The organism is Sphingopyxis sp. Geo25 (assembly GCF_949769135.1).
In the GTDB taxonomy this organism is placed as follows: Bacteria; Pseudomonadota; Alphaproteobacteria; order Sphingomonadales; family Sphingomonadaceae; genus Sphingopyxis.
The window spans coordinates 1-115343 of the sequence record NZ_CATKOZ010000006.1 but is presented as its reverse complement, the minus strand read 5'-3'; the positions used below and the strand labels follow the sequence as shown (position 1 = coordinate 115343).

The following is a 115343-nucleotide window of genomic DNA, read 5'->3' as shown; positions in this document are numbered from 1 at the left end:
GAACCCGGCGCCCATCGTCAGCGTCATGATCACGATCAGCGCCGCGAACGGCACCGGCCCCAGCACCGCGATCTGGCCGAAGGTGACCTGCAGCCCCAGCACGACGATGCCGATGCGCAGGAAGGTACGCGACGCGAAATCGAGCCCGCGGTGCGTCACCGCGTTCGCCGAGACGAAGTTGAGCGACAGCCCGACAAGCAGCCCGAGCAGGATGATCGGAAAACCATAATGGTCGGACAGCCACGCCGCCGCCGCCGATCCCGCCGCGCAGGCGGCGAGACCCGGAAACAGGCTGCCTTTCGGCGCGGTTCCCGCCTTGACCTGCGCCAGGTGCAACTCGCCGAACAGGTCGCCGCCGCTCGGCAGGTCGTTCCAGTGCGCGTGCCGCATCGAGGTGCCGACGTTTCTGTCTAACGTTGTCATAGGATCGCGCCATATCGCGAGGCGAGGGAAGGGCGCAACGCTTCTCTTGCGGTGCGCGGCGCGACGCGCCAAAGCAGACAGCGATGGTCAATCGGCGGGACGGGGAGATGCGCGGCCGTGACAGGGACTTGCCAGCCGGGGACGGAGCGTTTGCGCGGATGACCCGGGCGACGATCAAGGATGTCTCGCGCGTCGCGGGGGTGTCGATCAAGACGGTGTCGCGCGTCCTCAACAAGGAACGCTATGTCAGCGACGACATGCGGCAAAAGGTCGAGGAGGCGGTCGCACGGCTCAACTACCATCCCAGCCTCGCCGCGCGCACGCTCGCGGGGCGGCGTTCGTTCCAGATCGGGCTGATCCACGACAACCCCAGCCCCTATTATATCTTCAACATGCAGGCCGGGGTCGGGCAACGGTGCCGCGAGGCCGATTTTCGCATGATCGTCCAGCCGTGCGACATCAACTCGCCCGGCCTCGTCGACGATATCGGCGCGCTGATCGATCAGGCGCAGCTCGACGGTATCATCATGACCCCGCCGGTCACCGACGTCGGCACCGCGCTCGCCGAGCTATTCCGGCGCAAGATCCCCGTCGTCCGCGTCCAGCCGGGCACCGACCTCACTGCGACCTCGGCGGTTTACATCGACAATGTGCAGGCGGCCGACGACATGACCGCCTATCTCATCTCGCTCGGCCATCGGCGCATCGGGCTCGTCACCGGGCACGCCAACTATTTCGCCAGCGGCCAGCGGCTGACCGGCTACCGGCAGGCGCTCCAGCGCGCGGGCATCGGCTTCGACGCGTCGCTCGTCTTTCCCGGCCAGTTCGATTTCCAGTCGGGCGCCGCGGCGGCCGAGGCGCTGCTCGCGCTCGACGAGCCGCCGACCGCGATCTTCGCGAGTAGCGACGATATGGCGGCTGGTGTCCTCGCCGCCGCGCATCGTTTGGGTGTGGCCGTGCCCGACCAGCTGTCGGTCGCGGGCTTCGACGACACCGACCTCGCGCAGGTCGTCTGGCCGGCGCTGACGACGATCCACCAGCCGATCCGCGACTTGGGCTACGCCGCCGCCGACCTGCTGCTCGAATTCGGCGAGACGATCGAGCGCCGGCAGTTGCCGCACAAGCTGATCGTGCGCGGATCGACGGCAGCGCCGCGGCCAATGGATCCCGGATCAAGTCCGGGATGACGAAGGCCTGAAAACGGCCGGTTGCTGCCATAAGATCCTCCCCATCGACTTGCGATGGGGAGGGGGAGTGCAGGGTTGGATTGCCCCCGGCAATCCAAGTCCAGTCCGGGGGACTGGACGACCCAGCACTCCGCGAAGCGGTGGTGGAGGGGCGGCGGGCGTTAGCGAGCGCTGCGCGCTCGGCCCCTCCGTCAGCCCTTCGGGCTGCCACCTCCCCATCGCAAGTCGATGAGGAGGACCATATCGTCCACTCCCCACCCCATTCCCGCCACCATCGAAAGAAACCGGCTATCAATCCGGCTATGACAACGTTATCTCATCGGCCAAACAGATTCGGGGAGAGACGATCTTGGCGCAAATCGCCGACAAACGCCGCTGGCTCGTGGTGGGGCTCGTCTTCGTCGCGATCGTCCTCAACTATGTCGACCGCCAGATCCTCGCGCTGCTGAAGCCGACCTTGCAGGCCGAATTCGACTGGACCGACCGCGATTACAGCCACATGGCATCGGCGTTCCAGTTCGCCGCCGCGCTCGCCTTTCTCGGCACCGGCTGGTTCATCGACAAGGTCGGCCTGCGCCGCGGCTTCGCGATCGGGGTCGGCGTGTGGAGCCTCGCGGGCATGGCGCACGCCTTCGCTTCGACCGTCGCGGGCTTCGTCACCTCGCGCGCCGTGCTCGGCGCCGCCGAATCGATCGGCACCCCCGCCGCGGTGAAGACCGCCGCCACCTATTTCAACGCGAAGGAGCGCAGCTTCGTCCTCGGCCTCGGCGGCATCGCCCCCAATGTCGGTGCGATCCTCACGCCTTTGCTCATCCCGCTGATGGCGATGATGTGGGGCTGGCAGGCGACCTTCCTGATCGCGGGCGGGCTCGGGCTCGTCTGGGTCGTCGTCTGGCTGATGGTGCGCATTCCCGAACAGCCGAACGCCGCGCGCGACGCCGCCGCGCCGAAGATCGCGTGGGCCAGCCTGCTCCGCGACCGCCGCCAATGGGCGGTGATCCTGGGGAAGGCGCTCACCGACCAGGTCTGGTGGTTCCTGCTCTTTTTCATGCCCGACCTGTTCCACCGCGTCTTCGGCCTGACGCAGGGCACGCTGGGCTTGCCCGTCGCCTTCGTCTATTTCATGGCCGCGCTCGGCGGCATCACCGGCGGCTATCTGCCGTCGTACCTGATGGGCCGCCGCGGCTGGAGCGTGAACGCCGCGCGCAAGACGACGATGCTCATCTACGCGTTGCTCATCCTGCCGGTGCCCTTGCTCGTCGGCGTCGACAGCGCGTGGGTCGCGGCGATGATCCTCGGCCTCGCGCTCTTCGCGCATCAGGGTTTCTCGACCAATCTCTTCGGGCTCACCACCGACGTCTTCCCCGCGCGGATCGTCGGCTCGGCGATCGGCATCGGTGCTTTTGCGGGCAATCTCTCGGGCATGGCGATGATCGAGTTCGCCGGCTGGTCGCTCGATACGGGCAGGGGGTATCTGCCGATGATGCTCGTCTGCGCTGTCACCTATCTTGTCGCGCTCGCTGCCATCCACCTGATCCTGCCGCGCATCGTCGCGGTCGACGAGGAGGATGGCGAGGTGCAGGTGCTGGCGCATTGATCGGAATGCTGGCGCATATTTTATGTTCCCCGGCGAAAGCCGGGGCCCATCTCCTGCCGCTGAATGGACCCCGGCTTTCGCCGGGGAACACGAAGGGCGAAATTTAACGAACCGCAAAACCGCATACGAAACCCGCTTCCCTCGACCTGACTTATGGAGTATATGACAGCGATGTCAGACTATCTTCCCGCTCCTGCCGACGTGACCCTCGCCGGTCATGAAGTCTCCCCCATCGCCTGGGGCATGTGGCGTTTCGCCGGCGTCGATGTTTCGACTGCCCGCGCGCGCATCGACGCCGCGTTCGAGGCCGGCGTCACTTTGTTCGACACCGCCGACATCTACGGCTGCGACACCCCCGGCGGTTTCGGTTCGGCCGAGGCGCTGCTCGGCGAAGTCTTCGCCGAAGCCCCCGACCTGCGTGAAAAAATGGTGCTCGCGACCAAGGGCGGGATCATCCTCGGCGTCCCCTACGACAGCAGCGCCGCCTATCTGACCTCGGCGATCGACATCTCGCTGAAACGCCTGCGCACCGACCATGTCGAGCTGTGGCAGATCCACCGCCCGGACCTGCTCACCCACCCGCAGGAAATCGCGCGGACTCTCGAGGAAGCGCATCGCGCGGGCAAGATCGGCGCGATCGGCGTGTCGAACTTCACGCCGTCGCAAACCGCGGCGCTCGCCAAATTCCTGCCCGTTCCGGTGGTCAGCCATCAGAGCGAATTTTCGCCGCTCCACCTGAACCCGCTCTTCGACGGCATTTTCGACCAGTCGATGGCCGAGGGCATGAGCTTCCTTGCCTGGTCGCCGCTCGGTGGCGGCCGGCTCGGCGATCCGGCCGACGAGCGCACGCGCGCAGTCGCCGGACTGCTCGATGCGAAGGCCGCCGAGTACGGCGTCTCGCGCGCCGCCGCGACCTACAGCTGGGTGATGGCGCATCCCGCGCGCCCGATCCCGATCGTCGGCACGCAAAATCCGGACCGGATCAGGGAAATTCCGCAGGCCTTCGCGCCGCGCTGGACGCGCGCCGAATGGTACGCGGTGCTGCAAACATCGATGGGGGAGAATCTGCCATGACCGACCGCAGTTGCGAAGTCAGCTGGTTTTCGGCGCTCTGCGACGACGACTATGAATTCCTCGGCGTTCCCGACCCGATGCTCAAGTCGAGCTGGGAGCATTGCCGTGATATCGTGATGCAGGCCGATGCCCAGGGCTTCGACAATATCCTGCTGCCGTCGGGTTATGCGCTCGGCATCGACACCACCGCTTTCGCCGCGGCGATCGCGACGATGGTGAAGCGCATCCGCCTCTTGATGGCGGTTCGCATCGGCGAAAGCTGGCCGCCGCAGCTCGCGCGCCAGATCGCGACGATCGACCAGATTCTCGGCGGCCGGCTGACCGTCAACATCATCTCGTCGGACATGCCGGGCGAGACGATGGACTCCGAACCGCGCTACCGCCGCACGGTCGAGGCCATGCATATCCTGAAGACCCTGCTCAATGGCGAAGCGCTCGACCATGACGGCGAGTTCTGGAAGCTGCAGCTCGCCCCGGCGCGCGTTGGCACCGTGTCGGGCAAGGCGCCGCCGCTCTATTTCGGTGGCCTGTCTCCGGCCGCGCGCGACGCCGCCGCGAAGGGCTGCGACGTCTTCCTGATGTGGCCCGACCGCGAGGAGGTGGTGAAGGAGATCATCGCCGACATGACCCAGCGCGCCGCCGTTTACGGCCGCACCCTAAAGTTCGGCTACCGCGCCCACATGATCGTGCGCGACACCGAAGGCGAAGCGCGCGCCGCCGCCGACCGCCTGCTCTCTAAACTCGACGCCGCGAAGGGCGCCGAGATCAAGGCCAAGTCGCTCGATTCGCAGTCGTTCGGCGTCAACGCGCAGGTCGCCTTGCGCGAAGCCGCCTCCGACGATGGCTATGTCGAGGACAATCTCTGGACCGGCGTCGGCCGCGCCCGCTCGGGCTGCGGCGCCGCGATCGTCGGCGACCCCGACCAGGTGCTCGCGAAGCTGAACCGCTATCAGGACATGGGCATCGAGGCGTTCATCCTCTCGGGCTATCCGCACGCGGCGGAGGCCGATTTGTTCGCGCGCCATGTGCTCCCAAGGATGACGCACGGGCCGCTGGAGGTCTGACCTGGCCGAATAAAGCTGCGTGCCCCCGCGAAGGCGGGGGCCCATCTCCGGTCGGCGCAAGATGGATCCGGCGCAAGATGGATCCCCGCCTTCGCGGGGACACGGATAAGTGGTGATGCGCGGCAACCAAACTCCGTCACCCCGGACTTGATCCGGGGTCCACGAAGGCAAGCACCGCCCGCGACGTCATGGGTCCCGGATCAGGTCCGGGATGACGATGGCGTGAAGGATGCCCCGCCTCCTCGTTGAGACGTAGGAGAGAGGGAGACGGGGCGAGCGCGCCTAAGCAGGAAACGGATTGCGGGCGGGTGAACGGAGCGGCTTGCCCCTTCTCCCGGCGATTGCGAAGCTCGACTTTGGAAACTACGCCCTCCTCTTGGGGAGAATGAAATGTTCAAACGACTCTTTGGGAAACGGCCTGCTGAACAGGCGCCACCAACTGCCGATGCGGAGCCAGAAATTAAGGTCTCTCTGATCAGCATTGGCGGTGCTCCAGAACTTGATTTTCTTTTTATCAGGCCGAAGCCGATAGATGTGGTTCGCGCGCTGGAAGGCTGGACGTGGATTGGCCTTGAGGGTCTGACTGTGGTTGCTGTCTCGGCGTTTGGCGAGACTTTCTTTCAGACCGACAGCCAAGAGATTCTCTATCTGGACACAATTGAGGGTCGAATTGTCGCCATCGCGCCCAGCCTGTCCGCCTTCACTGCTGACCTTCAGGAGGTGGAGAAGCGCGATCAGCTGTTGTTCGGTGGAATGGTATTAGCTGCACGAAGTCGCGGATTGGTCCTCTCGCCGGAAGAGTGCTATGACTACAGGATAGCTCCGATCCTTGGCGGCCAAATGGACGTTGAAAATATTGAAAAAATGTCCTTTGTCGTGAAACTGCACATAGCCGGGCAGATACATGAGCAGGTAAAGGATTTGCCGCCAGGAACCCGGATCAACAGCTTCAAAATTTCCGACTAAGCGGCCACTAACCCGCCCAAACCTGCGCATACAGCATCGCCATCTCCTCCGCGTCGGGCACACGCGGGTTGTTCGCGGGCGATCCCGACGCCGCCGCCTGCGCGCACATCGTCGGGACCAGCGCGTCCCAGCGCGCCGCGTCGATGCCCCACGCCGCCGGCCCCGGCACCTCGAGCTCGCGGTTCAGCGCCGCCAGCTCATCGAGCAACCGCGCCACCGCCGACTGGTCGCCCTCGGCTTCGTCCGCCACCCCCATTGCCCTTGCGCAATCGCCATAGCGGTGCAGCGCCGCGGGCGCCGACCAGGCGGTCACCGCGGGCAGCAGCATCGCGTTCGACAGCCCGTGCGGGACATGGAAATGCCCGCCGATCGGCCGGCTCATCCCGTGGACCAGCGCGACCGAGCTGTTCGAAAAGGCGATCCCCGCCTGCGTCGCGCCCAGCATCATCGCCTCGCGCGCCGCGGCGTCCATCGGGTCGCTGCACACGCGCCGCAAATTCGGCGCAATCGCGCGCATTGCGAGCAGCGCCATGCCGTCGCTGAACGGATTGGCGCGCTTCGACACATAGGCCTCGATCGCGTGTGTCAGCGAATCGATGCCGGTGTCGGCGGTCAGCCTTTTGGGCTTGGTGAAGGTCAGTTCGTAATCGACGAGCGCCGCGACGGGCAGATAGGCGAGCCCCGGGCACAGCATCTTCTCGTCGGTCGCCTCGTCGGTGATGATCGTGAAGCGCGTCGCCTCCGACCCCGTACCCGCCGTCGTCGGGATCGCGATCACCGGCAGCCCCGGCGCGTCCTGAACATGCGGCGCCTTGTAATCCGCCATCGCCTTGCCGAACCGGCCGAGCAGCGCAATCGCTTTCGCGCTGTCGAGCGGACTGCCGCCGCCGAAACCGACGACGCAATCATGATCGCCGTCCCGCAGATAGGAGACCCCCGCATCGACTGACGCCACTGTCGGGTCGGGCACCGTCTCGGCAAACACGCGCGAAGCGATCCCCGCCGCCGCCAGCCCGTCGACCAGCTCGGCGACACGCCCGCTGCCCACCAGATATCCGTCCGTCACAATCAGCGGTCGCGACAGCCCCAGCGTCGCCAACACGTCGGGAAGCTCCTTCGACGCGCCGCCGCCGATACGAAAAATGCGGGGCAGGGCAATACTCGCGATGCTCAACTCACCATCTCCTCGCGGATCGAACTCCGCGCCAGCCAGAACAGTCCCGACGCCACCGCGCCGAACAGGATGAAGATCATCAACGACCAGCGTACGCCCTCCGCCGACCCTAGCCCCATCGGCCCGCTGATGAAATCGCTGACCGCACCGACGCCCAGCGGCCCCAAACCCAGCCCGATCAGGTTGATGATGAACAGCAGCACCGCCGACGCCGTCGCCCGCGTCTGCGGTCGCACCAGCCCCTGCACCGCGGCATAGCCCGGCCCGTACCACATCGTGTTCAGCACCGGCGGAAAGGCGAACATGATCAGCGCGAACACCGCTGAATCGGCAAGCAGGCCCGCGATATAAAAGGGAATGCCCAGCAAGGTCGAAACAGCGGGAATCGCGACATAGAAACGCAAGTCGCGCGCGCCATATTTATCGGCGAGATAGCCGCCCATCCACGTCCCGACCGCCCCGGTCAGCCCGAGCACGATCCCCAGCGCAACGCCGAGAAAGCCCGTCAGCCCGAGCCCGAAATCGTCGGCGATCACGGTTAGTTCGGCCGCATGGTTGCGGAAGAAGAAGGGCGCCAGAAACGCCGCGGCGCCATAGCCGATGAACGCCTTGATCGCGGCAGCAAAGGCGATCAGCCAGAAGGTCCGCTTGCCCTTGAGCTCCGCCATCGCGGTCTTGAAGTCGGGCCGCGCGGCCTTCAGCGCAGCCAGGTCGACATTCATCTGCCGCCGCGGCTCGCGCAGCGTCGTCCACGCGACCAGCGCCATCAACAGCCCCGGCAGTCCCGCAAACAGAAACGCTGTTCGCCAGCCATAGGCATCGGCGATCAGCCCGCCGAGCGCGAGCCCCAGCAATCCGCCGAGCGGTGTCCCGAGTGCGTAGAAGGCGAGCGCCGACGCGCGCTTCTCGCGCGGCGTGTAATCGGTGATCAGCGAATGCGCGGGCGGCGTGCACCCCGCTTCGCCGATCCCCACCCCGACGCGGCACGCGACGAGTTGCACGAAATTCTGCGCATAGCCGCACGCCAGCGTGAACAGGCTCCACAGCCCCGCCGCCACCGCGATGATCCGCGGCCGGTGCCCCGTCTCGGCATAGCGCGCGATCGGGATGCCGAGTACGGTATAGAACAGCGCGAAGGCGAGGCCGGTCATCACCCCCAGCTGCCAGTCGGCGAGGCCGAGGTCGTGCTTGATCGGTTCGGCGAGGATCGCGACGATCTGCCGGTCGAGGAAATTGAGGATATAGATGACGAGCAGCACGCTCAGCGCGTAGCGGCGATATGCTTTCGACGCCGGCGCGATGGCCGGCGGGGCGGGGACTTCGGCGGTCATCTCATCCTCTCACTCTTCTTCTTTTCTTCGTCACCCCGGACTTGATCCGGGGTCGATCTGCCCTCGTCACGTCCCAATGGATGCCGGATCAAGTCCGGCATGACGAGGTTAGGCAACACGCAATTGACTCCCGGCCCTGGCACGATATGACAGCGTTGTCTGAAAAGGAAGTCCATGCCCGAATTGCTCGTCCTCCAGTCGGTCTGGGGCCTCGACAAATGCCCCGGTTTTGACATCGAAAACCGCCTCGACGACGCGCTCGAGCAAGTCGTCGCCGCGGGCTTCGACGGCGTCGGCGTCAACCTCGCCCGCACCGTGCGCACTGACGGCGTCGCGCGCGCGATGAACCCGCTCGGTCTGGCATGGGAAGGGCAGGTGCTCGTCCACGACGCCGCCCAGCTCACCCACTGGATCGGCGAGGCGAAACGCCTCGGCGCGCACCATCTCAACGTCCAGATCGCCGGCCCGACCGCCGATTTCCGCGCCGCGCTGCACCTGATCGACAGCCTCGTCGCCGCGGCGAAGGATGCGCCGCTCCCCGTCTGGTTCGAAACCCACCGCGGCCGCCTCACCAACGATCTGCTCTTCACGTTGCGCCTGCTCGAGGAACGCCCCGGCCTGCCGCTCACCGCCGACCTTTCGCACTATCCGGTCGCGGGCGAGATGGAGCTGCCGCTTCGCCCCGACCAGCTCGCCGCGATCGAAACGATCCTGCAGGGCAGTCATAATTTTCACGGCCGCGTTTCGACGACGCATCAGGTGCAGGTCGCGATCGATGCGCCGCAGCACCAAGGCTGGCTCGACCAGCATATCGCCTGGTGGCGCCGCGGCTTCGAGCTGTGGCTCGAACAGGCGCGCGCGGGCGATGCGCTGACCTTCATGTGCGAGCTCGGCCCGCCGCCCTATGCGATCACCGCGCCCGACGGCAGCGAACTGACGAACCGCTGGGACGAGGCGCAGCGAATGCGCGACATCGTGCGCGGTCTGTGGCGCGAGGTGACGGGTAACTAACTCCGCGCCCCTGCAAAGGCAGGGGCCCATCGCCGGCCCTTTCGTTGCCAAGCAGCCGGCGGCAGATAGCAGATGGGTTCGATGATGGACCCCTGCCTTCGCAGGGGCACAGGGAAGGGCGTTTCTCACACCGCCACCGCATCGCGCCAGCGCATAAAGGCCGCATCACCCTCGTCGCGCGACACCGTCGGCAGAAACTCGGCATCATATCGCGCCAACCGCTTCAGATCGCTTTCCCCGAACAACCCGGCGCCCATCCCCGCGGCCAGCGCCGCGCCATAGGCGCTCGCCTCGCGAACCGCATGCCGCCGCACCGGCCGCTGCAAAGCATCGGCCTGCAACTGCATCAGCGTATCGCTCGCCGACAGCCCGCCCGCGACGGGCAGGGCTTCGGGGACCGGCAGCGCCGCCGTGATGACCTCGGCAATCTCCCGAAAGCGGAAGGCGATGCCCTGCAACGCCGCGCGCGCCACTTGCGCTGGCCCGTCGGCAAAGCTCAGTCCCGCGATCAGCCCGCGCGCCTCGAACTTGCCGTGCGGCGCGCCCATGCCCGCGAGCGACGGCCGCACCACAACCTTTCCAGCGTCGGCCACCGAAGCCGCCGCCGCTTCGAGCGCCGCGGGCGAGGCAAACAGCCCAAGCCCCCCGCACAGCCACTCGATCATCGACCCGGTGGTGATCACCATCCCCTCGACACAGAAGCGCGGCTTCCCGCCCGCGAACGCCAACGCCTCGGCGGGCATGCTGCTATGGATCGTCTGGGGCACCTCGCCGGTCCCCGCCATCAGCACCCCCGACGTGCCATAGGTCGCCTTCCAGTCGCCGCGCTCCAATGCGCCATGCGCGACCATCGCGGCCTCCTGATCGGCGATCAGCGCGGTGATGGGCACCCGTGCCCCAAGCACTGCGGCGTCGCTCTCCGCAATAGCGCCCCAGCTTTCGACCTGCGCCGGAAACATCGTCGCGGGCAGCCGCTGGTACCTCAGTAACGCTGCATCCCATCCCGCGCCGTTCGCATAATCATAATAGCCCGTCAGCCATGCCGCCGAGGCGTCGGTGACATGCGCGCCGCTGAGCTTGTAGGTCAGCCAGCTATCGAGCGTCCCCCATTGCAGATCGGCGGGATTGCGCCCCGATAGCGCGATCGCCGCGGGCAGCTTTGCCGACGGCACCTGCGGCCAGCCGGCGAACCCCGCCGCGCGGAGCCTTTTATATTCATCCATCCCGCGCAAATCGCTCCACACCAGCATCGGCGCGACCGGCTCGCCGGTGGCGCGATCCCACAGCACGATGCTCGCGCGCTGCGTCGTCACCCCGATCGCCGCGACGTCGGCGATGCTGCGCCCCGCCGCAGCGAGCGCGCCGTCGATCACCGCGCGGCAGATGGTCCAGACCTCGGCGGCATCCTGCTCGACCAGCCCGGGGCCGGGAAAGCGGCTGGCGATCGGCCTTTTGTCCACCCCCAGCACTGCGCCTGCCGGATCGACCAGCATCGCGCGCGCGCCGGTGGTCCCCGCGTCGAGCGCAAGGAGGAGGCCTCCCTCCATGCCCATCCGTTACGTGATCCCCGGCGAAAGCCGGGGCCCATGGCACTCGTACCCAACGCTGGCACAGTCAAGCTGGACCCCGGCTTTCGCCGGGGCACACAGGCTGTTTCGCTCAGCGCGATGGTCAGGCATCGGGTATCAGATTGCCCGGGTTCATGATCCCGTCCGGATCGAGACAAGTCTTCACCCGCCGCAGCAATGCCACACCGCCGTTGCCCAGATCATGATGCAGATACGGCTTCCTCAGCCGCCCCGCGCCATGATGGTGCGCCACCCCGCCGCCATGCTTCGCGGTCGCCTCCATGATCGCGCGCCATCCCGCGAAATAGGCGGGCTCCATCTTCGCGCTGTCCTCGAAGGTCGCGGCGAAGCTGAAATAGAGGTTGATGCCCGATCGATAGACATGGCTGCTGTGCGCCGACGCGTTGATCACGCCGGGGATCGCGTTCAGCGCCGCGATGCTGTCGTCGTAGATCGCGCCGATCTCGCTCCAGCGCCCCGAAATCTCGACCGTGTCGGCGACATAGCCGCCCTCGAACATGTCGCGCCAGCTCGGCACATGGTTGCGCTTTTCGATCCACTGCTTCGCCGCCATCGGATCGCCCGCTTCGAGGCCGGCCGCGCCGCAAATCTCGTGCATCGCCGCCAGTTCGGCATCGACGCGAGATTTCGGTCCTTCATGGACCATCAGCAGCATCGCCTTGCCGTCCCGCTCATGATCGCGGAACAGCCGCCGCACCTCGCGCCCGTCATATTGGCGCATCACCGGCGGGCGCCAGTCGGCGCGGACGATCTGCCGCTGCGCCTCGAAGCCGGCGAGCATGTCGTCGGCGTAGAAGATGCTGTAGTCGCGGTGCGGCGCCTTGGCGCGCAGCGAGAAGGTCACGCCCGTAATCACCCCCATCGTCCCTTCGGCGCCCATCAACAGGTGGCGGAGGTCGGGTCCGGCGGCGGCGCGCACCGCCTTGCCCAGCGTCACCAGCTCGCCGTTCGGCAGCACCGCCTCGATCGAATGGATGATGTCCTCGATATTGCCGTAAGCGGTCGAGAATTGCCCCGACGCGCGCGTCGCGACCCAGCCGCCGACGCTGCTGATCGCGATCGACTGCGGCCAGTGGCCGATCGTCAGCCCGTGCGCCGCGACCGCTTCCTCGGCCTCCATGCCGTTGAGCCCGGCATCGAAGCTCGCGAGCAGGTCGTCGCTGTCGATATAGCGAACCTTGTTCATCGAACTCATGTCGAGCAGGATGGCATCCGGCGTCGGCTCGATCCCGCCACAGACTCCACTGCCGAGCCCATAGGGGATCAGCGGCACGCGCTTCCCGGCGGCGAGCTTCACGACCTTCTGCACGTCCATCACCGACTGCGGCCGCACGACGCACCCCGGCGCGGGCACGGCTTCGCCGCGCCAGTCGCGCAAATGCTTGACTGCCCACTGGTCATAGCGGCGGGCATTCACCGCATCGGCATCGGTCGCGACGCGGTCGGCGCCGATCGCAGCGGCAAGGGCTTCGGCAATCGAACTCATCTTACTCTCCCAAAAGCCTGCGGCTCTCATCGTTCATCTTGCAGCAATGCGCGATTTGCGCTGCCTTCATGGCGTCGTCCCAGCCGAGTAGCGCGCCCATCGCCTCGGCGGCGGGCGCCAATGCGGCCAGCCCCGCATCCTCGTCGAACCACGCCCGCGCGCCCCGCCGCACCCAATAATCTTCAAGGCTGGCAGCGCCCTCGTGCGTCACCGCGCGCGCGGCTTCGGCGGCGACATCGCCGCCCGCGATCACGATCTCGTTCGCCTCATCGCCATACAGCCCCGTCAGCCGCTCGGCGGCGCGCGGGTCAAGACGGCTCAGGCTGTCGCCGAGGCTGCGCGACCCGCCGGGCAGCGGCGCCTCGGCGGTCGAACAGGGCTGCGCACTGGCGCCCAACCGCTCGACCGCCAGATCGACGACGCGTTCGGCCATCGCGCGATAGGCGCTGAGCTTGCCCCCCGCGATCGACACCAGCCCGGTGGGCGAGGTCCAGATTTCGTCCTTGCGCGACACCTCGTTCGCTTTCTTCCCCGGCTGCGCGATCAGCGGCCGCACCCCCGACCAGAGCGAGACGATCTCGGCGTCGCGGATCGGATCGATGGCCAGCGCCGCCTCGGTCGCGCGCAGCAGATAGTCGATGTCGTCGCGCGTCGGGGCGGGCCAGTAATCGGCCCGCTCGTGGAACACATCGGTCGTCCCGATATAGGTGAACGCCCCGCGCGGCACGACGAAGATGCTGCGCTTGTCAGGCGCGCGAATGATCAGCGTCGAATGGACCGGGAGCCGCGCGCGCGACAGCACCAGATGGATCCCGCGGCTCAGCGACAGCCGGGTATCGCCTTCGCCCGTCTCGAGCCCCCGCACCGTGTCGACCCATGCGCCCGCCGCGTTCACCACCAGCTTCGCCTTGATCCGGGCGCCCAGCCCGTCGCCCAGCGTCGAGGTCGCGACGAGTCCGCCCTCGATCAGTTCCGACGCCGCCGCATGATTGACCACCACCGCGCCTGCATCCTGCGCGCTGCGGATGTTCGCGAGCACCAGCCGGGCATCGTCGGTCAGGAATTCGGGATAGATCACCGCGCCGCTCAGCCTGTCGGTGCGCAGCAACGGCTCGCGCCGTTGCAACGCCTTGAGCCCGATCACCTCATGCTTTTCGGCCTCGGGCACCCCGCCCAGTTTCTCGAAGGTCCAGAGGCCCGTCCGCAGCTTCGCGGTCATCGCCATGTTCGTCGTCGGGATCAGAAAGGGGGTCAGCCGCGTCAGGTGCGGCGCGATCCGCCGCAGCACTTGCCGCTCCGACGCCGCTTCCTTGACCAGCGCGATATCGCCCTGGCCAAGATAGCGTAGCCCGCCGTGGATCATCTTCGACGACCGGCTGCTCGTCCCGCTCGCATAGTCGCGCGCCTCGACCAGCGCGACCGACAGACCGCGCATCGCCGCATCGCGTGCGATCCCGGCGCCGGTGATCCCGCCTCCAATTACCGCCAGGTCGAACGTCCGCGTTTCCAGCTCGGCAAAGACCTGCCGCCGCGTGCGCGCATCGAGTTGGGTGCTGCTCATGCTCTCACGCTAAGCGCATCACAGCGGCATTGGTATTGCATTAGGGGAATGATATGGTGCGCGCCATGAACCTCCGCCGCCTCCGCCATTTCGACACGCTCTACCGCCTCGTCAGCTATGCGCGCGCCGCCGACGAACTCGGCCTCACGCAATCGGCGCTGACCCGTTCGATCCAGAAGCTCGAGGAGGAGCTGGGCGCGACGCTGTTCGACCGCACCACCCATTATGTGCGCCCGACGAGCGATGCCGACCGACTGATCCGCTCGGCGCGCGACGTGATTGCGGCGTCTGCGAACCTCGAACAGGAAGCGCGCGGGCTCGGCCAACCAACGGGCGGCACCGTCGCGGTCGGCAGCGGCCCCTATCCGCTGCAGCCCTTGCTCACCGACGCGATCGCGCGCTTTGCTGAAATGCACCCCGGCGTCCGCGTCACCGTCACCGGCGGGCCGTCGGAACAATTGCTCGAAACGCTCGTCGATCGCCGCCTCGACCTCGTCGTCTGCAACCGCGCGAAATTCGCATCCTCGGGTCATGCCGACGAGGTGCTGTGCATCCCGCTGCCCCCCGAACCCCTGATGCTCGTTTGCGCGCCCGACCATCCGCTGACGAGGGGGCAGGGCGACAGCGCCGACTTCGCATGGGCGCTCCCGCGTCCTGCGCCGGGCAGCAATTTCCCCCGCGCGCTCCGCGCTCGCGTCGCCGCGGGGCAGTTCCCCGATTACGAGCTCGATTCCACCGCCGCCTGCCTCGACATGGCGGCGAGCGGCCATGCGATCACCGTCGTGCCGCAGCGGCTCGCGGCGCGCAGCGGCCTCGCGATGATCGCGCTGCCGCCATCCGAGGTCACCCGCGACGCGATCCATCTTCTCCGCAACCGCAGCCGCAGCGCGCTCGTCGCCGCCTTCGTTACGGTGCTGAAGGAGGTCGCTCAGGCCGAGACGATCGCGTCGAACAGCGCGCTGTCGGACGACCCCGCGCGGTAGAACACCGGCGGCTGCCCGAACGGCGCCGCAACCGTCGCATCGCCGCCGCCGGCATAGCTCTGCCTCGACCAGACATGCACCCAATCGGCGCCCGCGGGCAGGTAGGTCGTCCACTCGCTCTTCCCCGCCGCAATCACCGGCGCGACGAGCAGATCGGGCCCGAGCAGATAGCTCGTCTGGATCGCATAGGTCTCCGCATCATCCTCGAAATGCAGGAACAACGGCCGCTGCACGGGCAACCCCGTCTCCGAAGCCTCCTGCGACAGCCGCCGGATATAGGGCGCCAGATGCGCATAGATCCGCGTCATTTTCGCAAAATGCGCGAGCAGCTCCGGATCGTCGTCATATTGCACATTCTGCCGCGGCCGGTTGCCCTCGTGCGTGCGGATCATCGACGTGAACGCCGCCATCTCGGCCCAGCGCATCGCGAGCTCGGCATCGCGCACCGTGTCGAACAGGCTGGTATAGCCGCCGCAATCGCTGTGATGATGCGCGTTGCCCAGCATCCCCGCCGACAGCGCGGCGCAGATCACCGTGCCAATCCCGTCGTGGCGCGAAAAATCGACCGCCTGGTCGCCCGCCCACAGCATCGGGCAATGGCCCTGCACGCCGGCGGCGCCCGATCGCATGAACACCATCATCTCGCCCGTCTGCCCGCGCCCGGCGATCCCCTTGGCATTGACCTCGCCCCACAGCGCCGGCCAGCGATTGTGCGCGGTCATCCCGCTCTCGCCATTCGCCAGCCGCACATCGACCGGCAGATATTCGCCGAAGTCGGCCATCCAGCCCGACAGCCCGAAATCGATCATCTTCTCGCCGATGATCGTATCGGCGAACCACGCCGCCGCGGCCGGGTTGGTGAAGTCGACATGCCCGCAGTCGAACTCGCCGAAATCGATGATATAGGGCTCGTCGCTGTCGGGCCGCATCACCATGAAGCCCTGCGCCGCCGCCTCGGCATAGAGCGGCCCGTCGACCGCCAGATAAGGATTCACATAACCAAGGAAACGGATCCCGCGTGCGCGCAGCTCGGCAATCCGCGCCGGCAGGTCGGGATAGCGCTCGGCGTTCCACTGCCAGTCCCAGAACAGCCGGTTGCCGAAACTGGTGATGCGAAGGCCCACCCAATCCTCGCACCACAGCCCCGACACCGCGACCCCGGCCTCCTCATAGGCCTTCAGGCGCGCGAAACTGTTGTCGCCGTCCTTCAGCCCGATCACCGCACCCTTCAGCAGCCATTCGGGAAGCGGCGGCTGGCGCCCGAAACGATCCGACAGCGCCGACACCAGTTCGGTGAAACGCGGCCGCGCCCACAGCTCGATCTTCGCGGGAATCTCCCACACCTCGACCTCGTGGTGATCGTCATGGCGGAAATCGAACGCGGAGTAGGCAAAGCTGTCGACATGCAGCGCATAGCGCCGCGAACTCACATAGGTCGGCTGCGGATAATTGGTGTGGGCATAGCTGCCGCCGCCGCCCTTGCGGTGCGCCTCGACCTGCCGGAACAGCGCCGACGAGGGATCGCGCCCGACCCCGGGCTCGCTCGACCAGAGCGGAAAATGCCGCCCGCGCAGGTCGAAATAGGAGAATTGCTCGCCGCCCCCCCACACATGCTCGCCCGCCTCGGCGGGGACGCGCAGCCACAGCCGGTTGAGCGCCGGGTCGAGCGCGGTCAGCGCGATCGCGGCATCTTCGTCATCGCTCGATACAGTTGCTTCGAGCAGCCACGGCTTCCCCGCCGCCTCGGCGAAACGCAGCACATCGCCATCACCCTCGACATGCGCCAGCGCGATCCGCTCGATCACCTCCTGGCTCACGTCGAAATGCCCGAGCTTCGCATGGACATGCGGCACCCCGCGCCCGACCGCGAAACAGGGCGCGCCTTCGCTGTGCGTCAGGATCGCCCGCCCGCCGAGACGGATCGCAAAACCGGTGTCGAGCGCTTCGAGCGCCATGGAGCAGGATCCTTTCGACTGTTTCCCGTCGTGCCGGGCCCGATCCGGCACCCGCCCTTTCGCTCGCGAAGACGGTCCCCGGATCGAGTCCGTGGCGACGGCTCAGGATATCGGGCCGTTGCCCGGCCAGGAAAAGCCCCCGCCGCGTTGGATAGCGACCGCGGCGGGGGCAGGAGGGTCAGAAATTCACGCGGCCCGTCACCCCGAAATAACGCTCGGCGTCGCGCGGGGTGATCTGGCGCATGAAGCTGGTACCGTTCGGGATGCGCTGGATCACGAACTGCTTGTCGGTGATATTCTTGACGATGAACGACAGGCTGTACTTGTCGTCCGACGTGCTCACGCGGATGCCGCCGTCCCAGATCGCATAGGCGCTCTGAAAGGCGTTGGGGTTCTGGTTGATGTCAAAATTGGTCTTGCTCTGATAGACGAGCGAGCTGTTCAGATCGACATTGAACCCGTCGAGGTTCAGCGGCAGGCGCCAGTCCATCGTCACCGTGCCCTTGTATTTGGGGGCAAAGGGCAGCGGCTTGCCGTTGATCGCGTCGGCGCAGGTCACCGCCGCGCCGGTCGGACAGATGAACTTGTTGATGTGCGCGTCGGTATAGTTGACCCCGCCCGACAGCGAGAAATCGTCGGTGATCGCGGCGTTGAAATCCAGCTCGACGCCGCGCGTCGACACCGTGCCCGCATTGGTCAGGCGCGTGACGACCTGCCCCGCGACGATGTCGAGGAAATTCGCCTGATAATTGTCATATTTGGCATAGAAGGCGGCAAGGTTCAACGTCAGGCGGCGGTCGAAAAGCCGCGTCTTCAGGCCCGCTTCATAGGCGTTCGACTTTTCGGGGTCGATGCGGCCGGTGTCGCGCGCCTGCATGTTGAAAAAGACGTTGAGCGCCGGTCCCTTGTAACCGCGCGTGTACATGCCATAGGCCATGACATCGTCGGTCACGTCATATTGCAGCCCGGCATTGCCCGACCAGCCGTGATCCTTGATCGATCCCGATGCGGTGAACGCCGGATTGACCCCGGGGAAGGCGGTCAGCGAGGTCGAGCGGCGCGCGAAGTCATAGGACACCTTGTCCTCGGTATAGCGCAGGCCCAAAATGCCGCGGAACGCATCGGTGAAATTGAGCGTGCCCTGGCCGAACGCCGAATAGCTGGTCAGCTTGGTCGTGAAATCGGCATTGCCCTCGTTGGTGGTATAGGTCGACGACCCCTGCGCGCACGGCGTCAGCCCGCCGACGGTCGGCAGCGTCGATGCAGTGCACGCCGTGACCGTGCGGTTGAAGAAGTCGACTTCCTTCGTGTGGTAATAATAGAGCCCCGCAACATATTCGAAGAATTGCGGGTTCGACGACGCGATGCGCAGCTCCTGCGTGAACTGGTCGAATTTCAGGTCGCCGCGGTCGTGCGAGCGCACGTCGCCCGATGCGGTGCCGGTGTTGACATATTTCGGCGCGTCCGACCGGAAATCGCCGTCGCGTTGCTGGAAATTATACCAGTGGCGATAGGCGGTGATCGAGGTCAGCGTCGCGCCGCCAAGGTCGAGGTCGAACTGCCCCGAAACGCCACTGTTCTTGTCCTTGGTATAGGGGTCGAGGTCGTTGTCGATGTCCTTGTTCTTGCCGTCGAGCACCAGCGGCGCCAGGCTCGGGATGAACACCGCATTGTTGAATGCCGAAGGGAAAACGGTGCCGATGCTGTCGGCATAGCCATTGTCGCTGTTCTTCGAATAATCGGCGATCAGCGTGATCTTGAGCGCGTCGGTCGGCTCGGCGATAAGCTTGCCGCGCACGCCCCAATGCTCGTACCCGTTGACTTTGTGGCCGTTGAACACGTTGCGGCCGTTGCCGTCGTACTGCGACCAGAAACCGGTGAGCGACGCCTTGACGCTGTCCGAAAGCGCGCCGCCGACGCTGCCGCGGATGCGATATTCATTGCCCTCGTACCAGGCGGCGTCGATATAGCCGCCCAGCGCGTCGCCGGGTTCGCGCGTAACGATGTTGATCACGCCCGCGCTCGCATTCTTGCCGAACAGGCTGCCCTGCGGGCCGCGCAGCACCTCGATGCGCTCGACGTCCAGAAAATCGGACGTCTGCTGGCCGGTGCGCGCATAGACGACGCCGTCGATCACCGTCGACACCGACGGTTCGACCCCCGACGAAAAGCTGATCGTGCCGACGCCGCGGATCGACAGCGCCGAATCCTTGTTGGTGTTGCCCTTGCGGAAGGTCAGGGTGGGGACGCGCTGGAACAGCTGCTCGGCCGAATTGACGTTCGCGCGCTCCAGCATGTCGCCCGAAACGACCGAGATCGCGACCGGCACGTCCTGCAGATTCTGTTCGCGCTTCTGCGCGGTGACGATGATGTCGTTGCTGGCGAACGGGGCATCGGCTTCGGCCGGAATGGTCTGGGCGTGGGCCGGGGCGGCGGCCAGCGCCAGTCCCAGTGCCGATGTGACCGCAAGATACGCTTTGGCGTTCGACGAAATCATCCTCAAATCCTCCCTTGGATGCGCTGCTGAATCAATTTCTCAATCAATTCGATTGATAATCATGGGCGACCCATGCGCGCAAATATGTTTGTGGTCCAATAGGGAAATGTCGCGATGCCATGTGCAAATGCTATGATCTGCGCGACGGGGCGGCGCGCGACGCGATCACGTTCTGCTCCCCACCCGGCATAAGGCATCGACGTCTCCCCATGTCATCGCGGATCGTCCGTCCGCTTCGACTTGCAAGCCGCGGTCGGGGCATCGCCCATAGCCGCGAATCGACTGACCGGCGCCTGCGCCCGTCAGCCTGCACAGGGATGCGCGCCAATATCATTGCAGTCCAATCGAGAAATGTCGGTATAGTATGTCCAAATGCTATGACCTGAACAATGGCGCTCACCCTCCCCGGGGAGGGGCCGCGTGGGGGGGGGGGGCCAGACATTCGTCACCCCGGACTTGATCCGGGGTCCACGACTTCAACGCCGCGCTGGATCCCGGATCAAGTCCGGGATGACGAAGAGGGAGTTTATCCTCCCTGTGGCGCAGCCATGGGGAGGGGGACCGCCGCCGCAGGCGGCGGTGGAGGGGCGGCAACGTCGCGCCATTTGCCCCTCCGTTAGCGCTTCGCGCTGCCACCTCCCCGGGGAAGGGCCGCTTCGGGTGGTTTCCAGACATTCGTCACCCCGGACCTGATCCGGGGTCCACGACTTCAACGCCGCGATGGATCCCGGATCAAGTCCGGGATGACGAAGAGGGAATGTCTGAATTTGGGTGGGGGAGCGGACTTCGCCGATCCTCCCCGGCACGGGGAGGGGGACCATGCGAAGCATGGTGGAGGGGTACGTGCAGTCTGGCGCGGCCTATGATCTCCTGTGCCCCTCCACCACCCTGCGGGTGGTCCCCCTCCCCTGGTGGGGGAGGATCGTCTGGGACCGCAATCGGTCGTTTCCAGTCAGCGTTCACTTACGCTCGATGAAGGTTCACGAAACGCACCATAAAGCCAGAGGAGACCGAGAATCAGGAATATCGGTCCGTAATAGCCTTTGGACCAATCGCGACTTTGGTAAAGTTCGCTGACCCCCGCAGCACCGCCGACCAACATCAAAATGGCGACGATTAGAAATTTTGGTTTTTTCAGCTTCATGATCGTTTCCATCTCCTGCGGTCTCGATCTTATATGAGCCATTACCGCAAGGTCCGCTACCGGTCGTTCCCGGTCATTAAACCCAGATCGGCCGCAAAGGGCAGCTAAAGCCCGGAAGGCGACATCCATGGTCCTGCCATTCCCGCCGCCCGCACAGAACCATGCCCGGCATGGCGCGTTTCCACGGCCGGCCCACCCCAGCCTCCGCCGTCGTCATTATCTTGCGCTGACGCGTCACTCCCTTACAAGCGGGCCATAGCCTAAGGGGAGCTCGAATGACCGACAGCCTGCTGCGTCGCAAGACCATCGTTCCGGAACAGCAGGAGGGGCACGGGCTCGCACGGACGCTCAGCTGGCCGCATCTAGTCGCGCTCGGGGTCGGCGCGATCGTCGGCACCGGTATTTTGACATTGATCGGCGTCGGCGCCGACAAGGCGGGGCCGGCCGTGATCGTCTCTTTCCTCGTCGCGGGGCTGATCTGCGCCTGCGCCGCGCTCGCCTATGCCGAAATGGCGACGATGATTCCCGCCTCGGGCAGCGCCTACACCTACAGCTATGTCGTGATCGGCGAGCTGATCGCGTGGATCGTCGGCTGGAGCCTGATCCTCGAATATTCGCTTGTCGTCAGCGCGGTCGCGGTCGGTTGGTCGGGCTATGCCGCGCCGCTGCTCCAGGCGTGGGCGAACGTGCCGATGGAACTGATGCAGGGGCCCGAGCTTGGCGGGATCGTCAACCTGCCCGCGATTGCGATCATCGCGGTGGTCGCGGGAATGCTGCTCTATGGCACGCGCGAGAGTGCCACCGTCAACGCGATCCTCGTCGTTGTGAAGATCATCGCGCTCGCCGTTTTCGTCGCGGTCGCGCTGCCGGCGTTCGACGCCGCGAACCTCGAACCCTTCAGCCCCTTCGGCTTTGCAAAGCATGTCGGCCCCGACGGCGTCGAGCGCGGGATCATGGCGGCCGCTGCGATCATCTTCTTCGCCTTCTACGGCTTCGATGCGATCGCGACCGCGGCCGAGGAGGCGAAGGATCCCGACCGCGACCTCAAGATCGGGATCGTCGGATCGATGCTCGCTTGCGTCGCGATCTATATCCTCGTCGCCATCGCGGCGGTCGGTGCGATTTCCTACAGCAAATTCGCGAACAGCCCCGAACCGCTCGCGCTGATCCTGCGCGAACTCGGCCAGCCGCTTGCGGCGAAATATCTCGCCATCTCGGCGATCGTGGCGCTGCCGACGGTGATCCTCGCCTTCTTCTTCGGGCAGAGCCGCATCTTCTTCACCATGGCGCGCGACGGGTTGCTTCCCAAGGGGCTCGCCAGGCTGTCGGGGCGCGGGACGCCGGTGCGCATCACCATCTTTACCGCGATCGTCGTCGCGATCCTCGCGGGTTTCATTCCGCTCGACGAACTCGCCGCGCTCGCCAACGCGGGGACCCTCGCGGCCTTCACCGCGGTGTCGCTGTGCATGCTCATCATGCGCCGCCGCGCGCCCGACGCGCCGCGCACCTTCCGCACGCCGATGCCCTGGGTCGTCGGCGGGATCGCGGTGCTCGGCTGTCTTTATCTTTTCCTCAGCCTGCCGGCGAAGACGCAGATCTGGTTCGGCATCTGGAATGTCGCAGGGCTGGCGGTGTACTTCGCCTACGCGCGGCGAAATGCGGTGGTGGCCTGAACCATATTGATCCCCGGCGAAAGCCGGGGCCCAGATCGGCCGGCGCTAGGGTGCATGGACCCCGGCTTTCGCCGGGGAGCACGCAACTAGCTGCAGCGGTCTAGTCGAACAGATCGCTGAGGAAGCTCTTGGTATAGCTCTTCTTCTTGTAGGGCTTTGCATAGTGTCGATCGTCGTCGTAGCGCGGCTCGCGATATTGCGGCTGCGGCGCGGCCTGCCGCGGCGGCGGCGCCCCGGCGCCTTCGCTGCGCTCGATGATCTTGTCGAGCTCGCCGCGGTCGAGCCAGACGCCGCGGCACTGCGGGCAATAGTCGATCTCGATCCCCTGACGCTCCGACATCGTCAAATTTACGCGGCAGGTGGGGCAAAGCAGACCTTGAGGTTCGGACACGGAATTTCCTTTCCTTGACGAAGAAACTGGCAAATTTTGCCGATTCTCCCACCTCGCCTGCTGCTTTAGGATGAAACGCGCTGCCAGTCGAACGCCAAAGGCGCTTCCCGAAACGCAAACCGGTCGAGGTGCCGGGCCACCACGCCCGTCATCGCCTCGACATGCGCGTCGCTGCTGGCATCGATGCGCACCGTCAGCGCGTCGGCGCCCGCATCGAAGGTGACCAGCGCGTCGCCAGCCCAGGTGGCACCGCGTGCATCCTTGGGGAAGGTCACGGTGCCACGATCGGCGGTGAATTCGACCGTCAGGCTATGCTGCCAGTGCTTGCACAGCTGCTGCAGATATTTGCTCGCGTGCCCGGTCGGGACGTTTGCGACGACATTTGCCATCACAGCCGCTCGATCTTCTGCGCGGCCTCGTCGATCAGTGCAACGACGGCGTGCAGCGTCGGCTCGTCGAGGGCGCGGTCGCCCAGCCGGTTCATCAGCACGGCGCGGAGATTGCCCATCGCGCGGCGGACCGAGGCGCTGTCGGCGCGCTGGCGCTCGTCGCCGACCTCGGCCAGCCGGGCGATCAGCGCCTCGACCGCGTCCTTGTTCGCATCGAGTTCGGCCTGGCCGGCTGCGGTGATCGCGAACAGCTTTTTCGCGCCGTCGCTGTCGGCCGCCTCGATCAGCCCCATGTCGCCCAAGAGGGTGAGGGTGGGGTAGATCACGCCCGGGCTCGGCGCATAGGCGCCGCCGGTCAGCTCCTCGATCTGGCGGATGAGGTCGTATCCGTGGCGCGGTTCGTCGGCGATCAGCTTCAACAGCACGAGCCGCAGCTCGCCGCTGTCGAACATCCGCCGGCGCCGGCCGCGGCCGTCGTCGTCGCCGCGCCCGTGACGCCCGCCAAAGCCATATCCGAAACCGCGCCCGCCTCCACGCATTCCATGCCGCATCGCCTCGCGCATCATCCGATGCATGGCATGGCGCTCGCCGCAGCCATGCCGGTTCATTCCATGTCGCATAGCAAACTCCTTCATGCGATTCGATGTGTCTAAGACATATCGTAAAACAGACTTTGCAAGGGGCAACCGTCGCGATGTGCGCGAAGTTAGCCAACTTCCGCCGATTTCCTTGACTCCCAGCCCATTCCCGCTATGAGCGCCCCCGTGTTGCCGCGGGTTCGCCTGCGGCAATTCCGTCCGAGACAGTTGGTGAAGGGGATTTGCCCTTCTTAATTTCCAGCCGAGACGGGGAACAGTCTTCTATCGGTCGCCCGCCTGCGATGCAGGCGCAAGCGGCTTGACCGACCCCATCGGACATCGTTGCGCGAACGACAGGCGAGCCTTGGCTCGCGTCTGTCTTAGCGTGTGTTAGCCGCCCGGCGGCGCGTGCGTTTCGGCGCCCCGCGCATCCGGGCAGATGAGTGGAGTATAGGCATGGATCGTACGGAAAAGGCCGAAGCCGTATCCTCGCTGAACGCTACGCTGGCAAATGCCGCTTCGGTTGTGGTCGTCCGCAACCTCGGCATGACCGTCGCTCAGTCGACGGTTCTGCGCCAGCAGATGCGCGACGCAGGAGCCGACTTTCGCGTCACGAAGAACCGTCTTGCCAAAATCGCGCTCGATGGCACGTCCTACACCGGTATCGGCGACCTGCTGACCGGTCCCACGGCCCTTGCAACCTCGACCGATCCGGTCTCGGCTGCGAAGATCGCCGTGGAATTTGCCAAGACCAACGACAAGCTTGAAATCGTTGGCGGCGGCATGGGCGACGTGGTCCTCGACGTGAATGGCGTGAAAGCGCTGGCTTCGCTTCCCTCGCTCGACGAGCTGCGCGCCAAGATCATCGGTCTGGTGCAGGCTCCGGCCACCAAGGTTGCGCAGATTGCCGCAGCCCCGGCGGGTCAGCTGGCGCGGGTTTTTGGCGCATATGCCGCCAAAGAAGCAGCGTGATTTCGAACTAACCTTGAAACTACCTACCGGGATATCCCGGTTCTGATGGAGAATGAACATGGCTGATCTCGCAAAGATCGTTGAAGACCTGTCGGCGCTGACCGTTCTGGAAGCGGCTGACCTTTCGAAGATGCTCGAAGAAAAGTGGGGCGTTTCGGCTGCCGCTGCTGTTGCTGCCGCTCCGGCCGCTGCCGCTGCCGGCCCGGCTGCTGAAGAGCAGACCGAATTCGACGTCATCCTGACGGGTGACGGCGGCAACAAGATCAACGTGATCAAGGAAGTCCGTGCGATCACCGGTCTGGGCCTCGGCGAAGCCAAGGCGCTCGTCGAAGGCGCGCCGAAGGCCGTCAAGGAAGGCGTGAACAAGGCTGAAGCTGAAGAGCTGAAGGCCAAGCTGATCGCCGCCGGCGCGACCGTCGAACTGAAGTAATTCGGTTCGGGTCCGGCGGGTTCGCCCGCCGTGCTTGCGACAAAGAAAAGGGCGGTGCCTCGCGGCGCCGCCCTTTTTCTTTGGCCCGCGAGCGGGCGGATCAGTTGCGCGTCCAGCCGGGCTTCAGAACCTTGCGGATACCTCCGGGCTGCAGGCGGCGGACCTCCTGCTCGGCGGGGGCCGGGACGGTATGACGCTGCGAGATTTCCCACGCGCTGACCGGCTTGCGCACCGGCACCTGTTCGGTCTGCGGCTGGCTGGTCGCCAGCGCCGCGTCATAGTCGGCGCGTTCCTGGCGATCGAGGAACCGCGCACGGGCAAGGCGCTTGCTCAGCGTCGTGAAGGGATTGTCCGGCGTCGGACCCGCCATGGCGAGAGTTTCGTGGCGACCCATGCTGCGGGTCGGCACCCGGGGGAAGCCGGGCGCGGCGGCGGTAACCGGCTGCGCGGGCACAGGATCGGCGACGGGGGCCGCGGCGATGTCGTCACGCGCAATTTCCTCGCGGGCAAAGGCCGGTTCCGCCGCCGGCACCCATTCGGCGCTGCGATGACTCTCGTCGAATTCCCAGACTTCGTTCGCGGCGCGGCGGCGGCGCATCAGCGCGAAACCTGCGGCGCCCGCAACCAGCAACGCGGCAGCGCCACCGGCGATTTCCCAAGGGAAGCTGTCGCCGCCGTTCGTCGCCTTCTGGACCGGCGCCGGCGCGGGTTCGGCGATCGGCTGGACGGGCTCGGCGACCGGTGCCGCGAGCGGCGCGACCTCCTCGGTCAGGACCGGGGCAGCGGGTTCGGCCGGCACGGTGGCGCGGGCGCGGACCGGGGCCGGGGCCGCAGCGCGCTGGCGCGGCGCTGGACGGGCCTCGCGGGGCGGAGCGGCGGCCGCGCTCGGTTCGGCGGCCTTCGGCGCCGGCGGCGTTTCTATCACCGTCGGGACGCGGATCACCGGCGGCGCCGCGGGCTCGGCGGCGGCAGGCGAAGCGGTCGGCGCCGTCGGGCTCGGCGGCTGCACGGTCGGCGGCGCCGCCGGTTCGGCGACCGGCGGCGTCATCGGGACGACCGGCGCTTCCTGCGCGAAGGCAGTGGGGGTGGACAGGGCCAGGAACGCGGCAATCGCGCTCGTGGCGGAGCGGGAGAGGGGGAGATTTTTCGTCATAGCGAGGGACAAACGAGCGGCAGTCGGAAAGCGCTGCAAAAATGCGGCGGATTCCACGACGAGCCGTGCCGGCCGGACGGCGCGGCGACGATTCCGGTCCCGTTCGTCGTGTTCCGGAATCGCTTTCCGGTTCAATCGACCGGGGCGGGCCGTGGCGCCGCGAAGCGCACCGCGCCTGCGGCCGAGATCGCCGCGCCGATGAGCGACATGTCGCGATCGAGACGCGCATCAAGCGCGCCGTCAGGCAGCCCGGCCATCTCGGTGAGCAACGGCATCGAAAGCGACAGGCGGAGCGTACCCGCGATCCGGCCATCAAAAAGCGTGTGGGTCTTCACCGGCTGGCCGAGCCGGATCTCCTGCCCCAGCCACTGCCGCGTCTCGCGCGCGATCAGCCCGTGCATGTCTTTCGCCGCATCGAAATCACATTGCGGCCAACGTGCCGACAGATCGAGCGTGCGAAGCGTCTCGGTGGCGAGGCAACTCGTCCCGGCGCCAGACACCTCCGCGAGTTCGAGCCGTTCAACGAGGCGCATCACATGGTGGCTAAACCGCGCGGCGACATGCGCAACGCGGTCCTCGGGCAGCGCGGCAAAGCGCTCCATTTCGAAGAGCGCTGCTTGCAGACGGAGCAGGAGCCCGAAGTTGCCCGTCGCGTGCAGGCGATCGGTGCCGGGCCAATCCTCCGGCCACTCGGCGCGATTTGAAAGGCGCCGAAATCCTTCCGGCAAAGGCTGCGCACGATCCCGCGCTGAGGCTGGAACCAGCGCAAAGCCGCTGAACGGCGGACCGCCAGCGAATTTCGATCCGGTCATCAATACCACGCAGCCGAGCGCGATATACCGGCGGACCACCTCCGGGGTAATGCGGAGTTGGCAGGCATCGACGACGATCGTCATCGCATCACCATGCGTCGCGACGAGTCGCTCGACATCGTTGAGCGCGGGAAGGGTGAGCCCCGACTTCGATCCGTGCACGACGTGCACGACCGCGCGCCGCCGGTGCGCCGCCGCACGCTCGATATGGAGCGACAGTTCGGCGGTCACCGCTGCCGAAGCGCGAGGATTGCCTGTTGCGTCGCGCACCGCGACGTCGATCAGTTCGGTTCCGGCAAATGTTGGGTCGATCGCAGCTTGCGCGACGACGCGCGCGCCGGTTGCGGTTTCTCCTGCGAAGAAGCGGCCGGCGGCGCTATGGACGCAGCCGCTGCCGACTTCGTCACGGCCAAGCAGCACTGCGGTCAAGGGATGACCGTCATAAGCGGCGGCGAGACCGACATATTCCAGATCGGTTCCCGACGCTGCAAAGACGATCGCGGCCTCGCCCGCGAGGCCGAAATAGTCGCCGAGCCGTTCGCGGATCGCGCCCAGCCCCTCGACATAGTCGGCGCTCGCCACCGGCTGGTCGAGCCGGTCGCGCCAGTGGCCGATCAGCATGTCGAATGCGTGGGCCGAAATGCTGCTGATGGTCGATGAGCCATAGGCGAGCGCGTCGCTCGGCGCGGCGCTCGCATGATATTGATTGCGCCCCTGCGCATCGAGCCGGATGCGTCCGTCGCCTCCACTGACCAGCGCGGAGGCGAGGCGGGCCGCGTATCGGGTGCTCGCGCGCGAGGAGGGGTAGTCTAAACTTTGCGAATTCAGGAGCATGGGGAGCTATCCGGAATGGAGGAGATTTCCTGCAAACTACCGGCGCAGGATGACACTGATTTGGCGGTTTGGTGTCAGCCCGGTCATTGAAAAGTCATCGCGGTGCAACCTTGCCATGGTGAATCCGTCACATGCGAACCACCGACCTCGTGCCGACCCGGCTCCCCCAACGCCTGCGCGACACGCAGCGGCTCCTTTTCATCGCCAAACATGCGCGCTGGACCGGCGGATTGCATCCCGACGACGGCAATCACGCGCTTTATCATCGCGAGACGCGCGAGATACTCGAGGCGCTGGGGATACCGCTCGTCATCGCGGATGACTATGCCGACCTATTCGCGAGGCCCGACGCCGATTTCGTCTTCCCGCTGCTCAACAGGGGCGGCTTCTTTAATTCGGAGATGCTCCTGCCGCTGCTCTGTAACCGGCTGGGGCTGCCCTATGTCGGGGCATCGCCAATCATCCGCGGGCTCTCCGACGACAAGCATCTGACCAAGCTGGAAGCGGCGGCGCGGGGTATTCCGACCGCGCCCTGGTCGCTTTTTCGCCGCGGCGCGCCGGTCGACGTCGCACGATGCCCGCCCGCGCGGCGCTGGGTGATCAAGCCGAACAACAGCTCGGCCTCATGGGGTATTCGCGACGCCCAAGACCGGAGCGAACTCGCGCAGGCGGTCGCCGAAATTCATGCGCTGGATCATGACGCGATCGTCGAACCGTTTATCGAGGGGAGCGACGTAGAGGTGCCCGTCATCACGACCGATGGCGTCCCCGCAATGTTGCCGATGATGATATTCGAACAGGCCGACCCCAGCCACCTGCGTACCTATCAGGAAAAGCGCGACCTCGTAGACCGCAGCCAGAAATACAGTCTCAAATTGTTCGACGACGCCGAGGTCGGTGCGCGGCTCGTTCGCTATACGATGGAGATGGCGGAGGTTTTCCGGCCCTTCGACTATGGCCGCTTCGAATTTCGTGTCGATTTCGCGACGGGCGAAATCCGGCTTCTCGAAGTCAATCTCAACTGCAATCTCTGGTCGGAGAAGGTGTTCGGCCGCGCCGCGATCGCCGCGGGTTTCACCCAGGCCGACCTGATCGAGACGATCGTGGCCGAGAGCATGATTCGCCAGCTTGTGGGCTTTGCGCGGAGGAATGCGGCATGAGCGGCTCGATCCTCATCCTCGCGGGGCGCCGGCCGGGCGCGGTCGACGCGCTGGCCGAGGCGCATGGCGTTCGCGACAAATGCCTGGTTCCGGTCGCGGGCCGCCCGATGATCGCGCATGTGCTCGACAGCGCGGCGCAGACCAATGCCGCGCATATCTTCGTCTCGACGCATCATCAGAAACTGCTTGATGACCTTGCCGACGAGGTGGTCGAGCGACTGGGCGACCGGCTCACGATTGTGCCGGCTGCCGACAATCTGGCGGACTCGGTGCTGGCGGTTGCCGAACAGGCCGAGTTTCCGCTGTTCATCACCACGGCCGACAATTGCCTGCTGACCCCCGCGACAATCGCCGAGATCGGCGCCGAGGCGGCGCGGCTCGGCGTCGGGGCGGGGGTTGCGCTCGCACGGCGCGAGGATGTGCTCGCGGTTCATCCCGAGGGGCAGCGGCGCTTCTATGAATTTTCCGACGTCGCGGTCTCGAATTGCAACGCCTACTGGATCGGCGACCGGTCGGCGCTCCGCGCGGCCGAGGCGTTTCGCGGCGGTGGTCAGTTCGTCAAGAAGCCCGTCCGCATCATCCGTGCCTTCGGCCTTGTCAACCTGCTGCGCTTCCGCTTCGGGCTCGGGCCGATCCACCACATCTTCCAGCGCATTTCGCGCCACCTGAAAGTCGACATCGCCCCGCTGCTGGTGAGCAACGGGGCGACGGCGATCGATGTCGACAACGAGCGGTCGCTGCGCGTTACCGAGGCGCTGATCAGGCGCCCCGATATGGTCAATCCGCGACCCAGTTTCCGTGAAATCCCGGCGGAACACGGTGCGGCAGGTGAACCACAGCTTGCGGTGACCCGGTAAAATCGTCGGCGTTCAGGATGACGAGATCGGTGGTCTCGTCATTCATGTCGACGACGAGGCCAATCAGCCAGCCGTCATCCTCGGCGCCCTGTTCGCTGCGCGGGACGAAGACGAACTCGCCGGGATGGCGACCGGGGCCGAAGTCGTGGATGTCGGTCACGCCCTTATCGAGGTCGTGGCGGAACAACCGCGTATCGGCGAGCTGCCATTCCGACCTGGCCGCGTCGGGAATCGCGATCGTATAGATATAGCGATAGGGCTTGGTGGTCAGCCGCTCGTCGTAACGCGGGAATTCCTGGGCATGGCCGTGGATGACGGAGCGCATCGAGGTTCGCGCGACCGGATCGAGCGTCCAGCGCTCCATCTGCGCCTTCTGGCTGTCGGGGCCACGCGTGGATTCCGCGAACATCGTCTCGTGCGCGACGACATCGACGATCACCTTGCCGTCCACGGTCTCGAACGCGTTGGCGGGGTGGAAGACATAGCAGGGATCGATCGGGATCCAGACGATGTCGTCCGCGTTGCCTTTCCTGGGGAGAAGGCCGACGCGCGAGGGATGCTTCTCGTTCCACGCATAGGGGAAGCTATGGCCCGCGAGCAGGCGCTTCATCGAGAAGGTGACGGGCAGGTCGAGGACGAGCACATGATTTTCGGTGATCGCGCAGTCGTGGATCGACGGGCCGTCGCTGACCGGGATGGCCAGCTCGCGGATCACATGGGCCTTGCTGTCGACGACGACGTGCCAGACGGTGTTGAAGTCGTCGCCCTTGTAGGTGATCGAATGCATCTCGCCCGTCGCGGGGTCGAGGTGCGGGTGCGCGGTGTACGGGCCCTTCAGCGTCCCGTCGAACGGGTTGTGCGCGATCGTGTTCAGCTCATAGCCGAGTTCGACGGGCTTGCCGCCCGCCTCGACGATCGCAAAGGTACGGCCGTCGACGCCGATGACATTGGTGTTCGGGGCGTCGTTGCTTGCCTCACGCGGTCCGGCCGGGATTTCCTCGCCAAGCACGGCGCAGGCTTCGGTGCCGCGGACCCAGCGGTTGCGATACCAGTCGGCCTTGCCGCCTTCGATGCGGATGCCGTGGACCATGCCCGCGCCGGTGAACCAGTGGTAGCTCGCGGGATCGGGGGCGACCGCCGGGTTTGGGCCGTTGCGCAGATAGCGGCCGGTCAGCGCCGCGGGGATTTCGCCGTCGACGCGCAGCGCCTCCAGCGTCAGTTCCTCGGCCATCGGCGTGTGGATGCCGGTGAGATAGGGATGCGCGTCGGCGGGGGTGGGCAGGCGCTTGCGGTTGAAGTCGGCGACGGCGCCGATGCCTTTCTTCACCGCGCCGCGGATCAGGCTTTCTACGTTGCTCGCCATGTCGATGCTCCTTAAGTGGAAGGTTACGAAGGTGCCGCGCGGTGTGGGGGTTGCGCGGGCGACTCGGAATGTTTACGGTGACAACATGGCCGAACAAGATAACAGTGTCAACATGGAAAATGCCGGCGGGAAAACCGCGGGCACCTATCATCATGGCGACTTGCGCGCGGCGGTGATCGCGGCGGGGCTGAGGCGACTGGAGGAAGGCGACGGCGCCGAGCTCAGCCTGCGGGCGCTGGCACGCGACGTCGGGGTCAGTGCGACCGCGCTTTACCGCCATTTTCCGGACAAGGAGGCGCTGCTCGACGCGCTCGCCGACGAAGGGCTGCGCCGCCTCGGCGCGCTGCAGGCGCAGGCGTGGCTGCGCGCCGGCGGCGGCCGCACCGGCTTCCTGGCGATCGGCGTCGCCTATGTCCGCTTCGCGCACGACGAGCCTGCGGTGTTCCGCCTGAGCTTCACGCGCCAGATGCCCGAACGCTATCAGGAAAAGGGCAGCGACGGCGGCGATGTCGCCTATGGCCTGCTCCGCGCCGGCGTCCAGCAATCGCTGCCCCATCTGGAAGAAAAGGTCGATGTCGCGGCGCTGCACGCCTGGTCGCTGGTCCACGGCCTTGCGATGCTGGTGCTTGACCGCCGCATCGAATGGGACGAGGCGATGGTCGAGCAGGTGGTCGGAATGACCTTTGGCGGGGTCGACTGACACCGCGACCCAGCCTGCCCGGGGGAGGTATGGCGGCGAAATGGTACAAAACGGGGAAAATCTTAGCGCTTTATTTGCCAGCGTCGACCTAGGGTAACCCGATGACGCGGTCGCACTCTCCCCGAGTCGAAGTGGCGGTATGGGCGCTGCTGACGGCGTTCGGCTATTTCCTGCTGGCCGCCGTGTCGCTCCATGCCACCAAGGGGGCCGACAACACCGCTGCGGTGTGGCCGCCGAGCGGTTACCTGCTCGCGCTGCTGTTGCTGATGCCCGCCCATGCCCGCCTCGCGTCGCTGGCCGGCATGGCCGTGGCGAGCCTGGCCGCGAACATGCTCGGCGGATCGAGCCTCGCCCTGTCGGCCGCCTTCACCGTCGCCAACGGCTGCGAGGCCTGTACCGCGCTGTGGCTGATCCGCCGCCGTGAAGCCGGCGAACTGTCGTTCATGGTCCCGCGCTCCTTCGCCAATTTCTGCATCGCCGCGCTGTCGGCAAGCGCACTCAGCGCCTCGATCGCGACGGCGCTCGTTGGCGTCAGTCTGGGCGGGCGCAGCCTCGATTTCTTCCTGTCGTGGCTGACGACGGTCGCGCTCGGCATTCTGATCGTGACGCCGCCGATCGTGACGCTGGCGCGGCTGATCGGCTCGAAGGCGCTGGAGCACGCCCCGGCGCGGATGAAGGGCGAGGCGGTGCTGATCCTGACCGCCACCGCCGCGGTGACCGCAATCGCCTTTTCGCAGGCGCATTTCCCCTCGACCTTCCTGCCGTGTATCGCGGTGGTCGCCGCCGCCTATCGCGTCGGCCCGTTCGGCGCCGCGACCGCGATGCTGATCGTGACGATCATTACCTCGCTGTTGACCGGTCAGGGAATGGGACCGGTGGCCGCGATCGAGGCCGATCGGACGACGCGCGTCCTGTTCCTGCAATTCTACCTGCTCGCGATGCTGTTTACGACGCTGCCGCTCGCCGCGCTGCTCGTCGCCCAGCGGCGGCTGGCGAGGCGGCTCGAACAGAGCAATCGTTCCTTGTTGCAGGCCGAAGCCGCGGCGCTCGTCGGCCATTGGCGCGTCGACCTGGTGCGCTGGGCGATCGAATGGTCCGATCAGACCTATCGCATCCACGGGCTCGCCCCCGGCACGCCAGTCGACGTCGAATACAGCATGGAGCAATATCTGCCCGAGGACCGGGAAATCGCGCAAAGCATCTTGCGGGAGGCAGTGAAAACCGGTCAGCCCTTCGAATATCAGGGCAGGCTGCGGCGCGCCGACGGCGAGGTCAGGCACGTCAAGTCGCACGGACTGATCGAGACGGGGCGCGGCGGCAAGCCCGTCGGCATCTTCGGAACGCTGCAGGACGTCACCGAGACGGTCGAGAATGCCCGCATCCTCGAAGCGGCGCGGAACGCGGCCGAGCGGGTCGCCAACACTGATATGATGACCGGCCTGCCGAACCGGCGCCACACGCTGGCCTTCCTTGAAAAGGCGATGGTCGGCGCGCGCGACCATGGCGCGCCGCTGGCGGTCGCGATCTTCGACATCGACCATTTCAAGCGCATCAACGACGAGTTCGGCCACGCGGTCGGCGACGAAGTGATCCGCCGCGTCGCGCGGCGCGCCAAGGCGTCGCTGCGCGACGAGGACATGGTCGGGCGCTTCGGCGGCGAGGAGTTCGTCTGCATCCTCCAGCGGTCGAGCGCGCAGGCGGCCGAACTGGTCGCCGAACGGCTGCGCAAGGCCATCGAGTCCGACGACAGCGGCGGCGACCTGCCGCCCGCGACGGTCAGCATCGGGCTGGCGGTCTATGACGGCGAGCTTGACGCCGAGGAATTGCTCCACCGCGCCGACCAGGCACTCTATGCGGCGAAGCGCGAGGGACGGAACCGGCTGCGCATGGCGGCCTGACCGGACTGCGCCGGCCATCTGACAGCCACCCAACCACCGGACGCTAATTGGAAGAAACGACCTTTCGCACATGCGCGAGGCACGCTGTCGTCTCGCGCGCCACATCGGCATTCAGCCACGCAACGATCTCGGGCGTTGGCCCGATGTCGGGCTCGAGCAGTGCGAAATCGAGATAGACCGGCGGCGCGATCGGGCGCACCGCGACGTTCAGCCGGTGGAACAGCGGGGCGCTGAACGGTTCGGCGATCGACACGCCGAGCCCCGCCTCGACGAAGGCATATAATATCTGCGAATGCTGCGTCTCCAGCCGCCGCGACACCGGGATGCCCGAATGGTCGAGCGCGGCGTCGATCCCGTTCCACAGCGCGTCGGCCTCGTGCATCGGGCCGATGAACTCCTCCCCCGCCAGATCCGCCACCGCGAGGTGCGGCCGCGCCGCAAGCGGGTGGTTCGCGGGCAGGATGCAGACATATTCGGCGCGCGCGAGCAGCGTCGACCTGATGCCTTCGCGCCCCGGCGCATCGACCCCGATGCCAAGGTCCGCCTGCCCCAGGAAGACGCGTTCTTCGATCGCGCGCTGGCCCAGCGATTCGACCGTGATCTTGATCTCAGGATAGAGGATGCGAAAGCGCGCGATCACGGCGGGCAGCACCGACATGGCGATGGCGGCCAGCGCCGCGATGCGCACCGTGCCGACCGGGTGCGCGCGGATACGCCGCGCCGCCTGGTCGAGCAGGTCGAGCCCCGCGTAGCTTCGCCGCACCGCTTCGTACAGCGCCTGGGCCTGCGCGGTCGGATGGACGCGCGCGCCGCGCCGGTCGAAGAGCCGGAACCCCACGGCCCGCTCCATGTCTGCGATCAGCCGGCTCACCGATGGCTGGCTGATGTTGAGCATCGTCGCGGCGGCGGTGATGCCCCCGCTTATCATCACGGCGCGAAACGCCTCGACCTGTCTCATTCGCATGAGCCATAGTATAGACGTATGGCTGAGGGATGCAATTCGATTGGATACGATGGCCGATTTGGGGGTATCGAGTCGCTATCGGATAAATCCGGGAGAGACGGAAATGGATTACGCGGCTCAGCGCGAACAGTTCGCGACCGAAGGCTATGCAGTGTTCGAACGCATTCTCGAAGGCCCGCTGCTCGACCTGCTGCGCGAGGAATGCGGCCGCGTCATCGAGCGCGAGGACGCCCGGCTCGACGCGTTGGGGGTCGAGGTCGACGGTATCAGCCACAAGGGCAAGCGCTATTTCGCCGGCGAATGCCAGCGCAAGCAGCCCGACCTCAGGAAGATGCTGTTCAGCGAAACGATGGCCGACATCTGCCGCGCGACGCTCGGCGACGACGCCTATTTCTTCTACGACCAATATGTCGTGAAGGGCGCCAGCGAAGGCATGCCGTTCAGCTGGCACCAGGATTCGGGCTATGTCGTCGGCAATGGCGGCCCCGCCGACCACAAGCCGTACCTCACTTGCTGGTGCACGCTCGACGATACCACGGTGGCGAACGGCACCGTGCGCATCATGCCTTTTTCGCAGGCGCCCGAGACGCGCGAAGGCATCGTCCCGCACGTCCGTCAGCCGGGGAGCAACGATCTGGTCGGCTACACCGGCGACGATGAGGGTGTGACGCTCGAAGTCCCTGCGGGCAGCGTCGTCGCCTTTTCCAGCCTTGCGCTCCACGCGACCGGATCGAATTCGACCCCGAACATGCGCCGCGTCTATCTGGCGCAATATTCGCCCGAGCCGATCCTCAATCCCGGCACCAACCACCTTCGCCGCAACGCGATCGCCTTCCTGCGCGGCGGTAGCCAGGTGACCTTCAACTAAGGGAGAGCGTGATGATCGATCGTCCCGTTTCCGTCCGCCGTCCGCGCATCGTCGCGCTGGGGGGCAATGCCACGACCGGCGGCTCGGCAGAGCGGCTGCTCCGCCACGCGCTTGCGCGCTGCGAGGCGCGGGGTGCCGATACGATGCTGTTCGCGGGCGAAGCGATCGACCTGCCGCTCTATGCCCCGCACCATAGCGAGCGGTGCGCGAAGGCAGAGGCGCTGACCGGCGCGCTGCGCGATGCCGACGGGATCATCGTCGCCTCGCCCGCCTATCACGGCACCGTGTCGGGGGTGGTCAAGAATGCGCTCGACTATGCGCAGGATCTCGTCTCCGACGCGCAGCCCTATTTCGATGGCCGTGCCGTCGGGCTGGTCGCGGTCGCGGGCGGCTGGCAGGCGGCGGGAAGCACGCTCGCGACCTTGCGTTCGATCACCCATGCGCTGCGCGGCTGGCCGACCCCGATGGCGGTCACCGCGAACAGCAGCCAGCCGCTGTTCGATCCCGACGGGCTGCTCACCGACGAGGGTATCGCGGCGCAGATCGACATCATGACGAGCCAGGTGATGATGTTCGCCCGGATGAAGGCGGCTTACGAACCCGCCGGTGCCCAGCGGCAGCCGGAGGTCCAGCGGGCATAGAGTCCGCGGCCCGGTTGCCCGAAGGGGCGACGCACGGCTGCCCCCTTTACAGCGTCCCTCGGTGCGAACATCGTATGCAAACCGCCACTCATGACGCGCCGGAGCATGATGCCCGCCATTCACCCGATTTACGACGCGATAGCGCCGACGATCTTCGAGCATATGTCGGGGCTCGCCCGCGCGCACGGCGCGATCAATCTGGGGCAGGGCTTTCCCGACGGGCCGCCGTCGCCCGACATGCTGAACGCCGCCGTGCGCGCGCTGCACGAAAGGTCGCAGCAATATCCCCCGGCGTGGGGGATCCCCGAACTGCGCGAGGCGATCTGCCGCTTCTATGCGCGGCGGCAGGGAATGACCCTCGAGAGCGAGCAGGTGATCGTGACGTCGGGCGCGACCGAGGCGCTTGCCGCCACCTTCCTGTCGCTGGTCGGGCCGGGCGACGAGGTCATCCTGTTCCAGCCCGCCTATGACAGCTATGCGCCGATGATCCGGCGGGCGGGCGGCACGCCGGTGTCGGTCCATCTTCGCCCGCCCGGCTGGCACTATGACGCCGATGCGCTGGAGCGCGCGATCACGCCGCGCACGCGGGCGCTGGTGCTGAACGATCCGCTCAACCCGGCGGGCACGGTCGCGAGCGCCGCCGAGCTTGCGATGATCGCCGGCCTGTGCCGGCGGCACGATCTGGTCGCGATCTGCGACGAGGTGTGGGAGGATGTCCGCTTCGACGGAATCGCGCACCGGTCGCTCGCCTCGCTGCCCGGCATGGCGGCGCGCGTGGTGAAGATCGGGTCGGCGGGGAAGATATTCGGGCTGACAGGGTGGAAGGTCGGATGGCTCTGCGCTTCGCCCGGCATGGCGCGCGCGATCGGGCGTTCGCACCAGTTCCTGACCTTCACGACGCCGCCGGCGCTGCAATGGGCGGTCGCCGAGGGTCTGGACCGGCCAGACGGCTGGTTCGCACCGCAGCGTGCCGCCTGGGCCGCGGGCCGCGAACGGTTGGCGCAGGGTTTGACCGGCGCGGGCTTCGCCGTCCTGCCCGGCGCGGCGACATGGTTTCTGTGCGTCGACCTTGCGGCATCGGGACTCGCGATCGACGACCGCCTGTTCAGCGAGCGCGCGGTGCGGGAGGCGGGGGTGGCGTCGATTCCAGTTTCGGCGCTGTGCGAGGGCGGCGGCCCGACGCCTATCGTCCGGCTGTGTTTCGCCAAGGAGGGTGCGGTCCTCGACGAAGCGGTCGCGCGCCTCGCGCGCTTTCGGGAGCGATTGGCGGAGGAAATCGGTTGATCCCGATGCGCGCGGCTGCAATGTGCCGCCAGCCGGGCGTACGGGCGTACGGGCGGGCAAGAAGCGGGAGGCGGGACGCTGTTCGACACATTGAGCCTGGCGGCGTTGCCGCCCGAAGACGAGGCGATCCGTCCCGCGATCCGCGCGCTCGTCGCCGAGGCGGTCGCGGCGCTGCCCGACGATCGCCGCGCCCGGTCGTGGGCGGGGTTCGATGCCGCGTTCAGCCGGCGGCTCGGCGAGGCCGGCTTTCTGGGGCTGACGCTCCCCAAGCGCTATGGCGGGCACGAGCGCGGACCCTTCGCGCGCTTTGTGGTCGTGGAGGAGCTGTTGTCGGCAGGGGCGCCGGTCGCGGCGCACTGGATCGCCGACCGGCAGAGCGCGCCGCTGATCCTCAATTTCGGGACCGAGGAGCAGCGGCAATATTATATCCCGCGCATCTGCCGCGGCGAGCTGTTCTTCTGCATCGGGATGAGCGAGCCGGGGTCGGGATCCGACCTCGCCAGCGTCCGCACCCGCGCGGCGCGGACCGAGACCGGCTGGCGCGTCAACGGGCAGAAGATCTGGACCACCAACGCGATGCACAGCGACTATATGATCGCGCTGCTCCGCACCTCGGGCAGCAGCGAGGATCGGCACGCAGGCCTGTCGCAGCTGATCATCGACCTGAAGGCGCCGGGCGTCACCGTGCGGCCGATCGTCGATCTGGCGGGCGACGCGCATTTTGCCGAGGTGTTCTTCGAGGATGTCGACCTTCCCGCCGAGGCGCTGATCGGCCATGAGGGCGAGGGCTGGAAGCAGGTGACCGCCGAACTGGCGTTCGAACGCAGCGGGCCCGAGCGCATCTATTCGAGCGTCGTGCTGCTCGATGCGTGGATCCGCCACCTGCGCGGCGTGGGGCGCGACGACACGGCGACGCTCGATCTGGTCGGCGATTTCACCGCGCGGCTTGGCGTGCTGCGCGCGATGTCGATCGCCTGCACCGCGCGGCTCGCGGCGGGGGAGAGCCCGGTCGTCGAGGCATCGCTGGTGAAGGACCTGGGCACCAGTTTCGAACAGGAGCTGCCGGTGGCGATCGGCGCCGACCTTGCCGCGTGGCCGGACGAGGCGGTCGATGCCGAGCTCTACCGGACGCTGCTCTACGTCACCCACCTCGCGCCCAGCTTTTCGCTGCGCGGCGGGACGCGGGAAATCCTGCGCGGCATCGTCGCGCGCGGCATGGGGCTACGCTGATGGACGCTGCGGATCTGATCGAACCCTTCGTGCGGATGCTCGATACGATCGCGGCGCCCGCCGCGGTCCGCGCCGTCGAGCGTGGCGGCAGCGCCGATGCGATGTGGGCCGAGGTTGCGGCGTCGGGCTTTCTCGACGCGCTGGTCGGCGAGGATGCGGGCGGCGCCGGCCTACCGCTCGCGGTCGCCAATGCGCTGTGGCAGGAACTCGGGCGGCGCGCCGTGCCGCTGCCGGTCGGCGAGACGATGATCGCGCGCGCGCTGCTCGCCGCGGCCGGACGGCCGATCCCCGACGGACCGGTCGCGCTCGCCGTTGCCGGCCAGGATCGGCGCACCGTCGTGCCGTTCGGGCGGGTCGCGCACCATGTGTTGGTCGAGAGCGAGGGGAGGCTGCATCTGGTCGCGGCTGCCTCGGGCGACCCTGAAGCAACCGGCGTGACCGGCGACCTCTCGGCGGTGATGCGCTGGGACGCGTTGCCGGGCGCCGACGCCTTCGCCGCGCCCGAAGACGGACTGCGCGCCCTGGCAGCGGTGCTGCGCGCCGCCTTGATCGCGGGGGCGGCCGACCGGCTCGTCGAAATGACCGCAGCCTATGCGAACGAGCGTATCCAGTTCGGCAAGCCGATCGGGCGCCAGCAGGCGCTGCAGCAGACGATGGCGGTCATGGCCGAGGACGCGGTTGCCGCGCGCATCGCGTCGCAGCTCGGCAGCGCGGGCGCCTTCCCGCCGGCGCTCGCGGCCGCCGCCACGGCGAAGTCGGTCGCCAGCAAGGCCGCGGCGCGGATCGCGGCGAGCGCGCACGCCGTTCATGGCGCGATCGGGATCAGCGAGGAACACGACCTCCAGCTCTTCACCCGCCGTCTGCATGCGTGGCGGCTGGCCGACGGGTCGGAAAGCTATTGGAACCGGCGGCTTGGAACGCTGCGTCTCGGCAGCGATGCGGGATCGGTCGATTTCACCCGCGCCGAGCTGTTTTCGGCATAGGCGGCGCCCGGCCCGCCGTTGCGGCGCTGCCAAAACTCTCTAGCAAGAGTGTGATATCAGGGGACGATTTGGCGCTTTCGTCCAATCGCGACCCGGTCGCGGGGTGTAATTGCCCCTTGCGACCCAGAAGAGTTCTTCCTCGTTCGAGGACAGAAATCTTCATCTGGCGCCCGCCGGTTCCATTCCGGCGGGCGCTTTTTTGTCCGCGATCACCGCCCCGCCGGAATGGCTGTTCGAAAAACCGCCGGAGCGACACCCAAAGATCATGCTTCACGTCGATCGCGGAGACCGGGGTTTAGCCTCGGCAAGGCGCGCCCTTGCGGGGCGATCCCAAATCACTGCTGCTTTTTTCGAAGTCCCGCAGGACTGTTTGGTGCGGTCGAGAAGACTCGAACTTCCACGGCCTTTCGGCCACAACGACCTCAACGTTGCGCGTCTACCAGTTCCGCCACGACCGCACATCATGATGGTCCGGATCGCGTCCGGCACCAGGTAGGAGCGGGCGCCTAGCAAAGCTTTTCGGGCGATGCAAGCGAGCTGGGGCGCTTTTATTTTTTTGCAGGTGCGAAGCCAGAAGTCCGCGGCTTCGGCGGGTGTCACCAAATGGACTCCAAAGAGTCATCCAACTGTCATCGCTCTGGCGTCAGACCGTCATCGAATCACCCTAGTGGCGGCGGCACCGGGGGCAAGGTGGTGCTCATCCTTCGTTCGCCGGTGGTTTATCACAGCGCCCAACGCGGCGCACACCGGGAACGGAGAATTTCATGGCGGCTTTCGCACGCGTTCGTTTGATCATGCTCACCAGCGTGGCCTGTTCCACCCTTGCCGCGTGCGGCGCCGACGACATCGCGTCGCCGGGTGAAGGTGGCACGATCATTATCAACCCGACCCCGACCCCGACCCCGACCCCGACCCCGACGCCGACCCCCACGCCGACCCCGACCCCGCCGTCGGTGACTCCGGCTGCGGGCTGTCCGACGATCAGCGGTGGTTCGCTGACCGACAGCGGCACGATCAACAATCCGTCGATCGGCAGCTTCCGCGTCTGCACCCTGCCGTCCGTCATCACCGGCAGCACCACGCTGCCCAAGATCGCCGGCCTGGTCTATCGCATCAACGGCCGCGTCGATGTCGGTTCGGACCAGGGGCCGACCGAAGAAACGTCCGATCCGGCCGACGTCGTGCTGACGATCGAACCGGGTGTCATCCTTTACGGCGAATCGGGTCCGTCGTGGCTGAACGTCAACCGCGGCAACCGCATCTCGGCCGTCGGCACGCCCACGCGCCCGATCATCTTCACCAGCCGTGACAATATCCAGGGCCTGAACACCGAGAATTCGTCGGGCCAGTGGGGCGGTGTGGTGCTGAGCGGCCGCTCGCAGATCACCGACTGCGCATCGGGCACCGCGACGCCGGGCACCAACGCCTGCGAACGCCAGACCGAAGGCGCGGTCGACCCCGCGCTCTATGGCGGCGTGCTCAACAACGACAACAGCGGCCGGATGAGCTATGTCCAGATCCGCTTCTCGGGCTATATCCTGTCGGGCAACAGCGAACTCCAGTCGCTGACGCTGCAGGCGATCGGTTCGGCGACGCAGATCGACCATATCATGTCGTACAACAGCTCGGACGACGCGCTCGAAGTCTTCGGCGGGCACGCCCATGTGAAGCATTTGATCGGTATCGGCGCCGAGGACGATAACCTCGACACCGACGTCGGCGCGAAGGCGAACTTCCAGTACGGCATCATCGTGCAGCGTCCGAACGTCGGCGACGCGATGATCGAGGCCGACACCGACAATGCGTTCGACGGCAACACGCCGCGCCAGAACACCCGCGTCGCGAACTTCGTCTTCTACCAGAATTCGCAGAACGCCTCGGCGGACCAGGCGTCGATGCTGCTGCGCGGCGGCACCGACTATGGCGTGTACAACTCGGTGCTGGTCAGCCCGAACAACCCCTGCCTGCGCATCAGCCGCACGCAGACTGCCTCGGGTACCCAGGACGCGGCGATCGACGAGTTCGGCGCCCCGATCTTCCGTTCGGTGCTGATGCAGTGTTCGTCGACGAAATATATCGACAGCGGCATCACCGCCGGTGCGACGGCGGCCATCTTCGGCACGGGTACGAACGGCAACAATGACGCCTATACGCCGACGCTGACCAGCCTCTACATCAACGGCGCGACCGAAACGGCCGTGACGCCGTTCAACGTCTCGACGCTCAACGGCCAGACGTTCAACTCGATCGAACTGACCCGCGCCGGCTTCTTCGACCAGACGACCTATATCGGCGCGGTCAAGGATGCGACCGACACGTGGTTCCAGGGTTGGACCTGCAACAGCGCCACCGCCAACTTCGGTACGGGCAACACCGGTCTGTGCACCTCGCTGCCGACCTTCTGAGGCTTTTGGCTTCGACCGGGAGGGAGCGGCGCGCGCCGCTCCCTCTCGCATATCTTCCAGATTTTTAAGGATCCCAAGGGGTGATCGCCATGTCCAAGCCGCTCCCGCTCGCCAGCCTGTTGTTGATTTCCACGGCGCTCGTCGCGCCCGCCACGGCCATGGCGCAGTCCGAGCCGGGCACGGAAACCCCCGCGCCGCCCGCGGCCGACCCCGCCGCCGAAACGCCGGTCGATCCGGCCGACCCCGCCGCCGAAACGCCGGCCGACGTGGCCGCCGAAGAGGCCGCCCAAGACGAAACCGACGTGTCGATCCCGGGGGCCGAGATCGTCGTCACCGGCCGCCGCAACGCCAATATCGAGCGCACCGCGCCGCAGGTCGTCTCGGTACTCGGCGCCGCCGATATCGCGCGGACGGGCGAGGGCAATATTGCCGGCGCGCTGGGGCGCGTCACCGGCCTCAGCGTCGTCGGCAACGGCTTCGTCTATGTCCGCGGCCTTGGCGACCGCTATTCGCTCGCGCTGCTCAACGGTTCGCCGTTGCCGAGCCCCGAGCCGCTGAAGCGCGTCGTGCCGCTCGATATCTTCCCGAGCGGCATCATTGCCTCGTCGCTGGTGCAGAAAAGCTATTCGGCGAATTTCCCCGGCGAGTTCGGCGGCGGCGTGATCAACCTCACGACCAAGGCAGTCCCCCGCGATCCCTTCCTGACGATCGGTGGCAGCATCGGCGGCAATTCGGAAACCACCGGCCAGCTCGGCTACACCTATTACGGCACCGGCAGCGACTGGACCGGCTTCGGCGATGGCGGCCGCAACCTGCCGTCGGCCTATCGCGCGTGGCGCGCCTCGGGCCTTCGCATCAACGATCCCAGCGTGAACCAGCAGGCGATCGCCGGCCAGTTCGTGACCGCGCGCAATGCGCTCGTCCAGACGAACAACGACATGCCCGTCAACTGGGGCGCGAACATCACCGGCGGCAAGTCGTGGACGATCGGCGGCACCGAGATCGGCCTGATCGCGACAGCGGGCTATACCAGCAAGTGGCGCACGCGCGACGTGACGCAGCAGACCGCGAACGCGCTCGACCTGTCGTCGCTCAACACCAATATCAATCGCGTGATCACCGACAACCGCGTCGTCGTGAACGGCCTGCTGGGCCTCAGCGCCGAATTCGGCGAAAACAAGGTTCGCTGGACCAGCCTTTATATTCGCGACACGATCAAGCAAGCGCGTCTAGGCGCCGAGGATCGCCCGTTGACCGCCGACTCCAACCCTGGCGTCAGCTTCCAGTACCAGGACACCGCCTGGTATGCGCGCCAGTTGATCGACACCCAGTTCGTCGGCGAATTCCAGCCGTTCGACGACCTCGATATCGACGTCCGCGCGAGCTATGCCAATTCGCAGCGCGAAGCACCGTTCGAGCTGAGCTTCCTCTATAGCCGGTCGAACAGCGCGACCGATCCCTTTGGCCAGTTCTTCACCAACACGCTGAACACCGGCCAGCGTCCGGGCAGCGCGTCGATCGCCTTTTCGGACCTCAACGAAAACCTCTATTCGGCGGGGATCGACTTCACCTACGAGATCGCGCCGGGCATCAAGGCGGTCTATGGCTATGCCTATAGCGACACGAACCGCGTCACCGAACGCCGCGACTTCCTGTTCCAGGGCAACAACGATATCCCGCTGGCCGTGTCGCTGCTGCGTCCCGACCTGCTGCTGTCGCAGGCGGTGATCTGTTTCCCGCCGCTCAATCCGCCGACCGACCCCAATTGCCCGGCCAACCCGAGCCCGACGGGGATCAGCCTGGTCGACAGCACGGGTTCGAACCCGACGTTCCGCGCGATCCTGCGCAACCATGCGGCCTATTTCCAGATTCAGGCCGACCTTCTCGACGGGCTGAACGTCAACATCGGCGCGCGCTACGAAACCGCGGTCGAGCGCGTGAGCGCGGTGCAGGTCTATACCGTCAACCCGACGCTGCCGCCCGACACCAACCTCAATCGCAATTACCTGCTTCCCGCCGCGACGATCACCTACGAAATCCAGCCGCAGATGCAGGTTCGCCTCAGCGCCTCGAAGACGATCGCGCGGCCGCAGTTCCGCGAACTTGTGTTCCAGTCCTATTATGACCCGGACACCAACCGGAGCTTCCAGGGCAACCCGCAGCTTGTCGACAGCCAGCTCTACAATGCCGAAGGCCGCCTCGAATGGTATTTCGCGCCCGAACAGCGCGTGTCGATCGGCGGCTTTTGGAAGAAGATCAAGAATCCGATCGAAACCTATGCCAGCTTCGACGGCAACAGCGTGACGACGCGCTTTGCCAACGCGCCCGAAGCGACGCTCTATGGCGTCGAGTTCGAAGTGCAGAAACATTTCGATCTCAGCGGCTGGGGCGACGGCTTTTTCGCGACGCGCCGCGGTGTGTTCATCGGCAACTATACCTGGTCGAATTCGAAGCTGAAGGTCGGCGCCGACGATCCGGTCAAGGCCTTCCCCTTCACCGGCGCGACCCTGGCCAGCCAGTTCTTCCGCGACGGGGCGCCGCTGACCGGCCAGTCGGACCATCTGGTGAACGTCGAATTCGGCCTCGAGGATACCGAAAAGCTGTCGCAGCAGACGATCCTGATCTCCTACGCGTCGGACCGCATCACGCGGCGTGGCCCGTCGGGCCAGCCCGATATCTTCGAAAAGCCCGGCATCCAGGTCGATTTCGTCGCGCGGCAGGGCTTCCCGCTGTTCGGCAAGGAGCTGGAGATCAAGTTCGAGGCGCGCAATATTTTCGGAACCAAGTACAAGGAACTGCAGCAGAATGGTGACAACACCATCTACTATAACCTGTACAAGACCGGCACGACCTTTTCGGTTGGCGGATCGCTGAAATTCTGAAGAAATCCCCGTGCGTGATCCCGGCTCCGGCCGGGGTCACGCCCGAGGCAAGCCGTGCAGGGCGGACTCGCCCGGCTGACAAAAAACTGTAATCTTCCTGTCAACTGATTGTCACCGATCGTCCCTAGGCGATTCGCGAGACCGTTTTTCAGTCTGGGGGACAGGGACAAGTTCATGGCAACGCTGATGTCCGGATCGGCCGTTCGGTTGCCGCGCGTGCTGCACGCCTGGCTCCGCGCCGGCAAGCGGTCGCCGCGCGCGATCCTCCCGCTGCTCGTAATCGGACTGCTCGGCGCGCTGCTCGTCTGGCAGAGCGTCCGATTGCTGTGGACGCTCGTCGTGCCGCTGTCGCCGCTCGGCGCATGGCAGCCGCAGACCGCGGTGATCGCATCGCCCGCCGAACGCCGCGCGCTCTTCGCCGGCTTCGATCCTTTCTTCCGTAACGCCGTGCAGGGGCCCGCGAGCGCCACCGTCACCTCGGCAGGGCTGACCCTGTTCGGGGTCAACATCAACGAGGCTACCGGCGGCGGTTCGGCGATCATCGCGGGCGAGGACGGAATCCAGACCAGCTATGCCGTCGGCGACGAGATCGCGCCGGGGCTGAAGCTTGTCGGCGTCGCCTTCGACCATGTGCTGCTCGACCGCGGCGGGGCGCGCGAAAGCCTGTTCCTCGACCAGAGCGCCGCGGCGCCGGTCGCGACGCCGGGCGCGGCGCTTCCGGCACCGACGCCCGAGCCCGGGTCGGCGGGCGCGAACGGCGTCTCGCCGAGCGGCGAGATTTCGCCCGACGCCCTGAAGGCGGGGGTTGCCTTCGCGCCGCGGGCCGAGAATGGCAAGGTCACCGGCCTGCTCGTCCAGCCGCAGGGCGACGGCGCCGTCTTCCGCGCCGCTGGCCTGCGCCCCGGCGACGTCATCCGCTCGGTCGGCGGCCGCCCGATCGGTTCGGCCAGCGACGCCGCCTCGCTCGCGAACCAGCTTTCGCCCGGCGCGCGGATCTCGGTCGAGGTCGAACGCGGCGCCAGCGTCGTCCCCATCGCTCTCATCCTCTCGAAATAACGGATATCATGCGCCTCAAACTGTCACTGATGCTTGCCGCCGCGCTCGTTTCCGCTGCGCCAGCCCCCGCGTTCGCGCAATATACGCTGAACGTGCGCGACGCCGATATCCGCGCCTTCATCCAGGACGCGGCGCGGATCACCGGGCGCACGTTCGTGATCGACGGCCGCGTCAACGGCAAGGTCTCGGTCGTCACCGACCGGCCGCTGTCGCGCAGCGAATATTTCGAGATTTTCCTTGCCACCTTGCGCTCGAACGGGCTTGTCGCGGTGCCGGGTCCGAACGGCAGCTACCGTGTCCAGCCGATCGACGGCGCCGCGGCGCAGCCGGGCCGCATCGGCAGCAGCGGCGCGGCGCAGAACCAGTTCGTCACCGAAATCATCCGCCTGAAACATATCGACGCCGTCGCGGCGGTCGAAACGCTGCGCCCGCTGGTCAGCCCGCAAGGGTCGCTCACCGCGAACCGCAACGCGAACAGCCTGGTCGTTGCCGATTTCGCCGACAATATCCGCCGCATTCGCGCACTCGCGGCGAGCATCGATCGCGACAGCTCGACCAGCCAGATCGTGACGCTGAAAAACGCCGGCGCGCGCGAGATCGCCGCCGCGCTCACCGCGCTCGTTCCGGCGGCAGGCGAGGGGGCGAGGGCGCCGATCGCGATCGTACCGGTCGACAGCAGCAACGCGATCGCGCTGCGCGGCGACCAGGCGCTCGTCGCGCGTTTCGTCTCAATGGCGCACGACCTCGACGCCAAGGCGGCGGGCGGCACCGAGCTGCGCGTCTATTGGCTCGAACATGCCAATGCCGAGACCTTGCTGCCGACGTTGCAACAGCTCGTCGGGGGCGGCAGCGACCCCGCGCAGAAGGCCGGCTTGCCCCCGGCATCCTCCTCCTCGTCGACGACCACAGGCGGCAGCACGCCGGCGCCTGTGGCTGCCACCACCAGCACCCCGACCTCGGTCAGCGGCTCGGGCGGCAGCATCGCGACGCGCGGCCCTGCGATCGTCACGCGCTATGAGGGCGCCAACGCGATCATCGTCGCGGCGAACAGCGAGGTGCAGCGGATGCTCGGCGAGCTGATCCGCCAGCTCGACAGCCGCCGCGAGCAGGTTCTCGTCGAGGCGATCGTCGTCGAGATCGGCGACGACGCCGCGAAGCGCCTCGGCGTCCAGTTCCTGCTCGGCGGCAAGAATATCCCGTTCGTCGCGACCAATTACAGCAATGCGCAGCCGAACATCTTCACCCTCGGCGGCGCCTATGCCGCGACCAAGCTCACCGAGGACAAGACGACGGTCGACGGCACCACGGTCGTCACGCAGACGTCGAGCGCGCTCGGCAGCAGCCTGCAGGAAGCTGCTGCAGCTTCCTTGCTTTCGGCGACCGGCGGCTTCGCGGGGTTCGCGGGCGATATCGGCAAGAACACGATCTTCGGCGCGATCATCAATGCGGTGAAGTCCGATACGACGTCGAACCTGCTTGCGACCCCGCATATCGTCACGCTCGACAATCAGGCCGCGAAATTCCTCGTCGGCCAGGAAGTGCCGATCACGACGGGCGAAGCGCTCAGCGACAATTTCGACAACGCCTTCCGCACCGTCCAGCGCGAAGAGGTCGGCATCAAGCTTGAGGTCACGCCGCAAGTCAATGGCGCCGGCGAGGTCAAGCTCTTCCTCCGTCAGGAAGTGTCGAGCGTGGCGGGACCGGTCTCGTCGCGCAACAGCGACCTGATCCTCAACAAGCGCTCGTTCGAAACCGTGCTGACCGTCGACGACGGCGAGATCCTGGCGATCGGTGGCCTGCTCAACGACGACGAGCGCAAGACGATCGAGCGCATCCCGCTTTTGAGCGACATCCCACTGCTCGGCGAACTGTTCAAATCGCGCAGCCGGAGCCGGTCGAAGACGAACCTGATGGTGTTCATCCGTCCGACGGTGCTGCGCAATCGCGAGGATAATGCCGCGCTGACCGCGCGCCGCTATGGCTATATCCGCGACTTCCAGCTCCAGCGGAATCCGGGCGAGGAGCCCGCGATCGATACGCTGGTGCGCGATTATCTGGGCACGGTGCCGCCGGTTCCGAGCGCGGCGACCCCGACCGACGTCACGGTCGGTCCCGTCAACCTGCAGGAACTGCGCGGTCCCGACGGCAAGGTGATCAGCACCGACGTTCCGCCCTCGATTTCGCAGGCGCCCGCCCCTCCTGCCGGAGACTATCCGTGAGCGACATCGAACCGGTGGCGCCTTCCCCGGCGCCGGTTGATATTCCCTATGGCTTCGCGCGAAACCATGGCGTCGTGATCGCGCAGGAAGAGGGCGGGCGCTGGCTCGCCACGCTGCGCGAAGGCAGCGACCCAGCGGTGCTGATCGAGGTGAAACGCTTTCTCGCGCAGCCGATCCGGATTGCGACCGCGAACGCGGCGGATTTCGACCGGCTGCTTTCGGACCATTATGCGGTCGACGCCTCCGCAGCGGCGATGGCGGGGACGCTCGATGGCAGCGACCTCGAACTCGGCATCCCGAGCGCCGAGGATCTGCTCGACAGCGCCGACGACGCCCCGGCGATCCGGCTGATCAACGCGATCATCGCCGAAGCGGTGCGGCAGGGCGTCAGCGACATCCATATCGAACCCTATGAAAGCGGGCTCGTCGTGCGGATGCGCACCGATGGCGTGCTGCGCGAGCATCTGCGCATGCCGCCGCACGTCGCCCCCGTCGTCGTCAGCCGCATCAAGGTCATGGCGCGCCTCGACATCGCCGAGCGCCGCGTGCCGCAGGACGGGCGCATCGCGCTGACGCTGGCGGGCAAGGCGGTCGACGTTCGCGTCTCGACCCTGCCGAGCCGTGCGGGCGAGCGCGTCGTGATGCGTATCCTCGACAAGGACACGGCCGGGATCGACTTCGACGTTCTTGGCCTGTCGGGCGAGGCGGACCGGATTTTGCGCGAGGCGCTGGCCGAACCCAACGGGATCATCCTCGTCACTGGCCCGACGGGTTCGGGCAAGACGACGACGCTCTATGCGGCGCTGAAGCAGCTCAATGACGGCCAGCGCAACATCCTGACGGTCGAGGATCCGGTCGAATATGCCGTCGACGGCATCGGCCAGACGCAGGTGAATGCGAAGGTCGGCCTCGACTTCGCGGCGGGGCTGCGCGCGATCCTGCGCCAGGACCCCGACGTCGTGATGGTCGGCGAAATCCGCGACCGCGAGACCGCCGATATCGCGGTGCAGGCGTCGCTCACGGGTCACCTCGTGCTCTCGACGGTCCACACCAACGATGCGGTCGGTGCGATCACGCGCCTGAAAGACCTGAAGGTCGAGCCCTTCCTGCTCGCCTCGACCCTGCGCGCGGTGTTGGCGCAGCGGCTTGTCCGCAAGCTGTGCGACCATTGCCGCGAGCCGGTGCAGGCCGACAACAGCGTCGCGGCGATGCTCGGGCTCGACATCGGCACGGTGATCTGGCGCCCGAAGGGCTGCGACCAGTGCGGCCACACGGGCTTCAAGGGCCGGATCGGAGTGTTCGAGGCAATCAAGGTCGACGAGACCGTGCGCCGCTATATCTATGCCGGCGGCGATGAATCGATGATCGCAAAGCACGCCTTCCTGAAGGCCCCGACGCTGGCGTCGGCGGCGCGCGCGATGGTCGCCAAGGGGCTTACCACGCCCGAGGAGGCGATCCGCATCGCGCGGCGCGAGGATGTCGATGCCTGATTATCGCTATGTGGCGATCGACAGCCAGGGCCGCGAGCGCAAGGGGCGGCTGGCCGCCGCGAACGACGATGCCGCCCGCGCCGACCTGGTCCGCCGCAAGTTCCATATCGTCGCGGTCGAGGAGGCGGGGACGAAGCCGACAACCGGCCGCTCGTTGCTCGCCTTTCGCCGGGGCAAGCTTTCCTCCAAGGAACTCGCGCTGTTCACGCGCCAGCTCGCCACGCTTGTCGAGGTCGCGCCGCTCGAAGAGGCGCTGCGCACGCTGACGCGGCAGAGCGAGGCCGAAAGCGCGCGTGCGGTGATCGGCGACGTCCATGCCGGCCTGCTCGAAGGGCGCCGTCTTGCCGACGCGATGGCCCGCCAGCCGGGCAGCTTTCCGCCGCTCTATCGTGCGATGGTCGCGGCGGGGGAGACGACGGGCAGCCTGACGACGATCCTCGCGCGGCTTGCCGACCTGCTCGAACGCCAGGCCGAGGTGCGCGGCAAGTTGATAGCCGCGCTCGCCTATCCGGTGGTGCTCGCGGTGGTTGCGATCGGCGTCGTCGCCGCGCTGATGATCTTCGTCGTGCCGCGCGTCGTCGAACAGTTCAACGACGTCGGGCAGCAGCTTCCTTTCCTGACCCGCGCGGTCATCGCCATCTCGAGCTTCGCCGCGAGCTGGTGGTGGCTCATCGCGCTGCTGATCGCCGTCGCCACCTTCGGCTGGGTCAGCGCGATGCGCCGCCCGGCGTTCAAGGCCGCGGTCGACGCGCGGTTGCTGGGGCTGCCGCTGTTCGGGCGCCTGCTGCGCGATCTTTACGCCGCGCGCTTCGCGCGCACGCTGTCGACGATGGTGTCGAGCCGCCTGCCGCTGGTCGAGGGGCTCAGGCTCACCGTGCCGACGATCCGCAACGCCGCGCTCGCCGGCGCCACCGCCAGCATCGTCGATCAGGTGCGCGCGGGCGGCAGCCTGTCGGCCGCGCTCCGCGACGCCGGAGTCTTTCCGCCCTTGCTCGTCTATATGACCGCGAGCGGCGAAAGCGCTGGGCGGGTCGAGCAGATGCTCGAGCGCGCCGCCGATTATCTCGAACGCGAGTTCGACCGTTTTACCGCCGCGTCCATGGCCCTTCTCGAACCTGTCATAATTGTCGTTATGGGGTCGTGCGTCGCACTCATCATCCTCGCCATCCTGCTTCCGATCCTCCAGTTGCAGAACCTTGCAGGGCTATAATACATGTCGCTGATGCAGCTTTTCCTTCGCCTCATGATCGATCCCGCACGTCCCGACAGCCGTCGGCGCAAGAAGGACGAGCGCGGCTTTACCCTAACCGAACTGATGGTCGTCATCTTCATCATCGGCCTGCTTGCGACGGTCGTTCTGATCAACGTCCTGCCCAGTCAGGACAAGGCGATGGTCACCAAGGCGAAGGCCGATATCGCCACGCTGGAAAGCGCGCTCGAGCAATATCGCCTCGACAATCTCAGCTATCCGGCGATGACCGACGGCCTGAACGCATTGACCACCGCGCCGCCGGCGCTCGCGCAGCCCGAGCGCTATCGCCGCGGCGGTTACATCAAGAAACTGCCGCAGGATCCCTGGGGCCGCCCCTATAATTATCAGGCGCCCGGCGCGAACGGAAAGGCGTTCGACGTGTGGTCGATGGGCGCCGACGGCGCGCCCGGCGGGACCGACGAAAATGCGGATATTCGCAGCGAAGGATAAGCCGCCGATGTTCGACTGGGCCCCCGCCTGCGCGGGGGCGCGTTCGCCGGTAAGCGAACGCGGATTCACGCTCGTCGAACTGATGGTCGTGCTGGCGATCATGGCGCTCGCAGCGACCGCCGTCGTGCTGACCATTCCCGGCGAAGAGCGCAATGTGCGCAGCGAGGCCGACCGGCTCGCCGCGCGCCTTGCCGCGGCGCGCGACGTCGCGGTGATCGAGGGGCGCAGCGTGTCGGTCAATCTCGCGCCCTCCGGCTATGGCTTCGAGCGGCGGGTCGAGGGCGCCTGGCAGCCGCTGCCCGGCCGCGCGTTCGAACAGCGGAACTGGCCGTCCGATGTCCGCTTCGTCGCGGGCGACGGGCTGGGCGCGGCGCGCATCCTGTTCGACCGCGTCGGCACCAGCCCGACCCCCCAGGCGGTTGTGCTGTCGGGCGGCGACGCGCGCGAGATTGTCCGCGTTTCCGCGACGGGGGATGTCAGTCGTGGAGAATAATCAACGAGGCTTCACTCTGCTCGAAATGCTGGTGGCGCTCAGCATCATCAGCATCGCGGCGCTGACGCTGGTGCGGCTCGATGCCTATGCGGTGCGTACCGCCGGCGATCTCGACGAAAGCACAATGGCGGGCATCGTGGCGCAGAACCGCGCCGTCGAACTCTGGACCGACCCGTCGCCGCCGACGATCGGTGCGAGCGCGGGCAACGTTGCCAATGCGGGGCGCAACTGGCGCGTCGAACAGCGTGTCGCGAAGACCGCCGACGACAGCCTGCTGCGCATCGACCTGATCGTCCGGCCCGAAAGCGGGCGCGGGCAGGCGACGCTGACGATCATCAGGCCGTCGCGATGAAGGACGAACGCGGCTTCACCCTCGTCGAGATGCTCGTCGCGCTATCGATCTTCGCGGTGATCGCGGCGATGGGGGTCAGCCTGCTGCGGAGCAGCGTCGACACGCAGGATGCCGTGCAGGCGCGGCTTCAGGGCATGAGCGGGATCAACCGCGTGCGCGCGGTGATGGCGAACGACCTTGCGCAGGCGGTGCAGCGGTCGACGCGCGGGCAGGCGGGCGAGTCCGTCCCCGCCTTTGTCGGATCGTCCAATGGCTTCGCCTTCGTTCACGCGGGCGCCGGGTCGCTGGACGGCAGCCCGCGCCCGAACGTCGAGCGCGTCGGCTATGCGCTGACCGGCGGCGAATGGCGCCGCGCGACCCAGCCGATGCTCGACGGCACCGCGCTGTCGGATGGCGACCGGCTGATCGGCGACGTCACCGCGGCTGCGGTGCGCTATCGCGATGCGCAGGGGAACTGGAGCGAAAGCTGGAGCAGCGATCCCGGCGACCGCCTGCCGCGCGCGGTCGAGGTGCGGCTGACGCGGACCGGGCGCGCGCCGCTGACGATGCTGTTCCTGACCGGGCCGACGCTGCCGCCGCCCGTCGCTGCGGGAGCGCCCCCGGCATGACCCGCCATCCGAAAGGCGAACGCGGCGCGGCGCTGCTCACGGTGTTGCTGCTCGTCGCGGTGATGGCGGTGATCGCCGCGACCGCGCTCGACCGCCTGACGCTCGCGACGCGGATCGCGGGCAGCGCATCGACGGTCGATCAGGGGCGCGCCTATGCCTTCGCCGCCGAGCAGATTGCGCTGCGCCGGGTTTCCAGCCTCGTGTCGCGCGATCCGACGCGGCTGACGCTCGACGGGGGGTGGCTCGGGCGCGATTTCACCCTGCCGCTGCCGGGCGGGCAGGGGCGGGCGCGGCTGACCGATGCGAACAATTGCTTCAACCTCAACAGCCTTGCCGCCGAAACCGCTCCGGGAAGGCTGAGCCAGCGGTCGGGTTCGGTGCGCCAATTCGCCGCGCTGATGAAACTGATCGGCATCGGCGAGGGACAGGCGCAGCAGATCGCCGGCGCGGCGGCCGACTGGGTCGACAGCGACAGCAACGACGGCCCGCTCGGCGCCGAAGACAATGTCTATCGCGGGATGCAGACGAGCTATCTCGCGGCGAACCGCAAGATGGCGGACGTCAGCGAACTGCGCGCCGTGCGCGGGGTGACGCCGAAAATCTATGCGCAGCTCAAACCCTGGGTCTGCGTGTTGCCGGTGACCGACGCGGTGAAGCTCAACGTCAACACACTGACCCCCGAACAGGCGCCGCTGATCGCGATGCTGCTGCCCGGCCAGATCAGTGTCGCCGACGCGCGGGCGGCGCTGGCGGCACGGCCTGCGGGCGGCTATGGCAGCAGCGTGCGATTCTGGGAGGGCCGGGCCTTTGAGGGCCGCGAACCGCCGCAGGATGTTGCCGAACAGGCCGGGGTGAACAGCCGCTGGCTCGCGCTGACGACGAATGTTACGATAGGGGACGGGGTTTTGACGGCAAGATCGCTCATCGACGCGAACGGCGGGGCGGCCAGCGCCGGCCAGGCCGCCCCGACGATCGTCCGCCGCGACTGGGGCGAGACCGACTGACGTGAGCCGCACGCTTGTTCTCTGGCTGCCCCCGCTGGCGGCGTTGTCGGGCGAGGATGCCTTCCGCCCCGCTTGGTTGCGCGTCGATGATGGCGTCATCGTCGATTCGGGGCAGGACGATGGCTGGATCGACGCCTGGGAGAAACCGGCGGACGGCGAAGCCGAGGACCGGCTGGTCGCGCTGGCCCCCGCCGCCGATATTCCGGTTCGCTGGTATCACTATCCCGACGCCGCGCCCGCGCAGGCGGCCGCCGCGGCGCGGGTCGACGCGCTGCGCGGCAGTCTGGGCGACGCGGCGGCGCTCCATGTCGTTGCCGGGCAGCCGACGGGGGACGGGCAGGCGGTTCCGGTCGCGGTGACGACCCATGCGGCGATGGCGGCCTGGCGCGACTGGCTCGAGGCACGGGGGCTTTCGGCGGCAGCGATCGTTCCGTCGGCCGCGACCGTCCCGCCGCCCGAGCCCGATGCGCTGTGGACCGCCGATGTCGGCGGTGAAGCGATTGTGCGCACCGCCGACCGCGCCTTTCTGTCCGATCCCGAGCTCGACCAGCTGATCGCGGGCGAGCGGGTGATTGCGCCGCTGGCGGCCGAGCCGATGCGCGAGGCGCTGTTGCTGTCGCTTGCCACCCCGCCGATCGACCTGCTGACCGGCGCGTGGAAGCCGAAGCGGAGCTGGTCGCTCGATCCCGCGCTGGTGCGGATCGGCAAGCGGCTGTTGATCGCGCTCGTCGCGGTGAGCCTGCTGATCCCGATCGTCCATGCGGTGCGGTTGACGAGCGATACCAGCCGTGCCGACGATGCGACTGTCGATCTTGCGCAAAAGGCCGGCATCAAAGCCCAGGATGCCGAAGCGGCCGAGGCCGAACTCGATCGCCGCCTCGCCGCGGCGGGCGGCGGACCGCTCGCTTTCTCCGTACCCGCGTCGGCGCTCTATGACGCGATGCGCGATACGCCGGGGGTGGCGCTGAAGACGCTGTCGCACCGCACCGACGGCACGCTGTCGACGACGCTCGCCGCCCCGCGCGTCGAAGACATCAACAAGGTGCTGCTGGCGCTGCAGGCGCGCGGATATCGCATCACCGCGCAGCCGATGGCGGGCACCGACGGCCAGCAGATGGCCAATGTGACGATTCGGGCGGTACCATGATGGAAGCGATGAAAAACTGGTGGAGCGGGCTGTCGACACGCGAACGCTGGCTGGTCGGCGTTGCGGGCGCGCTGGCGGTCGCCGTGCTCGGCTGGGCGCTCGGGCGCCCGGCGGTCGCAGCGTTCCTTGACCTCGAAAGCCGCCATCGCGCCGCGATCGAGCGCGAGGGGCGCGTCGCGGCCAAGGTCGGGCTGCTTTCCCGGCGCCCGGCGAAGTCGGTCGCGGCGGCGGTCGATGCGGTGGCGATCGACCAGTATCTTGCGCAGTCGGCGGGAGAGATCGGCCTGACGCTCGACCGCAACGAGGCGCGCGGCGAGCGGCAGGTGACGATCGCGATCGCGACGGCGAAGGCGCCGGTGCTGACCGACTGGCTCGCCGGCCTGGAAGCGCAGGGTTTCGTCGTCGACCAGCTGACGATCACGCCGGCCGCGGACGGAACCGTCGGGATGACCGCCGAACTCAGAAAGGGCGGGCAATGAGCGCGCGGCGACGCTGGGCGATCGCGGCCGCGCTGTTGGCGCTGCTGCTGATCGTCGCGACCTTTCCGATGCGGCTGGCGCTGTCGCTGGCCGGCGCCGCCGACGCGGGCGTATCGGCGCGCGAAATTCGCGGCTCGATCTGGTCGGGCGCGCTGATCGACGCGCGGCTTGGCGCTCTGCCGCTCGGCACGGTGCGTGCGAGCCTGTCGCCGATCGCCTTGCTGGGCGGCAGCACCGAACTGACCTTCGAACGCGCCGACGAACGGCTTGGCGCACTGTCGGGGCGCCTCTATGGCAGCGACCCGCGCGGCATGTCCGATGTCAACGGCACGACCTCGCTTGCGGGCGGCCTAGGCCTGATCCCCGCCGACACGATCCGCTTCGAGGGCGCGACGGTGCGTTTCGACGATGGCGGGAAATGCGCCGAGGCGACGGGACGCATCCAGCTGTCGGTCGCGGCGCCGATCGCCGGGCTCGACCTGTCGCAGGGGCTGTCGGGGCCGCTGCGATGCGCGGGCGGGCGGGCGCAGGCGGCGCTTGCGAGCCAGTCCGGGATGGAGCGGCTGACGCTCGCCTTCGACGGCAAGGGCGCCTATCGCGCCGAGTTCGCTATCAACGTCGACCGCGATCCGGCGATGGCGGCGGCGCTGGCGGTGCTCGGCTTCAAGTCCGGAGCGAACGGGTTCGTGCTGGCGACCTCGGGCCGCTTCTGACGTGACCATCCTCGACGCCTTGCCCATCGGCGCGGGCGTCTTTCTGGCAGGGCTGATCGGGCTTGTCCTCGGCAGCTTTATCGCGACGCTGATATTGCGCTGGCCGGCAGGCCGGTCCGTCCTCGGGCGGTCGCAGTGCGATGGCTGTGGGCGCCAGCTGGGTGCGCTCGATCTGGTGCCGCTGCTGTCGGCGCTCGGATCGCGCGGGCGATGCCGCGAATGCGGTCGAGCCATCGATCCCTTTCATTGGCGCGTCGAGCTCGGTTCGGCGCTGCTTGGCGTCGCGGCGCTGGCGATCATGCCCGGCACGGCGGGATGGCTCTGGGCGCTGTTCGGCTGGCTGCTCCTGCCATTGGCTTTGCTCGACGCGCGGCATTTCTGGCTCCCCGACGGGCTCAACGCGCTGCTTGGCGTTGCAGGGCTGCTCATCGCGGGGCCGTTGCTGCAAACGACGCTCGTCGACCGCTGGGTCGGCGCTGTGGTCTGCGGGCTGACGCTTGCCGGAATCGCGGCTCTCTATCGCAAGCTGCGCCTGAAGGACGGGATGGGCGGCGGCGATCCGAAGCTCGTCGCGGCGATCGGCGCATGGCTCGGCTGGCAGGCGTTGCCGCTCATGCTGCTGCTCGCGAGCCTCGGAGGGGTTGTTTTTGCGGTGCTCGGCAAGAAAAAAGGGGACCGGCCGCTTGGTGAGCAGCAGATCCCCTTCGGTCTTTTCGCGTGCGCCGCGGCGTGGGTCGCGGTGCCGCTGTGGCCTGTCCTTATCGCCCGATGACGACGGTCACCGCGCGGCGGTTCTGCGCCCAGGCTTCCTCGGTCGAGCCGAGCGCCGCCGGACGTTCCTTGCCATAGCTGATGACGTCGATGCGCGACGGATCGACGCCGATCGAGGCGAGATAGTTTTTCGCGGCATTGGCGCGGCGTTCGCCGAGCGCGATATTATAGTCGCGGGTGCCGCGTTCGTCGGCATGGCCCTCCAGCGTTACGCGGACCGCGGGGTTGCGCGCCAGCCACTGCGCCTGGCTCTGCAGCGTCGCCTGATCCTGCGCATCGACATTATACTGGTCGAGATCGAAGAAGATGCGGTCGCCCATGGCGCCGACGCTGGCGAGGAAGTCTTCCTGCGATCCCGGAACGACGCCGGTGCCGGTTCCGGCGCCCGCGTCGGTGCCGCTGCCATCGGGAGAGGGCGGAAGCGTATCGGGCGCTTTTTTCGCGCAAGCCCCGACAGTCAGCATGGTGATCGCCGCGATCATCGCGGTGGTTTTGCGTATCGTCATGGGTTCTGTCCTCTTGTTGCTCAGTCTTCAGTCGTGCGGGTCGGGGATGAACTCAAGTTGAACCCCCCGGTTTTCCTTTGGTTCCGCGCCCGCGCTTCAGGGCAGGATCGGCCCCCAGCTCGGGTCCGATCCGTCCTGCGGCGTCGGCAGTCGGCGCAGGTTCACGCCGGTCAGGTCGACCTGCCACAGCGTCGATTTGCCCTCGCGCCCCGGCGAGGTGCGGAAGAACTGGATGACGCGGCCGTTCGGCGACCAGGTCGGTGCTTCATCCTGCCAGCTGTTGGTCAATAGCCGCTCGCCGCCCCCCGACGGCGTCATGACGCCGACGCGGAACTCGCCGCCGCCCATCCTGGTGAAGGCGATCAGGTCGCCGCGCGGCGACCATTCGGGGGTCGCATAGCGCCCGCCGCCAAAGCTGATCCGCTGCTGGTTCGAACCGTCGATATTCATCGTATAGATTTGCTGGCTGCCCGACCGGTCGCTTTCGAACACGATCTTGCGCCCGTCGGGCGAAAAACTGCCGCCGACGTCGATCCCCGGCGTGCTTGTCAGCCGAACCGGCGTGCCGCCGTCGGCCGAGACGCGATAGATGTCGGTGTTGCCGCCGACCGCCATCGAATAGAGGATCTGCCGCCCGTCGGGCGACCAACGCGGCGCGAAGGTCGCGTTGCTGCTTTCGGTGACGAGCTTCTGCGTCCCCGCGTTGATGTCATAGATGAACACGCGAACGCGGTTGTTCAGGTAGGAGACGTACACGATCTTCTTGTAATCGGGCGAGAAACGCGGGCTGATCGCGAGCGCCTGGCCATTGGTGATGAAGCGGTGGTTGCCGCCGTCCGAATCCATGATCGCGAGGCGTTTGATGCGGTTCCCCTTGGGTCCGCTCTCGGCGATATAGGCGACGCGGCTGTCGAAGAAGGGCGATTCCCCCGACAGGCGCGAATAGATGGCGTCGGCGCATTTGTGCGCGGCGCGGCGCCAGTCGCCGGGCTGGATCTCGTAACCCTGGCGCACCAGTTCGGTCTGGAGCGCGGTGTCGTAGAGATAGCAGCCGACGACGAGCCCACCGGTACTGCTTGCCTGGACGAAGCCATGGACGACATTGTCGGCGTTACGCGCCTGCCAGTCGGCGAACTGCGGGGCGCGCACTTCGCCCATCGTGATCGCGCGCACGCTGCCGGGGCCAAGCGGCGCGTAGAGTCCGCTGCGTTCAAGGTCGGCGGCGATGACGTCGGCGATCTGGCGGCCGAGCGTACCGGTGCTGAGCCCCGCGACATTGACGACGGCGGGGGTCGCGAAGGCGGGGACAGCGATCACCGTGCGCTCGGTCGAGACTTCGGCGACGACCTCGGCAGTGCGCGGCGTGTCGCCGGTGGTCGGGGGCGGCGTCTGAGCCGCCGCGGGAAGCGCTGCGAACGCGCCCATCGCGGTGGCGAGAAGGGTGAGCCGGGTGGCCAGCGAGCGTTTCATCACATTCCTTTCGCTCGGAAGGTCACGTCCCAGACCCTCCACTGATCATAATATTCGTCGGGCAGGTCGAACGGCGAAGCCTGCCGGATCGACCGCTCGGCGCGCTCGACGAACAATTTCTGCTGCGGCGCGTTGCTGTCGGTCTTGCCGGTGAGTTCGCCGACCTGGGCGATGCTTGTGATCCGCCCGTCGCGGCTGAGCTGGATGCGCAGCACGACGCGGAGCTGGTCGATATCGACGCCCGAGGGCACGTTGCGGCGCCAGAAGGGCAGGATCTTGCCGTCGATCGCGACGTCGATCGATCGCTTGACCTCGGCCGCGGTGGCGGCCGCGGGCGCACCCTTGGTTTGCGTCGACTTGCTCGGCGCCCTGCTCAGCCCTTCGGTGATGCCGTCGAGACGGCCGGTCGGGCGCGTCGGTGTTTTCTTCGGCGGCGGTGCAGCCTTGGGCGCGGGTTTAGGCTGCGCCTTCTGCGCGGGTGGTTGCTTCTTCGCGGGTGTCGGGGTCGGACGCTGCACCAGCCTGGGCGCGGGCGCCGGGGTCGGGCGGACGATCGGCTCGGGGACCGGAGGAGCGGGCATGGGTTCGGGCGCGGCGATGTCCGTCGCGTCTTCTTCGCCCAGCCTTGTGGCTGGAGCCTCCTCGGTGATCACCGGCGCGGTCGATTGCGGCGCGGTCTCGGCGACCAGATCGACCTCCATCGGCGGATTGTCGAAGCGGCGGTCGCCGCGCGTCCATTGCACCGAGAGCAGGCCGATCACGACGACATGCAGCAGCACCGCCACCGCGATGCCGATCCGCTGATTTGCCCCTGGCGCCGTATCCGCAACCATCATCCGACCCTATTGGCCGCTATCTGAACCGGTGGTGACCGCGGACGGTGCGTCGTCCGACCCTGTGGTGACAATCGCGATCCGTGTCAGCCCTGCCCGATTGAGTTCGCCCATGACTTTCGCGACCCGACCAAAGTCGAGGGTCTTGTCGGCGCGCAGCATGATCTGGCGCGGCTTGTCCTTGCCCTCATTCTCGCGCGCGATCGCGTCGAGGCGCGCGGGAAGCTCGGCCTCGGGCACGACCTGATCGCCGATGTAGATCGTATCGTCGCCATTGATCGACAACTGGACCGGTTCCTGCTCCTCGGTCTCGACCGGCTTTGCGCGGCTTTCGGGCAGGTCGATCGGCACCGCGGAGGCGAGCAAAGGCGCGGTGATCATGAAGATGATCAACAGCACCAGCATCACGTCGACGAGCGGGGTGACATTGATGTCGGCCATCGGCGCGCGGCGGCCGCCGCGACCGCGCCGCCGTCCGCCCGCGCCGCCGGAAGGGCCGGACATCGCCATCAGGCGTCCGCCTCGAGCTCGCGGCTGAAGGTCGCGTGCAGCCCGTCGGCGAAGCGGCCGAGGCGCGATTCGAGGCGGTTCAGCCGCTGCGAGAAGGCGTTGTAGGCGATCACCGCCGGGATCGCCGCGAACAGGCCGATCGCGGTCGCGAACAGCGCTTCGGCAATCCCCGGCGCGACGACGGCGAGGCTGCTGTTGTTCTCCGCCGCGATCGCGGTGAAGCTGCGCATGATGCCCCAGACGGTGCCGAACAGACCGACGAACGGTGCGACGGCGCCGATGGTCGCGAGCGTGCCGATCTTCTCGGCGAGGCGGTCGACCTCGCCCTCGACCGCCGAATTCATCGCGACGCCCAGCCGCTCGCGCGTTCCGTCGCGGTCGATCACCTTGCCCTTGGTCGAGCGGCGCCATTCGCTGATCCCGGCGCCCAGCACCTTCGCGCTCGGCAGCTCTTCGCCGCCATTCTTGTCGAAAAAGGCGTCGATATTCTCGGCGCGCCAGAAATCGCGCTCGAATTGTTCCGATGCGCGCATCAGCTTGCCGACGCTGCGGCCGTGGGTGAAGATCACCGCCCAGACATAGATGGAGGCGAGCAGCAGCCCGATCATCACTGCCTTCACGACGATGTCGGCCTGGATGAACAGCGCGACGGGGGACAGCGTCGCCGCGTCCGCGGCCAGCTTGATATTGTCTAGCAAGGGTTCGTCTCTCCATTCATGATCGCGGTAAAGCGTTCGGCCCAGCCCGCGGGCTGACGGCGCGGCCGGCCTTCGGGCGACAGGAAGGCCGCGGTAACACGTCCGCCTGTCAGCACTTCTGGCGTTAACTCATCCTGACCGCGAAGGATGCGCTGCGCGATGATGACGCTCGCGCCGCGCACCGCCTCGACGGTGCTGACGACGGTCAGGTCGTCGTCGAGCTTCGCGGGCCTCAGATATTTGATGGCAAGGTCGGTAACCGCCCAGGCGCCTTCGCCCGCTTCCATCGCCGCGCGCTGGTCGATGCCCGCAAGGCGCAGCATGTCCGAGCGGGCGCGCTCCATATAGCGCAGGTAATTGGCGTGATAGACGATGCCGCTGAGGTCGGTGTCCTCGAAATAGACGCGCAACCGGTAAAAATGCGCCGCCCCGACGAAGGCGCCGGGGACGAAGGGGGGAGGGCCGCTGACCATGGTTAAGACCGATAGCGGGTGGGTGAGTCGGCGGGAACCCCTCTTCAACGGTTCGTCGTACCCAAGAGCCGGTTGGTGGAATGAAAGGCGCAGGAATCGGCGCTATTTTCCCTCGTCGAATAGCCCGTCCTGCGTGCCTTGGGGCGGATTGAGCCCAAGGTGCTTCCACGCGCTGGCGTTGAGCATGCGCCCGCGCGCGGTGCGTGCAATGAGGCCGGCCTGCAGCAGATAGGGCTCGATCACATCCTCGATCGTGTCGCGCGGTTCGCTGAGCCCGGCGGCGAGGGTCTCGACCCCGACGGGGCCGCCGCGATAGATGTCGGCGATCATGGCGAGGTAGCGGCGGTCCATCGCGTCGAGCCCGAGCGCGTCGACCTCCAGCCGGTTGAGCGCGGCGTCGGCAGCTTTCGCATCGACGACCGCGTGCCCCGCGACGGTCGCGAAATCGCGCACGCGGCGGAGCAGGCGGCCGGCGATGCGCGGCGTCCCGCGCGAGCGCTTCGCGATCTCCAGCGCGCCGTCGGCGGCGATCGGCAGCGCGAGCAGCCGCGCGGCCCGCGAAATGACCTGTTCGAGCTCGCCGTGCGTGTAGAAATTGAGCCGCACCGGAATGCCGAAGCGGTCGCGGAGCGGCGTCGTCAGCAGGCCCTGCCGCGTCGTCGCGCCAACGAGGGTGAATTTCGGCAGGTCGATCCGCACGCTGCGCGCCGACGGCCCTTCGCCGATCATGATGTCGAGCGCGCGGTCCTCCATCGCGGGATAGAGGATTTCCTCGACCGCGGGCGACAGCCGGTGGATCTCGTCGATGAACAGGACGTCGCCGTCCTCCAGATTGGTGAGCAGTGCCGCGAGGTCGCCGGCCTTCGCGATCACCGGGCCGCTGGTGGACCGGAACCCGACGCCGAGTTCCTTGGCGACGATCTGCGCGAGCGTCGTCTTGCCGAGCCCCGGCGGCCCATAGAAGAGCACATGGTCGAGCGCATCAGATCGGGTCTTTGCTGCCTCGATGAAGATACGCAAATTCTCGCGCGCCGCCGCCTGTCCGACGAAATCGGCGAGCGACTTCGGCCGCAGCGCGGCGTCGGCATCCTCGGGGGTGCGGACAGGGGTGGTGAGGGCGGGCTCAGTCATAACCGTTCTATTGCCTCGCCGACGATGCAAACCCAAGGTTCCTGACGATCCTCATAGACCGAAAATTGCAGCTCGAAATCATGTCCCGGTTCGAAATTGCCGATCGGCACCGCGTAACTGTCCATCTCCGGGCGGTTGAGGAACCAGAGCGTCGAGCCACAATTGCCGCAAAAATAGAAGTCCGCGAGAGTGCCGCTGCCGCCGGCATGTTGGTAGAGCTTCGCATTGCCTTCGGTGCGCACATTTGCGGCGGGAAAACGCGCCTGCGCGGCAAAGGCGCTGCCGCTTCGCGCCTTGCAGTTGCGACAGTGGCACACCGACACGCGGATCGGTTCGCCGGTGCAGGCGATGCGGATCTGGCCGCAGCGGCAGGAGGCGTGGCGGATGCGGTCGCTCATGATGCGCTGGCTGCCAGCCGCTTTTCGACCGTCTGCCAGAGGGCGGCGATCGCCACGACGGGAGCGCTCTTCCGGCCACCGAGCATCCCGATTGGCGCGCGCGCTTCCGTCATCCGCTCGTAGGCGCTCGCCATCGGTATGACGGGCCAGTCGGGCGCGTCGGCGAGAGTCTCGCGGTGGAGCGCGCGGCGGCGGTCGACCATCGAGAACACCGGGAGCAGCGGGACGCGCAGCGCTTTCCTGCCGCCCATATGCTCCTCGATCGCCTCCAGCGCCCGGCGCGCGAGCGGTGACGGGATGACGGGGACGATTACCAGATCGGCGGCGCGGAGAATCTGTTCGGAGGTGTCGGTAAGTCCCGGCGGGCAGTCGATGAGGATGCGCTCGAATCCGCGCGCAAAGTCCCCAGCAATTTTCGCGAGCCGCTTCTTTTTGTCGAGCTCGTGAAACTCGACGTCGAGCCCGCGCAGCGACCGGTCGGCGGGAAGCAGGCTCAGCCGGTCGGTCGCGGTCGGCGCGATCAGCTTCGCCGGATCGAGATCGCGGCGGATCGCGGCCTGCGCCTTTTTGCCCGTTCCATCGTGGCCGAGGATGTAGGTTGCGGCAGCTTGCCCGTCGAGGTCCCAGAGCAGGGTGCGGCGGCTCGAGAGGGTCGCAGCCGCCCAGGCAAGATTGACCGCGAGCGTCGTCTTTCCGACTCCGCCCTTGAGGCTATAGACCGCGATCGTCCTGCCGTTCATTTCGCCGCTTTCTTCAGCGCCACACGAACCAGCGCGTCGAGGCTGGCATCTGCGCCCAATTCCTCGCTTGCAGCCGCGACCGCCGCGCTTGCTTCGCCGGGCTTGAAGCCGAGGCCGGTAAGCGCGGTGACGGCGTCTGCGAGGGGGCCGGAGGTAGCGGACAGGGCTGGATTCGAACCTACGATTCCGCCCAACGCCCCCGCCTTGTCCTTGAGCTCATGCGCGATCCGCTGCGCGAGTTTCGGGCCGACGCCATTGGCGCGCGCGATCATCGCGCTGTCGCCGCTGGCGAGCGCGCGTTGCAGGTCGCCGATCTCAAGCGCCGAGAGAATCGCGAGCGCGACCTTCGCGCCGACGCCCTGGACGCTGGTGAGCAGGCGGAACCAGTCGCGTTCCGCGGCCTTGGCAAAGCCGAGCAGGCGGAGGAAATCCTCGCCGACCAGCATTTCGGTGTGGATGGTGACGTCGCCGCCGACCGGACCGAGCGCGTCGAGCGTGCGCGCCGATGCCTCGACCAGATAACCGACGCCGCCGACGTCGATCACCGCATGGCCTGCGCCGCTTGAATCGAGCCGTCCCGTCAGTTTTGCGATCATGCGTCCGTGCTAGCGCGGGGAGAACGAAAAGGGAATCAATTTCCCGTCCTCGTCATGCCGGACTTGATCCGGCATCCATCGCGGCGCTGGGTATGGACCCCGGATCAAGTCCGGGGTGACGAATGTCTAGACGCGCGGCCGGTGGTTCGCGTGGCAGATCGCGACCGCCAGCGCGTCGGCCGCATCGGCGCCCGCGACCTTCGCACCGGGCAGCAGCACGCGCAGCATCGCCTGCACCTGCTCCTTCGCCGCGGCGCCGGTGCCGACGACGGCTTTCTTGACGAGGCGCGGAGCATATTCGCCCACCGGCAAGCCGCCGCGCGCGCAGGCGAGCAGCGCGACGCCGCGGGCGTGCGCCAGCTTCAGCGTCGATTGCGGATTGTCGTTGACGAACACTTCCTCGACCGCCGCACACGTCGGCGCATGATCGGCGATCACCGCTGCGATCACGGTGTCGAGATGCGCCAACCGGTCGGGCAGGGGCGCCTTGGCGTCGGTCTTGATCTGGCCGTTGGCGATATGGCTGATCCGGCTGCCCTCGACGCGGATCACGCCCCAGCCGGTGCAACTGAGCGAGGGGTCGAGACCGAGGATGATCATTTTTTCAATCCTCCCTGTGCCATAGGCATGGGGAGGTGGCAGCGCGAAGCGCTGACGGAGGGGCTTTGGCGCGAACGTCGCCGCCCCTCCACCACTCGCTTCGCGAGCGGTCCCCCTCCCCATGGCTTCGCCACAGGGAGGAAATTCATCAACCCAGTTTCTCCATCACCGCGTCGGGGATTTCGTAATTACCCCACACGGTCTGGACATCGTCGTCGTCGTCGAGCGTGTCGATCAGCTTGAAAAGCGTCTGTGCGATGCTCTCGTCGGCCACTTCGCTCTTCAGCGTCGGGCGCCACGCGAGCTTCACGCCCTCGGCTTCGCCGAGCTTCGCCTCGAGCGCCTTCGCGACCTCGTGCAGGCTGTCGACGCTGGTCCAGATGTCGTGGCCTTCATCGGACGATTCGACGTCGTCGGCGCCCGCGTCGAGCGCGGCTTCGAACACCGTGTCGGCGTCGCCCGCCTCGGCAGGATAGTTGATCAGGCCGAGGCGGTCGAAGCCGTGGCTGACGCTGCCCGAGGTGCCGAGGTTGCCGCCATTTTTCGAGAAGGCGGTGCGGACGTTGGTCGCGGTGCGATTGCGGTTGTCGGTGAGCGCCTCGACGATCAGCGACACGCCGCCGGGGCCGTAACCCTCGTAGCGGATTTCCTCGTAATTCTCGCCCTCGCCGCCCGACGCCTTGTCGATCGCGCGCTGGATATTGTCCTTCGGCATCGACTGCGCCTTCGCCGCGTTCACCGCGGCGCGCAGGCGCGCGTTCGCATCGGGATCGGGCAGGCCCATCTTCGCCGCGACGGTGATTTCACGCGCAAGCTTCGAAAAAAGGGCGCTCCGCTTTTTGTCCTGCGCGCCCTTGCGGTGCATGATGTTCTTGAATTTACTATGGCCGGCCATGGCTCTCTTCTTTTTGGCTGGGAGGAACTGGAGGCGCGCTTACATCATGACCGAACGTCAAAGCAACCGCTGCCACCACCCGACATCACGCCAGCCCCTCATTTTCCAGCCGACCTCGCGGTAGATACCGATCGGGGTGAAGCCCATTGCTTCATGCAAGCCGATGCTTGCGTCATTCGGCAGGGCAATTCCGGCAAAGATCGCGTGGACATCGCGATTCTTGATGATCGGGAACAGCGCCTCGTAAAGTCGCCGTCCAATACCCGCGCGAGCGAAAGCCGCATCGACGTAAATCGTGACATCTGCCGAGGTCGCGTAGGCTTCGCGCGTGCGGTGCGGGGAGCCATAGGCATATCCCGCAATTTTGCCTTTAACCTCCGCCACCAGCCAGCCGTGGCTGGTCCCATAATCCGCTATCCGGCGTGCCATTTCCGCCGCATCAGGCGGATCGCGTTCGAAACTGACCCAGGTGTCCGTGACGTAGGGTGCGTAAATCTCGGCGCATCGCGCGGCATCGGTCAAAGTTGCCGGGCGGATATCGGTGCTCACCCCAGCGTAACCGCCGTCCCGCTCGCCGACACCATCAGCATCGAGCCGTTCTGGCCGAGCACTTCATAGTCGAGGTCGACGCCGACCACCGCATTGCCGCCGAGGCGCGCGGCTTCGGCTTCCATCTCGCCGATCGCTTCCTTGCGCGCGCGGGCGAGGACGTCCTCATATTTGCCCGAGCGGCCGCCGACGATGTCGGTGATGCTGGCAAACAGGTCGCGGAACAGGTTGGCGCCGACGATCACCTCGCCGGTGACGATGCCCAGATATTCGCGGACCGGATGGCCTTCGATCGTATTGGTCGTGGTGCTGAACATCGTCACTCTCCCTGGCTGGTTGATCGGGGGCTTGTTGATCGGGCTCAGACGATGCCGAGCGCTGATTTGTAAACGTCGAGGATCGCTTCCATTTCCTTGCGGTCGTGGACGGGCATTTTGCGCAGGCGGACGATCTGGCGCATGATCTTGGGATCATAGCCCTGCGACTTCGATTCCAGATAGACGTCGCGGATATCGTCGGCGATGCCCTTTTTCTCTTCTTCCAGCCGCTCGATGCGCTCGATGAAAAGGCGCAGTTGTTCGTCGGCAGTCGTGGCTTCGCTCATTTTATACTCCGCTGGGATGGATGGTGGGTTGGCGAGAATCGCCCCGGCGCCCGATTAGCGGGGTCAGGGATTCTTGGCCATGCTTTCTTCCATCCGCTTGAGCTGTTCGGGGGTCGCGGCGACATGAAAGCGCGCTTTCCAGTCGGCGGTCGGCATGCCGTGGACGATCGCGCGGCCGGCTTCCTTGTCGATGCCGCCGGCTTCGGCGATCCAGTCGCCGAGGCAATTGCGGCAGAAGCCGGCAAGCCCCATCAGGTCGATGTTCGCCGCGTCGCTTCGGTGCTGGAGCAGGCGGACGAGGCGGCGAAAGGCCGCGGCGGCGACGGCGTCGTCGAGCGTATCGAGTGCGTCGGTCGGGGCGGTCGTATCGTTGCTGCAGGACATGATGGCTTTCCTTCTGCTCGGCGGATGAATAGCTATACGCGGCTTGCCTTGGCCGGGGCAACGCGACTAGGCAAGCGGTCTGAATTCCCCCACGTCATCGGAGCATTTGTGGCCCAGAGTTTCACCCCCCGCCAGCGCAAGGTGCGCATTCTGGCGACCCTCGGCCCCGCCAGCGCGAATCCCGAGATGATCGCGGCGCTGCATCGCGCCGGGGCCGACGCCTTCCGGGTGAATATGAGCCATGGCGACCATGAGGGCCACGCGCAGGTCATCGCCGCGATCCGCGCGCTGGAGAAGGAAACCGGCCGTCCGACGACGATCCTCGTCGACCTGCAGGGGCCGAAACTGCGCGTCGGGACGTTCAGGGACGGTCCCGCCGAACTGGTGAAGGGCCAGCCGTTCGCGCTCGACACCGACAAGGCGCCGGGCGACGCGACGCGCGTCCATCTGCCGCATCCCGAACTCTTCGCTGCACTCGAACCCGATACGCGGCTGCTCGTCGACGATGGCAAGCTGGTGCTGCGCGTGAGGAGCGTCGCGAAGGACCGCATCGAGACGATCGTGGAGGTCGGCGGCAAGATCTCCGACCGCAAGGGCGTCAACGTCCCCGACGTCGTCGTGCCGCTCGCGGCGCTGACCGAAAAGGACCGCAAGGACTTGGCCTTCGCGCTCGAACAGCATGTCGACTGGATCGCGCTGTCCTTCGTCCAGCGCCCCGAAGACGTCGCCGAGGCGCGGCGGCTGATCGGCGGCAAGGCGGCGCTGCTCGTGAAGTTCGAGAAGCCCTCGGGGGTTCAGCGGATGGATGAGATATTGGAGATCGCCGACGCTGCGATGGTCGCGCGCGGCGACCTGGGCGTCGAGCTGCCGCCCGAGGCGGTGCCGCCGCTGCAGAAGCGCATCGTCGCGACCGCGCGGCGGATGGGCAAGCCTGTCGTCGTTGCGACGCAGATGCTGGAGTCGATGATCGTCTCGCCGACCCCCACCCGCGCCGAAGTGTCCGATGTCGCGACCGCCATCTATGATGGCGCCGATGCGATCATGCTGTCGGCCGAAACCGCGGCGGGCGCCTGGCCGGTCGAAGCCGTCACCATGATGGATTCGATCGCGCGTTCGGTCGAAGGCGATCCCGACTATTTCCGCCGCCTGCATTTCACCGAGACGCAGCCCGATGCGACGACCGCCGACGCGCTGGCCGAGGCGGCGGGCGACATCACCGCGACGGTGGGCGCCGACGCGATCATCTGCTTCACCTTTTCGGGATCGACCGCGCGCCGCGTTGCGCGCGAGCGGCCGGGCGCGCCCTTGCTCGTCCTGACCCCGAAGAAGGAGGCGGCGCGGCGCATGGGGCTGCTGTGGGGCGCCCACGCGGTGCCGACGAAGGATATCGGCAGCTTCGAGGAGATGATCGCCAAGGGCAAGCGCATGGCGCTTCGCCATGGCGTCGCGTCGGCCGGGTCGAAGCTGGTGATGATGGCGGGCGTTCCCTTCGGTACGCCGGGGTCGACCAACGTGCTGCACGTGGCGACGCTGACCGGCGAGGAACTGCGCGGATATAGCTGACCGGGGGCTCGCCCGCCTTCGCCGTCCCGCCTTGGCCGGGGTGACGATCTGAGAAGCATGATCCGGACCGGCGATGCCGCTGACCTCCCCCCGCGCCTTTTTGATTCAGTCCGGCACAAAAGTTACCGCGCGATTCAGAAAATTTCGGGACTGATTCAGTTCGGCACGAACAAAAATGGTAAATAGACTTTGCACCATTGACCGGGCACGGCATATTCGCTGCATGTCGTGCATCGGACCCGCATCGGGGGGATCCGCATCATCAGCTGGGAGGTCCAATCCGCGTGTCCGCACCGTTCCGTTTCCCACGCTTTTTCGTCACGAGTCCCGCGCCGTGCCCCTATCTTGAGGGCAAGACCGAGCGGAAGGTTTTCACCGAACTCAGCGGTAACAATGCGAGCGAGCTCAACGACGCGCTCGGCCGCATCGGCTTTCGCCGCAGCCAGTCGGTCGCCTATCGTCCGAGCTGTGCCGATTGTTCGGCGTGCGTGTCGGTGCGCGTGTGCGCGAGCGAATTCGTCCCCAGCAACTCGCAGAAGCGGACGATCCGCCGCAACCGCGATCTCGTCGCCACCGCGTGCAAGCCGTGGGCGACCGAGGAGCAATATGCGCTGCTCCGCGCTTATCTCGGTTCGCGTCACCCCAATGGCGGGATGGCCGACATGGACGAGCAGGATTTCGCCGACATGGTCGAACAGACCCCGGTCGACAGCTATATGATCGAATATCGCGAGCCGACCACCGACGGCAGCCGCGGCCGCCTCGTCGGTTGCTGCCTGACCGACCGGCAGGGCGACGGCCTGTCGATGATCTACAGCTTCTTCGATTCCGCGCATCCGATGCGCGAAGGGCTCGGGACGTACATCATCGCCGACCATGTCCTGCGCGCGGCGAAGGCTGGGCTGCCCTATGTCTATCTCGGCTACTGGATCGAGGGGTCGTCGCGCATGGCGTACAAGGCGCGTTTCCGCCCGCTCGAAAAGCTGGGCCCCGACGGCTGGTCGCGCTTCGAGCCGGCGACGTCGGACCGCATCGCCGCGATGTTCGAAGTCGCGTGATTCCGCGCTATTGCGAACGTCTCGCAGCAGCGGAAAACTGTCCCTCGCCGGTTGACCTTTTCCCGCTTTCAAGGGCATAGCTCTTCGTCCAGGACATAGTCCGGGTCGCATCCAGTTTGGTGGTCGTCCAGGGGTGGCGATAGGGGGATCAGGATGCCCGTTCGCGCGTTCGTCTGCATCAGGGCCGGGAACAGCCGCAGGGGCGACGAGGGCGCGCGCGCATGAGCGAGCCCGTCAAGGTCGCGATCATCGGCTCGGGCCCCGCGGGCCTCAGCGCCGCGTCGCGCGCGGGCCAGCTCGGGCTCAGCCATATCCTCCTCGAAAAGACCGATCACCTCTCCGACACCATCTTCAAATATCAGAAGGGCAAGCGCGTCCTCGCGACGCCCGAACGCCTCGACCTCCGTTCCGACTGCCGCTTCGCGGAGGGCGCGCGCGAATATATTCTCGGCAATTGGGACGAGGATGCGGTCAACAACAAGGTGAATGTCGTCAAACATGCCGAAGTCACCGCGGTGACCGGGCAGAAGGGGGCGTTCGAGATCAAGACCGCCAAGGGCGACGTCTATCATGCCGAGACGATCGTGCTGGCGATCGGGACGCAGGGCAATCCCAACCGGATGCGCTGCGAGGGCGCCGACCTGCCGCACATCATCTACCAGGTCGACGATCCCGAGGATTTCAAGGACAAGCACATCACCGTCGTCGGATCGGGCGACGCGGGGATCGAGAATGCGCTGGGCGTTGCCGAGGAGGCGCTGGAAAATACCGTCACGATCCTCAACCGCTCGAAGGATTTCGCGCGCGCCAAGGCGAAGAATGTCTCCGACATGATGGAGGCGGCCGAGAACGGCTTCATGTCGATCCGCACCGAGACGCAGCCGAAGCAGGTCGAGCCCGGCTGGCTGACGCTCGAAACCCCGACCGGCGACGAGAAGATCCCGTGCGACGTCATCGTGGCGCGGCTGGGATCGGTCGCGCCGCGCGGCTTTGTCGAGTCGATGGGGATCGAATTCACCGGCCCCGACCGCGAAGCCTTTCCGAAGCTGTCGCCGACCTTTGAATCGACCGTGCCCGGCATCTTCGTCATCGGCGCGCTCGCGGGCTATCCGCTGATCAAGCATTGCATGAACCAGGGCTATGACGTCGTCGAGTTCATCAACGGCAACAAGAACCTGACCCCCGCCGACGAAAAGGATCTGGCGGAGATCTTCGCGAACCTGCCGCAGAAGAAGTCGGTCAGCGAATGGCTCGACTATCTGCGCGAGCGGGTCCGCATCTTCGCCGACGTGTCGCCGCTGCAGATGCGCGAATTCATGCTCGATTCCAAAGTGGCATATTATCGCAAGGGCGACGTCGTGTTCGAAAAGGGCGAGCCCGGATCGTCGCTGTTCGCGATCGCCGACGGCCATGCCGAGGTCGAGGTTGGTCCCGGCATCACGGTGCCGATCGAGCAGGGGTCGATTTTCGGCGAGGTCGGCCTGATCTCGGGCCGCAAGCGCGGCGCGACGATCCGCGCCGGCGCCGACAGCATCTTTGTCGAGGTGTCGCGCACTGCCGCGCTCAAGCTGATGGCGGCGGTGCCGGGCGCGAAGCGCGTGATCAACCGCATCTCGCTCGAGCGCCAGCTTCTGCAGATCTTCAAGGGCGGGCTGACGGTCGAGGATCTGGCGCCGGTCGTCGACGCCGCCGAGGTCGAGCGCGTGCCCGCGGGCAAGGTGGTGCTGACCGAGGGCGAGCAGGGCGACGATGTCTATGTCATCCGCTCGGGCTCGATGGTGGTCGAGAAGGATATCGGTGGCAAGCCGATCTTCCTGCGCTATCTTCCCGCCGGCAGCTTCTTCGGCGAGATGGGTGTGCTCAGCGGACAGCCCCGAAATGCAACGGTCAAGGCCGCGGTCGGCGCCGAACTGATCAAGCTGACCGGCGAGAGCTTCCGCAAGATGCTCGCGGCGCGGCCGCAGGTGCGCGAGGCGACCGAGGCGGCGGTCGCCGAACGCGCGCAGATGAACAATTTCATCGAATCGCGCAAGGCGACCTATTCGAGCGCGGTCGATCTCTATTCGGACACCGCGAGCTTCATCATGAAGGAGGGGCTGGGCGAGGCGACCGACGCGCTGCTGATCGACGAAAATCTCTGCGTCGGCTGCGACAATTGCGAAAAGGCGTGCGCCGACAGCCACGAAGGCCTGTCGCGGCTCGACCGCGAGGCGGGCAAGACGTTCGCGCACCTGCATGTGCCGACGAGTTGCCGCCACTGCGAACATCCGCACTGCATGGCCGACTGCCCGCCGAACGTGATCCATCGCGGGCCCGATGGCGAAGTGTTCATGGAGCCGGGCTGCATCGGCTGTGGCAATTGTATGCGCAACTGCCCCTATGGCGTGATCCGCATGGAGGCGGCGCCGCCGCCGAAGCCCGGCCTGCTGCGCTGGCTGCTCACCGGTTTCGGCCCCGGCCCGGGCGAGCCGTCGCCCAAATGGACGAAGAAGCAATTGGGTGACGAGAAGCCCAAGAAGATCGCGGTCAAATGCGATATGTGCAAGGGAATCGCGGGCGGCCCCGCCTGCGTGCGCGCCTGCCCGACCGGCGCCGCGATCCGTGTCTCGCCCGAGGAATTTCTGTCGATCGCGCGCCTGCAGGAGGACGCGGGCTGATGGCGAGCCTGTTTCAGCGCCGTCGCGGCAAGGCGACCCAGACCGAGCGCGTTCGCGAGCGGCGGCACGAGGGGTTCCTGCGCTACGCCAATTTCCGCTGGGCAAAGATTTCGGGCGGGCTCTGCCTGCTCATCATCGTCTCCTATGCGCTGATCGACGTCACGCCGCGGCCCAATGGCGGGAGCTGGTACGGCTATACGCTCGGGACGATCGGCGCGGGGCTGATCCTGTGGCTGACTGCGCTCGGCTATCGCAAGCGCAAGATGACCAGTGATCACTGGTCGCTGAAGGCCTGGACCTCGGCGCATGTCTATCTTGGGCTCAGCCTGATCGTCATCGGGACGTGGCACACCGGCTTCCAGCTCGGCTGGAATGTCCACACCCTCGCGTGGGTGCTGATGATGCTCGTCATCCTGTCGGGGCTCTATGGCGTCATCGTCTATTCGACCTTGCCCGCCGCGCTGTCGAACAACCGCGACGAGATGACGCAGATGCAGATGCTCGAGGCGATCCGCGCCTTCGACCGCCAGCTTCACGCCGCCGCGCAGCCGCTGACGCCGCAGGATACGGCGCCGGTGCTCGCCGCGCTCGATGAGGACCCCTTCGCGGGTGGCATCATGGCGCGGCTGTCGGGCCGCTATCCCCATTGCGCGACCGCGGCGGCACTCCGGGCGCTCGGCGCCTCGCGGAGCAGCGATGCCGAGGCGCGCGAGAAGGTGGTCGGGCTGCTCTCGCAAAAGGAGGTCGCGCTCGCGCGGCTGCGCCAGCACCTCCGCATTCGCGCGCTGCTCGAAATCTGGCTTTACGTGCATGTGCCGCTGACCTTCGCGTTGATCGCGGCGCTGTCGGCGCACATCATCAGCGTCTTCTTCTACTGGTGAGGCGGCGACGATGAGCTTCATCCTGCGTCGGATCTCGACCACCAAGACGGGCAAGCAGATCGTCCGCGACCAGCCGCTGCCGGGCGATACGATCACGCTGGGCCGCGAGGGCAGCAATGTCATCCACATCGCCGATCTGGCGGTGAACCCGCATCATGCGACGATCACCAGCACCGACGGGCGCCACGTCCGCGTGCAGGCGAGCGAGGGGCTGGGCTTCGACATCAACGGCCGGACGGTCGACACGGCGGACATCGACAGCGCCGCGGGCGCCGAGCTGCGGTTCGGCGGGCACCGCCTGACGATCGCACGCGAGGACGAAAAGATCATCCTGCTCGTCGAGCGCATCGACGAACTGTCGCAATCGTCGAAGGACGTCGACGAGGCAAAGGCCTTCTCGCTTGCGGGCGTGATGCCCGGCAAGCGCATGGGCGCGTGGGTGTTCGGCGTCCTTGTCCTGCTGGCTTTCCTGATCGGCCCGATCTGGGCATGGAGCAGCTTCAGGAATGTCGACGAGCGCCCGCAGGGCTATCATGCCGACCAGGCTTGGCTCTCGGGGCCGCTGTCGAGCGCGCACAAGAGCCTGAAGAACGACTGCCAGTCGTGCCATGTCGAGCCCTTCGTCGCGGTGACCGACAAGGCGTGCGTCGGCTGCCATACCGGCGAGCACAAGGCGATGAGCATGGCGCATGCCAATGCGCCGACCGCGATGCTGCTCGCGGCGCGCCATCCGCCGGGCGTCGGCGAACGTATCCTCGCGGGCTTTGCAAAGACCTTCAACAAGCCGCAGGGGCGCTGCGTCGGTTGCCATACCGAGCATGAGGGGGCGGGGCCGATGCCCGCGACGCCGCAGAAATTCTGCGCCGATTGCCACGATGGCATGTCGGAGCGGCTGATCGATGCGGGCTTCAAGTCGACTGTCGCCGACGCCGCCGATTTCGGCACCATCCATCCCGAATTCCGCCCGCTCGTCCGCGCTTCGCCGGGTGCGAAGCCGGTGCGCGCAATGCCGGGCAAGGGCGCGCTCGTCGATTATGACGGCCTCAAATTCCCGCACGACCTGCACCTGCAGGCGACCGGCGGCGTCGCGCGGATGGCGGCGAGTTTCCGTGGCCGGTACGACTTCGGCAACAAGCTCGAATGCGAAAATTGTCACCGCGTCGAATCCGACGGCGTGCGGGTCAAGCCGGTCGAAATGGAGCGCGATTGCGCGATGTGCCACAGCCTTGCGTTCGAGACCGTCGGCGGCGTGACGCGCACGCTACGCCACGGCGAGCCCGACCAGGTCGTCGCCGACCTGATGGCCTATTACCGCTCGACGCCCCCGACGCGGCCGCTCCAGCTTGGCGGGATGCAGCGCCGGCGCCCCGGCAACTATGCCGAAGGGCAGGTCTATAACATCTATTTCCGCGAGGTTGCGGTGCGTCCGAACCGCGCCGAGGATGCGGTGCGCGCGGTCTTCTCGAAGGGCGGGGCCTGTTACGACTGCCACACCATCTTCGCGCCGCAGGCAGGGACGGGCTGGCGCGTGATGGCGGTCGACCAGACGCCGCGCTTCCTGACCAAGGGCTGGTTCGACCATGATGCGCACAAGGAGACCGATTGCGCCGACTGCCATACGGCGGCGCGGGGATCGAAGGCAGCGACCGACCTGCTCGTACCCGGCCTCCGCCAGTGCCGCGACTGCCATGTCGGCGAGGGCGGCGCGCGGCTGGTGAAGGTCGAAACGGCGACCGAATCGCCTTGCGCGATGTGCCACGAATATCACTCGGACGGGGGCAAACCGTGGATGCCGGCGCGTCAGCGTAAGGTAAACAGCGCGGCAATCACAAATAAACCTCTTCGTGCTACCTATGGTGTGAGCATGGTCACAGGCTCGGCGGAGCGGGGGCTCTATGATGTGACGTGGCGCACACCCGCCCTGCACGGGGCAAGGCGGGGCGGCTAGGATTGGGTCCGGGGTCGACCGGCGGGAGCAGGGGACGGATATGCTGATCGCGCAGATCACCGATATCCATATCGGGTTCGATCCCGACAATCCGGCGGAGTATAACCGCAAGCGGCTCGACGACGTCCTCGACGTGCTGATCGAGGGGCCGAACCGTCCCGACCTGTTGCTGGCGACGGGTGACATCACCGATCGCGGTGATCCCGACAGCTATCGCCGGCTCGCCACCGCCTTTTCGCGCTGCCCGTTCCCGGTCTGGCCGAGCGTCGGCAATCATGATCTGCGCGACAATTTTCATGCCCAGTTCCCGGGTTTCGACGACGGCAACGGCTTCATCCAATATGTGATCGACCTGCCCGAACTGCGCCTCGTCACCGTCGACACGCTCGAGGAAGGGCGCCATGGCGGGGCCTTCTGCGAAGCGCGTGCGGCGTGGCTCGATGCCGAACTGGCGAAGGATCGCCGCAAGCCGACCTATATCGTCATGCACCACCCGCCGGTCGAAAGCGGGATCGAGTGGATGAACACGCACCCCGACGAGCCGTGGGTCGCGGCCTTCACCGAGATTGTCCAGCGCCATCCGCAGGTGCGCGGGCTGATTTGCGGCCATCTCCATCGCAGCGTCACGGTGGCGTGGGCGGGGCGCACCGTCGCCATCTGTTCGTCGACCGCGCCGCAAGTGTCGCTCGATCTCCGGCCGATCGACGAAAATCATCCCGACGACCGCCCGATGATCGTCGCCGAGGATCCCGCCTATGCGCTGCATCGCTGGAACGGGCGCGAACTCGTCAGTTTCTACGACCATGCCGGGGCGCACACGATGCTCGCCAAATATGACGAGCGGCTGCAACCACTGGTGCGCGAATTGAAGGCCGAACGGCCGGTCTAGTCGATTCCGGCGAGCGCGAGGACGCCGTCGATCCCCCGTGAGGTGATAGCCGGGGCAACATCAAGCGTTTCGGCCGGCACGTCCAGGCGATTGACCCATGCGGTGCGATATCCGAACCACGTCGCGCCGACCGCGTCCCAGCCCCCGAACGCCGCGAAGCCGATCTCGGCGCGGGGCAAACCCCATGTATCGACCGCCATCGCATAGGCTTTGGGCGACGGTTTGAACGCGCGGACGCGGTCGGTGCTGAGCGGGGGGTCGAAATATTGCGCAATGTCGTTGCGCAGCATATTCGCGGTGAGCGTATCGGCGCCCAGGTTCGAAACGAACGCCAGATGGATGCCGGCGGTGCGCAGTTTTTCGAGGGCGGGGCGCACGTCGGGCCAGATCTCGAGCTCGTCATAGGCTGCGACAAGGGCGGCGCGCTGGGTCTCGCCGAGCGGTATCCGGAGCGCCGCCGCGACATGGCGCAACGATGCGTCGGCGATGGTGCCGAAGTCCTGATATCGGCCCGCCGCGGTTTCGAGCCAGCTATAGCCGAATAATTTCGTCGCCCATTGCGCGGCCAGCATTTCGCCCTTGTCTCCGATGATCGCCTTGGCGCGTGCGGCGACGCTGCGGGGATCGAAGATCGGGAAGCCGTCGAAGCCGATGGCGCGAATCGTGGCCGGTGCGGCGTGAGCGGGAATGGGGGCGATCAGCGAGGAGGCCGCAGCGCCGATCAAGAGCGAGCGGCGATCGATCGAATTATCCATGAAAATCCTCTGCAATGTGGGAAGCGCGCTGCTTCCCATTCGCAGTCGGGACCGGAAAAGTGACAGGCTGTCGCGATCAGTAGCCCAGCGCCAGGTCGACGCGCGGTTCGACGGCCTCGCCCAGGTTCCAGCGATCGAGATTCTCGAGGAAGCGCTGCGCCGAGCGCAGGAACATCTTGTCCTGCGCACGGCCCGACAGGTGCATGGTGATATGGGCGTTGTCGAGGCTCCACAGCGGGTCGCTGTCGGGCAGGGGTTCGGGCGTGGTGACGTCGAGGAAGGCGGCGGCGATCTGCTGCGTGTCGAGCGCCGCGACCAGTGCGTCCTGATCGACCACACTGCCGCGGGCGATGTTGATCAGCGTCGCGGAGGGCTTCATCGCCGCGAGTTCGGCGCTGCCGATCATGCCATCGGTCTCCGGCGTGGCGGGGACGGCGAGGATGACCCAATCGAAATCGCCGAGCCGCGCGCGCCACTGGTCCGGGCCAAGAGTGTTCGGCCCCGGCGAACGGCGCACCACGGTCACGTCGACGGCAAAAGCCTTCAAGCGCTCCTCGACCAGTTTGCCGATCGCGCCATAGCCAAGCAGCAGCGCTTTCGACCCGAACAGTTCGACCTTGCCGGGCGAGTCCATCAGCCATTCGCGCCGGTCCTGCGCGCGGACGACCTCGCGATACCCCTTGGCGACCGTCAGCATCCCCATCACGACATATTCGGCGATGGTGATAGCGTTGATCCCGGCCCCGTTGGTGACCACGGTGCCGCGTTCGCGAAGCAGGTCGAGCGGCATCCCGTCGACCCCGGCATAGATCGAGTTCAGCCATTTGAGGTTGGTTGCGGCGGTGATGACCGCGGCCATGTCCTTCTTGTCGTACATGTCGAACCAGCCGATCTCGGCCTCGGGCGCGAGGCTCATCGCTTCCTCCTTGCTCGCAAAAAAGCGCGGCTCGACCCAGTCGGGCAGGCGGTTTTCGACGAGCGGGCGGATCAGGCCGGACAGGACGGTGACGATTTTGGTCATATATTCTCCCCTCCCGCTTGCGGGAGGGGCCGGGGGAGGGCCTGGCCTTGCGCAGCGGGTGGGCCATTCATGCCCTCCCCTAACCCCTCCCGCAAGCGGGAGGGGGATTTAATCGCCGAGCCGCCAGTCCCAGCCGAGCGGGTCGCCGTCCATCACCTCGACGCCCGCCGCGATGAGTTCGTCGCGGAGCTTGTCGGACGTTGCGAAGTCCTTGGCGGCGCGCGCCTCTTTGCGGCGGGTGAGGATCGTTTCGATTTCGCCTTCGGTGATTGTCGCGGTCTTTGGCCGGACGCGGAGGTCGGCGCGCGACAGCGACAGAAGCTGAAGGCCGAGCACCGCGTCCATCACCGCGATCGCACTGCGCTTCTGCGCCGCGTCGACTTTTTTCATCGCGACGGCCTCTTCGAGCAGGGTGAGCGCGACCGCTGTGTTGAGGTCTTCGGACATAGCCGCGTCGAACTTTGCGAGCAGGTCGACGAGGCGCTTGTCGGTAACATCCGCTGCGTCTGCATCGCGCAGCGGGGCTGTCGCCATCACCAGCCGCTTCAGCCGCGTCAACGCGGCGCCAAGGCCTTCCCAGGAAAACTCCAGCTCGCTGCGGTAATGCGCCTGCAGGCACATCAGGCGGTAGGCGAGGGGGTGGTAGCCCTTGTCGACGAGCAACTGCACGCGCAGGAACTCGCCGCTCGACTTCGACATCTTGCCCGATCGTTCGACGAGGAAATTATTGTGCAGCCACATCCGCGCGCCGCTGTCGGTCGTGCAGCTATGCGCCTGGTTTTGCGCAATCTCGTTCGGGTGGTGGATCTCGCGGTGGTCGATACCGCCGGTGTGGATGTCGAACGGGAAACCGAGCAGCGCCTCCGACATCACCGAACATTCGAGGTGCCAGCCGGGAGCGCCGCGCCCCCACGGCGAATCCCATTCCATCTGGCGCGTCTCGCCGGGCGGCGTCTTGCGCCAGATCGCGAAGTCGGCGGGGTGGCGTTTGCCCTCGACCGGGTCGATACGGCTTTCGCCCTCATCGGTGCCGTGGCGCGCGAGGCGGCCGTAATTGCTGACCGTTGTCGTATCGAAATAGAGGCCGCCGTCGAGCTCGTAGCAATGCCTGTCGGCGATCGCCTTGGCGAACTCGATCATCTGCGGGACATAGTCGGTCGCGATCGACCAGTGCGCGGGCTGGCGGATGCCGAGCGCCTTCACGTCGGCCCAATAGGCCTCGGTATAATGTTTCGCGATGTCCCAGATCGATTGGGCGCGCTCGGCCGCGGCCTTTTCCAGCTTGTCCTCGCCCGCATCGGCGTCGTCGGTCAGGTGGCCGACGTCGGTGATGTTGATGACGTGGGTCAGCTTGTACCCCTTGTACGACAGTGTCCGCCCCAGCGTGTCGGCGAAGACATAGGCGCGCATGTTGCCGATGTGCGGGTAATTATAGACGGTTGGGCCGCACGAATAGACGCGCGCCTCACCCGGGTGGACGGGCTGGAACTCTTCCAGTTGGCGCGTCAGGCTGTTGAACAGCCGGAGAGGGGCGCCAGAAGGGGGAACAGGGGCGTCGGTCATCACCGCGCCCATGCCTTGCGCCGAGGCCGTCCGTCAACCGAAAGGCTTACGGCTGCTGTGTGTCGGGCGCCGGCGTCCACAGATCGTCGTTGCCCGCGCCCGTCACCGGATCGTCGAGCAGGGGCTCGCCCGAGAGCGGGTCGAGGTCGCGCATCGTGATGAGCGCGGTCGGCAGGCTGGTGCCGTCGCCCTCATCCTCGCTGCCGTCGCCGACTTCGTCCTCGATCACGTCCTGGACCGGGAAATTATTGTCGAAATCGATGCGGACGGTCGTGCAGGATGCGACGTTCGAGATGAAGCAGCCGTTCAGCGTCGATTCGGGATCATAGCTGCCCGTCGCGGTATTCGCGGGCACGCCCGCGACCGTCAGGAACTGGAGCGTGTCGAGGCCGGTGACCTGTCCGCTCGCCCCGAGTTGCACGCCGTTGAGGACGATCCGCGACGAAGGCCCTTCGGTCAGGACGTCGAGCCCGCCCGCGCCGAAGGTCAGGCCGCGGCGCAGGCCGAAGTCGGTGCCCGTACCGCTGTTCTGGACATAGACGCCGCCGATGACGTTGAAACGGATTCCGCGTGCAAAGAGCGCGCCTTCGTCGATCGTGACGCCGTCATTCTGGCCGAGACGGGTGTTGATCGCCGCCATCGAGCTTGCGTTGGCGACGTCGGCGATCGCGGCGGTCGTTGCGACGATGATATCCTCCGATGCCATGTTCAGCTGTCCGCCCGGCGCGTTGTTGGCGCCCAGCAACCGGACGGTGCCTTGGCCGAGGATGACTTCCAGCGCTTCGTCGGCGAACAGGTTGAGCGCGTTCGTATCCGAAAGCCCGGTCAGTTGGACGTTGCCGATCACCCGCATCTTGCCGGGCGTGCGGATGGTCAGCGAGCCGCCCGCACCAAGGTTGGACCCGGCGGCGCCGCCCGCGAGCGTGAAGCTGTCCACGATCACGTCGGGCGGCGCGCTGCTCCCGACCGATTGCTGGCTTACCGCCCCGACTTCGGGCGCGAAAATGACGATATCGGAACCGAACAGGCGCGCCAGTTCCGCGGCGTCGATATGATAGCCATTGCGCGTGCCGGTGCCGCCGACGAAGGTTTGCCGCTGGTCGTCGGTGTTCATGACCGACAGCGCTTCGGTCGTCCCGGCCGTGCCGACGCGCGCCGCGGTGTCGATCGTGATGTCGCTCGACCCCAGCGAAATGCTGCGGCCGGTTACGATGCCGCTGATCAGCAGCGATCCGCGGGCGGTGGCGGTGAGGTCGTCGGTGACCGAGACGCTGTTCAACGTGACGAACCCGCCGGTTGCCTCGATCGAAGCGCTGTCGGCGGTGAGCGCGTCGACGCCGACCCGTTCGCCGGTGCCGCGAAGGGTGGCGCGGCCCGCGATGCTGCCGTTCTGGACGAAGAGGTCGCCGCTGGAGACCAGCGATGCGTCGCCGACATCGGTGACCAGATTGGCGAAGATCATGTCGCCGCCACCCGCGACGTTGATCGTGTCGCCCTGCGCATCGATCTCTCCGGCCGAGAAAAGAGCGCCGATATCGATCGCGCCGCCGGTGGCGAGCAGCGTCGTCGTGCCGATGCTATCCAGCCGGCGGACCGAGAGGTCTTCGGCAGCCGAAATAACGGTATTTCCGCCGCTGGCCGTGCCGGCGAGGTCGACGAATGTTCCGGCGTCCAGATTGACGTCGCCCTGCGCGAACAGGCTGCCTCCCTCGATCGCGTTCGCCGATGCAAGGCTGATCGTTCCATCGGCAACCAGGGTCGGTACCGGCGTCCCGTTGGCTTCGGTCAATTCGGCGATCCCGATGCTGTCGGCATTGATCACGATGTCGCGGCCCGCATTGACCACGCCATCGGCGCTCGCCGCGCCCGCTGCGTCGATGAGCACGTCGTCGAAGGCATCGAGCCCGGTCACACTGGTGTCGCCGCCCTGTGTGCGAATGTTGCTGCCGCCCGCCGTGACGCCGAGGCCGAGCGTCGTCGCACCGCTGAGGCCGATGGTTCCGCTTGCCAGCGCGATGATATCGTCACCCGCCGACAGGGTCGTCGCGTCGATATTGCTGCCCGACGACAGGACGATATCCGATCCGTCGGTCGCCGAGCTGCCTTCGCCCACCGTGATCGTGAAGCCGCCGAAACCCGACGAGGCGGGGGGCGTGTAGTTCAGGAATGCGTTATCGGGTCCGGTCCCCGTCGTGCGGACGTTGACGGCATCGATGGCGCCGGCCGCGCGGACGTTGACGTCGTCGCCCGCGCTGACGTCGTTCAGCGACGCCGTCGTACCCGCGACCACGAGGACGTCTTCGCCCGCGCTGGCGGCCTCGACGCTGGCCGATCCGCCAGCATTAATGCCGAGCATTCGCGCCGCCGCGCCGCCGGTCAGCGTTATATTGCCCGCCGCGTCGATATAGACGTTGCCATTAGTGCCGATCCCGTTCGGGTCGACATATGTCCCTGCCGCGCTCGCCGATACGGTGACGTTGCCATTTGCATTCAGGCGAACGTCGCCGCCCGCGGCATAATTGCCGGTAAGGTTGCCGTCGGCGAAGACCGAGATGGTGCCGTCGACATCGGCCTGGTTCACCGCCACATTGCCACCGGTCCCGAAGGCGAAGAAGGAATCGGTGCCGGTGACGTTGCCGCCGAGCACGATGCTGTTGCCGAACAGCGTGATCGTGCCGCCTGCGTCGATCGATCCGCCGCGAATACCCTCGGCGCCCGCCACGGTGCCGTTCGCGGTGAGGTCGACCGTCTGGCCCGCGTCGATGTTGGTAAAGACGATCGACTCGCCCGTTACCGAGACGAATCCGCCGGCGCTCGAATTGCCGAGGTCGACCGCGCCTGGCGAGGTGATCGAAATGTCGCCGCCGGTGATGATCGAATTGAGCCCGGTGCGGAAACTGCCTGCGCTCGCGGTGAAGTCATCGTCGGCTTCGGCATGTTCGACGCTGGTCGCGCCGGTGCTGGACATGACGACCGTGCCGCCTTCGACATGGTCGACGTCGATGCGCCCGGTGGTCCCCAGCGCCGTCAGCGTGACGACGCCGCTTCCAGCCAGCAGCGAACCGGTTGCGCCGCGGATCGTGGTGCCTGCCGTGATCGACAGATCGCCGCCCGCGAATAGCGTCCGTTCCTCGGACGCACCGCGCATGTCGTGACGGATATCGACCTGGTCTGCGGCGTTGATCTGGAACAGGTCGCCGGCGCGCACCTGTCCGCCGCCTTGCGCATAGGCGCCGAACGACCCGCCGGTCTGCACGGTCAGGTCGTCTGCTACCTCGATCGACCCGCCGTTCGCCGCGAAGAAGACGCCATAGGCCGACAGATCGGTGTCGTTGTTGGTCGGCTGTGCGAAGCCAGCCGCATTCGCATCGAGGCTGGCGAGCGAGATGCTGCTCGAACTGCGCAGCTCGATCCGACCCGCGATGAAGCCGTTCGCCGCGATAGTGGTGTCGCCGAGCGAAATCTGGCCCGCGCCCGCCTCGGTCGTTTCCGACCGGAAGACGACGCGGCCGCCGAGATCGACGAAGCTGGTGCAGCACGACCCGGTGCCGCCCGAGCCGACCCCGCCGTCGCCGCCATTGCCCGAGATGCCGGAGACCGAGATGTCGACCGGCGCGCCATCCGATGTGATCGTTCCGCCGCGCGCGAACAACGTCACGGTGCCGCCGGTGCCGGCTCCGCCGAACCCGCCATTGCCGCCGGTCAGGCCGAGGAAGGTGTCGTCTGCCGTGAACAGCATCCCGTCGGGGCCGGGCTGCCGGATCGTGTTCGGATTGTCGGCGCCGCGGCCGCCGTCGCCGCCGTTGCCGACGCTGCTCAGCGTCCCGCCGCCGGTGCCTCCGATACCGAGGCCGACCGTGCCGCCATCGGTCGCGACGATGCTGATCTCGCCGCCGATACCTTCGCCACCGTCGCCGCCGCGGCCGGCGACTTCGGGGGTCGAGAAGAAGTCGGTGAAGGCCGATCCGCCGGTGCCGCCGGTCGCGACGGAGACGAAATTGGACTGCGAGACGATGACATTGCCGTTCGGTCCCCGCGCCTCGACCGCCGTGGTGCCACCGCGCGCCGATCCGCCGTTCCCCCCCGCGCCGTCGTAGCCGATACCACCGTTGCCGCCGGTCGCCGAGCCGTCGAGCGCGATCGACAGTTCGCCCGCATCGAAATCGTCGACCAGCACCTGCGCGACGCCGCCCGACGCATTGCCGCCGCCGCCGCCGCCGGTGCCCGATCCGCCGACACCCCCCGACGCCGTCGAATAGGTGGTGATGCTTTCGCTGATGTTGACCAGCGTCGGACCGAGGCCGATCGTCGCGAAACCGCCGAAGGCATCGCCGCCGCGGCCGCCGGTGCCGACGCTTGTCGAGGGGCCGGAGCTGCTCGACAGGAAGGCGCTGCCCCCCGCGCCCCCGAAACCGCTCGCGTCGACGGTCACGGCATCGCTGGCGAGCTCGCCGCCGTTCAGGCGGATCGTCGCGTTGCCGCCGCTGCCGAAGCCGGCGTTTCCGCCGTTGCCCGGCACGCTGCCGACGGTGCGATAATCGCCGCCGTCGCCGCCTCTGCCGCTTGCATAGGCGGCAAGGACGGTGGTGTTGACAATTGCGGTGTCGGAGATGGTGATACCGGCTTCGCCCCCCTGGCTGTTGCCGCCGTCTCCCGCCGCCGTCGGGTTCAGGAAGTCGAAATCGTCGCCGTCGAAACCGCGCCCGCCTTGGCCCGATGCCGACAGGCTGACGTCGGATGCGGTGAAGGTGCCGCCGGTGATCTCCAATGATGTGTCGCCGCCGATCCCGTCGCCCGACACGCCGCCGCCCGCGGGTCCGGCGAAGTCACCGCCAATGCCGTCGGCGTTCAGGGTCACGTCGCCGAGCACCGTATCGCCGCCGATCTGCGTGAAGGTGACCGCGCCGCCACGGCCGGTGCTGTTGCTGCCGCTTGCGCCGCCATAACCGTTTGCGGTGAGGAAGAGGCTGCCGCCGGTCAGGCTGCCGCCGCTCACCTGGACGTCGATCGTGCCGCCCTGGCCGTCGCCCGACGTGTCGCGCGGCAGGCCGGGTGCGGCTTCGACGTCGACAAAGGTTCGGCCGTCGGCGTCCGCGCTGAGGCCGCCGCCGAGGTCGATGCCATGAGCTGGATCGAAGCCGGTACCGATCTGGATGAGCCCGCCGATCCCGACCACGCCGGTGGCGTTGGGGTCGGTCGCGCCGCCCGAAACCCCGCTGGCGGAGAAAACGGGGTTCGAAAACTGCATGTCGGCTTCGTTGGCGAAGATCGTGATGCTGCCGCCCGTCGCCGAGCTGCCCGCCGTACTGACGCCCGTCTGCGCACTGACGTTGAGCTGGTCGACGCCATCGTTCGTCGCCCTGATGAGGCCGCCGTTGAGTGCGGTCATCGTGATGAAACCGCCCTGCGCCGGCCCGTTCGTGCCGCTGACATTGACCACCGACGCCCTTGCGTCGAGGCTGTAGTTGCTGGCGGAGATGATACCGCTGAGATTGGCGAGAAGATCGATCGTACCACCCGTCCCGCTGCCGGCGACAACCGGGATGGCGCTGCTCTGGCTGCCGCCGAACGCCATGACGTCGATGGTGTCGCCGACGGAAATCGTGCTGCTCTCGATCGCCGACAGGCTGGCGCCGCCGCCGGTCCCGCTGCCGACATTCTCGCTGGACACGGCGCGCCCGCTGACGTCGATCGAAAGCCCCGTACTGATCGCGAGGGTTGAGACATTGCTCGTCCGGAGCAAGGCGGTCCCGCCCTGGGCGTCGCCGGAGCGCGCGGTGTTGCCCCCGCTGCTGGTGCTCGACGCGCCACCGCTGTTGGCGCTGGCGTCGATGGTGAGCTGGCTCAGCGCGACCGTGCCGCCGCCGTTGGCTTCGACCAGTATGTCGCCGCCGACGGCGTCGCCGCCGGCCGAACCGTCGCCGTTGGCGCCGCCGCCCGTCCCCGACGCATTGACCGAAACCGCGCCGGCGCTGACCGAGGAGCCCGTATCGGTCCCGAAGCTGAGCAGCGCCGCGTTTCCGACGCCATCGCCGCCATTTGCCGACAGCACCGTTCCATAGACGGGATCCGAAATCGACCCGCCGCCGACACCCGCGGCATTGACCGTCGTCTGCGGCGCAGTGAAGCTGGTGCCCGCACCCGTAACCTGGATCCGCGCATCGCCGCCGGTGCCGTTGCCCGATTGGTCGAGCCCGACGCGGCCCCGACCGGCGGCGCTTGCGACGACGCCGACGGTCGCCGTCAACTGCGCCCCGCCGCTGACGCTGATCGCCGCATTGCCGCCGATGCCGTCGCCGCCATTGTCGGCGACGATCGCATTGCCGGTGACGGCGTCGAGGGCGAGAGCGCCACCCAAGCCATCGGCGCTGGCGGAGATGGTGTCGCCGATCAGCAGGCTCCCGGTCCCCGAAACATTGATCGCCGCCGTCCCGCCGGTGCCCGAGCCCCCTTCGCCGCCATCGTCGAACCCGCCGAAGCCGTCGGCGGACACCGTGAGGTCCAGCCCCGCGCCCATCTGGCCGCCGTTCAGGACATTGAGCGTCGCGCTGCCGCCCTGGCCGATGCCCGTCGTGCCGTTCGGGGCGCCGGTTGCCAGCAGGTTGATGTTGCCCAGCGCCAACAGGCCGCCGCCGTCGACGGTGATCGTGGCGCTTCCGGGCCCAGCGGCGGTGCCGTTCGCCTGCACCAGCAAGTCGCCGGTGACGATGCTCTGCCGGCCCGCATTGATGGCCAGCGTCGCGCTGTTCTCGCCGACGAAAGTGCCGTTGCCCTGGATCGAGAAACGCCCCTGCCACGCCGGCGGCAGGACCGTGAAGGGGCCGCCCGTCGGTACCACGCCGAGCGGCTGGCCGAGGAAGTCGTTGCTGGCGTGCGCGGTGACGTCGCTCAGGAAGATGATGTCGTTGACCGAGATATTGGCCGCCGTGTTGTTGGCCGGCGTTTCGTTCATGGCGCCCGCGGTGACGTTATAGCCCGCGGACAGGACGATCGAGCCGTTCGACACCGTCGCCGACGATGCGTCGTCATAGCCGACCTGTCCCGACACCAGCATCGTGACGGCGTCATTCTTGGGAATCGCCACCATATAGACGCGGTGCGCGAGCGCGCCCGTCTGTTCGGGGCCTGTCGTGACGCCGCCGTGGGTGATGACATTGCCGCCGTTCGCGCCGGTGGTCACGTTGATGTCGAACAGGCCGTTGGCGGCGTTGATCGTGATATCCGCGACTTCCGCCGCGACATAGGCCGCCGATCCGTTGACGTTGACGATGCCGTTCTGGACTACGCGTGGCGCGACGAGCGCGACATAGCTGCCGCCCGCGACGCCGTTGTCGGCACCGATGAAGGCGTTGTTCGCCACCGTCACCGTCGCATTGCTGTTCGGCGCGCCGCGGAAGCGGATCGTGCCGCCGGGGGCGAGGCCGCCGGTCGTGTCGATGTCGTTGGTCGTCAAAACGAGGCTGCCGACGTTGATCGCCGCGCTCGAGTTGATCAGGATGCCGCCCGCGTTGTAGAACCAGATGTTGCCGCCTTGCGCGTCGGGGACGCCCGCCGCGGTGCGGAAGCTCTGCACCGTGCCGCTGAGCGCGATCGTATCGCTGATCGAAGTCCCCGTGCCCGAAACGAAGCGGTTGAGGACCGTGTAGCCGCCGAGCCCGCCGCGGAATTCCAGCGTATTGCCGACCGGCAGGAAGTCGATGACCCCGTCGGTCGGCGTCCCCGAAGGGGTCCAGTTGACGATCGCCTCGTTGGTGGTGATCGTGACCGTCGTCTTGTTTGCGGAATCGGTGATCGAGCCGCCGACGCCGCCGGTCGTGATCACCCCCGTCCCGACCACGCCCTGCGCCATCGCGGGGCCGCCATAGGCCAGGGCGACCAGCCCGGCGGTGATCGCGCAGCTCTCGAGCAGGCGCCGTTTCCCTTTGCGGGCGGGCGAGAGGGCGGGGTGGGCACGCATGGCGGTCGTCCTTGATGCAATGGTCATGGTCAGCGCGCCTTCACGCCGAACTGGCTTGTGAACGAAATCAGCAGCCGCGGATCGGGTCTTTCGGTCAGGAAGCCGCCGCGGTTGAGCGGGACGGCCAGCGCGACGTCGAGCCGCGCCCGGTCGCCCCACGCGACGCGCATCCCGCCGCCGGCCGAATAGAGTTTTTGCGGATTGAGGCCGTTGAAGGCGCTGTCCGTGTTCCACACCCACGCCGCGTCGAAGAAGGCGAAGGGCTGGAAGGCGAAGGCCTTGCGGTTCGCGGGGACGAACGAGCCGTAGCGCGCCTCGGCCGAGACCGCGACGCCCTTGTCGCCGATGATCGTGCCGGGGTCGAAACCGCGCCCAACGGTGAAGTTGCCGCCCGAAAACTCCTCATAGGCGACGAGCGGGTCGCTCGCCCATTGCGCGCGCGGCGCGAGCGACAGCGTGAACAATTTTGTCGGGCGCCATTCGGCCTGCGCATTGGCGCGGACCAGGAAGGCGTCGGGTTTCGCCTCGATCCGTGTCAGCGGCACCGCGCCGGGCAGGAAGCAGGCCGCGCCGCCCGGGCCGCAGTCGTTGCTGGCACCGAGGAAATTGACGCCCTGCCGCGCCTCGACCGAGGCGCCGAGCGACCAGTGCGGTTCGGACGGGCTGTAGCCACGCTTGCCCGCGACCGAGGCGGGATCGATCCAGATGCCGTCGGCGCGCAGGTTGAAGACGCGGATGCGGTCGCGGTTCAGCGGCGTGCTGCCCAGTTTGATGTCCTGGTCGATGATGTCGAGCCCGCCGCCGAGCGTGATGCGCCGCGCCTGCGTGAGGACCAGCGGATAGGAAGCGAACAGGCTGACGATCTGGGTGTTGGACCTGATGTTGAAGCCGGTGATGTCGGGGCGCGTCCAGGCATAGGTGTAGCTGGCGCCGAAACGCAGCCCTTCGCCGCCGACGCGGAATTCGTGCGCGAGCTGCAACACCTTCTGCTCGTCGAAATCGGGGGTCGAATAGAAGCTGACCGTGGTCATGTCGCCCATGCCGGTCAGGCCGGTGAAGCGCGCGCGGTTGATGCTGCCCCAACGGCCGACATCGCGCGATCCGTAATTCTGGGTACTGCCGTCGATCAGGATCGGGGTGCGCGTGACGGTCACCTCGCCGACGACCTCGCCGGGCACGGCGCCGGGGCGCAGCGTCAGCCGCGCGTCCATTCCGGGAATATCGCGCGCAAGCAGGAGATAGCGTTCGGCGTCGACGATGTTGAACACCGGCTGGTCATCGAGCCGTGACAGATAGCGCTGGAGCAGGCCTTCGTTGGCGCCGGCGTCGCCGCGCACCTCGACCCGGGTCAGCCGCGCCGACAATATATCGAGCTTGACGACGCCGTCGCTGATCGTTTGCGGGGGAACGCGGACCGCCGCCAGATAGCCTTTTGCCCGCAGCATCGTCGCGGCGCGGTCGCGAATGTCGCAGACGACCGAGACGGGCAGGTCCTGCCCGACCTTGTCCTGCCAGCTCGCGTCGAGGATCGACGTGTCGATCCCCTCGACCTCGGAAAAACGGACGTTGCGCACGGTGACGCGGACATTGGCGAATTCGGGGTTGGCGAGCGGGCAGGGCGCGCGCTCGATGCCGTCGTCGGCGGTGACCACCTGTTCGCCCGGGGGGCTGGCGGGGGGCAGGGTCGGGCGCTGGATTTCTTCGCGCGTCGGGACCGAGGGGGCGATCTGTGCCTGCGCCGCGAACGATACCGACAGCGCCGCCAATCCCGCCGAACAGATCAGTGTCCGGCGACCCGTGCGCCGCACCGCCCGCGCGACGCAGACGGATTCCATTACCCCCAAATCGATCATCACCACCCCTTGCGTACATATGCGCCGGCGGCTGCCGGGACGCACAAATTCATAAGGCTCTGCCGTTGGTTCGGCAGTGCGAATTTTCGACCCAAGGAAAGGACTTACCGCATTTTGCGGCTGCTTTTCACACGCTTGTTACCAGATGGTCCAAAACGGTTCAATGCAAAGGCGATTCCGTTAACCACCCGCTGTCTCGGTTTCCGACATCGCATCGACGAGACGATTCAGCTGCGGGGTGCAGCCCTTGGCCATCAGCATGTCGACCGACCCTTCGACGGTGTCGGGCACGGTGCCCATCGCGGTGAAACGAACGGTCACCGGGCTCCGCAGGCCGCCGCCCGACAGGCGATAGTCGACGCCATATTGCACGGGCAGTGTGTCGGTCGGCCATTTGCGGAAATTGGCGCCGTCGACGATGGCGACGGTCGCCTTCTTGCCGCCGCCTTCGATTTCGAGCGCAGTGTCGCCCTCCATGTTCGGGCGCCACAGCATCAGCGTCGCCGGATCGACGACGCAGAAGGTTCCCGCGTCGCGATAATCGAGCAGCCAGACGTTCGGCGCGCGGACGTTGACCGGGGCAGCCTCTTCGCCACCGCGCGAAAACCCGCCGCGCGAGCGCATCGTCGGGCCGGTCGAAAGCATCCGCGTCACCGTCGCGCCCATCGACTGGTTCGCCTGGATCGTTGCGGTGGCGCCATAGGTGCCGGGCCCCGACAGCGTCCTGGTCTTGCCCGCCTGCATCAGCACGACCTTGTCGCCCGAGACGAGGGTCAGCTTGTCGGTCGATTTGAGCTTGGTCCCGCTCGGATATTTTCCGGCAGACGGCCCGGTCGAGCGGACGACCATCGACTGCGCGGAGGCGACGCCCGCGACGGCGATCGCAGCGATCGCGGCGGCGGCGGTCAGGCCGATGCGGCGCATCGAGAAGTCAGGAAAGGACATAGCTTTCTCCTTTTTGGGTCTCGTTCAGACGTTCTATCAGGAACATTATGGCTGGATCCTGACCGAATTCGTCTGCCAATGCTGTGGCGCAGGTCACATAGGCCTTTTTATTGCCTGCGGCGTGCGCCTCGACCAGCGCCGCGATGCGGGCGCGCTGCTCCTCGGAAAGATCGGGGCGCGGCGTGAGCACGTCGACCGGTTGCGCTCGCCCGCGCAACGTCACGCGCCCCATCGGGACCAGGTCGTCGCGACCGGCGCCCGCCGCCGCTTCGGACGAGATCAGCACCCGCGTCTTGAGGCTCTTGTTCGCCGATTCGAGGCGCGATGCGGTGTTCATGCTGTCGCCGAGCGCGGTGTACTGGATGCGGTCCTCGCCGCCGAAATTGCCGACGATCGCGTCGCCGACGTGCAGTCCGACACGGGTCATGCCGATCGGCGGCACGTCCTCGCCTGCCAGATCCTTGCGGAACTGTTCGCCCACCGCATGCATCGCAATCGCCGCTTTCGCCGCCTGCGGGCCATCGTCGGGGCGGCTGATCGGCGCGCCCCAGAAGGCGACAATCGCATCGCCGACGAACTTGTCGATCGTCCCGCCATGGTCGAGCACGACGTCGGACAGCCGGTCGAGATATTCGTTGAGCAGCCGCGCGACGGTCTCCGGGGTCACCGCGTGGCTCAGCTTGGTGAAGCCTTCGAGGTCGGTGAACACGCAATAGATGTTGCGCCGCTCGCCGTGCAGCGAGAGCTGATCGGGATCGCGCATGATCTGCGCCGCGACGTCGGCGGGCAGATATTTGCCGAGCGCCGACTGGGCAAAGGCGCGCTGGCGCGACCCGATCGTGCGCGCGGCCGTGCCGACCGCGGCATAGCCGAGCAGCCAGCCCATCGCCCAGCCGAAGGCGGGAAGGGTAGTCGTGTCGACGCCATGCCCCTGCAGCCAGAAGGGAAAGGCGACAAAGAAAGCCATTTGCCCGAGGAAGGCCAGCGCCACCCAGCGCGCGCGCAGGTCGATCAGGCTGGTGAGCCCGCCCGCGAGCACGACGAGCACGGCGAGCGCCCACAGCGACGGGCCCGGCAGCGGGCGCGGCCAGTCCTTGTCGAGCTGTTGCGCCAGCATATGGGCGTGCACCTCCAGCCCGATCATCGTTTCATGCTGACCGGTGATCGGGTCGGTAAAGCGGCTGAGCGGCGTGTTGAACTGGTCGTTGTCGATGATGTTGCCGCCGATCAGCACATAGCGGCCCCGGATCATCTCCGAAAAGGCTGCGCGCGTCTCCGCATCCATCGGCGCGGCAAAGGTGTCGATCGGGATCTTGGAAAAAACCGGCTCTTCCGCACCTTTGGTCACGCGGGCGGGGACGCGGAAGCGGATATTGCCCTGATAGTTGGCGTGCGCCGGATCGACCGGCGCGAGCGCGTTGGCCATCAGCGGTGGCAGATTCTTTGGCCGGTCGGGCCAGTTGCGGATCACGCCGTCGCTGTCGGTGCGAAACAACACGCTCGTCGGCTTCGTCCGGGCGGTGGTGACCTCGGCCAGATAGGCTTCGAGATATTTCTGCTGTTCATAAAAGATGGTGTTCGGGTTGCTCGCCTGCTCGGCATAGGCGAGCCAGGTCGGCGTCTTCATCGCGCGAAGCTGCGCCTTGAGCAACGGGTCGTCGGGACGCGGCGAATCGAAGACGATATCGATGCCGATCGCCTTCGGTCCCATCTGGTCGAGATTGGCGAGCGCATTGGCGAGATACGTGCGATCGAGCGGCGAGCGGATGCCGGTGTTGAACAGCGTCTCGTCGTCATAGGTGACCATGACGATGCGCTGGTCCTGCGCGACATGCGGCGCCATCACCATCGCGCGCGCATCGTAAAGGGCGCGCTCGGCGTCGCCGACGAGCGGCATGTCCCAGCTGAAGCGGGCGAATAATGTAGCGACAATCAGGAACAGGATCGTCGCGGCCATGCGCGAGGGGCCGAGCTGCATGACCAGCCGGCGGATGCGCTTGCGTAGCGATATGGTCTTGGGCAGCGCGTCGGGCGCCGCCGCGTCGATCGTCGTGGTCGCCATCAATTCAGCGGGCCGCGCGGCCCGCAGTCCCCCCATTTTGTGCCGTCGTCGTAGCCGTGTCGTGCAGCAGGGCCTGCCCGCCATCGCCGATGATCGCGAAGCCGGCCCAATAATAGGGATGCGACGTCTGCTTGTCGTCCATCAGCTTCATCTGCGTCGCCCACAGCGCGTCGGCGACGCTTTCCCCCTGCGGCGCGGCGAACAGGCCGCCGATGAGTCGCTTGGTCGCGTCGAAATCGTCGGGCGCGGGCCAGTGGCTGGCGATCACCGAACGCCCGCCCGCGCCGATGAAGCTGCGCACGAGCCCGTCGAGCGCGTTGCCGCCGCCGCTCGCCACGCCGGCCTCGCGCGTCGCGGCGATCGTCGCCGCGCCCGCGGTGTCGCAGGCCGACAGGATGACGAGGTCGGCGTTGATCTTGAGGTCGAAGATTTCCTGGAAGGTGAGCAGCCCGTCCGAATCCTTGTCGCCGAACGAGGTGACGAGCGCGGGCCGCGCGGGGCAAGACGGACGCGGCGCGGTGACGAGGCCGTGGGTCGCGAAATGGATGATGCGATAATCGCCGAGGTCGCTGCGGTTCTTGACCGCCGTGTCGGTGAAGGCGCCGCCCGTAAGCAAGGTCGCGGCGTCGCGGTCCATCGTTCGCGTCGCGGTGACCAGCTCGTCGGCCGAGATCGGACGGCTCCACTGGCTGACGTCCCACTGGCAACTGTCGTCGACACCGCCGCCGATCCCGCCGCGCGTTCCGGTCGAGGGGAGGATGCCGCCCCTGACGGGGAGGTTTTCACCGAGCCCGAAATATTCGCGCGCCGCGCTCGACGGCGGCGCCTGTCGCGCGTTGCGGAAGGCGAGTGCCGACACGGCCGTGCTCGGCCGCGTTGTCCGGCCGAGCCACGCGATGCGACGCATGTCGAAGGCATCGGCGTTGGGGTCGGCGACGCGCTGCTCATATTCGGCGAGCCCGGCATCGGAGGTGATGAGCAGATTGATCGGCAGGCGCAGCATCGCGCCATCGGGCTCGAAGATCAAATGCGCTGTCGCGGGCAGCCGGTCGGCGGCGGGGGCGAAGAGCTGCGTATAGAGCTTGCGCGCGGTCGCCGCGTCGAAGGGATAGGTGACTCGCTTGCCATTCTCTACGATCGAGATCGTCGAACGGATCGTGTCGACGGCATTTTCGAGGCCCTGCGCGCTGATGTCGCTCTTCCAGAGCTGCGCGCTGTCGGGACCGATCAGCATCGCATAGACCGCATCGCCGACGACCAGCATCTTCAGATAGGCCTCGTCGGGGCGCAGCACCTGCTGCAGTTCGGCGAGGTCGAGCTTGCCCGGCGCGACGACGCGATATTGCGGGAAGGCCGAGAGCTTGGTGATCGTTTCCGCCTGCTGGAACGAGAGATTGTCGAGCTGCGTCTTGAGGTCGGCGCGCAGCGCGTTGATCTCGGGCGTCGCGGGCATTTGGCCGAGCCGTGCATCCTCGATCCGCGCGCGTTCGATATCGCGATTGAGCGTGGTGGCCTGCCGGAACAGCCGTGCGCCGTCGCTGCTGCCGCTCGAAAGCTCGCGCGCGAGTACCGCTTGCGTGTCGGCGACGCCGGGGCGCACCTGAAGCTGGCTGGCGACGAAGAAGTCGCTGGCGGCCTTCGGATCGGTCGCGGCGCGCGCGGCGAGCAGCCGGTAATAGGGCGCCATCATGTTCGCCATGCCGGTGGTCGAACGCTGCGACCCGGCGAGCGCGGTCACGACGCCCTGATAGATGCCGAGCGCCTTGTCGTCCTGACCGTGCCGCGTGAGGAAAGCGGCATAGCGCGCCTGCGCCGAAGCGAGCGCGTTGGTTTCGGGATATTCGACCGCGAGCGCGTTGATCGATTCCTGGAATCGTGCATCGGCGGTGGCGTTGTCGCCGAGCGCTTCCTCGGCAAGCGCGAGCTCGCCGAGCATTTGCGACCGCAGCCGGATGATCGAGGTCACGCGGCCTTCGCGCACCGCGATCGCGTCGGTCAGCCCCTTGAGCTGCGCGCTCTTCGCGGCCCCGGCATTCCCGCGCAGCCGTTCGACCGTCCCGAGCAGATGGGTCGCCTGCGCGTCGATGATCTGCGCGCGTTCGATAGGGGTCAGCCGCTCGCGGTCGCTTGCCTGGCGCACCGCGCGCGCATTCGCACCGCTGTTGATTCCCGCCGCAATTTCCGGGGTCAGCGTGACCGCGCCGCCATCGACCTTCACCGCGTCGGTGAGCGGCGGGATCGGCGTCTGCAGGATGGCGGCCGCACCGTCATAGTCGCGCTGGTTGAGCGCATGGATGGCGCGGAAATTGCGACGGAGGCGAAGCTGGACCGGGTCGCTGGTCGGGATCATCTCGACCTCGCCGAACAGCCGGTCGGCCTCGGCAAACTCGCCGAGGTTCGAGCGCTGGAGCGCGCGATTCAGGGTGAATTCGGTCGGGTCGATGTCGGCCGCGGCCTGGTCGTCGAGCGCGCGCCGCGACAGGGCCTCGAAGAATTCGGCGGCCTCGGCATAGTCGCCGCTGTGGTTGCGGCGATATCCCTCGGCCAGCGCCTTGTCGACGTCGATCGTCCCGGCGAGCGTGCGGGCGAAGCCGTCATTGCCGCCGACCGAGGTGGTCGCAACCTTGATCTGGCCGGGGACGACGCGTTTCTCGCGGATCGACGCGAGCGCGATCCTGAGCGCGTCGTCATAGGCGGTGAAGCCCTCGACGGCATAAGCGGTGTCGCCGTCGGCCTCGACGCGCGTCGTCCAGCCGATGTCGCTGTCCTTCACGGTACAAGCGTCGCCGATGCAGCTGATCGTAGCCGAGCGGCCGGCATCGATCCGCGCGCGCGCCTCTTCGGGGCTCGCGCGCAGCATGCGGACATAGCCGATTGGCTGGCTGGCGTCGCGGCAGACGATCAGCCAGGCGCGGTCGAACATGCCCTTGATCACCGAATCGCGGACGGTGGCCTGCACCTCGCAGAGCGATCCGCCCTGGTCGCCGATCGAAAAACTGTCGCGAAGCGTCGGGTCGCCGGCCTGTGCCAGCGCCGTGCCCGGCGCTGCCAGCGCCAGCGCCGTCACCAGCGACAGAAATTGCGGACGTCGAGCGGTCATCACCAAATCCCCCAAACCCAAGCCTGAAGGCGCCGTGACCGCGATATCGGCGGCAAGGCGCAGTCTTTAATGCTGCGGTACGACCCATCCCGTCGGCGCGGACCCTAAACCCATCATCTGAAAAAGGGAAGTGATCTGCGGCACTGCGCCTTGCGCGCCTTGGCACAGCGACCTATCTGGATGGTGAAACGCAATTTCCGGCGAGGACAAAGATGAGCGCATTCGACGATCGTGAACGGGCATTCGAGGCGAAGTTCGCCCGCGACCAGGACGCGCTGTTCCGCATCACCGCGCGCCGTAACCGCCTCGTCGGCGAATGGGCGGCCGAACGCATGGGCCTGACCCCCGAGGAAACCGATGCCTATGCCAAGGCGGTCGTGCAGGCGGATTTCGAGGAAGCGGGCGATGAGGACGTCATCCGCAAGCTCGCGGGCGACCTGACCGGGGCCGGCGTCGAGATCAGCGATGCGGAAATCCGCTCGGTGCTCAACGACAAGACCGCCGAGGCGCGCCGCCAGTTCATGGACAGCCAGAACTGAGGCGGTCGTCATGGGCATGCGCGAGGATGATCTGAAGGCGATGATCGAGGCGGCGTTTCCCGATGCCATGGTCTCGATAACCGATCTGGCGGGCGACAACGACCATTATGCGGCGCATGTGGTCAGCGAATCGTTTCGCGGGCTGACTCGCGTTGCCCAGCACAAGGCGGTCTATGCCGCGCTCGGCGGGCGCATGGGCGGCGAACTTCATGCCTTGCAATTGACGACCGGCGTTCCTTCATAGGGGTAAGACGCAATTTTTTCGGCGCGACGCGCCACCGGAGATATTCAAATGAGCGATCCTGCCATCCACGACCGTATTTCGAAGCTGGTCGCCGATCATCCCGTGCTGCTGTTCATGAAGGGGACGCCGCTGTTCCCGCAGTGCGGCTTTTCCTCGCGCGCGATTGCGATGCTCGACCGCCTCGGTATCGAATATGACACGGTCGACGTGCTGCAGGACATGGAAATCCGTCAGGGAATCAAGGAATTCTCCGACTGGCCGACGATCCCCCAGCTCTATGTGAAGGGCGAATTCGTCGGCGGCTCCGACATCATGATGGAAATGTGGGAAGCCGGCGAGCTTCACCAGCTGATGGACGGTGTTCCGACGCGGGCGGAATAGGTCCGGTCGACATGCGATGTTTTCGGGGGCGGCCTTGGGCCGCCCTTTTCTTGTGCGCCATGTCTGTTTTGGGGTCGGAAGCGGACCATCCACTATTTCCGTTCGTGTCGAGCGAAGTCGAGACACCCGGCAGCCTTGCGCCTAGCCCGAGGGGCATCTCGACTTCGCTCGATGCGAACGGATTAGCTTGGGCGTCACGTCCGCAACCGGTTGGTTGCAGTCATTCGTCATCCCGGACTTGATCCGGGATCCACCGCAGTGCTGAAGCCTTGGACCCCGGATCAAGTCCGGGGTGACGATAATGGCTAGGGCAGCTTCCGGCCGAAACCGGCCGCTTCCTGTATGCCTTGGACCGCATCGAGCGACGCTGTGATCGCGGTCCAGACCGTCGCCAGCTCGTCCGGCGCGATACAATAGGGTGGCATCACATACACGCTGTTGCCGAGCGGGCGGACGAGGACGCCGTGGTCGCGATAGAAGGCGATCAGGCGCGGCGCGAGGGCCGACAGATAGCCTCCGTCGGATACGACGATGTCAAGCGCGGCGATGGTGCCGAGGCGGCGCGGATTCGCGACGCGCGGGTCGTGGCTGAGCAGCGAGAGATGGGCCGCCTGCGCTTCGGCCAGCTTGTCGATACGCTGTTGCACGGGCTCGTCGCGCCAGATCGCGAGGTTCGCGTTCGCAGCGGCGCAGGCGATCGGGTTCGCGGTGTAGCTCGACGAATGGTAGAAGGTTTTCGCGCGGTCGGTCGAATAATGGGCCTCGAAGATCGGCTCGATGCAGAGCGTCACCGCGAGCGGCAGGCTGCCGCCGGTCAGGCCTTTGGACAGGCAAACAATATCGGGGATCACCCCCGCAGAATCGCAGGCGAAGCGCGTCCCGGTGCGGCCCCAGCCGGTCATGACCTCGTCGGCGATGAACAGGACACCGTGGCGCGCGCAGATGGTACGCATTTCTGCGAGCACCCATGCGGGGTAGATGAGCATGCCGCCGGCGCCGAGGATGAGCGGTTCGACGATGAAGGCGGCTGGTTTGGCTGCGCACGCGGCTTCGAGCGCGTCGAGCGTGACTTGCTCCATCCCTTCGTGCGGGAAGGGGATGGTGCCGACGTCGAAAAGCAAAGGCTGCCAGGCGCGGTTGTAGACGCCGCGCTCGCCAACCGACATCGTGCCGATCGTGTCGCCATGATAGCTATGCTCGAGGACGAGGATGCGGCTGCGCGGCTCGCCGATGTTGTACCAGTAGCCGAGCGCCATTTTCAGCGCGACCTCGACGCTGGTCGAGCCCGAGTCCGAGAAGAAGACGCGGGTGAGCGGGTCGGGGGTGATCCGGATCAGCTCGGCGGCGAGCGTTTCGGCGGGCTCGTGCGTCCAGCCGGCGAAGATGAGCTGGTCGAGCTTTTCGGACTGGTCGCGGACCGCGGCCATGATGCGCGGGTGCGCGTGGCCATGGGTGGTGACCCACCAAGACGAGATGGCGTCGATCCAGCTGTTGCCCTGCGCGTCATACAGGCGCGCGCCCTCGCCGCGGGCGATCAGCGGGATCGGATCGCCGAGGCCGTGCTGGGTGAAGGGGTGCCAGATGGGAGAGGTCATGCGAAATCGGCGCGGTCGAAATGGGCGGTGAAGGCTTGGGCCAAGGTCTCGGGCGTGAGGGGATCGAGGAACGGCAGGCGGCCGAGGCGCCGGATGCCGCCGATATCGGGGATGATCGCTTCGCTGTCGTCCATCGCGTCGCCGAGGAAGACGAGACCGTGGATCGGGACGCCGCGGCTTTTCAGCGCCTCGATCGTCAGTAGGCTGTGGTTGATCGTGCCGAGGCTGGTGCGCGCGCAGACGATCACCGGGATCTGCCAGCGCGCGAAGAGGTCGGCGTAGAGCAGGCTGCGCGTGACGGGGACGAGCGCGCCGCCCGCGCCTTCGACGATCACCGCGCCTTCGGCCGGCGTCAGCGCCTTGGCGTCGATGGTGACACCGTCGATCTCGGCCGCGAGATGCGGCGAGGCGGGGGTGACGAGGCGGTAGGCTTCGGGGAGGACCGCTACGCCCGCGAGGCGCGCGACGGCCTCGCTGTCGGTCTCGTCCTCGAGGCCCGACTGGATCGGCTTCCAATAGGGCGTGCGCATCGCGCCCGCGAGCGCGGCCGAAAAGACGGTCTTGCCGATGCCGGTGTCGGTGCCGGTGATGATGAAGCGGGTCATGCCGCGGCCATAGCGGCCGACAGGCTCTCCGTCATCGCGTCGATTTCGCGTTCGCCAACGTTCAGCGTGATTGCGATGCGCAGCCGCGCGGTGCCGTGCGGGACGGTCGGCGGGCGGATGCCGCGGATGTCGAAGCCATCGGCCTGGAGCGCGGCGGCGATGCGCATCGTGCGGGCATTGTCGCCGATCACGACGGGAATGATCTGGCTTCCGCTCGCGGGAAGCCCGAGCGCGGCGAGCCGCGTTTCGGCTCGGCGGATGAGGCCATGCAAGCGGCCCTGTCGCTCGGGCTCGTTCGCGACGATCTCGAGCGCATGGCGCACCAGCCATGCCATCAGCGGCGAGGGAGCGGTCGAGAAGATGAACGGGCGGCCGCGGTTGACGATGAAGTCACGGACGATCGCCGGCGCGCAGACCAGCGCACCTTCGCAGCCGAGCGCCTTGCCGCAGGTGTGCAGCGTGATGAGGTTGTCGCGGCCCGCAAGGTCGTGCGCGAGGCCCTGTCCGGCGGGGCCATAGACGCCGGTCGCATGGGCTTCGTCGATGACCAGAACGCCGTCGTGGCGATCGGCGACCGCAGCGAGATCGGCGAGCGGCGCGCGGTCTCCATCCATCGAATAGAGACTCTCGGCCGCGATCCACGGCGTACCGCCGCCGCCGCCCGCGCGCCAGCGCTTGATGATGTCGTCGAACGCCTGCGCATCATTGTGCCGTGCCTCGACATGCCCGGCGCGGCCGAGCTTCATCCCGTCGTGCGCGCTCGCGTGGATGAGTTCGTCGTGGACCACGAGGTCGCCGCGCTGCGGCAGCGTCGAAAAGATCGCGGCATTGGCGGCAAAGCCGGTCGGGAAATAGAGCGCGGCCTCGCTGCCATAGTGGCGCGCGGCGTGCGCCTCGAGCGCCTCATGCTCGTCATGGTTGCCGCGGAGCAGGCGCGACCCGCCCGAGCCGGCGGGAAGGCCGCGTTGCAGACCCTGCGCGACCGCCTCGTTCAGCGCATAGGAGCCCGCGAGGCCGAGATAGTCGTTCGAAGCGAAATCGAGCCCGGTGCGCGGCGCGAGCGTGCGGCGGCGGTCGTCGGCGGCGAGCGCTTCGAGGTCGGCGCGATGGGCGGTGAAGATATTCGCCATTTTGCCTCTCATGTCCGAGACGGTGGTCGTCAGCGGCCGTTTCGATGCTCGCCGTGGCGGAGCCATGGGGAGGTGGCGGCCCGCAGCGCTGACGGAGGGGCTGGTAGCGTGACCTTTGCTGGCCCCTCCACCACGTCCTTCGGACGCGGTCGCCCTCCCCATGGCTGCGCCACGGGGAGGATCCCGATCAGTTCTTCGACTTGTCGACGAGCTGGTTCTTCGCGATCCAGGGCATCATCGCGCGGAGTTCGCCACCGACCTGTTCGATCGGATGCGCGGCGGCGGCCTTGCGGCTGGCCTTCAGCTCGGGCTGGCCGGCCTGGTTGTCGAGCACGAAGTCCTTCACGAAGCGGCCCGACTGGATATCGGCGAGGACGCGCTTCATTTCCTTCTTCGTTTCCTCGGTGATGATGCGCGGACCCGTTTTGATGTCGCCATATTCGGCGGTGTTCGAGATCGAATAGCGCATATTCGCGATGCCGCCTTCATAGAGGAGGTCGACGATCAGCTTGGTTTCGTGAAGGCATTCGAAATAGGCCATTTCGGGGGCGTAGCCCGCCTCGACCAGCGTCTCGAAACCCGCCTGGATCAGATGGGTGATGCCGCCGCAGAGCACCGCCTGTTCGCCGAACAGGTCGGTTTCGCACTCTTCCTTGAAGGTCGTCTCGATGATGCCGCTGCGGCCGCCGCCGACGGCGCTCGCGTAGGAGAGGGCGAGCGCCTTGGCGTGGCCGTTGCCGCTGTTGCCGTTCGCTTCCTGCGCGACGGCAATCAGGCAGGGGACGCCGCCGCCCTTCTGATATTCGCTGCGCACGGTGTGGCCGGGGCCCTTCGGCGCGACCATGAAGACGTCGATGTCGGGGCGTGCCTCGATCAGGCCGAAGTGGATGTTGAGGCCGTGCGCGAAGGCGAGCGCGGCGCCGGGCTTCATGTTCGGGCCGATGTCGTCGGCGTAGATCTTCGCCTGATGCTCGTCGGGGGCGGCGATCATGATCACGTCGGCCCACTCGGCGGCCTCCTTGTTGGAGAGCACCTTGAAGCCTGCCGCTTCGGCCTTCTTGGCGGTCGCCGAGCCGGGGCGGAGCGCGATCGCGACTTCACGCACGCCGCTGTCGCGCATGTTCTGCGCGTGGGCGTGGCCCTGGCTGCCGTAGCCGACGACGGCGACCTTCTTGCCCTTGATCAGATCCTGGTCGGCGTCGCGATCGTAATAAACCTGCATGTCATTCTTCCCCATAGTGTGTCCCCGCGAAGGCGGGGACCCATTTGACGTTGACTGGACCCCCGCCTTCGCGGGGGAACACGAAAGTGAAACTAGAGCGCCTCCGACCCGCGGCCGATGGCGACGACGCCGGTGCGGCCGACCTCGACCAGCCCGCATTCGCGCATCAGCGCGATGAAGCGGTCGACCTTGTCGCTCGTCCCGGTGATTTCGAAGATGAAGCTCGACAGCGTGGTGTCGACGACCTTGGCGCGGAAGACGTCGGCCATGCGCAGCGCCTCGATGCGCTTGTCGCCGGTGCCCGCGACCTTCACCAGCGCGATCTCGCGTTCGACATGCGCGCCCTGGTCGGTGAGGTCGGTCACCGAGTGCACCGGCACGAGGCGGTCGAGCTGCGCGATGATCTGGTCGATCACCGGCGGCGGGCCGTTGGTGACGATGGTGATGCGGCTCAATGCGTGATCGGCGCTGATGTCCGCCACGGTCAGACTTTCGATATTATAGCCGCGCGCCGAGAAGAGCCCGGTGATCTTGGCGAGAATGCCGGCCTCGTTATCGACGGTTATGGCGAGCACGTGGCGCTCGCCGGCTTCGGTCTTGATTTTCATGTCAGTTCCAAACGAGCTCAAACAAGATTCCGGAACGTTCATCCGGAGCCGTGACAAAGTTGCTCACTGCGTCATAAGCTGCGCTGAAATCCGTCTCGTGTGATAGGTCTATTTGATCGATCGGCTGTATTCTGTCGTCATCAAATTGAACGAACTTGTCCGCGCCTAAAATTCGAAGTTTTGCCAGCTTCAATTCCGAAAGAGCCGCCGCGACATTGTTTTTATCGAACAACGTCAAGCCGCAGCGCGCCTTACTGGCGGCTTGGAACGAAAAATTGCCCATCACACCAGTGCTTTCGCTTCGTCGTCCATCGTGCCGGTGACGTCGCTCGGCTGGAGGAGCATTTCGGTGTGCGCGGCGCCCGAGGGGATCATCGGGAAGCAGTTGGCGAGCTTCGCGACGCGGCAGTCGACGATCACCGGTCCCGGTGTGTCGATCATCGTCCGGATGCCGTCCTCGAGCTGGCCGAGCGTGTCGATGCGCAGGCCCGTCCAGCCATAGGCGTCGGCGAGCTTCACGAAATCGGGCAGGCTTTCCGAATAGCTGTTCGAATAACGGCTTTCATAGGTCAGTTCCTGCCACTGGCGGACCATCCCCATCCACTCGTTGTTGAGGATGAAGATCTTCACCGGCAGGCGGTACTGGCTGACCGTGCCCATTTCCTGGATGTTCATCTGCAGGCTGGCTTCGCCCGCGATGCAGATGACGAGGCGGTTCGGGTGCGCGATCTGCGCGCCGACCGCGGCGGGGAAGCCGTAGCCCATGGTACCGAGGCCGCCCGAGGTGAGCCAGCGATTGGGGGCCGCGAAGCCGAAATGCTGCGCGGCCCACATCTGATGCTGGCCGACTTCGGTCGTGATGATCGGGTCGCGGCCGCGCGTCGCGTCGAACAGCGCCTTGACCGCGCGCTGCGGCATGATCTCGGCGCCGGCGTCCTTCTTTTCGGGAAAGTCGAGGCAGCGCGTCGCGCGCCAGCCGTCGATGCGGCGCCACCATTCGCCATAGTCGCGCGCCGACAGGCCCCTGTCGGTCCAGCCGGCGACCAGCGCGTCGAGCGCGCGGCCGGCGTCGCCGACGATCGCGAGATCGACGGGGACGATCTTGTTGATCGAGCTGCGGTCGATGTCGATGTGGATCTTCTTCGCTTCGGGCGCGAAGGCGTCGAGGCGGCCCGTGACGCGGTCGTCGAAGCGCGCGCCGACCGCGATGATCAGGTCGGCGCGGTTCATCGCCATGTTCGATTCATAGGTGCCGTGCATGCCGAGCATCCCGAGCCACTTCGGATCGTCGGCGGGAAAGGCGCCAAGCCCCATCAGGGTCGAAGTGATCGGCGCGCCGGTCAGCGACACGAGTTGGCGCAGCGCCGCGCTGGCGTCGGGGCCGGCATTGATCACGCCGCCGCCGGTGTAAAAGACCGGGCGCTCGGCCGCGGCGATCAGGTCGATCGCGGCCGCGATCGCATCGGCGTCGGGCTCGATCTGCGGGCGATAGCTGTTGTGCTGGATGATCTCGGGCACCGTATAGGTGCCGGTCGCGACCTGCACATTCTTCGGAATGTCGATCACCACCGGCCCGGGGCGGCCGTGGGTGGCGATATGAAAGGCCTCGTGCATGATCGGCCCCAGACGGTCGGGGTCCATCACGAGATAATTGTGCTTGGTGCAGTGGCGCGTGATTCCGACCGTGTCGCATTCCTGAAAGGCATCGGTGCCGATCAGCGTCGTCGGGACCTGGCCCGTGAGCACGATCATCGGAATCGAATCCATCAGCGCGTCGGTGATGCCGGTGACGGCATTGGTCGCGCCGGGGCCCGAGGTGACGAGCACGACGCCGGGCTTGCCGGTCGAACGCGCATAGCCTTCCGCAGCGTGGGTCGCCGCCTGCTCGTGGCGGACGAGGATGTGCTTGATCGTCGGGTGTTTGTAGAGCGCGTCATAGATGGGAAGGACCGCGCCGCCCGGATAGCCGAACACCGTATCGACCCCAAGGTCGACCAGCGCCTGAACCACCATGTCGGCACCACTCATTTCCGTCACGACGAAACTCCTTTCTCAATACCCGCAAACCCTGGAATCCGCACGTTGTGCGTTGCAGCAGGTCGGCGGGCAATAGGTGTATGATTCTATCCTGTCAACAGCTTATCACGTAATTTAATTGCGAAAATATTGATTGAATCATTGTTTAATGACTCTCCGTGGCGCATCCAATCGGCGGGCAATTGGTGGCGGAACCACGTATATTGGCGCTTGGCGTACTGGCGGGTCGCCGCCTGCGCCCGCTCGAGCGCCTCGGCGCGGCTGATCTCTCCGCGAAGATGAGCGGCGATCTGGGGGACGCCGATCGCGCGCATCACCGGCAGGGCGGGATCGAGATGGCGGCGCAGCAGCGCCTCGACCTCTTCGATGGCTCCGCCGTCGAACATCTGCACCAAGCGCGTGTCGCAGCGGTCACGCAGCCAGTCGCGCGGAGGGAGCAGGATCAACGGGGCGAGCGCGATGTTGCCGGCGATGCCGCCCTCGCGCGCCTCCTGCCATTGGCCGAGCGTGCGGCCGGTCGAGCGGACGACCTCGAGCGCGCGGGCAACGCGGGTGGTGTCGGCCGGATTGAGGCGCGCCGCGGCCTCGGGATCGGCTCTGGCCAGCGCGGCATGGGCCTCAACAACGGGCAGCGCGCGCACGGCATCGCGGATATCGGGGTCGATCTTGGGCACCGGCGCAATCCCGTAAAGCAGGGTACGCAGGTAAAGTCCCGTGCCGCCGACGAGAACCGGAACCTTCCCGGCCGCATGGGCGTGGGAAATGACGCCGCGCGCCTCGTCGGACCAGCGCGCGGTATTATGCGCTTCGGCGCCGTCGACATGGCCGAAGAGGCGGTGGGGCACACCCGCCATTTCCTCCTCCGACGGACGCGCCGAGAGGATGGCGAGGTCGGCATAGACCTGGCTCGCATCGGCATTGACGACCAGCGCGTCGGCGCCCGTCCCGGACAGGGATTTTGCGAGCGCTACCGCCAAAGCGCTCTTGCCGCTCGCGGTCGGTCCGGCGATAAGCGCGACGGGCGGCAGGCCCGCGCGAACGAAAGAGACAGAAGGAGAAGCCATGTTCGTAGCCACGCTGATAGCAGCCGGAAAGCTGACCGACGAGGTGGTTCGCGAGGCGATCGACCGGCTCGACATGACGGGACACGACGTGGGGGCGCCGCACTGGCTCGACGAGCATGACGCGGCGGACATCTATTTTCAGGGCAGCCTGGTCAGTGCGCGGAGCGAATTGGCCAAGATGGACCATGGTGCGCTCGACGTGGTCGTGCAGCCGATGGGCGACCGCGCCAAGAAGCTGATCATCGCCGACATGGATTCGACGATGATCACGGTCGAATGCATCGACGAACTCGCCGACTATGCGGGATTGAAGGATCAGGTTGCGGCGATCACGAAGCGCGCGATGACGGGCGAACTCGATTTCCGCGCCGCGCTGGAGGAGCGCGTCGCGCTGCTTGGCGGCATGTCCGAGGGTGTGTTGGCCGAATGCCGGTACGAGCGGGTCAAGCTGACCCGCGGGGCGCGCACGCTTGTCCAGACGATGAAGGCGCATGGCGCGCATTCGGTGCTGGTCACCGGCGGCTTTACCGCCTTTGCCGGGCCGGTCGGCGAGGCGATCGGCTTCGACAAGGTCGTCGCGAACGAACTGGTGATCAAGGACGGGATGTTGACCGGGAAGGTCGCCGAGCCGATCGTCGACAAAGATGCGAAGCTCGCGACGCTGACGGCCGAGGCGGCGAAGCTCGGCCTGCCGCTGGCCGCGACGCTGGCGGTCGGAGACGGCGCGAACGACATTCCGATGATCACCAGCGCGGGTCTCGGCATCGGATACCGCCCGCACCCCGCGGCCGAGGAAGCCGCCGATGCGGCGATCCGCCACCATGACCTGACCGCGCTGCTGTGGGCGCAGGGCTATCCGCGCCGGAGCTGGGTGTTGGGGTAAGGGGCGGCGAGGCCGGTCAGGCCTTTTCGCCGAACAATTCGCGTTCGGATTCCTCCAGCGCCTCGAAATAGCGGCGGCGCGCGTGGCGTTCGCCGACGACGCCGATGACATGGTCGCGGTCATCGAGCACGGCGAGTTCGTCGGCCGCGGCTTCGTCGAAAAGCGTCAGGATCGACCGTATGTCCATCGCCGGCCGCAGCGCGACGCCGGGATGCGTCGCCAGCGCCGCGACCGGCGAGGCGGGGTCAAGATCGGGGTGGAAGGCCGCGGCGGTCGGGACGACCCCCCGATAGGTGCCGTCGGCGTCGAGCAGGATCGCCTTTGCGGTCTTGCCGAGCGGCACGGCCGCGCGGAATGCGCCAACCGACATCGACCGATCCACCGAGACCCAGTCGGTCCGCATGATCCGCCCGGCGGTCATCGTCGTCAGGCGGCCGATATCGCGCGGGCTGCGGATCGTCGAACCGCGCAGGTGCAGGCGCCAGGTCGAGAAGGAATAGCCGAAGATCTCGCGCGTGAGCGCACTCGACACCAGCGTCGCGGCCAGCACCACGCCCATCAGCGCAAAGTCGTGCGTCGTTTCGAGCATCAGCACCGCCAGCGTCATCGGCCCGCCGACGATCGACACGCTGAGCGCCGCCATCCCGACGAGCGCCGCGTCGTTGGGGTCGACCGTCAGGCCGAGCGGGCTGAGATTGACCAGTCCCGCGAAAAGCTGGCCCATCAGCGAACCGACGAACAGCGAGGCGAAGAACAGCCCGCCGCGAAAGCCGAAGCTGAGCGAGATGACCGATGCCGCGATCTTGAGCAGCAGGACCGCCGCAAGAAAGGTAAGCGCCGGACGCAGCGCAAGGTCGAGATGCAGCGCCCCGTGCCCCGCCGACAGGGTCTGCGGCGACAGGAGCGCAAGCGGGATGAGAACAAAGCCGCCGACCACGGGTTTCCACCCGGCGATCCTTTGCCACGCGCCCACGCGAAGCTCGGCGAAGGCAACGACCCGCATGATCACCATGCCGACGATGGCGCACAGCGCGCCGAGCAGCACATAGAGGAGATAGTCGGGCAGGGCGAAGCCGCGGGTGGTGGCCGTCGCGATCAGGTAGGGCTGCGCGCCGAGCAGCCGGGTGACCGATACCGCCGACAGCGACGCCGCCATGACCGGAGCGATCGCAGCAGGGGTGTAGTTGCCGATGACAATTTCGAACGCATAAAAGGCGCCCGTCAGCGGTGCGCCGAAGGCGGCGCCGATCGCGCCGCCCGCGCCGGCGCCGACCAGCGTGCGCAGGTCGTTGCGGCGGAGCTGGAACCACCGACCGAGCTGCGAAGCGACCCCGCCGCCCATCTGTGCATAGGCCGCCTCCAGCCCGACCGATGCCCCCGCGCCGTTCGAGATGGCGGTCTGCGACGCGATGACCAGATTGTCGGTGAATGGGATGCGCCCGCCGTGCAGGGCGTTGGCCTCGACCACGTCGACCGGCACGCGCGCGCGCCGGCCGAGGCCGCGCGCAAGCAGGACGAGCAGCAGGCCGCCGGCGGGCAGGGCGAGCAGCTTCCATGGATGGTGGATGCTGCCGAGCGCGCTGAGCCGGTTGATGGTGACACCGTAAAGCAGTTGCTGCAGCCCGTGCGCGATCGCTTGCAGCATATTGGTAAGCGCGCCGGCTGCAAGCCCGGCGACCGCGGCGAGGAGGATGAACGCGGCCTCGCTTTCGCGCAGGCGGCGGCGCTGGCGTCCGACGGCGAGGATCAGCGAAAATTTGCGCAAGCGAGCCACGCGGGCTCCAAGCGCCTGCCGGCGATGGAGGTCAAGCCCTTTCGTCGGCAAACTCGCCGGTTGCGTCGGCTTCGCCGGCGAGCAACCGACGGAATTGTGCCATCGCATCGCTTTCGGGCGTGCGACATCGGCCGGGTGAGCCAGTAGCGACCGAAGTCGATTTCAGTCGCGAAGGGCCGAACGAGCGCCTCGGTCGCGAGTTCGCGCGTGAACATTCCGGTGGGGACAAGCGCGACGGCGATGTCCTTGCGGTCGAGCGGGAGCGGACGAACGCGCGCCCGAATGAAGCCTATTTGGAAACGACCATGCACGCTTGGCCGCCCTTGCGGATGGTAGCGCAAAGATTTTCCGCATCGCCCTTGCTGGCGAAGCCGCCGGCCTGCAGGCGGGTGACCGTTCCCGCCTTCACATAACTCGGCTGGCGCGCGGCGAGGGCAGGATATTTCCTCTCGAGCGAGGTCCAGAGGCTGCGGGCGTTGGCTTCGACGCCGAAGGCGCCGAACTGGGCGCGCCACGGGCTCGTGCCATTGTGGACGGTTACCGGCTTTGCCGCCTGCGGAGCGGGCTTGGCCGCAGTGGGGGCCGGCTTCGGCGCCGTCGATGCGATCTTGACCGGTTCGCCCTTTGCGACCGCAGCCGCGGTCGTGGCTTCGTTCGCTGCATTGGCGGCTGCGACGGCAGCCGGGGTCGACAGGGCCGGGGCGGGCTTCGACACGGCCGGAACCGGCTTCGCGGTCGGCGCGACAACCGGCGGCGGGGTGTAGCTGGTGCCGGGCGTCGACGCGGGCAGGCTCGCGGTCTTGACCGGCGAAGGTGCGGGCGGTGCCGGTGTCGGGGCGGCCGCACTCACGGCGGCGAGGCGCGTGCGCGCTTCGTCCTTTTCGATCTGCGGAAGCATCGCGAGCCCCGCCTGTCGCTGCTCGAGCGGGATCAGGCTGTCGAGCTGGGCAAGGCGCGCGGATGCGATCGTCAGGCCCGCATCGCTTGCGCGCTTGGTGAGCGCATAGGCGCGCGGCCAGTCCTTCGTCGCATAATCGCCGTTGAACATCGCGGTGCCGAGGACATATTGCGCCCGCGGCTCCCCGCGATCGGCCGACGCCTTGATATAGGGCATCGCCTCCTCGCGCTTGTTCGCGGTGAAGAGGATCAGGCCGAGATTGTCCTCGGCCTGCAGGTGCCCTTGCTTCGCGGCGCGGCGGTACCAGCTTTCTGCCTGGCCAAGGTCGGCGGGAACGCCGCGGCCGAGCTTGTACGCCTGGCCGAGGTTGAACTGCGCATCGGCATCGCCGGCGACGGCGAGCGGGCGCCATTCGGCCACCGCCTTCTGATAGTCGCCCGCCTGCCAGGCATCGACGCCGTCCTTGACGTCCGCGAAGGCGGGTACGGCCAGTGCCGCTGCAGCTGCAGCGAGCGGCAGGGCGATGGCGGCGGTGAGTGCTCGCATCCTTAATCTCCAATGACTTGCGCAGCCGGCGGCCGGTTCGCAGTCCCCGGAAAGCCCTGTAGGGGTAAAGTGGCTAACACCCCGTTAGCAACGCCTAAGGGCGGCACGAACCTGCCCCGCTTCGGTACAGAATCGGCATAGCAGCTTGTTTACCATGGAAGCGAGGCAATCGTTTACCGTCTTTTTATCATCGTTAACTCAATTTTAGCGCCCTGCATGGCATCCAAACGCCTGATTTTGGTTTTCCAGGGGGATAGCTGTGCGCGTTTTGGCATTGGCTTCACAAAAGGGCGGGTCGGGTAAAACCACCCTGTCGGGGCATCTCGCGGTGCAGGCGCAGCTTGCCGGCGCGGGCCCCGTCGTTCTGATCGACATCGACCCGCAGGGCTCGCTCGCCGATTGGTGGAACGAACGCGAAACCGACCTTCCGGCCTTTGCTCAGACCACGGTCGCGCGGCTGGCCTCCGACCTTGAAATCCTGCGCCAGCAGGGCTTCAAACTCGCCGTCATCGACACGCCGCCGGCGATCACCATGGCGATCCAGAGCGTGATTTCGGTTGCCGAACTGATCGTCGTCCCGACGCGCCCCAGCCCGCACGACCTGCGCGCCGTCGGCGCCACGGTCGACCTTTGCGAACGCGCGGGCAAGCCGCTGGTGTTCGTCGTCAACGCGGCGACCCCCAAGGCGAAGATCACCAGCGAGGCCGCCGTCGCATTGTCGCAGCACGGTACCGTCGCGCCGGTCACCCTGCACCACCGCACCGACTACGCCGCATCGATGATCGACGGGCGCACGGTGATGGAGGTCGATCCGAACGGACGATCGGCCGAAGAGATCCGGCAGCTCTGGACCTATATCAACGACCGGCTGGAAAAGAATTTCCGCCGCACCGTCTTCTCGACCCCGATGCCCGCGCAGCCGGGTTACGGAACCGTTCGCCCGATGGGTGGTGGCTTCGGCCGCCGCATCGCTGGCCAGTGACGGGGAGCTCGGGAACCATGGGCGAACCCAAACCTCTCGCTTCGCTGAGCGCCGGACTTCTTGCCCGCAAGGGTGGAGCGCGCCCCGCCATGCGCCGCCAGCCGTTGGGCAGCGGACCGATGCCGATCGGCCAAGGCTATGACGACCTTGGCTGGAATGACATGGGCTATGACGTCGATCCCGACCAGAATGCCGCCGAATCGGCGCGCATGGTCGACCTGAAGCCGCTCCTTGCCGGGTCGGTGCTCGAACATAATGCAGCCGCCGAACATGCGGTCGATGCGGCGCCGGGCCATGCCCTGACGCCGGACGCGGGCCCCGACCTCGCCGACGCGCTGGCCGACTCGTACCAGCCCGAGGCCGTCGAAGTGCCGCAGATCGTCCTTCAGCAGGAATCGCTGATCGATCGCGTCGCCGCCGTCGCTCGCAAGGTCGAGGCGCGCCCTGAGCCCAAGGCGAGGAAGGAACGCGCGCCGCGCGCCCAGCGCGCCCGCGAAAAGGCAGCCTTCACGCTGCGCCTCGATGCCGAGCGTCACCTTCGCCTGCGCCTTGCGAGCGCGGTGACGAACCGCTCTTCGCAGGTGATCCTGACCGATTTGCTCGACGAATATCTGTCGTCGCTGCCCGAGATCGACGCGATGGCCAGCCGCCTGCCGGCGGCGCGCCCGACGCGCCGGAAGATGCCGTAGAAATAGCAAAGGGGGACCTTCCATGAACCGCAAATTGTTGGTGAACCTGGCCGTTTCGGGCTTTGTTCTCGGCGTCGCCACCGGATGCAGCGGCATGGGCAAGACGGCCGAAGCGGGGCCGCAGTCACCCGGCACCTCGGCCTCGGCTGCCAAATCGGCCGAAAAGGCGCGCGAAGCGCTCGAAGCCGGGAAGGCGAGCAAGGCGGTGACGATGGCGGAAGCCGCCGTCGCCGGCGCGCCGCGTGACGCGAGCTATCGCGCGCTGCTCGGCCAGGCCTATCTCAACGACGGGCGTTTCTCGTCGGCGACCAGCGCGCTTTCCGACGCGATGGAACTGGGCGCGAAGGACAGCAACACGGTTATCGCGTTGGCGCTGGCGCATATCGCGCAGGGCAAGAATGGCGAAGCCGCCGATCTGCTCAAGCGCAATTTCGATGCGATTCCGGCGTCGGACCTCGGGCTTGCGCTGGCGCTGGCGGGCGATCCCAATTCGGCGATCTATGTGCTGACCGAAGCGGCGCGCGCCAAGGATGCCGACGCCCGCACGCGCCAGAATCTTGCGCTGGCTTTCGCCCTGTCGGGACGTTGGGCACAGGCGCGCGTTCTTGCCGCACAGGATCTGTCGCTCGACAAGGTCGAGGGCCGCATGGCCGAATGGTCCAAGCTCGCCGAGCAGCCCGATGCGCGGATGCGGGTCGCGAGCCTGATCGGCACGACGGTTCGCGCCGATGCCGGTATGCCCGTGCGCCTGGCACTGAGCAACTTCGCCGACACGCAGATGGCCGCTGCCGACGCGCCGGTCGAGCTCGCGAGCGCCGATCCGGCGCCCATCGCCACCTATGCGCCGCCGCCGCCCGCCGCCGAGCCGTCGGCGCCCGCCGCGGTCCTCGCATCGGCCGAGCCGGCGATCCGTACGGTCGAGCTGCCGATGCCGACGCGCGACGAAAATGGCGTCGTGCCGGTTACCGAACTGCCGCAGCCGAAGGCCACACCCAAAGTTGCCGAGGTCATCATGGCCGACGCCAAGCCATATCGCGCCGCGCCGCGCGTTGCTGGTGAGCAGGGGCGTATCCGCCCCGCACAGAAGCAGGCGCTCGAGCTAGCGACGAAAATCCTGCCGCGGGCGATGGCGTTCGATGCAAAGAAGCCTTCGGGTTGGGCCGTACAGCTTGGTGCCTATGACACGCTCGGCATTGCGAAGGAAAAATGGACGACGCTGAAAAGGCGGACGGCCGTGCTCGCCAGCTATCAGGCCTCGAGCCATTCGGCCGTGGTGGGCGGGCGCACCTTCTATCGCCTGACAGTCAACGGCATGGCGACGCGCGCCGATGCATCGAAGCTCTGCGGCGAACTCAAGGCAAAGGGGCAGACCTGCTTCGTGCGCCAGATGAGCGGGACCGAATCGATCCAGTGGGCGTCGGCACCTGCCGCAAAGCCGGTGCGCCTGGCGTCGCGCTGATCAATATTGGGGCGCCTTCCGCGATGCGGGGGGCCTAGGGGGAGGGGCGCGGCTGCGGGGCTGCGCCCCCTTTCTTTTTGGGCTATGCCGCCCGACCGCTGGCGAGGCGCTCAATTAAACAAAAAAAGGCCGCTGCCGGTATGGTTCCGGCGGCGGCCTTTTTCGAAAATCGCTTGTGGCGTCAGGCGAACGACAGGTGGTTCGCCGGGCGTGCCGCAGTACGGCGACGCATCGCGCCGCCGACCAGCACGAAGCCGAACAGCATCATCGCCCAAGTCGCCGGTTCGGGAACCGCCGAAATCGAGACGGTGTCGAGCGCAGCGCCGTACGCGCCCGCATCCTGCGATGCGAAGGACAGCAGGGTCGACGCGCTATTCGCCGTGAAATTGAAGGTGTACTTCTGCCATCCCATCGCCGCGCGCGAGACGCCGAACGTATCGAAGGTGAACATGCCATTGGCATTGGCCGCTGCGACCTTCACGGTCTTGACTTGCGGGCCGCTGTCCGGGTTGCCCGCCAGCCAGAAGGTCACTTCATAGGCCTGCCCGATCACGGTCGCGATGGCCTGCTCGATAGCTCCCTGGCTATTGCCGTTGAGGTCGACGCTGCGCGATCCACCCTGCGGCTGCCAATAACTGCCGATATAGTCGACGCTGCCGCTAAGCACCGTCCAGGCACCGATCGTGCCCCCGGCATTCACAGTCGTGAAGGAGCCCGGATTGGGACCCGTCTCGAAATCGCCGTTGACAACGGTCGCCGCATTGGCGGTCGCGGGAAGCAGGAGAGCGGCCGCAACGGCGGCTTTAAGGCTACGCATGGTCAGTGCCCCTTGTTCGTTACGGTCGTTCTAATCGCGCGGCGGAATGGCCATGCGTCCGACGACTCGCACTACGAGATAACTTGGAACCGCTGATTCGTAAACTATTGTTAAGTTCTGTTTTTGTCCGGCGGTCCCCGAATTGGTCAATATGCTTCATAATGGGACGATTATCGCAACGACCGCGTCTGCCGCGATGGGGATTCGACAATTTTTCGTGGCGGACCGATCGGCGAGCCAAAATAAATTCGGGTTACAAAATATCAGTTCTTGTTTGTTTCCCGAATGGTAACCCGCCTGCACCGGCGGCGCGCCATCGACCCCGATGCCGTTTTCGCGGACGATCCCGTTTCCGAGGGCTGGTCACGACCTGCTCTTTGCCGCCGCAACTACATCGTCGGTGAAGGAAGCCTCGCGACCATGGCGACGAGCTGCGCCTGGCTGGTCACGCCGGTCTTGCGGAAGATACCCTTCAGCAGGAAGCGGACGGCGTTGAGGCTGACGGCGCGGAACGCGGCATAGTCCTGCAGGCTCTGTCCGCCCGCGAGCGCGACGGCAAGGCGGGCCTCGGCCGGGGTCAGGCCGAACCATTGGGCGACGCGGTCGATCTCGACCACCGGGGTTTCACCCGGCGCACTGCCCAGCGTGACGATCAGCGAGGCGCCGAGGTCGGTGCCCCCGATCCGTTTGGCCGATTGCCGCGAGATACGCGCGACGAGGACGGGGCATTCGGTGCCCTTCGCGTTCGTCGTCTGAAAAGCGAGGCCGGCCGGACCGGGGCTTTTGGCGAGGTCGAGGAGCCGTTTCTGGCTCGCGGGGTGGGTCAAGGCAAAGCGGCCGTCGGTCCGGCGGATGAAGCCGGCGCGCTCATATCGGTCGGCACGGCTGTTCGCGGCGAGGATGTTGAGCTGATCGTCGAGGCTGAAGATCGCGAAGGGCGCGGCGTCGGCGGCGGCGCGCGCCGCGCCTGCAGCGAGTTCGAGCGTCGCGAGGCGGTCGCTGATCCGCATGGCCCGCTGGATATGCGGCGCGAGGACACGCAGGCCGCGCTTCAGCTTCTCGGCGTCGCGGTCGCCGGGGCCCGGCAGCATCAGTCCCAGTCGCTCGCCCCCGCGCCGGTCGAGCAGCACGCCGACGAGCCGGTCGATGCCATAAGGCGCAAGGAAGTTGCGGAAGAATTCGGATTCGTAGAATTCCTCGCGGGTCATGATGTCATAGCTGTCGACGACGCTGCCGTTGGCATAGCGCATCAGCTTGCGCGACCAGGGGTGGCTTCCGGCATAGACGGCGGAATAGATTTCCTGAATCCCCGCAGCGAGGCCCGTCGCGGCGACAAAACGCGCGCGCGGCGGATTGCTGCTTTCCCAGAGGATGAAGGCGGCTTCCCAACTCAGGGGACAAAGCGCGCTGGTGATGCGCGCGAGCGTGTCGTTCCAGCTTTCGGGATGAAGCACCGAATCGTAGATGTCGCCGATCAGCGCACTCAGCACCTCCCATTCGGCCGGCGCATTATGGTCGGGCGGAAAGGTCGGAACGGGATCGGTCGGCATGCGCTTCCCCGGCTGCGAAATCCCTTGATAGAGCAAAAATTCGCCCACGCTACCCATGTGGGTAGCGAAACTGTCGCGCGAATCGGGCAGAGAGGGGCTGCGACCCACTGGTGGGATGTTCGCAGGATCGTCCCGCTT

General features: G+C 66.8%; 99 protein-coding genes and 1 tRNA gene (1 of these 100 running past the window's edge). 47 read left to right on the top strand and 53 right to left on the bottom strand.

From position 1 onward, the window contains the following. Positions 1-423: the 5' end (the start) of a YeiH family protein gene (locus QOL68_RS15400; RefSeq protein ID WP_231729152.1), read on the bottom strand. 678 nt of this gene lie to the left of the window's left edge; the window shows 423 of its 1101 coding nt (coding positions 1-423); it begins with the start codon at positions 421-423; its stop codon lies beyond the left edge, outside the window. Positions 424-581: 158 nt separating this feature from the next. Here QOL68_RS15400 and QOL68_RS15395 point away from each other — a divergent pair, with 158 nt between their 5' ends. The 5 genes from QOL68_RS15395 (at position 582) to QOL68_RS15375 (ending at position 6311) form a co-directional block, all read left to right on the top strand. Beyond that, positions 582-1610 (top strand): LacI family DNA-binding transcriptional regulator, encoded by a 1029-nt coding sequence (locus tag QOL68_RS15395; protein ID WP_282949955.1) that lies wholly within the window; start codon positions 582-584, stop codon positions 1608-1610. Between the two features lie 349 nt (positions 1611-1959). Continuing rightward, positions 1960-3207 carry an MFS transporter gene (locus QOL68_RS15390; RefSeq protein ID WP_282949956.1) on the top strand — a complete coding sequence of 416 codons (1248 nt, stop codon included), beginning with the start codon at positions 1960-1962 and terminating at the stop codon, positions 3205-3207. A gap of 171 nt (positions 3208-3378) precedes the next feature. Then, on the top strand, positions 3379-4281 hold the full coding sequence (locus QOL68_RS15385) for an aldo/keto reductase (RefSeq protein ID WP_282949957.1): 903 nt from the start codon (positions 3379-3381) through the stop codon (positions 4279-4281). Next, positions 4278-5345: an LLM class flavin-dependent oxidoreductase gene (locus tag QOL68_RS15380; RefSeq protein WP_282949958.1), complete on the top strand. Its 1068-nt coding sequence runs from the start codon at positions 4278-4280 to the stop codon at positions 5343-5345. The genes QOL68_RS15385 and QOL68_RS15380 overlap by 4 nt, the downstream gene beginning before the upstream one ends. A 390-nt stretch (positions 5346-5735) precedes the next feature. Further along, positions 5736-6311, top strand: coding sequence for a T6SS immunity protein Tdi1 domain-containing protein (locus QOL68_RS15375; protein WP_058456923.1), 576 nt, complete (start codon positions 5736-5738; stop codon positions 6309-6311). A gap of 7 nt (positions 6312-6318) precedes the next feature. On the opposite strand, the gene QOL68_RS15370 is transcribed toward QOL68_RS15375, so the two are convergent. Both QOL68_RS15370 and QOL68_RS15365 read right to left on the bottom strand, forming a co-directional pair. Beyond that, positions 6319-7485 carry an iron-containing alcohol dehydrogenase gene (locus QOL68_RS15370; RefSeq protein ID WP_282949959.1) on the bottom strand — a complete coding sequence of 389 codons (1167 nt, stop codon included), beginning with the start codon at positions 7483-7485 and terminating at the stop codon, positions 6319-6321. After that, a complete protein-coding gene (locus tag QOL68_RS15365; RefSeq protein ID WP_282949960.1) occupies positions 7482-8816 on the bottom strand; it encodes a spinster family MFS transporter in 1335 nt (444 codons plus the stop codon). Before QOL68_RS15365 ends, QOL68_RS15370 begins: the two co-directional genes overlap by 4 nt. A 174-nt stretch (positions 8817-8990) precedes the next feature. On the opposite strand from QOL68_RS15365, the gene QOL68_RS15360 reads away from it, so the two are divergent. Beyond that, positions 8991-9827 carry an IolE/MocC family protein gene (locus QOL68_RS15360; protein WP_282949961.1) on the top strand — a complete coding sequence of 279 codons (837 nt, stop codon included), beginning with the start codon at positions 8991-8993 and terminating at the stop codon, positions 9825-9827. 125 nt (positions 9828-9952) lie between these two features. On the opposite strand, the gene QOL68_RS15355 is transcribed toward QOL68_RS15360, so the two are convergent. The 3 genes from QOL68_RS15355 to QOL68_RS15345 form a co-directional block, all read right to left on the bottom strand. After that, complete coding sequence (locus QOL68_RS15355) at positions 9953-11374, bottom strand: FGGY family carbohydrate kinase (protein WP_282949962.1); 1422 nt, start codon at positions 11372-11374, stop codon at positions 9953-9955. Positions 11375-11498: 124 nt separating this feature from the next. Next, positions 11499-12902, bottom strand: a complete 1404-nt coding sequence (locus QOL68_RS15350; RefSeq protein ID WP_282949963.1) for an FAD-binding oxidoreductase — start codon at positions 12900-12902, stop codon at positions 11499-11501. A gap of 1 nt (position 12903) precedes the next feature. Then, on the bottom strand, positions 12904-14463 hold the full coding sequence (locus QOL68_RS15345; RefSeq protein ID WP_282949964.1) for a glycerol-3-phosphate dehydrogenase/oxidase: 1560 nt from the start codon (positions 14461-14463) through the stop codon (positions 12904-12906). A 65-nt stretch (positions 14464-14528) separates the two neighbouring features. Between QOL68_RS15345 and QOL68_RS15340 the strand changes: the two genes are divergently transcribed. Next, the gene (locus tag QOL68_RS15340; RefSeq protein ID WP_282949965.1) at positions 14529-15446 is read left to right on the top strand and encodes a LysR family transcriptional regulator; all 918 of its coding nucleotides are present in this window, start codon (positions 14529-14531) and stop codon (positions 15444-15446) included. Here QOL68_RS15340 and QOL68_RS15335 read toward each other — a convergent pair. The 3 genes from QOL68_RS15335 to QOL68_RS15325 all read right to left on the bottom strand — a co-directional run bounded on the left by QOL68_RS15335 (position 15392) and on the right by QOL68_RS15325 (position 21042). Then, on the bottom strand, positions 15392-17401 hold the full coding sequence (locus tag QOL68_RS15335; RefSeq protein WP_282949966.1) for an alpha-glucosidase: 2010 nt from the start codon (positions 17399-17401) through the stop codon (positions 15392-15394). The two genes, QOL68_RS15340 and QOL68_RS15335, sit on opposite strands and share 55 nt — an antisense overlap. Before the next feature lie 178 nt (positions 17402-17579). After that, complete coding sequence (locus QOL68_RS15330; RefSeq protein ID WP_282949967.1) at positions 17580-19898, bottom strand: TonB-dependent receptor; 2319 nt, start codon at positions 19896-19898, stop codon at positions 17580-17582. A 952-nt stretch (positions 19899-20850) separates the two neighbouring features. Beyond that, positions 20851-21042, bottom strand: coding sequence for a hypothetical protein (locus QOL68_RS15325; protein WP_156416597.1), 192 nt, complete (start codon positions 21040-21042; stop codon positions 20851-20853). A 275-nt stretch (positions 21043-21317) separates the two neighbouring features. Between QOL68_RS15325 and QOL68_RS15320 the strand changes: the two genes are divergently transcribed. Further along, complete coding sequence (locus QOL68_RS15320) at positions 21318-22715, top strand: amino acid permease (RefSeq protein ID WP_282949968.1); 1398 nt, start codon at positions 21318-21320, stop codon at positions 22713-22715. Between the two features lie 100 nt (positions 22716-22815). Here the strand turns inward: QOL68_RS15320 and QOL68_RS15315 are convergent, their stop codons facing one another. The 3 genes from QOL68_RS15315 to QOL68_RS15305 form a co-directional block, all read right to left on the bottom strand. Next, positions 22816-23055: a TFIIB-type zinc ribbon-containing protein gene (locus QOL68_RS15315; protein WP_058456933.1), complete on the bottom strand. Its 240-nt coding sequence runs from the start codon at positions 23053-23055 to the stop codon at positions 22816-22818. 116 nt (positions 23056-23171) lie between these two features. After that, positions 23172-23495 (bottom strand): DUF2218 domain-containing protein, encoded by a 324-nt coding sequence (locus QOL68_RS15310; RefSeq protein WP_058456934.1) that lies wholly within the window; start codon positions 23493-23495, stop codon positions 23172-23174. Next, positions 23495-24046: a PadR family transcriptional regulator gene (locus tag QOL68_RS15305; RefSeq protein ID WP_058456952.1), complete on the bottom strand. Its 552-nt coding sequence runs from the start codon at positions 24044-24046 to the stop codon at positions 23495-23497. Before QOL68_RS15305 ends, QOL68_RS15310 begins: the two co-directional genes overlap by 1 nt. Before the next feature lie 483 nt (positions 24047-24529). Between QOL68_RS15305 and rplJ the strand changes: the two genes are divergently transcribed. Then, the gene (rplJ, locus tag QOL68_RS15300) at positions 24530-25045 is read left to right on the top strand and encodes a 50S ribosomal protein L10 (protein ID WP_058456935.1); all 516 of its coding nucleotides are present in this window, start codon (positions 24530-24532) and stop codon (positions 25043-25045) included. Positions 25046-25103: 58 nt separating this feature from the next. Next, a complete protein-coding gene (gene rplL / locus QOL68_RS15295; RefSeq protein ID WP_058456953.1) occupies positions 25104-25475 on the top strand; it encodes a 50S ribosomal protein L7/L12 in 372 nt (123 codons plus the stop codon). A 100-nt stretch (positions 25476-25575) separates the two neighbouring features. On the opposite strand, the gene QOL68_RS15290 is transcribed toward rplL, so the two are convergent. After that, positions 25576-26628 (bottom strand): hypothetical protein, encoded by a 1053-nt coding sequence (locus QOL68_RS15290; protein WP_058800346.1) that lies wholly within the window; start codon positions 26626-26628, stop codon positions 25576-25578. A gap of 131 nt (positions 26629-26759) precedes the next feature. Then, positions 26760-28274, bottom strand: a complete 1515-nt coding sequence (locus tag QOL68_RS15285) for a hypothetical protein (RefSeq protein ID WP_058456937.1) — start codon at positions 28272-28274, stop codon at positions 26760-26762. A 131-nt stretch (positions 28275-28405) separates the two neighbouring features. Between QOL68_RS15285 and QOL68_RS15280 the strand changes: the two genes are divergently transcribed. Both QOL68_RS15280 and QOL68_RS15275 read left to right on the top strand, forming a co-directional pair. After that, complete coding sequence (locus QOL68_RS15280) at positions 28406-29434, top strand: D-alanine--D-alanine ligase family protein (protein ID WP_282949969.1); 1029 nt, start codon at positions 28406-28408, stop codon at positions 29432-29434. Further along, positions 29431-30291 carry an NTP transferase domain-containing protein gene (locus QOL68_RS15275; RefSeq protein ID WP_082657803.1) on the top strand — a complete coding sequence of 287 codons (861 nt, stop codon included), beginning with the start codon at positions 29431-29433 and terminating at the stop codon, positions 30289-30291. Before QOL68_RS15280 ends, QOL68_RS15275 begins: the two co-directional genes overlap by 4 nt. Here QOL68_RS15275 and QOL68_RS15270 read toward each other — a convergent pair. Continuing rightward, positions 30212-31654, bottom strand: coding sequence for an 8'-apo-carotenoid 13,14-cleaving dioxygenase (locus tag QOL68_RS15270; RefSeq protein WP_282949970.1), 1443 nt, complete (start codon positions 31652-31654; stop codon positions 30212-30214). The two genes, QOL68_RS15275 and QOL68_RS15270, sit on opposite strands and share 80 nt — an antisense overlap. Positions 31655-31739: 85 nt before the next feature. On the opposite strand from QOL68_RS15270, the gene QOL68_RS15265 reads away from it, so the two are divergent. Both QOL68_RS15265 and QOL68_RS15260 read left to right on the top strand, forming a co-directional pair. Next, a complete protein-coding gene (locus QOL68_RS15265; RefSeq protein ID WP_282949971.1) occupies positions 31740-32354 on the top strand; it encodes a TetR/AcrR family transcriptional regulator in 615 nt (204 codons plus the stop codon). Positions 32355-32455: 101 nt separating this feature from the next. Next, on the top strand, positions 32456-34252 hold the full coding sequence (locus QOL68_RS15260) for a sensor domain-containing diguanylate cyclase (RefSeq protein WP_282949972.1): 1797 nt from the start codon (positions 32456-32458) through the stop codon (positions 34250-34252). A 43-nt stretch (positions 34253-34295) separates the two neighbouring features. On the opposite strand, the gene QOL68_RS15255 is transcribed toward QOL68_RS15260, so the two are convergent. Continuing rightward, complete coding sequence (locus QOL68_RS15255; RefSeq protein ID WP_282949973.1) at positions 34296-35216, bottom strand: LysR substrate-binding domain-containing protein; 921 nt, start codon at positions 35214-35216, stop codon at positions 34296-34298. 103 nt (positions 35217-35319) lie between these two features. Here QOL68_RS15255 and QOL68_RS15250 point away from each other — a divergent pair, with 103 nt between their 5' ends. The 5 genes from QOL68_RS15250 (at position 35320) to QOL68_RS15230 (ending at position 40222) form a co-directional block, all read left to right on the top strand. Further along, entirely contained in the window at positions 35320-36084 is a 765-nt protein-coding gene (locus QOL68_RS15250; protein WP_282949974.1) for a phytanoyl-CoA dioxygenase family protein, read from the top strand. 11 nt (positions 36085-36095) lie between these two features. Continuing rightward, positions 36096-36725 carry an NADPH-dependent FMN reductase gene (locus QOL68_RS15245; RefSeq protein WP_282949975.1) on the top strand — a complete coding sequence of 210 codons (630 nt, stop codon included), beginning with the start codon at positions 36096-36098 and terminating at the stop codon, positions 36723-36725. Positions 36726-36815: 90 nt separating this feature from the next. Continuing rightward, positions 36816-38009 carry an aminotransferase gene (locus tag QOL68_RS15240; RefSeq protein ID WP_283404327.1) on the top strand — a complete coding sequence of 398 codons (1194 nt, stop codon included), beginning with the start codon at positions 36816-36818 and terminating at the stop codon, positions 38007-38009. Positions 38010-38099: 90 nt separating this feature from the next. Continuing rightward, a complete protein-coding gene (locus QOL68_RS15235; protein ID WP_282949976.1) occupies positions 38100-39239 on the top strand; it encodes an acyl-CoA dehydrogenase family protein in 1140 nt (379 codons plus the stop codon). After that, positions 39239-40222, top strand: a complete 984-nt coding sequence (locus tag QOL68_RS15230; RefSeq protein ID WP_282949977.1) for an acyl-CoA dehydrogenase family protein — start codon at positions 39239-39241, stop codon at positions 40220-40222. Before QOL68_RS15235 ends, QOL68_RS15230 begins: the two co-directional genes overlap by 1 nt. A 371-nt stretch (positions 40223-40593) precedes the next feature. Here QOL68_RS15230 and QOL68_RS15225 read toward each other — a convergent pair. Beyond that, positions 40594-40680 (bottom strand) — tRNA-Leu (locus QOL68_RS15225). Positions 40681-40986: 306 nt separating this feature from the next. Here QOL68_RS15225 and QOL68_RS15220 point away from each other — a divergent pair. The 15 genes from QOL68_RS15220 (at position 40987) to QOL68_RS15150 (ending at position 57544) form a co-directional block, all read left to right on the top strand. Beyond that, a complete protein-coding gene (locus tag QOL68_RS15220; protein WP_282949978.1) occupies positions 40987-42627 on the top strand; it encodes a beta-helix domain-containing protein in 1641 nt (546 codons plus the stop codon). Between the two features lie 89 nt (positions 42628-42716). Next, positions 42717-45509: a TonB-dependent receptor domain-containing protein gene (locus QOL68_RS15215; RefSeq protein ID WP_282949979.1), complete on the top strand. Its 2793-nt coding sequence runs from the start codon at positions 42717-42719 to the stop codon at positions 45507-45509. Between the two features lie 174 nt (positions 45510-45683). Continuing rightward, complete coding sequence (locus QOL68_RS15210; RefSeq protein ID WP_282949980.1) at positions 45684-46565, top strand: type II secretion system protein N; 882 nt, start codon at positions 45684-45686, stop codon at positions 46563-46565. Positions 46566-46573: 8 nt separating this feature from the next. Next, positions 46574-48784 carry a type II secretion system secretin GspD gene (gspD, locus tag QOL68_RS15205; protein WP_204991543.1) on the top strand — a complete coding sequence of 737 codons (2211 nt, stop codon included), beginning with the start codon at positions 46574-46576 and terminating at the stop codon, positions 48782-48784. After that, positions 48781-50274: a type II secretion system ATPase GspE gene (gene gspE, locus QOL68_RS15200; protein ID WP_282949981.1), complete on the top strand. Its 1494-nt coding sequence runs from the start codon at positions 48781-48783 to the stop codon at positions 50272-50274. The genes gspD and gspE overlap by 4 nt, the downstream gene beginning before the upstream one ends. Then, a complete protein-coding gene (gene gspF / locus QOL68_RS15195; RefSeq protein WP_058457357.1) occupies positions 50267-51484 on the top strand; it encodes a type II secretion system inner membrane protein GspF in 1218 nt (405 codons plus the stop codon). Before gspE ends, gspF begins: the two co-directional genes overlap by 8 nt. Before the next feature lie 12 nt (positions 51485-51496). Continuing rightward, positions 51497-51976, top strand: coding sequence for a type II secretion system major pseudopilin GspG (gene gspG, locus QOL68_RS15190; protein WP_282949982.1), 480 nt, complete (start codon positions 51497-51499; stop codon positions 51974-51976). Positions 51977-51983: 7 nt separating this feature from the next. Further along, a complete protein-coding gene (gene gspH / locus QOL68_RS15185) occupies positions 51984-52469 on the top strand; it encodes a type II secretion system minor pseudopilin GspH (protein ID WP_282949983.1) in 486 nt (161 codons plus the stop codon). Next, positions 52459-52821, top strand: a complete 363-nt coding sequence (gspI, locus tag QOL68_RS15180; RefSeq protein WP_443028456.1) for a type II secretion system minor pseudopilin GspI — start codon at positions 52459-52461, stop codon at positions 52819-52821. The genes gspH and gspI overlap by 11 nt, the downstream gene beginning before the upstream one ends. After that, complete coding sequence (gene gspJ / locus QOL68_RS15175; protein ID WP_282949984.1) at positions 52818-53429, top strand: type II secretion system minor pseudopilin GspJ; 612 nt, start codon at positions 52818-52820, stop codon at positions 53427-53429. Before gspI ends, gspJ begins: the two co-directional genes overlap by 4 nt. Next, positions 53426-54433, top strand: coding sequence for a type II secretion system minor pseudopilin GspK (gspK, locus tag QOL68_RS15170; RefSeq protein WP_282949985.1), 1008 nt, complete (start codon positions 53426-53428; stop codon positions 54431-54433). The genes gspJ and gspK overlap by 4 nt, the downstream gene beginning before the upstream one ends. 1 nt (position 54434) lies before the next feature. Further along, positions 54435-55580 carry a type II secretion system protein GspL gene (gspL, locus tag QOL68_RS15165; RefSeq protein WP_058457332.1) on the top strand — a complete coding sequence of 382 codons (1146 nt, stop codon included), beginning with the start codon at positions 54435-54437 and terminating at the stop codon, positions 55578-55580. An 8-nt stretch (positions 55581-55588) separates the two neighbouring features. Beyond that, complete coding sequence (locus QOL68_RS15160; RefSeq protein WP_231729249.1) at positions 55589-56059, top strand: type II secretion system protein M; 471 nt, start codon at positions 55589-55591, stop codon at positions 56057-56059. Continuing rightward, a complete protein-coding gene (gspN, locus tag QOL68_RS15155; RefSeq protein ID WP_282949986.1) occupies positions 56056-56772 on the top strand; it encodes a type II secretion system protein N in 717 nt (238 codons plus the stop codon). The genes QOL68_RS15160 and gspN overlap by 4 nt, the downstream gene beginning before the upstream one ends. Position 56773: 1 nt before the next feature. Then, positions 56774-57544: a prepilin peptidase gene (locus tag QOL68_RS15150; RefSeq protein WP_282949987.1), complete on the top strand. Its 771-nt coding sequence runs from the start codon at positions 56774-56776 to the stop codon at positions 57542-57544. On the opposite strand, the gene pal is transcribed toward QOL68_RS15150, so the two are convergent. The 16 genes from pal to QOL68_RS15070 all read right to left on the bottom strand — a co-directional run bounded on the left by pal (position 57531) and on the right by QOL68_RS15070 (position 67930). After that, complete coding sequence (gene pal / locus QOL68_RS15145) at positions 57531-58049, bottom strand: peptidoglycan-associated lipoprotein Pal (RefSeq protein ID WP_282949988.1); 519 nt, start codon at positions 58047-58049, stop codon at positions 57531-57533. The two genes, QOL68_RS15150 and pal, sit on opposite strands and share 14 nt — an antisense overlap. A gap of 96 nt (positions 58050-58145) precedes the next feature. Next, complete coding sequence (gene tolB / locus QOL68_RS15140; protein ID WP_282949989.1) at positions 58146-59519, bottom strand: Tol-Pal system beta propeller repeat protein TolB; 1374 nt, start codon at positions 59517-59519, stop codon at positions 58146-58148. Next, positions 59519-60352, bottom strand: coding sequence for a cell envelope integrity protein TolA (tolA, locus tag QOL68_RS15135; RefSeq protein ID WP_282949990.1), 834 nt, complete (start codon positions 60350-60352; stop codon positions 59519-59521). Before tolA ends, tolB begins: the two co-directional genes overlap by 1 nt. Before the next feature lie 9 nt (positions 60353-60361). After that, a complete protein-coding gene (locus QOL68_RS15130) occupies positions 60362-60862 on the bottom strand; it encodes an ExbD/TolR family protein (protein WP_282949991.1) in 501 nt (166 codons plus the stop codon). After that, a complete protein-coding gene (gene tolQ, locus QOL68_RS15125) occupies positions 60862-61560 on the bottom strand; it encodes a protein TolQ (RefSeq protein ID WP_058457337.1) in 699 nt (232 codons plus the stop codon). Before tolQ ends, QOL68_RS15130 begins: the two co-directional genes overlap by 1 nt. Then, entirely contained in the window at positions 61554-62033 is a 480-nt protein-coding gene (locus QOL68_RS15120; RefSeq protein ID WP_282949992.1) for a YbgC/FadM family acyl-CoA thioesterase, read from the bottom strand. The genes tolQ and QOL68_RS15120 overlap by 7 nt, the downstream gene beginning before the upstream one ends. 102 nt (positions 62034-62135) lie before the next feature. After that, complete coding sequence (ruvB, locus tag QOL68_RS15115; RefSeq protein WP_282949993.1) at positions 62136-63164, bottom strand: Holliday junction branch migration DNA helicase RuvB; 1029 nt, start codon at positions 63162-63164, stop codon at positions 62136-62138. Continuing rightward, positions 63161-63562 (bottom strand): GFA family protein, encoded by a 402-nt coding sequence (locus QOL68_RS15110; RefSeq protein ID WP_282949994.1) that lies wholly within the window; start codon positions 63560-63562, stop codon positions 63161-63163. The genes ruvB and QOL68_RS15110 overlap by 4 nt, the downstream gene beginning before the upstream one ends. Next, positions 63559-64302: a ParA family protein gene (locus tag QOL68_RS15105; RefSeq protein WP_282949995.1), complete on the bottom strand. Its 744-nt coding sequence runs from the start codon at positions 64300-64302 to the stop codon at positions 63559-63561. The genes QOL68_RS15110 and QOL68_RS15105 overlap by 4 nt, the downstream gene beginning before the upstream one ends. Then, positions 64299-64898, bottom strand: a complete 600-nt coding sequence (gene ruvA / locus QOL68_RS15100; RefSeq protein WP_282949996.1) for a Holliday junction branch migration protein RuvA — start codon at positions 64896-64898, stop codon at positions 64299-64301. The genes QOL68_RS15105 and ruvA overlap by 4 nt, the downstream gene beginning before the upstream one ends. Positions 64899-65024: 126 nt before the next feature. Then, positions 65025-65498 carry a crossover junction endodeoxyribonuclease RuvC gene (ruvC, locus tag QOL68_RS15095; RefSeq protein WP_282949997.1) on the bottom strand — a complete coding sequence of 158 codons (474 nt, stop codon included), beginning with the start codon at positions 65496-65498 and terminating at the stop codon, positions 65025-65027. Between the two features lie 148 nt (positions 65499-65646). Further along, entirely contained in the window at positions 65647-66393 is a 747-nt protein-coding gene (locus tag QOL68_RS15090) for a YebC/PmpR family DNA-binding transcriptional regulator (RefSeq protein WP_282949998.1), read from the bottom strand. Between the two features lie 57 nt (positions 66394-66450). Beyond that, entirely contained in the window at positions 66451-66942 is a 492-nt protein-coding gene (locus QOL68_RS15085) for an arsinothricin resistance N-acetyltransferase ArsN1 family B (RefSeq protein ID WP_282949999.1), read from the bottom strand. Further along, positions 66939-67259, bottom strand: a complete 321-nt coding sequence (locus QOL68_RS15080) for a YbjQ family protein (protein ID WP_282950000.1) — start codon at positions 67257-67259, stop codon at positions 66939-66941. The genes QOL68_RS15085 and QOL68_RS15080 overlap by 4 nt, the downstream gene beginning before the upstream one ends. A gap of 44 nt (positions 67260-67303) precedes the next feature. Continuing rightward, positions 67304-67546 (bottom strand): DUF2312 domain-containing protein, encoded by a 243-nt coding sequence (locus QOL68_RS15075; protein ID WP_003039223.1) that lies wholly within the window; start codon positions 67544-67546, stop codon positions 67304-67306. A gap of 63 nt (positions 67547-67609) precedes the next feature. After that, entirely contained in the window at positions 67610-67930 is a 321-nt protein-coding gene (locus tag QOL68_RS15070; protein WP_058457346.1) for a DUF1244 domain-containing protein, read from the bottom strand. Between the two features lie 108 nt (positions 67931-68038). Here QOL68_RS15070 and pyk point away from each other — a divergent pair, with 108 nt between their 5' ends. The 6 genes from pyk (at position 68039) to QOL68_RS15040 (ending at position 76926) form a co-directional block, all read left to right on the top strand. After that, entirely contained in the window at positions 68039-69493 is a 1455-nt protein-coding gene (gene pyk, locus QOL68_RS15065) for a pyruvate kinase (protein ID WP_282950001.1), read from the top strand. 284 nt (positions 69494-69777) lie between these two features. Next, complete coding sequence (locus QOL68_RS15060) at positions 69778-70551, top strand: arginyltransferase (protein ID WP_058457348.1); 774 nt, start codon at positions 69778-69780, stop codon at positions 70549-70551. A 221-nt stretch (positions 70552-70772) separates the two neighbouring features. Continuing rightward, a complete protein-coding gene (locus tag QOL68_RS15055; RefSeq protein WP_282950002.1) occupies positions 70773-73208 on the top strand; it encodes a cyclic nucleotide-binding domain-containing protein in 2436 nt (811 codons plus the stop codon). Then, positions 73208-74089: a hypothetical protein gene (locus QOL68_RS15050; protein WP_231729184.1), complete on the top strand. Its 882-nt coding sequence runs from the start codon at positions 73208-73210 to the stop codon at positions 74087-74089. The genes QOL68_RS15055 and QOL68_RS15050 overlap by 1 nt, the downstream gene beginning before the upstream one ends. 10 nt (positions 74090-74099) lie before the next feature. Beyond that, positions 74100-76037 (top strand): cytochrome c3 family protein, encoded by a 1938-nt coding sequence (locus QOL68_RS15045; protein WP_282950003.1) that lies wholly within the window; start codon positions 74100-74102, stop codon positions 76035-76037. 40 nt (positions 76038-76077) lie between these two features. Further along, positions 76078-76926: a metallophosphoesterase gene (locus QOL68_RS15040; RefSeq protein ID WP_204991523.1), complete on the top strand. Its 849-nt coding sequence runs from the start codon at positions 76078-76080 to the stop codon at positions 76924-76926. Here the strand turns inward: QOL68_RS15040 and QOL68_RS15035 are convergent. The 8 genes from QOL68_RS15035 to QOL68_RS15000 form a co-directional block, all read right to left on the bottom strand. Beyond that, positions 76923-77681: a haloacid dehalogenase type II gene (locus QOL68_RS15035; RefSeq protein ID WP_282950004.1), complete on the bottom strand. Its 759-nt coding sequence runs from the start codon at positions 77679-77681 to the stop codon at positions 76923-76925. The genes QOL68_RS15040 and QOL68_RS15035 overlap by 4 nt on opposite strands. Before the next feature lie 76 nt (positions 77682-77757). Beyond that, positions 77758-78702 carry a D-2-hydroxyacid dehydrogenase gene (locus QOL68_RS15030; RefSeq protein ID WP_282950005.1) on the bottom strand — a complete coding sequence of 315 codons (945 nt, stop codon included), beginning with the start codon at positions 78700-78702 and terminating at the stop codon, positions 77758-77760. A 108-nt stretch (positions 78703-78810) separates the two neighbouring features. After that, a complete protein-coding gene (gene cysS, locus QOL68_RS15025; RefSeq protein WP_502957408.1) occupies positions 78811-80277 on the bottom strand; it encodes a cysteine--tRNA ligase in 1467 nt (488 codons plus the stop codon). A gap of 34 nt (positions 80278-80311) precedes the next feature. Beyond that, positions 80312-88222: a hypothetical protein gene (locus QOL68_RS15020; protein ID WP_282950007.1), complete on the bottom strand. Its 7911-nt coding sequence runs from the start codon at positions 88220-88222 to the stop codon at positions 80312-80314. 29 nt (positions 88223-88251) lie between these two features. Next, positions 88252-90075 (bottom strand): ShlB/FhaC/HecB family hemolysin secretion/activation protein, encoded by a 1824-nt coding sequence (locus QOL68_RS15015; RefSeq protein WP_282950008.1) that lies wholly within the window; start codon positions 90073-90075, stop codon positions 88252-88254. Positions 90076-90255: 180 nt separating this feature from the next. Continuing rightward, positions 90256-91020 carry a hypothetical protein gene (locus QOL68_RS15010; protein ID WP_204991517.1) on the bottom strand — a complete coding sequence of 255 codons (765 nt, stop codon included), beginning with the start codon at positions 91018-91020 and terminating at the stop codon, positions 90256-90258. Continuing rightward, positions 91007-93082 (bottom strand): CHASE2 domain-containing protein, encoded by a 2076-nt coding sequence (locus QOL68_RS15005; protein WP_282950009.1) that lies wholly within the window; start codon positions 93080-93082, stop codon positions 91007-91009. Before QOL68_RS15005 ends, QOL68_RS15010 begins: the two co-directional genes overlap by 14 nt. Before the next feature lie 4 nt (positions 93083-93086). Beyond that, positions 93087-96182: a CHAT domain-containing protein gene (locus QOL68_RS15000; RefSeq protein ID WP_282950010.1), complete on the bottom strand. Its 3096-nt coding sequence runs from the start codon at positions 96180-96182 to the stop codon at positions 93087-93089. Positions 96183-96394: 212 nt separating this feature from the next. Here QOL68_RS15000 and QOL68_RS14995 point away from each other — a divergent pair, with 212 nt between their 5' ends. From QOL68_RS14995 to grxD, 3 genes are read left to right on the top strand one after another with little or no spacing between them, the layout of a single operon-like run. Then, complete coding sequence (locus tag QOL68_RS14995; RefSeq protein ID WP_058457535.1) at positions 96395-96721, top strand: DUF1476 domain-containing protein; 327 nt, start codon at positions 96395-96397, stop codon at positions 96719-96721. 10 nt (positions 96722-96731) lie between these two features. Then, positions 96732-96965 carry a BolA/IbaG family iron-sulfur metabolism protein gene (locus QOL68_RS14990; RefSeq protein ID WP_215355336.1) on the top strand — a complete coding sequence of 78 codons (234 nt, stop codon included), beginning with the start codon at positions 96732-96734 and terminating at the stop codon, positions 96963-96965. A gap of 48 nt (positions 96966-97013) precedes the next feature. Then, positions 97014-97346 carry a Grx4 family monothiol glutaredoxin gene (gene grxD, locus QOL68_RS14985; protein ID WP_058457533.1) on the top strand — a complete coding sequence of 111 codons (333 nt, stop codon included), beginning with the start codon at positions 97014-97016 and terminating at the stop codon, positions 97344-97346. Positions 97347-97651: 305 nt separating this feature from the next. Here grxD and QOL68_RS14980 read toward each other — a convergent pair whose 3' ends face one another. From QOL68_RS14980 to miaA, 8 genes are all read right to left on the bottom strand, one after another. Then, complete coding sequence (locus QOL68_RS14980; protein ID WP_282950011.1) at positions 97652-98941, bottom strand: adenosylmethionine--8-amino-7-oxononanoate transaminase; 1290 nt, start codon at positions 98939-98941, stop codon at positions 97652-97654. Further along, complete coding sequence (gene bioD / locus QOL68_RS14975) at positions 98938-99546, bottom strand: dethiobiotin synthase (RefSeq protein WP_058457531.1); 609 nt, start codon at positions 99544-99546, stop codon at positions 98938-98940. The genes QOL68_RS14980 and bioD overlap by 4 nt, the downstream gene beginning before the upstream one ends. Further along, a complete protein-coding gene (locus QOL68_RS14970; protein WP_282950012.1) occupies positions 99543-100676 on the bottom strand; it encodes an 8-amino-7-oxononanoate synthase in 1134 nt (377 codons plus the stop codon). Before QOL68_RS14970 ends, bioD begins: the two co-directional genes overlap by 4 nt. A 187-nt stretch (positions 100677-100863) precedes the next feature. Continuing rightward, complete coding sequence (ilvC, locus tag QOL68_RS14965; protein ID WP_058457529.1) at positions 100864-101898, bottom strand: ketol-acid reductoisomerase; 1035 nt, start codon at positions 101896-101898, stop codon at positions 100864-100866. Between the two features lie 92 nt (positions 101899-101990). Further along, complete coding sequence (gene ilvN, locus QOL68_RS14960; protein WP_282950013.1) at positions 101991-102506, bottom strand: acetolactate synthase small subunit; 516 nt, start codon at positions 102504-102506, stop codon at positions 101991-101993. A 1-nt stretch (position 102507) separates the two neighbouring features. Beyond that, entirely contained in the window at positions 102508-102789 is a 282-nt protein-coding gene (locus tag QOL68_RS14955) for a hypothetical protein (protein WP_282950014.1), read from the bottom strand. Further along, positions 102789-104543: a biosynthetic-type acetolactate synthase large subunit gene (gene ilvB / locus QOL68_RS14950; RefSeq protein WP_282950015.1), complete on the bottom strand. Its 1755-nt coding sequence runs from the start codon at positions 104541-104543 to the stop codon at positions 102789-102791. The genes QOL68_RS14955 and ilvB overlap by 1 nt, the downstream gene beginning before the upstream one ends. An 86-nt stretch (positions 104544-104629) precedes the next feature. Continuing rightward, a complete protein-coding gene (gene miaA / locus QOL68_RS14945; protein ID WP_282950016.1) occupies positions 104630-105607 on the bottom strand; it encodes a tRNA (adenosine(37)-N6)-dimethylallyltransferase MiaA in 978 nt (325 codons plus the stop codon). On the opposite strand from miaA, the gene serB reads away from it, so the two are divergent. Next, on the top strand, positions 105606-106490 hold the full coding sequence (gene serB / locus QOL68_RS14940; RefSeq protein ID WP_058457525.1) for a phosphoserine phosphatase SerB: 885 nt from the start codon (positions 105606-105608) through the stop codon (positions 106488-106490). The genes miaA and serB overlap by 2 nt on opposite strands. A 16-nt stretch (positions 106491-106506) precedes the next feature. On the opposite strand, the gene QOL68_RS14935 is transcribed toward serB, so the two are convergent. Beyond that, the gene (locus QOL68_RS14935; RefSeq protein ID WP_282950017.1) at positions 106507-108264 is read right to left on the bottom strand and encodes a chloride channel protein; all 1758 of its coding nucleotides are present in this window, start codon (positions 108262-108264) and stop codon (positions 106507-106509) included. A gap of 289 nt (positions 108265-108553) precedes the next feature. After that, positions 108554-109708 (bottom strand): SPOR domain-containing protein, encoded by a 1155-nt coding sequence (locus QOL68_RS14930; RefSeq protein ID WP_282950018.1) that lies wholly within the window; start codon positions 109706-109708, stop codon positions 108554-108556. 259 nt (positions 109709-109967) lie between these two features. On the opposite strand from QOL68_RS14930, the gene QOL68_RS14925 reads away from it, so the two are divergent. Genes QOL68_RS14925 through QOL68_RS14915 form a run of 3 tightly spaced genes read left to right on the top strand, consistent with a single transcriptional unit; the run spans position 109968 to position 112838 of the window. Further along, complete coding sequence (locus tag QOL68_RS14925; RefSeq protein WP_058457522.1) at positions 109968-110690, top strand: AAA family ATPase; 723 nt, start codon at positions 109968-109970, stop codon at positions 110688-110690. 17 nt (positions 110691-110707) lie between these two features. Then, positions 110708-111379 (top strand): hypothetical protein, encoded by a 672-nt coding sequence (locus tag QOL68_RS14920; protein WP_058457521.1) that lies wholly within the window; start codon positions 110708-110710, stop codon positions 111377-111379. 22 nt (positions 111380-111401) lie between these two features. Next, positions 111402-112838, top strand: a complete 1437-nt coding sequence (locus QOL68_RS14915; protein ID WP_282950019.1) for an SPOR domain-containing protein — start codon at positions 111402-111404, stop codon at positions 112836-112838. Positions 112839-113019: 181 nt separating this feature from the next. Here QOL68_RS14915 and QOL68_RS14910 read toward each other — a convergent pair whose 3' ends face one another. Together QOL68_RS14910 and QOL68_RS14905 are read right to left on the bottom strand one after the other, a co-directional pair. Then, positions 113020-113655, bottom strand: coding sequence for a choice-of-anchor C family PEP-CTERM protein (locus QOL68_RS14910; protein ID WP_282950020.1), 636 nt, complete (start codon positions 113653-113655; stop codon positions 113020-113022). Between the two features lie 389 nt (positions 113656-114044). Then, a complete protein-coding gene (locus QOL68_RS14905) occupies positions 114045-115205 on the bottom strand; it encodes a helix-turn-helix transcriptional regulator (RefSeq protein WP_283404326.1) in 1161 nt (386 codons plus the stop codon). Positions 115206-115343 lie beyond the last annotated feature (138 nt).

What these genes read in the sequence shown, in the direction of transcription:
- QOL68_RS15395 (WP_282949955.1), top strand. Translation starts at nt 582, where the DNA reads ATGACCCGGGCGACGATCAAGGATGTCTCGCGCGTCGCGGGGGTGTCG.
- QOL68_RS15385 (WP_282949957.1), top strand. Translation starts at nt 3,379, where the DNA reads ATGTCAGACTATCTTCCCGCTCCTGCCGACGTGACCCTCGCCGGTCAT.
- QOL68_RS15380 (WP_282949958.1), top strand. Translation starts at nt 4,278, where the DNA reads ATGACCGACCGCAGTTGCGAAGTCAGCTGGTTTTCGGCGCTCTGCGAC.
- QOL68_RS15375 (WP_058456923.1), top strand. Translation starts at nt 5,736, where the DNA reads ATGTTCAAACGACTCTTTGGGAAACGGCCTGCTGAACAGGCGCCACCA.
- QOL68_RS15365 (WP_282949960.1), bottom strand. Translation starts at nt 8,816, where the DNA reads ATGACCGCCGAAGTCCCCGCCCCGCCGGCCATCGCGCCGGCGTCGAAA.
- QOL68_RS15360 (WP_282949961.1), top strand. Translation starts at nt 8,991, where the DNA reads ATGCCCGAATTGCTCGTCCTCCAGTCGGTCTGGGGCCTCGACAAATGC.
- QOL68_RS15355 (WP_282949962.1), bottom strand. Translation starts at nt 11,374, where the DNA reads ATGGAGGGAGGCCTCCTCCTTGCGCTCGACGCGGGGACCACCGGCGCG.
- QOL68_RS15350 (WP_282949963.1), bottom strand. Translation starts at nt 12,902, where the DNA reads ATGAGTTCGATTGCCGAAGCCCTTGCCGCTGCGATCGGCGCCGACCGC.
- QOL68_RS15345 (WP_282949964.1), bottom strand. Translation starts at nt 14,463, where the DNA reads ATGAGCAGCACCCAACTCGATGCGCGCACGCGGCGGCAGGTCTTTGCC.
- QOL68_RS15340 (WP_282949965.1), top strand. Translation starts at nt 14,529, where the DNA reads ATGAACCTCCGCCGCCTCCGCCATTTCGACACGCTCTACCGCCTCGTC.
- QOL68_RS15335 (WP_282949966.1), bottom strand. Translation starts at nt 17,401, where the DNA reads ATGGCGCTCGAAGCGCTCGACACCGGTTTTGCGATCCGTCTCGGCGGG.
- QOL68_RS15330 (WP_282949967.1), bottom strand. Translation starts at nt 19,898, where the DNA reads ATGATTTCGTCGAACGCCAAAGCGTATCTTGCGGTCACATCGGCACTG.
- QOL68_RS15325 (WP_156416597.1), bottom strand. Translation starts at nt 21,042, where the DNA reads ATGAAGCTGAAAAAACCAAAATTTCTAATCGTCGCCATTTTGATGTTG.
- QOL68_RS15320 (WP_282949968.1), top strand. Translation starts at nt 21,318, where the DNA reads ATGACCGACAGCCTGCTGCGTCGCAAGACCATCGTTCCGGAACAGCAG.
- QOL68_RS15315 (WP_058456933.1), bottom strand. Translation starts at nt 23,055, where the DNA reads ATGTCGGAGCGTCAGGGGATCGAGATCGACTATTGCCCGCAGTGCCGC.
- QOL68_RS15310 (WP_058456934.1), bottom strand. Translation starts at nt 23,495, where the DNA reads ATGGCAAATGTCGTCGCAAACGTCCCGACCGGGCACGCGAGCAAATAT.
- QOL68_RS15305 (WP_058456952.1), bottom strand. Translation starts at nt 24,046, where the DNA reads ATGCGGCATGGAATGCGTGGAGGCGGGCGCGGTTTCGGATATGGCTTT.
- rplJ (WP_058456935.1), top strand. Translation starts at nt 24,530, where the DNA reads ATGGATCGTACGGAAAAGGCCGAAGCCGTATCCTCGCTGAACGCTACG.
- rplL (WP_058456953.1), top strand. Translation starts at nt 25,104, where the DNA reads ATGGCTGATCTCGCAAAGATCGTTGAAGACCTGTCGGCGCTGACCGTT.
- QOL68_RS15290 (WP_058800346.1), bottom strand. Translation starts at nt 26,628, where the DNA reads ATGACGAAAAATCTCCCCCTCTCCCGCTCCGCCACGAGCGCGATTGCC.
- QOL68_RS15285 (WP_058456937.1), bottom strand. Translation starts at nt 28,274, where the DNA reads ATGCTCCTGAATTCGCAAAGTTTAGACTACCCCTCCTCGCGCGCGAGC.
- QOL68_RS15280 (WP_282949969.1), top strand. Translation starts at nt 28,406, where the DNA reads ATGCGAACCACCGACCTCGTGCCGACCCGGCTCCCCCAACGCCTGCGC.
- QOL68_RS15275 (WP_082657803.1), top strand. Translation starts at nt 29,431, where the DNA reads ATGAGCGGCTCGATCCTCATCCTCGCGGGGCGCCGGCCGGGCGCGGTC.
- QOL68_RS15270 (WP_282949970.1), bottom strand. Translation starts at nt 31,654, where the DNA reads ATGGCGAGCAACGTAGAAAGCCTGATCCGCGGCGCGGTGAAGAAAGGC.
- QOL68_RS15265 (WP_282949971.1), top strand. Translation starts at nt 31,740, where the DNA reads ATGGCCGAACAAGATAACAGTGTCAACATGGAAAATGCCGGCGGGAAA.
- QOL68_RS15260 (WP_282949972.1), top strand. Translation starts at nt 32,456, where the DNA reads ATGACGCGGTCGCACTCTCCCCGAGTCGAAGTGGCGGTATGGGCGCTG.
- QOL68_RS15255 (WP_282949973.1), bottom strand. Translation starts at nt 35,216, where the DNA reads ATGCGAATGAGACAGGTCGAGGCGTTTCGCGCCGTGATGATAAGCGGG.
- QOL68_RS15250 (WP_282949974.1), top strand. Translation starts at nt 35,320, where the DNA reads ATGGATTACGCGGCTCAGCGCGAACAGTTCGCGACCGAAGGCTATGCA.
- QOL68_RS15245 (WP_282949975.1), top strand. Translation starts at nt 36,096, where the DNA reads ATGATCGATCGTCCCGTTTCCGTCCGCCGTCCGCGCATCGTCGCGCTG.
- QOL68_RS15240 (WP_283404327.1), top strand. Translation starts at nt 36,816, where the DNA reads ATGACGCGCCGGAGCATGATGCCCGCCATTCACCCGATTTACGACGCG.
- QOL68_RS15230 (WP_282949977.1), top strand. Translation starts at nt 39,239, where the DNA reads ATGGACGCTGCGGATCTGATCGAACCCTTCGTGCGGATGCTCGATACG.
- QOL68_RS15220 (WP_282949978.1), top strand. Translation starts at nt 40,987, where the DNA reads ATGGCGGCTTTCGCACGCGTTCGTTTGATCATGCTCACCAGCGTGGCC.
- QOL68_RS15215 (WP_282949979.1), top strand. Translation starts at nt 42,717, where the DNA reads ATGTCCAAGCCGCTCCCGCTCGCCAGCCTGTTGTTGATTTCCACGGCG.
- QOL68_RS15210 (WP_282949980.1), top strand. Translation starts at nt 45,684, where the DNA reads ATGGCAACGCTGATGTCCGGATCGGCCGTTCGGTTGCCGCGCGTGCTG.
- gspD (WP_204991543.1), top strand. Translation starts at nt 46,574, where the DNA reads ATGCGCCTCAAACTGTCACTGATGCTTGCCGCCGCGCTCGTTTCCGCT.
- gspF (WP_058457357.1), top strand. Translation starts at nt 50,267, where the DNA reads ATGCCTGATTATCGCTATGTGGCGATCGACAGCCAGGGCCGCGAGCGC.
- gspG (WP_282949982.1), top strand. Translation starts at nt 51,497, where the DNA reads ATGCAGCTTTTCCTTCGCCTCATGATCGATCCCGCACGTCCCGACAGC.
- gspH (WP_282949983.1), top strand. Translation starts at nt 51,984, where the DNA reads ATGTTCGACTGGGCCCCCGCCTGCGCGGGGGCGCGTTCGCCGGTAAGC.
- gspJ (WP_282949984.1), top strand. Translation starts at nt 52,818, where the DNA reads ATGAAGGACGAACGCGGCTTCACCCTCGTCGAGATGCTCGTCGCGCTA.
- gspK (WP_282949985.1), top strand. Translation starts at nt 53,426, where the DNA reads ATGACCCGCCATCCGAAAGGCGAACGCGGCGCGGCGCTGCTCACGGTG.
- QOL68_RS15160 (WP_231729249.1), top strand. Translation starts at nt 55,589, where the DNA reads ATGAAAAACTGGTGGAGCGGGCTGTCGACACGCGAACGCTGGCTGGTC.
- gspN (WP_282949986.1), top strand. Translation starts at nt 56,056, where the DNA reads ATGAGCGCGCGGCGACGCTGGGCGATCGCGGCCGCGCTGTTGGCGCTG.
- pal (WP_282949988.1), bottom strand. Translation starts at nt 58,049, where the DNA reads ATGACGATACGCAAAACCACCGCGATGATCGCGGCGATCACCATGCTG.
- tolB (WP_282949989.1), bottom strand. Translation starts at nt 59,519, where the DNA reads ATGAAACGCTCGCTGGCCACCCGGCTCACCCTTCTCGCCACCGCGATG.
- tolA (WP_282949990.1), bottom strand. Translation starts at nt 60,352, where the DNA reads ATGGTTGCGGATACGGCGCCAGGGGCAAATCAGCGGATCGGCATCGCG.
- QOL68_RS15130 (WP_282949991.1), bottom strand. Translation starts at nt 60,862, where the DNA reads ATGGCGATGTCCGGCCCTTCCGGCGGCGCGGGCGGACGGCGGCGCGGT.
- QOL68_RS15120 (WP_282949992.1), bottom strand. Translation starts at nt 62,033, where the DNA reads ATGGTCAGCGGCCCTCCCCCCTTCGTCCCCGGCGCCTTCGTCGGGGCG.
- ruvB (WP_282949993.1), bottom strand. Translation starts at nt 63,164, where the DNA reads ATGACTGAGCCCGCCCTCACCACCCCTGTCCGCACCCCCGAGGATGCC.
- QOL68_RS15110 (WP_282949994.1), bottom strand. Translation starts at nt 63,562, where the DNA reads ATGAGCGACCGCATCCGCCACGCCTCCTGCCGCTGCGGCCAGATCCGC.
- QOL68_RS15105 (WP_282949995.1), bottom strand. Translation starts at nt 64,302, where the DNA reads ATGAACGGCAGGACGATCGCGGTCTATAGCCTCAAGGGCGGAGTCGGA.
- ruvA (WP_282949996.1), bottom strand. Translation starts at nt 64,898, where the DNA reads ATGATCGCAAAACTGACGGGACGGCTCGATTCAAGCGGCGCAGGCCAT.
- ruvC (WP_282949997.1), bottom strand. Translation starts at nt 65,498, where the DNA reads ATGATCATCCTCGGTCTCGACCCCTCGCTCAGTTGCACCGGCTGGGGC.
- QOL68_RS15090 (WP_282949998.1), bottom strand. Translation starts at nt 66,393, where the DNA reads ATGGCCGGCCATAGTAAATTCAAGAACATCATGCACCGCAAGGGCGCG.
- QOL68_RS15080 (WP_282950000.1), bottom strand. Translation starts at nt 67,259, where the DNA reads ATGTTCAGCACCACGACCAATACGATCGAAGGCCATCCGGTCCGCGAA.
- QOL68_RS15075 (WP_003039223.1), bottom strand. Translation starts at nt 67,546, where the DNA reads ATGAGCGAAGCCACGACTGCCGACGAACAACTGCGCCTTTTCATCGAG.
- QOL68_RS15070 (WP_058457346.1), bottom strand. Translation starts at nt 67,930, where the DNA reads ATGTCCTGCAGCAACGATACGACCGCCCCGACCGACGCACTCGATACG.
- QOL68_RS15055 (WP_282950002.1), top strand. Translation starts at nt 70,773, where the DNA reads ATGAGCGAGCCCGTCAAGGTCGCGATCATCGGCTCGGGCCCCGCGGGC.
- QOL68_RS15050 (WP_231729184.1), top strand. Translation starts at nt 73,208, where the DNA reads ATGGCGAGCCTGTTTCAGCGCCGTCGCGGCAAGGCGACCCAGACCGAG.
- QOL68_RS15045 (WP_282950003.1), top strand. Translation starts at nt 74,100, where the DNA reads ATGAGCTTCATCCTGCGTCGGATCTCGACCACCAAGACGGGCAAGCAG.
- QOL68_RS15040 (WP_204991523.1), top strand. Translation starts at nt 76,078, where the DNA reads ATGCTGATCGCGCAGATCACCGATATCCATATCGGGTTCGATCCCGAC.
- QOL68_RS15035 (WP_282950004.1), bottom strand. Translation starts at nt 77,681, where the DNA reads ATGGATAATTCGATCGATCGCCGCTCGCTCTTGATCGGCGCTGCGGCC.
- QOL68_RS15030 (WP_282950005.1), bottom strand. Translation starts at nt 78,702, where the DNA reads ATGACCAAAATCGTCACCGTCCTGTCCGGCCTGATCCGCCCGCTCGTC.
- cysS (WP_502957408.1), bottom strand. Translation starts at nt 80,277, where the DNA reads ATGGGCGCGGTGATGACCGACGCCCCTGTTCCCCCTTCTGGCGCCCCT.
- QOL68_RS15020 (WP_282950007.1), bottom strand. Translation starts at nt 88,222, where the DNA reads ATGCGTGCCCACCCCGCCCTCTCGCCCGCCCGCAAAGGGAAACGGCGC.
- QOL68_RS15015 (WP_282950008.1), bottom strand. Translation starts at nt 90,075, where the DNA reads ATGATCGATTTGGGGGTAATGGAATCCGTCTGCGTCGCGCGGGCGGTG.
- QOL68_RS15010 (WP_204991517.1), bottom strand. Translation starts at nt 91,020, where the DNA reads ATGTCCTTTCCTGACTTCTCGATGCGCCGCATCGGCCTGACCGCCGCC.
- QOL68_RS15005 (WP_282950009.1), bottom strand. Translation starts at nt 93,082, where the DNA reads ATGGCGACCACGACGATCGACGCGGCGGCGCCCGACGCGCTGCCCAAG.
- QOL68_RS15000 (WP_282950010.1), bottom strand. Translation starts at nt 96,182, where the DNA reads ATGACCGCTCGACGTCCGCAATTTCTGTCGCTGGTGACGGCGCTGGCG.
- QOL68_RS14995 (WP_058457535.1), top strand. Translation starts at nt 96,395, where the DNA reads ATGAGCGCATTCGACGATCGTGAACGGGCATTCGAGGCGAAGTTCGCC.
- QOL68_RS14990 (WP_215355336.1), top strand. Translation starts at nt 96,732, where the DNA reads ATGGGCATGCGCGAGGATGATCTGAAGGCGATGATCGAGGCGGCGTTT.
- grxD (WP_058457533.1), top strand. Translation starts at nt 97,014, where the DNA reads ATGAGCGATCCTGCCATCCACGACCGTATTTCGAAGCTGGTCGCCGAT.
- QOL68_RS14980 (WP_282950011.1), bottom strand. Translation starts at nt 98,941, where the DNA reads ATGACCTCTCCCATCTGGCACCCCTTCACCCAGCACGGCCTCGGCGAT.
- bioD (WP_058457531.1), bottom strand. Translation starts at nt 99,546, where the DNA reads ATGACCCGCTTCATCATCACCGGCACCGACACCGGCATCGGCAAGACC.
- QOL68_RS14970 (WP_282950012.1), bottom strand. Translation starts at nt 100,676, where the DNA reads ATGGCGAATATCTTCACCGCCCATCGCGCCGACCTCGAAGCGCTCGCC.
- ilvC (WP_058457529.1), bottom strand. Translation starts at nt 101,898, where the DNA reads ATGCAGGTTTATTACGATCGCGACGCCGACCAGGATCTGATCAAGGGC.
- ilvN (WP_282950013.1), bottom strand. Translation starts at nt 102,506, where the DNA reads ATGAAAATCAAGACCGAAGCCGGCGAGCGCCACGTGCTCGCCATAACC.
- QOL68_RS14955 (WP_282950014.1), bottom strand. Translation starts at nt 102,789, where the DNA reads ATGGGCAATTTTTCGTTCCAAGCCGCCAGTAAGGCGCGCTGCGGCTTG.
- serB (WP_058457525.1), top strand. Translation starts at nt 105,606, where the DNA reads ATGTTCGTAGCCACGCTGATAGCAGCCGGAAAGCTGACCGACGAGGTG.
- miaA (WP_282950016.1), bottom strand. Translation starts at nt 105,607, where the DNA reads ATGGCTTCTCCTTCTGTCTCTTTCGTTCGCGCGGGCCTGCCGCCCGTC.
- QOL68_RS14930 (WP_282950018.1), bottom strand. Translation starts at nt 109,708, where the DNA reads ATGCGAGCACTCACCGCCGCCATCGCCCTGCCGCTCGCTGCAGCTGCA.
- QOL68_RS14920 (WP_058457521.1), top strand. Translation starts at nt 110,708, where the DNA reads ATGGGCGAACCCAAACCTCTCGCTTCGCTGAGCGCCGGACTTCTTGCC.
- QOL68_RS14915 (WP_282950019.1), top strand. Translation starts at nt 111,402, where the DNA reads ATGAACCGCAAATTGTTGGTGAACCTGGCCGTTTCGGGCTTTGTTCTC.
- QOL68_RS14910 (WP_282950020.1), bottom strand. Translation starts at nt 113,655, where the DNA reads ATGCGTAGCCTTAAAGCCGCCGTTGCGGCCGCTCTCCTGCTTCCCGCG.
- QOL68_RS14905 (WP_283404326.1), bottom strand. Translation starts at nt 115,205, where the DNA reads ATGCCGACCGATCCCGTTCCGACCTTTCCGCCCGACCATAATGCGCCG.